This is a genomic window from Kineothrix sp. MB12-C1 (genome assembly GCF_030863805.1).
In the GTDB taxonomy this organism is placed as follows: domain Bacteria; phylum Bacillota; class Clostridia; order Lachnospirales; family Lachnospiraceae; genus Kineothrix.
In genome coordinates, this window is record NZ_CP132957.1 from 2,537,545 (window position 1) to 2,652,887 (window position 115,343).

The 115,343-nt window shown below is 42.3% G+C and carries 99 protein-coding genes and 1 tRNA gene (2 of these 100 only partly in view); 93 read left to right on the top strand and 7 right to left on the bottom strand.

The annotated features are described in order from the left end of the window. The 4 genes from prmA to thiI all read left to right on the top strand — a co-directional run. A protein-coding gene (gene prmA, locus RBB56_RS11835; RefSeq protein ID WP_306719162.1) for a 50S ribosomal protein L11 methyltransferase crosses the window boundary here: on the top strand, positions 1–555 show its 3' portion. Its footprint begins 432 nt before the window's first position; 555 of the gene's 987 nt are visible here — the last part of the coding sequence; its start codon lies beyond the left edge, outside the window; it ends in the stop codon at positions 553–555. Between the two features lie 7 nt (positions 556–562). Further along, positions 563–1,303: a 16S rRNA (uracil(1498)-N(3))-methyltransferase gene (locus RBB56_RS11840; protein WP_306719163.1), complete on the top strand. Its 741-nt coding sequence runs from the start codon at positions 563–565 to the stop codon at positions 1,301–1,303. A gap of 134 nt (positions 1,304–1,437) precedes the next feature. After that, complete coding sequence (locus RBB56_RS11845) at positions 1,438–2,592, top strand: cysteine desulfurase family protein (RefSeq protein ID WP_306719164.1); 1,155 nt, start codon at positions 1,438–1,440, stop codon at positions 2,590–2,592. 95 nt (positions 2,593–2,687) lie between these two features. After that, positions 2,688–3,869, top strand: a complete 1,182-nt coding sequence (thiI, locus tag RBB56_RS11850; RefSeq protein ID WP_306719165.1) for a tRNA uracil 4-sulfurtransferase ThiI — start codon at positions 2,688–2,690, stop codon at positions 3,867–3,869. Positions 3,870–4,088: 219 nt separating this feature from the next. On the opposite strand, the gene RBB56_RS11855 is transcribed toward thiI, so the two are convergent. Next, positions 4,089–4,319, bottom strand: coding sequence for an HPr family phosphocarrier protein (locus tag RBB56_RS11855; protein ID WP_306719166.1), 231 nt, complete (start codon positions 4,317–4,319; stop codon positions 4,089–4,091). Positions 4,320–4,421: 102 nt separating this feature from the next. Between RBB56_RS11855 and mtaB the strand changes: the two genes are divergently transcribed. The 22 genes from mtaB to RBB56_RS11970 all read left to right on the top strand — a co-directional run bounded on the left by mtaB (position 4,422) and on the right by RBB56_RS11970 (position 28,200). Continuing rightward, positions 4,422–5,798: a tRNA (N(6)-L-threonylcarbamoyladenosine(37)-C(2))-methylthiotransferase MtaB gene (gene mtaB, locus RBB56_RS11860; protein ID WP_306719167.1), complete on the top strand. Its 1,377-nt coding sequence runs from the start codon at positions 4,422–4,424 to the stop codon at positions 5,796–5,798. Between the two features lie 254 nt (positions 5,799–6,052). Next, entirely contained in the window at positions 6,053–6,322 is a 270-nt protein-coding gene (locus tag RBB56_RS11865; RefSeq protein ID WP_306719168.1) for an IreB family regulatory phosphoprotein, read from the top strand. A 66-nt stretch (positions 6,323–6,388) separates the two neighbouring features. Further along, positions 6,389–6,823 (top strand): Holliday junction resolvase RuvX, encoded by a 435-nt coding sequence (gene ruvX / locus RBB56_RS11870; RefSeq protein WP_306719169.1) that lies wholly within the window; start codon positions 6,389–6,391, stop codon positions 6,821–6,823. Further along, on the top strand, positions 6,823–7,077 hold the full coding sequence (locus RBB56_RS11875; RefSeq protein ID WP_306719170.1) for a DUF1292 domain-containing protein: 255 nt from the start codon (positions 6,823–6,825) through the stop codon (positions 7,075–7,077). The genes ruvX and RBB56_RS11875 overlap by 1 nt, the downstream gene beginning before the upstream one ends. A gap of 91 nt (positions 7,078–7,168) precedes the next feature. Further along, a complete protein-coding gene (locus RBB56_RS11880; RefSeq protein WP_306719171.1) occupies positions 7,169–7,624 on the top strand; it encodes a Fur family transcriptional regulator in 456 nt (151 codons plus the stop codon). Beyond that, a complete protein-coding gene (locus RBB56_RS11885; protein WP_442905406.1) occupies positions 7,603–9,294 on the top strand; it encodes a ribonuclease J in 1,692 nt (563 codons plus the stop codon). Before RBB56_RS11880 ends, RBB56_RS11885 begins: the two co-directional genes overlap by 22 nt. Position 9,295: 1 nt before the next feature. Further along, positions 9,296–9,625, top strand: coding sequence for a YlbF family regulator (locus tag RBB56_RS11890; RefSeq protein ID WP_306719173.1), 330 nt, complete (start codon positions 9,296–9,298; stop codon positions 9,623–9,625). Positions 9,626–9,650: 25 nt separating this feature from the next. After that, positions 9,651–10,127: an endolytic transglycosylase MltG gene (locus tag RBB56_RS11895; protein ID WP_306719174.1), complete on the top strand. Its 477-nt coding sequence runs from the start codon at positions 9,651–9,653 to the stop codon at positions 10,125–10,127. An 8-nt stretch (positions 10,128–10,135) separates the two neighbouring features. Continuing rightward, entirely contained in the window at positions 10,136–10,777 is a 642-nt protein-coding gene (locus RBB56_RS11900) for an O-methyltransferase (protein ID WP_306719175.1), read from the top strand. Between the two features lie 50 nt (positions 10,778–10,827). Then, positions 10,828–12,117, top strand: coding sequence for a peptidase U32 family protein (locus tag RBB56_RS11905; RefSeq protein ID WP_331525667.1), 1,290 nt, complete (start codon positions 10,828–10,830; stop codon positions 12,115–12,117). 196 nt (positions 12,118–12,313) lie between these two features. Further along, entirely contained in the window at positions 12,314–14,425 is a 2,112-nt protein-coding gene (locus RBB56_RS11910) for a glutamine synthetase III family protein (protein WP_306719176.1), read from the top strand. 581 nt (positions 14,426–15,006) lie between these two features. Next, positions 15,007–16,347: an ABC transporter substrate-binding protein gene (locus RBB56_RS11915; protein ID WP_306719177.1), complete on the top strand. Its 1,341-nt coding sequence runs from the start codon at positions 15,007–15,009 to the stop codon at positions 16,345–16,347. 22 nt (positions 16,348–16,369) lie between these two features. Continuing rightward, complete coding sequence (locus tag RBB56_RS11920) at positions 16,370–17,266, top strand: carbohydrate ABC transporter permease (RefSeq protein WP_306719178.1); 897 nt, start codon at positions 16,370–16,372, stop codon at positions 17,264–17,266. Positions 17,267–17,361: 95 nt separating this feature from the next. Next, complete coding sequence (locus RBB56_RS11925) at positions 17,362–18,204, top strand: carbohydrate ABC transporter permease (RefSeq protein WP_306719179.1); 843 nt, start codon at positions 17,362–17,364, stop codon at positions 18,202–18,204. Between the two features lie 33 nt (positions 18,205–18,237). Next, on the top strand, positions 18,238–19,749 hold the full coding sequence (gene arfA / locus RBB56_RS11930; protein WP_306719180.1) for an arabinosylfuranosidase ArfA: 1,512 nt from the start codon (positions 18,238–18,240) through the stop codon (positions 19,747–19,749). A 67-nt stretch (positions 19,750–19,816) separates the two neighbouring features. Next, positions 19,817–20,803, top strand: a complete 987-nt coding sequence (locus RBB56_RS11935) for a LacI family DNA-binding transcriptional regulator (protein WP_306719181.1) — start codon at positions 19,817–19,819, stop codon at positions 20,801–20,803. Between the two features lie 14 nt (positions 20,804–20,817). Next, positions 20,818–23,220 carry a family 43 glycosylhydrolase gene (locus RBB56_RS18345; RefSeq protein WP_331525672.1) on the top strand — a complete coding sequence of 801 codons (2,403 nt, stop codon included), beginning with the start codon at positions 20,818–20,820 and terminating at the stop codon, positions 23,218–23,220. A 220-nt stretch (positions 23,221–23,440) separates the two neighbouring features. Beyond that, a tRNA-Gln gene (locus RBB56_RS11950) sits at positions 23,441–23,512 on the top strand. A gap of 397 nt (positions 23,513–23,909) precedes the next feature. Next, on the top strand, positions 23,910–25,835 hold the full coding sequence (locus RBB56_RS11955) for a BglG family transcription antiterminator (protein WP_306719182.1): 1,926 nt from the start codon (positions 23,910–23,912) through the stop codon (positions 25,833–25,835). A 29-nt stretch (positions 25,836–25,864) separates the two neighbouring features. Then, positions 25,865–26,146, top strand: a complete 282-nt coding sequence (locus RBB56_RS11960; protein ID WP_306719183.1) for a PTS sugar transporter subunit IIB — start codon at positions 25,865–25,867, stop codon at positions 26,144–26,146. 58 nt (positions 26,147–26,204) lie between these two features. Then, complete coding sequence (locus RBB56_RS11965; protein WP_306722145.1) at positions 26,205–27,458, top strand: PTS ascorbate transporter subunit IIC; 1,254 nt, start codon at positions 26,205–26,207, stop codon at positions 27,456–27,458. A 1-nt stretch (position 27,459) separates the two neighbouring features. Further along, positions 27,460–28,200 (top strand): SIS domain-containing protein, encoded by a 741-nt coding sequence (locus tag RBB56_RS11970; protein WP_306719184.1) that lies wholly within the window; start codon positions 27,460–27,462, stop codon positions 28,198–28,200. 87 nt (positions 28,201–28,287) lie between these two features. Here RBB56_RS11970 and RBB56_RS11975 read toward each other — a convergent pair whose 3' ends face one another. Both RBB56_RS11975 and RBB56_RS11980 read right to left on the bottom strand, forming a co-directional pair. Beyond that, positions 28,288–29,961: a S8 family peptidase gene (locus RBB56_RS11975; RefSeq protein ID WP_306719185.1), complete on the bottom strand. Its 1,674-nt coding sequence runs from the start codon at positions 29,959–29,961 to the stop codon at positions 28,288–28,290. A gap of 21 nt (positions 29,962–29,982) precedes the next feature. Beyond that, positions 29,983–31,656: a S8 family peptidase gene (locus RBB56_RS11980; protein ID WP_306719186.1), complete on the bottom strand. Its 1,674-nt coding sequence runs from the start codon at positions 31,654–31,656 to the stop codon at positions 29,983–29,985. A 383-nt stretch (positions 31,657–32,039) separates the two neighbouring features. On the opposite strand from RBB56_RS11980, the gene RBB56_RS11985 reads away from it, so the two are divergent. The 5 genes from RBB56_RS11985 to RBB56_RS12005 all read left to right on the top strand — a co-directional run bounded on the left by RBB56_RS11985 (position 32,040) and on the right by RBB56_RS12005 (position 36,790). Then, positions 32,040–33,503 (top strand): ISLre2 family transposase, encoded by a 1,464-nt coding sequence (locus RBB56_RS11985; protein ID WP_306719187.1) that lies wholly within the window; start codon positions 32,040–32,042, stop codon positions 33,501–33,503. Between the two features lie 237 nt (positions 33,504–33,740). Further along, complete coding sequence (locus tag RBB56_RS11990) at positions 33,741–34,454, top strand: acyl-[acyl-carrier-protein] thioesterase (protein ID WP_306719188.1); 714 nt, start codon at positions 33,741–33,743, stop codon at positions 34,452–34,454. Positions 34,455–34,488: 34 nt separating this feature from the next. After that, entirely contained in the window at positions 34,489–35,331 is an 843-nt protein-coding gene (locus RBB56_RS11995; protein WP_306719189.1) for a CvfB family protein, read from the top strand. Between the two features lie 299 nt (positions 35,332–35,630). Beyond that, entirely contained in the window at positions 35,631–35,864 is a 234-nt protein-coding gene (locus RBB56_RS12000) for a polya polymerase (RefSeq protein ID WP_306719190.1), read from the top strand. 14 nt (positions 35,865–35,878) lie between these two features. Beyond that, the gene (locus RBB56_RS12005) at positions 35,879–36,790 is read left to right on the top strand and encodes a CPBP family intramembrane glutamic endopeptidase (protein ID WP_306719191.1); all 912 of its coding nucleotides are present in this window, start codon (positions 35,879–35,881) and stop codon (positions 36,788–36,790) included. A 129-nt stretch (positions 36,791–36,919) separates the two neighbouring features. Here the strand turns inward: RBB56_RS12005 and RBB56_RS12010 are convergent, their stop codons facing one another. Then, entirely contained in the window at positions 36,920–37,087 is a 168-nt protein-coding gene (locus RBB56_RS12010; protein WP_306719192.1) for a YjfB family protein, read from the bottom strand. A 173-nt stretch (positions 37,088–37,260) separates the two neighbouring features. Here RBB56_RS12010 and RBB56_RS12015 point away from each other — a divergent pair, with 173 nt between their 5' ends. From RBB56_RS12015 to leuA, 22 genes are all read left to right on the top strand, one after another. Then, a complete protein-coding gene (locus RBB56_RS12015) occupies positions 37,261–37,944 on the top strand; it encodes a WecB/TagA/CpsF family glycosyltransferase (RefSeq protein ID WP_306719193.1) in 684 nt (227 codons plus the stop codon). A 264-nt stretch (positions 37,945–38,208) separates the two neighbouring features. Next, positions 38,209–39,297, top strand: coding sequence for a PucR family transcriptional regulator (locus RBB56_RS12020; RefSeq protein WP_306719194.1), 1,089 nt, complete (start codon positions 38,209–38,211; stop codon positions 39,295–39,297). Positions 39,298–39,396: 99 nt separating this feature from the next. Beyond that, a complete protein-coding gene (gene ftsE / locus RBB56_RS12025) occupies positions 39,397–40,083 on the top strand; it encodes a cell division ATP-binding protein FtsE (RefSeq protein WP_306722146.1) in 687 nt (228 codons plus the stop codon). Beyond that, on the top strand, positions 40,073–40,969 hold the full coding sequence (gene ftsX, locus RBB56_RS12030; RefSeq protein ID WP_306719195.1) for a permease-like cell division protein FtsX: 897 nt from the start codon (positions 40,073–40,075) through the stop codon (positions 40,967–40,969). Before ftsE ends, ftsX begins: the two co-directional genes overlap by 11 nt. Positions 40,970–40,981: 12 nt before the next feature. Further along, the gene (locus RBB56_RS12035) at positions 40,982–42,211 is read left to right on the top strand and encodes a murein hydrolase activator EnvC family protein (protein ID WP_306719196.1); all 1,230 of its coding nucleotides are present in this window, start codon (positions 40,982–40,984) and stop codon (positions 42,209–42,211) included. 199 nt (positions 42,212–42,410) lie between these two features. Next, a complete protein-coding gene (locus tag RBB56_RS12040) occupies positions 42,411–43,721 on the top strand; it encodes a S41 family peptidase (protein ID WP_306719197.1) in 1,311 nt (436 codons plus the stop codon). 142 nt (positions 43,722–43,863) lie between these two features. Continuing rightward, entirely contained in the window at positions 43,864–45,867 is a 2,004-nt protein-coding gene (uvrB, locus tag RBB56_RS12045) for an excinuclease ABC subunit UvrB (protein WP_306719198.1), read from the top strand. A 77-nt stretch (positions 45,868–45,944) separates the two neighbouring features. Next, on the top strand, positions 45,945–48,854 hold the full coding sequence (gene uvrA, locus RBB56_RS12050) for an excinuclease ABC subunit UvrA (RefSeq protein WP_306719200.1): 2,910 nt from the start codon (positions 45,945–45,947) through the stop codon (positions 48,852–48,854). A gap of 215 nt (positions 48,855–49,069) precedes the next feature. After that, positions 49,070–50,062, top strand: a complete 993-nt coding sequence (locus tag RBB56_RS12055) for a rod shape-determining protein (protein ID WP_306722147.1) — start codon at positions 49,070–49,072, stop codon at positions 50,060–50,062. Positions 50,063–50,138: 76 nt separating this feature from the next. Next, positions 50,139–50,921 (top strand): flagellar hook-basal body protein, encoded by a 783-nt coding sequence (locus RBB56_RS12060; protein WP_306719201.1) that lies wholly within the window; start codon positions 50,139–50,141, stop codon positions 50,919–50,921. A gap of 11 nt (positions 50,922–50,932) precedes the next feature. After that, positions 50,933–51,751, top strand: coding sequence for a flagellar hook-basal body protein (locus tag RBB56_RS12065; RefSeq protein ID WP_306719203.1), 819 nt, complete (start codon positions 50,933–50,935; stop codon positions 51,749–51,751). Positions 51,752–51,816: 65 nt separating this feature from the next. Further along, positions 51,817–52,164 carry a rod-binding protein gene (locus tag RBB56_RS12070; protein ID WP_306719204.1) on the top strand — a complete coding sequence of 116 codons (348 nt, stop codon included), beginning with the start codon at positions 51,817–51,819 and terminating at the stop codon, positions 52,162–52,164. A 113-nt stretch (positions 52,165–52,277) separates the two neighbouring features. After that, positions 52,278–54,533, top strand: coding sequence for an SF1B family DNA helicase RecD2 (recD2, locus tag RBB56_RS12075; protein WP_306719205.1), 2,256 nt, complete (start codon positions 52,278–52,280; stop codon positions 54,531–54,533). A 61-nt stretch (positions 54,534–54,594) separates the two neighbouring features. Then, the gene (locus RBB56_RS12080) at positions 54,595–55,311 is read left to right on the top strand and encodes a ComF family protein (protein WP_306719206.1); all 717 of its coding nucleotides are present in this window, start codon (positions 54,595–54,597) and stop codon (positions 55,309–55,311) included. A 17-nt stretch (positions 55,312–55,328) separates the two neighbouring features. Continuing rightward, complete coding sequence (locus tag RBB56_RS12085; protein ID WP_306719207.1) at positions 55,329–55,742, top strand: flagellar protein; 414 nt, start codon at positions 55,329–55,331, stop codon at positions 55,740–55,742. 11 nt (positions 55,743–55,753) lie between these two features. Then, positions 55,754–56,143: a hypothetical protein gene (locus RBB56_RS12090; protein ID WP_306719208.1), complete on the top strand. Its 390-nt coding sequence runs from the start codon at positions 55,754–55,756 to the stop codon at positions 56,141–56,143. Between the two features lie 33 nt (positions 56,144–56,176). Continuing rightward, positions 56,177–57,163 (top strand): hypothetical protein, encoded by a 987-nt coding sequence (locus tag RBB56_RS12095; RefSeq protein WP_306719209.1) that lies wholly within the window; start codon positions 56,177–56,179, stop codon positions 57,161–57,163. A 152-nt stretch (positions 57,164–57,315) separates the two neighbouring features. Next, on the top strand, positions 57,316–58,137 hold the full coding sequence (gene cdaA, locus RBB56_RS12100) for a diadenylate cyclase CdaA (RefSeq protein WP_306719210.1): 822 nt from the start codon (positions 57,316–57,318) through the stop codon (positions 58,135–58,137). Continuing rightward, the gene (locus RBB56_RS12105; RefSeq protein WP_306719211.1) at positions 58,127–59,404 is read left to right on the top strand and encodes a CdaR family protein; all 1,278 of its coding nucleotides are present in this window, start codon (positions 58,127–58,129) and stop codon (positions 59,402–59,404) included. Before cdaA ends, RBB56_RS12105 begins: the two co-directional genes overlap by 11 nt. 59 nt (positions 59,405–59,463) lie before the next feature. Then, positions 59,464–60,813, top strand: coding sequence for a phosphoglucosamine mutase (glmM, locus tag RBB56_RS12110; RefSeq protein ID WP_306719212.1), 1,350 nt, complete (start codon positions 59,464–59,466; stop codon positions 60,811–60,813). A gap of 189 nt (positions 60,814–61,002) precedes the next feature. Beyond that, positions 61,003–61,266, top strand: a complete 264-nt coding sequence (locus tag RBB56_RS12115) for an HPr family phosphocarrier protein (RefSeq protein ID WP_306719213.1) — start codon at positions 61,003–61,005, stop codon at positions 61,264–61,266. A 105-nt stretch (positions 61,267–61,371) separates the two neighbouring features. Next, a complete protein-coding gene (leuA, locus tag RBB56_RS12120; RefSeq protein ID WP_306719214.1) occupies positions 61,372–63,063 on the top strand; it encodes a 2-isopropylmalate synthase in 1,692 nt (563 codons plus the stop codon). Positions 63,064–63,079: 16 nt separating this feature from the next. Here leuA and RBB56_RS12125 read toward each other — a convergent pair whose 3' ends face one another. After that, positions 63,080–63,502, bottom strand: coding sequence for a MerR family transcriptional regulator (locus RBB56_RS12125; protein ID WP_306719215.1), 423 nt, complete (start codon positions 63,500–63,502; stop codon positions 63,080–63,082). 160 nt (positions 63,503–63,662) lie between these two features. Between RBB56_RS12125 and RBB56_RS12130 the strand changes: the two genes are divergently transcribed. Continuing rightward, complete coding sequence (locus tag RBB56_RS12130) at positions 63,663–64,658, top strand: aldo/keto reductase (protein WP_306719216.1); 996 nt, start codon at positions 63,663–63,665, stop codon at positions 64,656–64,658. A gap of 138 nt (positions 64,659–64,796) precedes the next feature. Here RBB56_RS12130 and RBB56_RS12135 read toward each other — a convergent pair whose 3' ends face one another. Next, positions 64,797–65,975 (bottom strand): DUF3048 domain-containing protein, encoded by a 1,179-nt coding sequence (locus tag RBB56_RS12135; RefSeq protein ID WP_306719217.1) that lies wholly within the window; start codon positions 65,973–65,975, stop codon positions 64,797–64,799. A gap of 294 nt (positions 65,976–66,269) precedes the next feature. Between RBB56_RS12135 and rfbD the strand changes: the two genes are divergently transcribed. Further along, the gene (rfbD, locus tag RBB56_RS12140) at positions 66,270–67,133 is read left to right on the top strand and encodes a dTDP-4-dehydrorhamnose reductase (RefSeq protein ID WP_306719218.1); all 864 of its coding nucleotides are present in this window, start codon (positions 66,270–66,272) and stop codon (positions 67,131–67,133) included. Between the two features lie 45 nt (positions 67,134–67,178). Continuing rightward, the gene (locus RBB56_RS12145) at positions 67,179–67,631 is read left to right on the top strand and encodes a divergent PAP2 family protein (RefSeq protein WP_306722148.1); all 453 of its coding nucleotides are present in this window, start codon (positions 67,179–67,181) and stop codon (positions 67,629–67,631) included. A gap of 39 nt (positions 67,632–67,670) precedes the next feature. Here the strand turns inward: RBB56_RS12145 and RBB56_RS12150 are convergent, their stop codons facing one another. Continuing rightward, a complete protein-coding gene (locus RBB56_RS12150; protein WP_306719219.1) occupies positions 67,671–68,507 on the bottom strand; it encodes an AraC family transcriptional regulator in 837 nt (278 codons plus the stop codon). A 1,018-nt stretch (positions 68,508–69,525) separates the two neighbouring features. Between RBB56_RS12150 and RBB56_RS12155 the strand changes: the two genes are divergently transcribed. The 37 genes from RBB56_RS12155 to RBB56_RS12335 all read left to right on the top strand — a co-directional run. After that, positions 69,526–71,220 (top strand): LIC_10190 family membrane protein, encoded by a 1,695-nt coding sequence (locus RBB56_RS12155; RefSeq protein WP_306719220.1) that lies wholly within the window; start codon positions 69,526–69,528, stop codon positions 71,218–71,220. A gap of 38 nt (positions 71,221–71,258) precedes the next feature. Next, positions 71,259–72,209 (top strand): GDP-L-fucose synthase family protein, encoded by a 951-nt coding sequence (locus tag RBB56_RS12160; protein ID WP_306719221.1) that lies wholly within the window; start codon positions 71,259–71,261, stop codon positions 72,207–72,209. After that, positions 72,199–73,419: a mannose-1-phosphate guanylyltransferase gene (locus RBB56_RS12165; RefSeq protein ID WP_306719222.1), complete on the top strand. Its 1,221-nt coding sequence runs from the start codon at positions 72,199–72,201 to the stop codon at positions 73,417–73,419. The genes RBB56_RS12160 and RBB56_RS12165 overlap by 11 nt, the downstream gene beginning before the upstream one ends. Positions 73,420–73,518: 99 nt before the next feature. Then, a complete protein-coding gene (locus RBB56_RS12170; protein ID WP_306719223.1) occupies positions 73,519–73,902 on the top strand; it encodes a sporulation initiation factor Spo0A C-terminal domain-containing protein in 384 nt (127 codons plus the stop codon). A 139-nt stretch (positions 73,903–74,041) separates the two neighbouring features. Continuing rightward, complete coding sequence (locus RBB56_RS12175) at positions 74,042–74,971, top strand: glycosyltransferase family 2 protein (protein ID WP_306719224.1); 930 nt, start codon at positions 74,042–74,044, stop codon at positions 74,969–74,971. Between the two features lie 17 nt (positions 74,972–74,988). Continuing rightward, positions 74,989–75,744, top strand: coding sequence for a glycosyltransferase family 2 protein (locus RBB56_RS12180; protein WP_306719225.1), 756 nt, complete (start codon positions 74,989–74,991; stop codon positions 75,742–75,744). 20 nt (positions 75,745–75,764) lie between these two features. Beyond that, positions 75,765–77,144, top strand: coding sequence for an exopolysaccharide biosynthesis polyprenyl glycosylphosphotransferase (locus tag RBB56_RS12185; RefSeq protein WP_306719226.1), 1,380 nt, complete (start codon positions 75,765–75,767; stop codon positions 77,142–77,144). Between the two features lie 56 nt (positions 77,145–77,200). After that, positions 77,201–78,301 carry a hypothetical protein gene (locus RBB56_RS12190; protein ID WP_306719227.1) on the top strand — a complete coding sequence of 367 codons (1,101 nt, stop codon included), beginning with the start codon at positions 77,201–77,203 and terminating at the stop codon, positions 78,299–78,301. A gap of 34 nt (positions 78,302–78,335) precedes the next feature. After that, entirely contained in the window at positions 78,336–79,121 is a 786-nt protein-coding gene (locus RBB56_RS12195; protein WP_306719228.1) for a glycosyltransferase family A protein, read from the top strand. Then, a complete protein-coding gene (locus RBB56_RS12200) occupies positions 79,118–80,230 on the top strand; it encodes an EpsG family protein (RefSeq protein WP_306719229.1) in 1,113 nt (370 codons plus the stop codon). The genes RBB56_RS12195 and RBB56_RS12200 overlap by 4 nt, the downstream gene beginning before the upstream one ends. A gap of 10 nt (positions 80,231–80,240) precedes the next feature. Beyond that, complete coding sequence (locus RBB56_RS12205) at positions 80,241–81,047, top strand: glycosyltransferase (RefSeq protein WP_306719230.1); 807 nt, start codon at positions 80,241–80,243, stop codon at positions 81,045–81,047. A gap of 149 nt (positions 81,048–81,196) precedes the next feature. Beyond that, a complete protein-coding gene (locus RBB56_RS12210) occupies positions 81,197–82,465 on the top strand; it encodes a glycosyltransferase family 4 protein (RefSeq protein ID WP_306719231.1) in 1,269 nt (422 codons plus the stop codon). After that, entirely contained in the window at positions 82,462–83,646 is a 1,185-nt protein-coding gene (locus RBB56_RS12215) for a glycosyltransferase family 4 protein (protein WP_306719232.1), read from the top strand. The genes RBB56_RS12210 and RBB56_RS12215 overlap by 4 nt, the downstream gene beginning before the upstream one ends. Before the next feature lie 389 nt (positions 83,647–84,035). Further along, entirely contained in the window at positions 84,036–85,055 is a 1,020-nt protein-coding gene (locus RBB56_RS12220; protein ID WP_306719233.1) for a glycosyltransferase family 2 protein, read from the top strand. Further along, a complete protein-coding gene (locus RBB56_RS12225) occupies positions 85,019–86,689 on the top strand; it encodes a hypothetical protein (protein ID WP_306719234.1) in 1,671 nt (556 codons plus the stop codon). The genes RBB56_RS12220 and RBB56_RS12225 overlap by 37 nt, the downstream gene beginning before the upstream one ends. A 157-nt stretch (positions 86,690–86,846) precedes the next feature. After that, a complete protein-coding gene (pseB, locus tag RBB56_RS12230) occupies positions 86,847–87,842 on the top strand; it encodes a UDP-N-acetylglucosamine 4,6-dehydratase (inverting) (protein ID WP_306719236.1) in 996 nt (331 codons plus the stop codon). Positions 87,843–87,911: 69 nt separating this feature from the next. Continuing rightward, a complete protein-coding gene (gene pseC, locus RBB56_RS12235; RefSeq protein WP_306719237.1) occupies positions 87,912–89,111 on the top strand; it encodes a UDP-4-amino-4,6-dideoxy-N-acetyl-beta-L-altrosamine transaminase in 1,200 nt (399 codons plus the stop codon). A gap of 32 nt (positions 89,112–89,143) precedes the next feature. Next, a complete protein-coding gene (locus RBB56_RS12240) occupies positions 89,144–90,163 on the top strand; it encodes a glycosyltransferase family 2 protein (RefSeq protein ID WP_306719238.1) in 1,020 nt (339 codons plus the stop codon). A 61-nt stretch (positions 90,164–90,224) separates the two neighbouring features. After that, positions 90,225–91,337: a hypothetical protein gene (locus tag RBB56_RS12245; protein ID WP_306719239.1), complete on the top strand. Its 1,113-nt coding sequence runs from the start codon at positions 90,225–90,227 to the stop codon at positions 91,335–91,337. Between the two features lie 219 nt (positions 91,338–91,556). Further along, a complete protein-coding gene (gene pseG / locus RBB56_RS12250; protein WP_306719240.1) occupies positions 91,557–92,591 on the top strand; it encodes a UDP-2,4-diacetamido-2,4,6-trideoxy-beta-L-altropyranose hydrolase in 1,035 nt (344 codons plus the stop codon). Next, positions 92,591–93,400, top strand: coding sequence for a pseudaminic acid cytidylyltransferase (pseF, locus tag RBB56_RS12255; protein WP_331525699.1), 810 nt, complete (start codon positions 92,591–92,593; stop codon positions 93,398–93,400). The genes pseG and pseF overlap by 1 nt, the downstream gene beginning before the upstream one ends. Continuing rightward, entirely contained in the window at positions 93,384–94,436 is a 1,053-nt protein-coding gene (gene pseI, locus RBB56_RS12260) for a pseudaminic acid synthase (protein ID WP_306719241.1), read from the top strand. The genes pseF and pseI overlap by 17 nt, the downstream gene beginning before the upstream one ends. Beyond that, positions 94,429–95,700: an ATP-grasp domain-containing protein gene (locus RBB56_RS12265; RefSeq protein WP_306719242.1), complete on the top strand. Its 1,272-nt coding sequence runs from the start codon at positions 94,429–94,431 to the stop codon at positions 95,698–95,700. Before pseI ends, RBB56_RS12265 begins: the two co-directional genes overlap by 8 nt. Before the next feature lie 22 nt (positions 95,701–95,722). Further along, positions 95,723–96,796: a glycosyltransferase family 52 gene (locus RBB56_RS12270; RefSeq protein WP_306719243.1), complete on the top strand. Its 1,074-nt coding sequence runs from the start codon at positions 95,723–95,725 to the stop codon at positions 96,794–96,796. A 120-nt stretch (positions 96,797–96,916) separates the two neighbouring features. Continuing rightward, complete coding sequence (locus RBB56_RS12275; RefSeq protein WP_306719244.1) at positions 96,917–98,668, top strand: ABC transporter ATP-binding protein; 1,752 nt, start codon at positions 96,917–96,919, stop codon at positions 98,666–98,668. Positions 98,669–98,696: 28 nt separating this feature from the next. Then, a complete protein-coding gene (locus tag RBB56_RS12280) occupies positions 98,697–99,134 on the top strand; it encodes a GtrA family protein (RefSeq protein ID WP_306719245.1) in 438 nt (145 codons plus the stop codon). 52 nt (positions 99,135–99,186) lie between these two features. Beyond that, positions 99,187–100,320, top strand: coding sequence for an acyltransferase (locus RBB56_RS12285; RefSeq protein ID WP_306719246.1), 1,134 nt, complete (start codon positions 99,187–99,189; stop codon positions 100,318–100,320). Positions 100,321–100,324: 4 nt separating this feature from the next. Continuing rightward, positions 100,325–102,061, top strand: a complete 1,737-nt coding sequence (locus RBB56_RS12290) for a hypothetical protein (protein ID WP_306719247.1) — start codon at positions 100,325–100,327, stop codon at positions 102,059–102,061. Positions 102,062–102,090: 29 nt separating this feature from the next. Further along, the gene (gene rffA, locus RBB56_RS12295; protein ID WP_306722150.1) at positions 102,091–103,221 is read left to right on the top strand and encodes a dTDP-4-amino-4,6-dideoxygalactose transaminase; all 1,131 of its coding nucleotides are present in this window, start codon (positions 102,091–102,093) and stop codon (positions 103,219–103,221) included. Continuing rightward, on the top strand, positions 103,211–105,079 hold the full coding sequence (locus tag RBB56_RS12300; protein WP_306719248.1) for a hypothetical protein: 1,869 nt from the start codon (positions 103,211–103,213) through the stop codon (positions 105,077–105,079). The genes rffA and RBB56_RS12300 overlap by 11 nt, the downstream gene beginning before the upstream one ends. A 22-nt stretch (positions 105,080–105,101) precedes the next feature. Continuing rightward, positions 105,102–106,571 (top strand): UDP-4-amino-4,6-dideoxy-N-acetyl-beta-L-altrosamine N-acetyltransferase, encoded by a 1,470-nt coding sequence (gene pseH / locus RBB56_RS12305; RefSeq protein WP_306719249.1) that lies wholly within the window; start codon positions 105,102–105,104, stop codon positions 106,569–106,571. Beyond that, entirely contained in the window at positions 106,564–108,420 is a 1,857-nt protein-coding gene (locus tag RBB56_RS12310) for a DUF6020 family protein (protein ID WP_306719250.1), read from the top strand. Before pseH ends, RBB56_RS12310 begins: the two co-directional genes overlap by 8 nt. Before the next feature lie 198 nt (positions 108,421–108,618). Then, entirely contained in the window at positions 108,619–111,318 is a 2,700-nt protein-coding gene (locus RBB56_RS12315) for a hypothetical protein (RefSeq protein ID WP_306719252.1), read from the top strand. After that, complete coding sequence (locus tag RBB56_RS12320) at positions 111,305–113,215, top strand: polysaccharide biosynthesis protein (protein ID WP_306719253.1); 1,911 nt, start codon at positions 111,305–111,307, stop codon at positions 113,213–113,215. Before RBB56_RS12315 ends, RBB56_RS12320 begins: the two co-directional genes overlap by 14 nt. 72 nt (positions 113,216–113,287) lie before the next feature. After that, positions 113,288–114,436: an aminotransferase class I/II-fold pyridoxal phosphate-dependent enzyme gene (locus tag RBB56_RS12325; RefSeq protein ID WP_306719254.1), complete on the top strand. Its 1,149-nt coding sequence runs from the start codon at positions 113,288–113,290 to the stop codon at positions 114,434–114,436. Further along, entirely contained in the window at positions 114,433–115,095 is a 663-nt protein-coding gene (locus RBB56_RS12330) for a sugar transferase (RefSeq protein WP_306719255.1), read from the top strand. Before RBB56_RS12325 ends, RBB56_RS12330 begins: the two co-directional genes overlap by 4 nt. Then, positions 115,092–115,343, top strand: partial view of an ATP-grasp domain-containing protein gene (locus RBB56_RS12335; protein ID WP_306719256.1) — the 5' end (the start) only. 732 nt of this gene lie beyond the right edge of the window; the window shows 252 of its 984 coding nt (coding positions 1–252); it begins with the start codon at positions 115,092–115,094; its stop codon lies beyond the right edge, outside the window. Before RBB56_RS12330 ends, RBB56_RS12335 begins: the two co-directional genes overlap by 4 nt.

Sequence of the window (115,343 nt, forward strand, 5' to 3'; positions counted from 1 at the left end):
AAGGAGGAAGATGCGGATAAGATGATTCTCCATATCGATCCGGGAACTGCATTCGGCACAGGGATGCATGAGACGACCCAACTCTGCATCCGCCAGCTTAGGAAATATATTACTCCCCGGACAAAGTTGCTCGATGTAGGAACAGGAAGCGGGATTCTTGCCATCCTATCGTTAATGTTCGGTGCAGAGGAGGCAGTTGGTACAGATTTGGATCCTTGTGCAGTAGAAGCGGTAAGGGATAATATGGAAGCCAACAGCATTTCTCCTGAGAAGTTTTCCATGATGATAGGTAATCTTATTACGGAGAAAGAGATACAGGATAAGGTCGGCTATGGGTGCTATGATATTGTGGTGGCTAATATTCTTTCTGATGTACTCGTACCTCTGACCCCGGTAATCGTAAATCAAATGAAGCCGGGCGGCATTTATATTACCTCCGGCATTATCGATGATAAAGAAAAGGCAGTAGCTGAGGCGGTAGAAGCGGCAGGGCTTTCTATCGTGGAAACTACCTATCAGGGTGAATGGGTATCCATTACAGCGAGAAAGGTATGATTTTATTATGTATAACTTTTTTATAGAGCCTTCACAAATACAAGGGAATCAAATAACGATAACGGGAAGCGATGTAAATCATATTAAGAACGTGCTTCGTATGAGAATAGGGGAAGAAATTTCACTCAGTAACGGCGTGGATGGGAAGGAATACCGCTGTGGCATTGAGTGTATAGAAGAGGATAGGATTCTTTGCACCCTGCGCTTTATAAAAGAAGATGGAGTAGAGCTTCCTTCTAAGGTATATCTTTTTCAAGGGCTTCCAAAGTCGGACAAGATGGAATTAATTATTCAGAAGGCGGTAGAACTCGGGGTCTATGAAGTGATTCCTGTAGCGGCTAAGAGAGCTGTCGTGAAGCTGGATGCGAAAAAGGCCAAATCTAAGAGAGAACGTTGGCAGACCATTGCAGAATCTGCGGCCAAGCAGAGCAAACGCGGTATTATTCCTAATATAAAGGAAGTTATGACGATGAAAGAGGCTATTTCCTATGCAGCGGATATGGAAGTGAAGCTGATTCCTTATGAACTGGCGGAAGGGATGCAAGGAACGAAGGATATCATTTCTTCTTTGAAAAGAGGAGAGCCCATCGCTATCTTTATTGGCCCCGAAGGTGGATTCGAGGAAGGCGAGATACAGGAAGCGAAGGAAAATGGTATTGTTCCTATTACGCTTGGAAAAAGGATACTGCGCACTGAGACTGCGGGCTTTACAATTCTGGCATGGATAATGTACCAATTAGAAGAATAGGCATATAGTAACAATATAAACCTAAATTCATCAAATTATGTGACGATATCGGCGGTAAAGTCCGGTGGCGTAACTGTTCACTCCGTGAACAGTTACTCGGTGACCGCTATGAAAAATAGGAGATGGCAGACAGCATGGAAGTATATTTGGATAACTCGGCTACAACAAGATGTTTCGACGATGTGGCTTCCCTTATGACACAAATTATGTGTGAGGATTATGGGAACCCGTCCAGTCTGCACTTAAAGGGAGTACAGGCGGAGAGCTACATCAGGTATGCCAAAGAAACTATAGCAAAGATACTAAAGGTAAGCGAAAAGGAGATTTTTTTCACATCTGGCGGAACGGAAGCGGATAATATTGCTTTAATAGGTGCGGCATGGGCGAATCATAGAAGAGGAAAGCATCTCGTTACGACGGCAATTGAGCATCCGGGGATTATGCAGACAATGAAACACCTGGAGGAAGAGGGCTTTCGTGTCACTTATCTTCCGGTGGATAAAAACGGCTTGATTCGTGAAGCGGACTTGGCAAATGCGATAATGAGGGATACGATACTCGTTTCCATTATGCATACGAACAATGAAATCGGAGCGTTGCAGCCAATTGCAGAAGCGGGAGCGCTTATTAAACGGAGGAATCCAAATACTTTATTTCATGTGGATGCGGTACAGGGCTTTGGTAAGTTCCATATCTATCCGAAGAAGATGAATGTCGATATGCTTTCTGCAAGCGGACATAAAATCCACGGTCCCAAAGGGGTAGGATTTCTATATATTAATGAAAAGACGAAGGTAAGGCCAATCAGTTTCGGCGGCGGACAGCAAAACGGTATCCGTCCGGGAACAGAAAACGTGCCCGGATCGGCGGGATTGGCGAAAGCAGCAGAAATGCTCTATACCAATCTGGATGAAGAAGTGAATATGCTCTACACCTTGAAACAGAAGTTCGTCGATGGGGTGACGAGAATTGAAGGAGTCAATGTAAATGGATTGACGGGAAGAAACAGTGCGCCTCATGTAGTTAGTGTATCTGTCAGAGGGGTCAGAAGTGAAGTGCTCCTTCATGCTCTGGAAGATAAAGGAATCTATGTATCAGCAGGAAGTGCTTGCTCAGCACGTAAACCACAGCCGTCAGCCACCTTGAAGGCGATCGGTGTGGAGAGAGATTTGTTGGAATCTACGATACGTTTTAGCTTTTCAGTCTTTACAACTGTAGAGGAAATCGATTATACTTTACAGACGATGTACGATATGATACCGATGCTTCGAAGATATACGAGACATTAACGAGAAAGTCGGTAACTACTCAGCAGGTCTGTGTATTTATGAAGATCGATAGATGATGTCCCGCGGTGTTGCGCCGCGGGTAGGAGGATAATAAGATGTTTACAGCTTTTTTGATAAAATATGCCGAAATAGGTATTAAAGGAAGGAACAGATATATTTTTGAAGATGCTTTAGTACAGCAGATAAAATATGCGGTGAAAAGGTGTGATGGTGAATTCAAAGTTTATCGGACACAGGGAAGAATTTATGTAGAAGCGTTATCGGAATTCGATTTCGATGAAGTGGTGGACAACCTTAAGACAGTCTTTGGTATTTCCGGTATCTGTCCGGTAGTTTATGTAGAGGACGAGGGCTTTGAAAAGCTGGGAGAAGAAGTTGTTAAGTACCTCGGGGAAGTATACCCGGAGCAAAATAAAACGTTCAAAGTACATGCCAGAAGAGCGAGGAAAAATTACCCACTGAATTCCATGGAAATCAACAGTGAAATGGGCGGTGTTATTCTGGATAGCTATCCTGAGATGCGTGTGGATGTTCATAATCCGGATATTATGTTGAACATAGAGATTCGGGAAAAAATTTATATTTATTCGGAGATTATTCCCGGACCGGGTGGAATGCCTGTAGGCACAGGCGGAAAGGCAATGCTCCTTTTATCAGGAGGTATCGATTCACCGGTGGCGGGATATATGGTTGCCAAGCGCGGTGTGAAGATCGATGCGGTATATTTTCATGCACCTCCGTATACGAGTGAACGTGCGAAACAGAAGGTAGTGGATTTGGCCAAGTTAGTTTCCCGCTATACAGGCCCTATTTACCTGCACGTTATTAATTTCACGGATATTCAGTTATATATTTATGAGAAATGTCCTCACGATGAACTTACTATTATTATGCGCCGCTATATGATGCGTATTGCGGAGAGGATTGCAAGGCAGACGGAGTGCCTTGGACTGATTACAGGAGAGAGTATCGGTCAGGTAGCTTCACAGACGCTACAGAGCCTGGCTGCAACAAATGAAGTGTGTACGATGCCTGTTTATCGTCCCCTGATTGGTTTTGATAAGATGGAAATTGTGGAAGTTTCAGAGAAAATCAATACTTATGAGACGTCTATACTTCCTTATGAGGATTGCTGCACCATTTTTGTGGCGAAGCATCCGGTTACTAAGCCGAACCTTAATATTATAAGGAAGCATGAAGAGAATCTGGCGGAGAAGATTGAAGAATTGGTGGAAACCGCGCTTGCAAATGATGAATTGATCATAGTGCATCAATAATCTACATGAATACATTTTATTTGTAAAATACACGTAAGGACACCTTCGACACGGAGTGCTTTTATTCCGCGCGCGCAGCTGCGCATCCGTTTTATGTAATGGAAGCACTTCCCTATTACATAAAAAAAGCACTCGGAAAACTCCGAATGCCTTTCGCACTTATGTTGCAATCACATTTCATGTATGGCCTGTCTGGGTAGACACGGCCCTTAGTACATGTTAAATCATGTAAGGTTTCAATGCATCGAGAACTACTTCTGCATTGTCTTCTGCATGAATATTCAGATCGATTGGTTTTGATAAATCCAAGCTGAAGATACCCATAATGGACTTCGCATCAATCACATATCTGCCGGATACTAAATCAAAATCATAGTCGAATTTCGTAATATCGTTTACAAAAGATTTTACCTTATCAATGGAATTTAAAGAAATCTGAACTGTTTTCATTGGTTTCTACCTCCTTGATGTTTTCATGCCTTCTGTTATAATACTAACGGTTGGATTGGTAAAAGTCAATGCTAAAACAATACAAAAAAAGTGAGGAATAATATGAAAAGTGTAGCATTACATAACCTGGGGTGTAAGGTGAATGGATATGAACTGGACGTAATGCAACAAATGTTACAAGAAAAGGGATATAATATTGTATCTTTTGATGAATGGGCGGATATATATATCGTTAATACATGTACTGTGACAAATATTGCAGATAGAAAGAGCAGGCAAATGCTCCATAAAGCACGCAAATTGAACCCTAAGGCAGTGGTGGTAGCTGCAGGCTGTTATGTGCAGACCGGCAAGGAAGATATTATCAAAGATGTGGGCGTAGATTTGGCGATTGGGAATAATAAAAAGAAAGAGCTTGTCTCTATTCTGGAAAAATATCTGGAAGAGTGCGGCAAGGGAGAAAGTGGAAAAGCAAACGAAAAAACGAATGAAGAAACAGAAGTCGGACTCTGGAATGAAAAGACGCTGGATGATACGACGATTATCGATATAGGAAGCATTAGTGAATTCGAAAATATGGAGCTGAAAGAGACTTCCGGGAATACCCGCGCTTATATTAAGGTGCAAGATGGCTGTAATCAGTTCTGCTCTTACTGCATTATTCCTTATGCGAGGGGCAGAGTGAGAAGTCGAAGACAAGAAGATGTTCTTCAAGAAATCACAGGGCTTGCAAAGCATGGTTATAAAGAAGTAGTGTTAACAGGAATTCATATCAGCTCTTATGGCGTTGATTTCGGAGCGCCTGCGCTTCCGGAACTTATAAAAGCCATTCATGAAGTGGAAGGAATTGAAAGAATTCGTTTAGGTTCCCTGGAACCCGGAATTATTACGGAGGAGTTTGCAGAGAAACTGCGTATACTTCCTAAGTTCTGTCCGCATTTCCACTTGTCTCTTCAAAGTGGCTGTGATGAGACTTTGAAAAGAATGAATAGGAAATATACCTCAGGGGAATACTACGAAAAAGTGAAGCTTTTACGTCGGACCTTTGATAATCCGGCTATTACTACTGATATTATCGTAGGATTTCCGGGAGAAACAGAAGAAGAATTCCAGATCACAAGAGCATATTTAGAGAAGATAAAGCTCTATGAAATTCATGTTTTCAAGTACTCCAAGAGAAAAGGCACCCGTGCGGCGGAAATGGAACATCAGGTAACGGATGAAAAAAAGACGCAGAGAAGTAATATACTTTTGGCAATGGAGAGAGAGAATTCTACAAGTTATAGAGCGGAATACATAGGAAGAGAAATAGAAGTACTGTTCGAGGAAGAGAAAGAGATAGATGGAGTGCTCTACCAGACAGGCCATACTGCACAATATGTAAAGGCGGCGAAGAGGGCTGAAGGGACCTTATCCAATCAATTGATAAGCGGTAAAGCAGTAGGCTTTTTGCAGGGAGATATCTTGCTCATGGAATAAAGAAATCATTAAATTAGTGTAAATTGATTGAATTTTCCAGATGGATGGGGTAATATTAAAAGATAATAACTATTCAACAGGTTTGCGCATTTACTGCGCTGACCGTAAGAATACGTGGAACAGTAAGTGAAAATCCCACCACCGAAGGTGATTTTAATGGATTTTCATAAAGCAATCTTTGCTTTTGTAACGGAGAGGGGACCGAACTGTTACATGATAGGACGTAATGCAACAGTAGATAAGGGCGTGGTGATATGCAGGATTTTGGTAATACACAATTTTTTAACGTGGAGACGGAACCGGAGACAGGTGTGGAAGTAGTTTTGTCTACCGTATATGAAGCATTGACTGAGAAGGGGTACAACCCTGTGAATCAGATTGTAGGGTATATTATGTCCGGAGACCCAACATATATTACGAGCCATAAAAGTGCGAGAAGCCTTATTATGAAAGTGGAGCGAGATGAATTAGTAGAAGAGCTGCTTACCAAATATATTGAGGCGAAGCGCTGGAAGAATGGTTAAGCATTCGAAATGAATTATAATATTCAATGAATAAAGAACATTCGTGGAAGGATATAAGGTGAATCCATGCGTATTATGGGCTTGGATTTCGGGTCGAAGACGGTAGGAGTGGCAATTAGCGATGCGTTGTTACTCACTGCTCAGGGCATTGAAATCATAGAGAGAAAAGAAGAAAATAAATTACGTAAGACGATGGCTCGTATCGAAGAGTTGATTGAGGAATATGAAGTACAAGAAATTGTCCTTGGGCTGCCTAAGAATATGAATGATACTCTTGGAGCCCGCGCGGAGCTTTCCATGGAATTCAAAGAGAATCTGGAGCGCAGAACAGGCCTTCATGTAAAGATGTGGGATGAGAGGCTTACTACTGTTGCGGCAGATAAAGTGATGATGGAAGCAGGAATCCGCCGGGAGAATAGGAAGCAGCATGTAGATCGAATTGCAGCATGCTTTATTTTGCAAGGGTATTTGGATTACCTTAAGAACGAGGAGAATAAGTAGTGGATAAAATAATCTTTAAACCGGAGAATGAAGAGCCGGTTGAATTTTACGTGTTAGAACAAACGAAAATAGGAGGCTGCCAATATATTCTTGTAACAGAACAAGAAGAAGGCGATGCGGACGCATTGATATTGAAAGACGTTTCGGCACCGGAAGAGACGGAAGCGATATATGAAATCGTGGAAGATGATACAGAGCTTAGTGCGGTTGCGGCAGTTTTTGAAAATATACTGGAAGATATCGAACTCTCGTAACCATTCATCAGGTCTGCGCATTTACTGCGCTGACCGTAAGAATATGTAGAATAGTTACGTTTTAGTGCAGTTGTAAAAGGGATGGGGATACATGGTAGTGAATAGGGAGCAATTTATGCAATTGCTGAAAGATAAAGGCTTAAAGGTAACAACTCAAAGGCTTCTTGTTCTGGAAGCTCTTGCTTCATGCCCCGACGAACATCTAACTGCAGAAGAAATTTATGAAATGGTAAAAGCGGACTATCCAGAGATAGGACTTGCTACTGTTTATAGAACAATACAGATACTTTGGGATTTACACTTGATTGATCGCATTAGTTTGGACGACGGATTTGTCCGTTATGAAATCGGAAATGTGGGAATGGGTACGGCAAAACACCATCACCATCATTTGATTTGCACAAAATGTGGTAAAATAAATTCCTTCGAGGACGACTTACTGGAGGAATTAGAAGATAAAATTACAAGGACGACCGGATTCCATGTGATGGATCATGAAGTGAAACTCTACGGGTACTGTGAAGAATGTGGAGGAAAAACCGATTGAAAAAAAATGAAAAAGAGAGCAGTTCTAAGCTTAAGATTATTCCTTTAGGAGGCTTGGAACAGATTGGTATGAACATTACTGCCTTCGAATATGAAGACAGTATTGTTGTTGTGGACTGTGGATTATCTTTCCCGGATGATGATATGCTGGGAATTGATTTAGTAATTCCGGACACCACTTATCTGAAGGAAAATATAAATAAAGTAAAAGGATTTATGATTACTCATGGACATGAGGATCATATCGGCGCGCTTCCTTATGTATTGCGCGAAATTAACGTTCCTATTTATGCGACAAAGCTGACGATGGGAATTATTGAGAACAAATTAAAAGAGCATAACTTAATGGGAAATACCAAAAGAAAAGTCGTTAAATTTGGTCAATCCATTAATTTAGGCCAGTTCCGTATTGAATTTATCAAGACAAATCATAGTATTGTAGATGCCGCTGCACTTGCTATTTATTCTCCTGCAGGAATCATTGTTCATACGGGAGACTTTAAGGTGGACTATACGCCGGTATTCGGTGATGCCATCGATCTGCAGAGATTTGCAGAAATCGGGAAAAAAGGTGTCTTAGCTCTTATGTGCGATAGTACCAATGCAGAGCGTCCCGGATTCACCCAGTCTGAGAAGACAGTGGGGAAGGCTTTCGATACGATTTTTACCGAGCATAAAGATACGCGAATTATTGTTGCTACTTTCGCATCCAATGTGGACCGCGTGCAGCAGATTATCAATTCTGCCTATAAGTTCGGCAGAAAAGTAGTGGTGGAAGGCCGTAGTATGGTCAATATCATCGAGACGGCAACGACGCTTGGCTATCTGGATATTCCGGATAAGACATTGATCGATGTGGAGCAACTGAAGAATTATCCTTTGGAAAAGACGGTAATCATCACTACGGGAAGCCAGGGGGAAAGTATGGCCGCCCTCAGCCGTATGGCGGGCGATATCCACCGAAAGATATCCATTGTTCCCGGAGATACAGTTATCTTTTCTTCGAATCCGATTCCCGGGAATGAAAAGGCAGTTACCAATGTTATTAATGAGCTTCTTATGAAAGGCGCCGACGTTATTTTCCAGGATGTGCATGTGTCGGGTCATGCTTGCAGAGAAGAAATTAAATTGATTTATACCCTCGTGCATCCGAAATATTCCATACCGGTTCATGGAGAATATAAGCATCTGAAGGCTCACGCCAAAATCGCAAATGAACTCGGCATCCCGAAGGAGAATATTTTTATTTTGAATTCCGGCGATGTGCTGGAGCTTGGACAAGAGGAAGCTAAGGTTACCGGAAAAGTACCTGTGGGTGAAGTTCTTGTAGATGGTCTCGGTGTGGGTGATGTTGGAAATATTGTGCTTAGGGATAGACAACATCTTGCAGCAGATGGTATTCTTATTGTCGTTCTTGCGCTCGACCAACATACGGATCAACTCGTATCAGGACCGGATATTGTTTCCAGAGGATTCGTATATGTAAGAGAATCCGATCAGCTTATGGATGAAGCGAGACATGTTGTGGACAGTGCAGTTCACGGCTGTCTGGATAGAGGTGTCAGCGATTGGGGCAAGATTAAGACAAGTATTAAGGATTCCTTAAGTGATTATGTTTGGAAGAAGACAAAACGCAGACCAATGATACTTCCAATTATTATGGAGGTTTAGAATGACCGGCAGTATAAATGATGCGGCGAAGGAGTTTGTGGGTGCAGTCAGGAATTCATCCGAGTATCGTGAATATGTCATGCAGCTTAACAAGATAAAGAACCAGCCGGAATTATATGAAAAGGTCAATGAATTCAGACGAAAGAACTTCATTTTCCAGAACGAGGAGGAGTCCGATGACCTTCTGGACCGTTTGGAGGAACTTGACAGGGAATACGAAAGCTTATATGATATTCCGCTAGTGGCAGATTTTTTCGAGGCAGAGACTTCCTTTTGCAGGATGATGCAGGATACCACGACACTGATTGTAAACGAACTTGATTTTCAATAAGGTTGTGAAAGGAGCATTTTAGAGTATGAATACCAGACAATTGATAGGGACTGTGTTCGATACGGTTTTGAAAATAGTAATAATAATAGTGGTGGTCATGTTCACTTATAAATATGCGACAGAATCTTATGATTTCGGATATCGGATATTCGCTGAAGAGCCGGTATCTTCAACAGAAAATGCAAGAATTATCAGTATTGGCATTACCGAAGAAGCTACAGTGATGGATATTGGCGAAGTGCTTGAAGAAAAAGGGTTAATCAATGACGCACGTCTCTTCTATGTGCAGGAGCTGATTTCCAGATACCATGGAGAATTGAAGCCGGGAATTTATGAGCTTAGCAGCGATATGACGGCAAACGAGATGATGGAAGTTATGTCAGCGGAAGATGTGCAGCAAGAAGCCGATTCGGAAGAGGAGAGCACAGAGGAAACAGGTGGACCGGAAGAATCGGTTGAGGGCGAAAGCGTGGGCGAGGATTCGGTAACAGATGCGGAGTAAGAACGAAAATGATTACGGATGAAAGAATCAGTGTCTTTATTAATTCCTTCGATAAAGGAAATACAGAATTTCTAAATGAAATAGAAAATGAGTGCAGAAGAACAAATGTCCCCGTGATTCGTACGCAGATGCAAAGCTTACTTCGCCTGCTTTTAGCGATGAATCGCCCCACCTCTATCTTGGAGGTGGGAACGGCCATTGGTTTTTCTGCACTTCTTATGAGTGAATATGCGCCGGAAGATTGCCGGATTACGACAATAGAAAAGTATGACAAGAGAATACCCCTTGCCAAAGAGAATTTCCGCAGAGCGGGCAAAGAGGATGTAATCACTTTATTGGAAGGTGACGCTGCGGAAGTTTTGAAGGGGCTTATGGAAACCTATGATTTTATTTTTATGGATGCGGCGAAAGGCCAGTACATTAAGATATTGCCGGAAGTATTGCGTCTGTTAAAGAAAGGCGGCTTGCTCGTATCGGATAATGTATTACAGGACGGAGATGTTATCGAATCCCGGTTCGCAGTAACGAGAAGGAATCGAACGATCCATTCCAGGATGAGAGAGTATCTCTATGAATTGAAGCATAACGAGCAATTGGAGACAGCAATTTTACAAGTGGGTGACGGGGTTACTGTCAGTGTGAAGTTATAAAAGAAGAAAGGGTAATTATTCAGTAGGTGCTGAACAGTTACAAGAAAGGTATGGTTATTGTAATGAGAAAACCGGAACTTTTGATTCCTGCAGGGAGTCTGGAAGTGCTGAAAACAGCGGTTACGTTTGGAGCGGATGCCGTATATATCGGCGGAGAGGCCTATGGACTTCGTGCCAAAGCGAAGAACTTCAGTATGGAAGATATGGCAGAAGGAATTCGGTATGCTCATGAGCATGGAGTAAGAGTTCATGTAACGGCGAATATTTTGGCGCATAATGAAGATCTGGAAGGTGTAAGGGAGTATCTTCAGGAATTAAAGGGGATGAAACCCGATGCTCTCATTATTGCGGATCCCGGTGTCTTTATGATGGCAAGAGAAATCTGTCCGGAAATCGAAATTCATGTGTCCACCCAAGCCAATAATACGAACTACGCTACCTATAATTATTGGTATGGACAGGGAGCGAAAAGGGTGGTATCGGCGCGCGAGTTGTCTCTTGCAGAGATAAAGGAAATTAGAAAAAGAATACCGGATGATCTTGAAATAGAAAGCTTCATTCATGGAGCGATGTGTATTTCTTATTCCGGAAGATGCTTGCTTAGCAGCTATTTTACAGGCAGAGATGCCAACAGAGGTGCATGCACTCATCCATGCCGCTGGAAATATTCATTAGTGGAAGAGAAAAGACCCGGAGAATATATGCCGGTATATGAGAATGAAAGAGGAACATATATCTTTAATTCCAAGGACTTATGTATGATCGAATATATTCCGGAGCTGCTCGATGCCGGAATCGACAGCTTTAAGATAGAAGGAAGAATGAAAACCGCTCTCTACGTGGCGACAGTAGCACGAACCTATAGAAAGGCAATTGATGATTACCTGGAATCGGAGGAAAAATATCGCGCTAATATGGATTGGTATCGTGCGGAAATTGCAAAATGTACTTACAGGCAGTTTACCACAGGCTTTTACTTCGGCAAGACAGATGAGAACTCACAGATATATGATTCCAATACTTATGTAAATGAATATATCTATTTGGGAACGGTATCGGAAGTGGATGAGAAGGGGTATGCCCGCGTGGAGCAGCGCAATAAATTTTCAGTAGGTAATCGTATTGAGATTATGAAGCCGGATGGAAGTAATGTATTGACCACAGTTCTGTCTCTTATGACGGAAGCGGGTGAGCAAGTAGAAAGCGTTCCTCATTCGAAACAAATATTTTATGTACAGTTAGACGCAGAAACAAAGGTTGGAGATATCCTTAGAATTGAAGCACCGAAACAAGGCTCTGATTCCCTAAATGACATGGATTGCTCTCGTTGTATAAAATAAACAGTAAAACGACGAAATATCCCCTATTTTTTATGAAATTAAATAAACTTAAAAATAGGGGGTTGCAATTTTGCAAACGATAGAGTATCTTAAAGAAAACGAAGGGCGACCTTCAGATGATATCATGCATCTTGAACGAAGATGTTCCAAAAGTTTTTTTGGGACATTTTTTTATACCAAGAAATGGAGCGAAAAGATGGGCGAAATGTTAAATGTAGAAAAGATTTTTGCAGAAAATGTATTTACCCTCGGTAAAATGAAGGAACGTTTACCAAAAAATGTGTTCAAAGAAGTGAAAAAGGTGATGGATCAGGGAGGAGAACTTTCACTCGCAGCGGCCGATGTCGTTGCAAAGGCAATGAAGGATTGGGCAATAGAAAAAGGCGCAACTCACTATACGCATTGGTTTCAGCCGCTAACGGGCATTACCGCTGAGAAACATGATTCTTTCGTTGCTCATCCGGATGAAGAAGGCAAAATGTTGATGGAATTCTCCGGAAGAGAGTTAATTAAAGGTGAACCGGATGCATCGTCATTTCCTTCAGGCGGACTTCGTTCCACTTTCGAAGCGAGAGGCTATACCGCATGGGATATTACTTCGCCGGCATTTCTGAAAGAAGCAGGAACTGGCGTAATTCTTTGCATCCCTACCGCATTTTGTTCTTATAAGGGAGAGGCATTGGATAAAAAGACTCCCCTATTAAGGTCTATGGAAGCGATCAGTGAACAGGCGCTTAGAATTGTTAGACTGTTCGGCAATACGGAAGCTACGAAAGTAGCAGCAAGCGTAGGAGCGGAGCAGGAATACTTCCTTGTGGATAAAGATAAATATTTACAGCGCCCCGATCTTATTTTCTCAGGACGTACGTTATTCGGTGCACCGGCTCCTAAGGGACAAGAGATGGAGGATCATTATTTCGGTGTTATCAGAGAGCGCATAGGCGCATATATGAAGGATCTGAATGAAGAACTTTGGAAGCTTGGCGTAACGGCTAAGACTCAACATAATGAGGTTGCTCCGGCACAGCATGAGCTGGCTCCTGTATATGAAACTGCTAATATTGCGGTAGACCATAACCAAGTCGTTATGGAGACGATGAAAAGAGTGGCGATTCACCACGATTTGAGATGTCTGCTTCATGAGAAACCTTTTGCCGGTGTGAACGGCTCGGGCAAACATAATAACTGGTCATTGGGAACGGATAATGGTGTGAATATGCTCGATCCCGGCGATACACCGAATGAGAACATACAATTTCTTCTCGTGCTCGCTTGTATTATGAAGGCGGTGGATACTCATGGAGATTTGCTTCGCCAGAGCGCGTCGGATGTAGGAAATGATCATCGATTAGGGGCGAATGAAGCTCCTCCGGCAATTATTTCCATTTTCCTCGGCGAGCAGTTGGAAGATGTGGTAAAGCAGCTGGTAGAGACGGGAATGGCTCAGACCTGTAAAGAAGGCGGCGTATTAAAGACAGGAGTATCTTGCCTTCCGGATCTTGTGAAGGATGCTACCGATAGAAACAGAACCTCACCCTTTGCCTTTACGGGGAATAAGTTCGAATTCCGTATGGTAGGATCTGCCGATTCTGTTGCCAGCCCTACGACAACTATCAATGCAATTGTGGCTGAGGCTTTTTGTGAAGCGGCAGATATCTTGGAAAAAGCGGATGACTTCGACTTGGCGGTACACGATTTAATCAAAGAGTATATGGGTAAATATCAGAGAATTATCTTCAATGGCGATGGATATTCGGAAGCATGGGTGGAAGAAGCGCGGCGCAGAGGACTTCCTAATATTAAGAGTATGGTAGAGGCAGTGGATACTTTGACTACGGAGAAGTCAGTGAAGTTATTCGAGAAGTTCGGTATATTCACGAAGACCGAACTGGAGTCGAGGGAAGAAATTCTCTATGAAACATATGCGAAGACTATCAATATCGAAGCTCTTACTATGATAGATATGGCTTCCAGACAGCTTATCCCAGCCGTTATGAAGTATACGAAGACACTTGCGGATACGGTAATTGCAGTAAAGGAAGCCGGTGCGGACGCTTCCGTTCAGTCAGAATTACTAGCTCTCGTATCGAAGAAATTAGTGGAAATGCGAACAGCACTTGTTCGGCTGGAAGAAGTGGAGAAGCAGGCGAGCGCAATGCCTGAAGGAAGAGAACAGGCATTTTTCTATAAAGAGCAGGTCGTGGCAGCGATGGATAATTTAAGAGCACCGGCCGATGAGCTCGAAAGGCTTGTCGATAAGGATGTGTGGCCGATTCCTACTTATGCTGATTTGCTGTTTGAAGTATAGAAGCTTAGAACATAATATATAAAAGATATCGGGGTCAAGAGTTATTAAAATTAAAGAAGAAATTAGCCTATATTTGTTGAATATAAGCTAATTTCTTTTTTTATTGTGAAATTCATATGTTCATGTTGACAGAAATTTATACAAGTAATATAATTACAATCATGAGTACACGTGTACGCAATGTCAAGTTGCATAATAAAGTTGTTGCTCACAGTGGAGGTGTGAACAGTAACATAATAAGTGCGTGTATGAAAATGAATGGAAACGGATTCTAACTATTCAATAGGTCTGTGTATTTACTGCACAGATCGCAAGAATACGTGGGAAAGCAAGTGAAAAATAGAATTGCCGGTGAGAGGAAAGGAAAAGGCATAAAAAATACCCTGACAATTTGTTGTTTGCAGCGAACAAGACCAATAAATCATCAGGATATCTCAAGCACTACTATTCTAAATGAATTAGCAGGAAAAGTAAAGGTTTCTTTTCATTGTAAGTAGGTAGTAAGTAGATAGGATGTTATTTATGAGTAACTGTGAGGATACTGAACAGTTACCTATTTATGAGAAAGGTATGGTAAGAAGATGAAAAGAAAAGCATTAGCGACTTTATTGACTTTAGCGATGGTAGCTACGCTTGCTGGATGTAATACGGCTTCCCCGATGGCACAGGAGGAAGAGCCACAGGCTCAGGAGGTGCAGGAGGAAGCAGCAAAAGAAAGCTCTGAGGAGCAGAACACCGCAGTGCAGGCAGAGGCTGAACCGATAACAATTCAGTTCTGGAATGCATTCACAGGTACGGATGGAGATGTTCTTCGTGAAATCGTAGATCAGTATAATGAAGAAAATGATAAAGGAATTACGATAGAAATGGATATTATGCCAGCGGCCAGCCTGGAAGAAAAGTTGCCGGCAGCCATTGCGTCTAAGACGGCTCCAGCATTAATTATCAGAGGTAACTTCGATACGGCAACTTATACGAATAATGGAATTATTTCTCCGCTCGATGACTTCTTTGAAGTAACAGGAACGGATAAGGGCAATTTCAATGAAGCTCCCATTGAAGCATTACAATATAATGGAAGTCAGATGATGATTCCTATGCAGGTGCATTCCACATTTTTATATTGGAATAAAGAGCTTTTCGAAGCAGCAGGATTGGATCCTGAGACTCCTCCTGCCACATGGGATGAAGTAGCAGAATATGCGGGCAAAGTTGCTGACCCTTCAAGAAAAATATATGGGGTGGGCTTCCCTATAAGCGGTGCTCCCAGCTATTTCAACGCAATGTTTAAAGCAAATGGTGGTGATGTATTCTCAGAAGATGGAACGAAGTCGGTACTCGATAGTGCTGAGAACTTGAAAACACTCGAATACATACAGGGACTTGTGAAGGAAGGATATGCGCCGGTAGGTTCTACAGGTGCGGATACGGATAACTTGATGTTGGCAGGGCAAATGGGAATCTATTGCAGCGGACCGTGGTTAATCAATGGATTACGGGAAGCGGAAATTGATTTCGGAGTAACGGGAATGCCTGCAGGTGATGAACGTGCAGCAGGAGTGATCGAGGTACAGGGCTTCGCTGTTACTTCCACTTCCAGCGAAGCGGAAAAAGCAGCAGCTTATGATTTTATCGCTTATTGGAATACAGATAGAATCTGTAAAGAATGGTCCATGCGTAATGGTTTTCCTCCTTATTTGAAATCCTTGGCAGAAGATGCGGATCTTCAGGCGGACGAGATAGTAAATGCATTATCTTCTATTTCTGACTTCGGATTCTCTTTTGCACCGGGCGTGACAGTAGTAAAACAGGTGAATGGTAATGTTCTCTTCCCTATGATAGAAAATGTAGTAGCCGGCAACGATCCGCAGGATGAGTTGACAAAGGCTTCGGCAAGCATAGATGAAATCCTTGCGAAATAAAGTAATATTGAGGTGAAATAAATTGGAAACAATCAAAACATGGAAGCGGTATTGGAATAAACCGGATAAAGTAGCGTATATCTTTATGCTCCCATCCTTACTCGTGCTGCTCATCTTTGCGGTAATCCCGCTTGTAACATCGCTTATTATCAGTCTGTTCGATATGAATATATTCTTCACGGATACAGCATTTGCGGGAGTTACTAATTTTGCACGGATATTTCAGGATAAAAGGTTTTGGAATGCTTTGCTTAATACAGTAGTGTTTGTTGTTTTTGAGGTGCCACTGCAGATCGTAATCGGTCTGCTGGTGGCAAATGCCCTCGTAAAAGCAACATTTTTCAATAAGGTGGCCCGTTCTATATTTTTTCTTCCCGTAGTTTGTTCTATGGCTGCAGTAGGTATTGTCTGGTCCATTCTTTTGGATACGAATATCGGATTTGTTCCATACCTTTTGGAGCAGGTAGGTATTCATAATGCTACCTTTTTCAGAAATGCAAAGACAGCTATGCCTACGGTAGTGGCTATGACGATATGGAAGAACTTCGGCTATACAATGTCTATCTTAGTGGTGGGGATACAAGGTATCTCAAGAAGCTATTATGAAGCAGCGGAGATTGATGGTGCAGGAAGGATGGCACAATTTTTCAGAATTACGTTGCCGCTGCTGCGCCCCACATTGGGATTTTGCATGATTACTAATACGATAGGATCCTTGCAGGTGTTCGATCAGGTATATGTGACAACACAGGGCGGCCCTCAGTTCAAAACAGAAACACTGGTACAATATATTTATAAGACAGGATTCAATGATCCATACGATTTGGGATATGCCTGTGCACTTTCGGTTATTCTTCTTTGCGTAATACTGGTAATTTCCCTTCCTATGTATAAGAAGATGTTTATGGACCGCAATTAATATGATACCACAAAGTGCGTAACAATCCGTAGGTATCATGGGGCAAAATACTTTTTGCCCCCAGCATCATTAATATTATTATACGGAGAAATTAGATGAATAGAAAAAACAAATACGGCGTTACACCGGCCGGATTATTAAAAATGGTGATTATGCTGGCGATGATTGCCGTAGTACTATTCCCGTTAATATGGCTTGCGGCAGGTTCCCTCAAGGTGGAGAAGGAAATTATAGGATATCCCCCTTCATTGCTTGGGACCAAGTACACCTTAAAGTCATTTCAGCGGATATTTAAAACAATACCGATGGCAATCTATATTAAGAATACGGTAATCTTTGCCGGAGGGGCGACCTTCTTATCGGTAATCTTCGATTCCATGACAGGATATGCTTTTGCAAGACTTGAGTTTAAAGGGAAAAATCTATTGTTTATGTTAGTGCTTATGACGATGATGGTACCTTTTCAGGTAATGATGATCCCGTTGTTTTTAGAGTCCAACTTTTTGGGGCTGCTGGATACCTATACAGGGCTTATATTACCCAAAGCGACGTCAGCTTTCGGAATATTTATGATGCGTTCTTATTTTGCTGCATTGCCCAGAGACCTGGAAGAGGCGGCGAGAGTGGATGGCATGAGTGAGTTTGGGATATTTACGAAGATTATGTTTCCCCTTGTACTGCCGGGTGTTCTAACACTCACTATCTTTCATTTGATGCAGAACTGGAATAATCTTTTATACCCTCTTATGATGACCAGTAGTACGAGAATGAGAACGTTGTCTGCGGGACTTGCGCTTTTTGTAGGAGAGCATGCAACGACTTACTATGGTCCGCAGCTTGCGGGAGCGCTACTCTCTATTTTGCCGCTGCTTATTATTTATATTTTCTTCCAGAAGTATTTTATTGCCAGCGTGGCGACGAGTGGACTGAAAGATTAGAAGGGTAACAGAACTGTTACTTAGGAGGACGTTATGCATAAAGCAAGAATTGTAATAAATAAAGACTATAAATTAGGTACCATTGATGATAGAATTTATGGTAGCTTTGTAGAACATATGGGAAGAGTGGTATATTCCGGTATCTATGAACCGGGTCATCCCGAAGCGGATGAAGACGGATTCAGGAAGGATGTACTGGCTGCGGTAAAGGAAGCGGGCATCACGAATATTCGTTATCCCGGAGGTAATTTCGTGTCCTGCTATCATTGGGAGGACGGAATTGGGAAAAAGGAAGAACGTCCCAGGAGATTGGAACTGGCATGGAGAGCGATAGAAACGAATGAATTCGGCACTGATGAATTCATGAAATGGTGTGAAAAAGCAGGAACAGAACCGCTGCTTGCGGTGAATCTGGGTACGAAGGGATTGGAGGATGCCGTTCATTATTTGGAATACTGCAACTTCCCTGGAGGGACTTCCTATAGCGATAGAAGGATTGAAAATGGCAGAGTAGAACCATATAATGTGCGTATGTGGTGTCTTGGAAATGAAATGGATGGACATTGGCAGCTTGGACATAAAAGCGCGAGTGAATATGGACGTCTGGCGAGGGAAACGGCTAAGGCGATGAAGTTGATCGATCCGGACATCGAGCTCGTATCTTGCGGAAGCTCGCTAAATACAATGGCTACATTTCCACAGTGGGAAGAAGACTCGCTGGAAGAAACATATGAGTATGTAGATTATATCTCTTTGCATCAATATTTTGATGGGCATGAGAAAACGACGGAAGAATTCCTGGCGCAGGCGGATGCTATGGATGAATATATCAAGATAGTCATCGCGGCCTGTGACTTTATAAAAGCGAAGAAACGCTCCGATAAAACGTTAAATATTAGTTTTGATGAGTGGGGAGTATGGACAAGGCATTCCGATGAAACGGTTCGGGAATGTGATATCAGCCCATGGCAGCAGGCACAGCCGATTAGCGAGATGATATACAGCTTTAAGGATGCTCTGCTTTTTGGAGGGATGCTTTTAGCAATTCTTAAAAATGCGGATAGGGTCAAAGTCGCATGCCAATCTCTTCTTACGAATATCAGTGCGATGATTATGACTGAAAAAGGCGGTGAGATGTGGAAGCAGACGATTTACTATCCTTTTGCGGATGTTGCTCAGCTCGGTCATGGAGAGGTACTTGACAGCCGTGTTATCTGCCCGGAATATGCAACGAAGGATAAGAAGTCGCATGTTCCGCTGATCGATACAGTTACGGTGAAAAATGGCAATGAAATTGTTCTGTTTGCAATCAATAGAAGCAGTGAAATAAGCATGGAAATAGAGATGGAGTTACAAGGTTTTGAAGTGGAAGAAGTGATAGAACACAGAGTTCTCTGTGCGCAGGATATTGAGGCCGATAATAGTGTGATGCATAATCTCGTTAAAACAAGTACGAGAGAAGATGTTTCATTGGAAGAAGAGAAGGCGGCCTGTGTATTGGATAAACTCACATGGAATGCGATACGCTTCAGAATTAAAGAATAATTGTAACTGTGAGGATACTGAGCAGTTACGAATAATTACGAGCCGAAGATAACGAGGAGGGGAATTTATGGGTGTCACAACGAATGATATAGCAAGAATCTGCAATGTGTCGAGAACCACAGTAATTCGAGCCTTGAATGATCAGGGGAGAATCAGCAGTGAAACGAAGGAGCGAATTCTTAATACGGCAAAAGAGCTTGGGTATCGTCCTGACTTATTGGCAAGAGGGCTTGTAAAGGGCAAGACGATGTCCATAGGCGTCGTGGTGTATGATGTGAGAAATCAGTATTTTGCCCAGATGCTGAGTGCTATTGAAGAAGAGGCTCAGACGAGAGGTTATTGTGTGAATATCACCCTCCATGGAAAAGATAGGGAAAGGGAAATAGAGCTGATTAGGCGGTTGGTGGATTATCGTGTAGACGGTCTTATCCTTTCTCCTGTTAATAAAGGGCGGGAATTCGGAAGATTCCTGAAAAGTCTCAACACCCCCCTTGTTGTGGTAGGTAATCGAATATCTGACACAATTCCTTTTGTGGGAATTGATGAAAAGAAAGCGGCAAAGGAGGCAGCGCAAAAGATACTCGCCTCAAGTTATGAGCGCGTTGTATTTGTATGTCCTCCACTTGCCGAAAAGGAAATGGGAAATATATATACCCATGAGCAGCGTTTAGAAGGATTTGAAGAGGTAATGAAGAATTATCCGGGGATAGAGAAGGTTGTAATAGGAGCCTTCGGTTATGAACAGGAGGTACTCGGATTGCTTGAAAATAGTAAGAAAAGAACTGCTTTTTTCTGTTCCGGAGATATCTTCGCATTGGATATCATAAAGGTATTAAAACGGGCAGGTAAAAGGGCCCCTTCGGATTATGGAATTATGGGATTTGATAATTTGGAGCTTTTAGAATATATGGAACCCAGCCTTTCTACCATCCATAACTCGGTGCCGGAGGTGTCGAGAAAAGCAGTCGAGCTGTTGTTTGACAAGATGGAAGGAAGGGAGATTCCCTTGAAAACCTATGAGAATTATCGGCTGATTCATGGAAATACGATTTAGTAAAGAGGATGGCTATGAACAGAGAGAATTTTGTAAAGACAGAGTATAATATACCATTAATAGAAAAGCGAGCGGACCCGTATGTATACAGGCATATAGACGGGTCCTATTATTTTACAGCGTCGGTACCGGAGTATGACAGGATTATACTAAGAAAGAGCGATACCATCAGAGGGCTGGCACAGGCAGAGGAACGGACTATATGGAATTGCCATGAGAATGGGCCTATGAGCTGCCATATTTGGGCACCGGAGATACATTTTATAGATGGTGCATGGTACATATACTATGCGGCGGGTGAGAAAGAGGATGTTTGGAAGATACGTCCTTACGTTCTTAAGTGTGAAGGCGATCCGATGGAGGATGAATGGCAGGAATTAGGGCAGATGAAGCCGGCACAAGGGGATAAATTTTCCTTCCAAGACTTCTCTCTCGATATGACCGTTTTTGAACATAAAGAGAAGAGATATTGTGTTTGGGCAGAAAAGGTAAATGTGGGCAAGAAAATATCCAATCTGTATATTGCGGAGATGGAAGCGCCTGATAAATTGAAAACAGCCCAGATTCTTCTTGCTGCGCCCGATTACGGCTGGGAGAGAGAAGGATATTTTGTGAACGAAGGTGCGGCTGTTATTAAGCGCGGAGAAAGGACATTTCTTACCTATTCGGCCAGTGCCACGGGGGCATGCTACTGCATGGGGCTTTTAACGCTGAGAGAAGGGGGAGATCCCTTGGACCCGGCGGATTGGAAGAAGAGCAAGAACCCGGTACTTACAACCGATACGGTGAAAGGTATCTATGGACCCGGACATAACTCGTTTACGAAGTCAGAGGATGGGAAAAGGGATGTGATGGTATTCCATGCAAGGCAATATGATGAAATCATAGGGGATCCTTTATATGATGAGAATCGACATGCTTATTATATGGAAGTAGCGTGGGATGAGGATGGGATGCCGGTATTCGAATATAAGAAGAGCCGCAGACCAAATATCCTTATGCTGGTAGCAGATCATCAAGCCTTTTATGGACACCCTCGGGTGAATACTCCGTATTTTGACAGACTAAAGGAGGAAGGCGTTTTTTTTGAGAAAACATATTGTACCAGCCCCCTTTGTATGCCTTCGAGAAAAAGCATTCTCACCGGATTGTATCCGCACAATCACGGGCAGAGTGATAATTCCTTCGAAGTGCCTTTCGACAGCCATGAAACTTACATCGATGTATTGAAGGGTGAGGGATATCGGAGTTATTACTTCGGCAAATATCATGCAGGTACCGGTAAACCGGAAGACTTAGGATGTGAAGGTGTGTCCTACCCCGATTACTCCAATCCGTACCATCAGAAGGAGTATAAGGAATATATTGAACGGAACCATCTGCCGGCGGCAAGGATGCGGATTGAAAAGAATATGTGCGAAAAAGGATGGATCGATGATGTGGAAGAGGGAGATATCTATGATTTCCCCCGGGACTTAATCAACGAGGCTCTATCGGGGGTTCTTATAGGCCCGAAAGAGAGCCACGAGGCATACTATGTGGCGGATATGGCGAAACGTCAGTTAGAAAGGATAAAAGAAGAAGGAAGCGGAGAGCCGTTTATGGTACGGGTAGATTTCTGGGGGCCTCATCAGCCATATAGCCCGGCGGAAGAATTTGCGGCGATGTATCCTCCTGAGAGCATTGAGGAGTATCCAAGCTTTTCGGATGATCTGACGGGAAAACCGGAATCCTATCACTTTGATACGGGAAGGGAAACGAGTGAGGATAGAAAATTACGCTATCCCAATTCTATGCCGTGGAGCGAGTGGCAGAAAATGCTATCCAGATGTTACGGACAGATTACGATGGTGGATGAGGCTGCCGGACAGATTATAGATAAGATTAAGGAACTCGGTATGGAAGAAGATACGCTTGTTATATGGACGGCGGATCATGGGGATGCCCTGGCCTGTCATGGCGGGCATTTCGATAAAGCCTTCTATCTGCCGGAGGAAGTGATGCGAATTCCTCTTGCTATGTCATATCCCGGCGTACTGCCTGCAGGTACGGTATGCAACGAATTAATTACCAATGCGGATATCGCACCTACGATTGCTTCGGCAGCAGGAGGCCAATTCGAACAGAAAGTCGATGGAGAGGATATTCTTAGTATATATAGTGAACAATCCCCTTCCTGGCGCAAATCACTATTTGCGCAGACACATGGGCATTTGGCTCCATGGAAAGCTAGAGTAGCAGTGTGGGATCGATACAAATATATAGAAAATAAAGGGGATATTGAGGAATTATATGATTTGGAACAAGACCCTTACGAGTTGACTAATCTGGCTTTGGATGATGAATATGGAGAGATCCTTAAACTTATGAGAAAGAAGCTGTTGGAATTGAAGGATTTGTATCACGATACTATCTGATATTCGGATGATAGAAGGAAGATATTTTAAAGATGCAGGAGCTGCCGTACTGAGTATATAAAAGTATAGCGGCAGTTCCTCATAAATATCTTTTTCGCTCTTAAATGACAGTTCATAAATTAATGCAAAAAATTAAAAAATAGTACTTGCAATCCTATAATGATTCGTGTATAATACCAAAATGTAGCGTGTGAATAACGAAGCGCTACGAACATAATATAGGGCTATCGCCAAACGGTAAGGCAACGGACTCTGACTCCGTCATCTCAAGGTTCGAATCCTTGTAGCCCTGCTTGAAGAACTCAGTTGAGAAATCAACTGAGTTCTTTCTTCTATAGGAAAAGCTTAGGTGGCGAGGCAGGAGCCTTAGGATGTACCTACCATGTTTTTGACAATTACAAATCCATAATACTTACAGAACGATAAAAACAGACCTTCAAATTGATGTAAAATAAAATTACTCAATTTGTAGGTTTGTTTTTATGAAAAATGCTATACTTTCATTGTGGCAAAATAATTATTTTGTGCAAAACGTGTGCAATGGATTGGTATTGTACTTTACTATGAATAAATTATAATAAAAAGTGGGTACACAATTATGATTTATCATTACAGTTTGCATAGACTTAAGGTTAGGCCTTGTCAGGGGAGCGAACCGCCGGACTTTAGCAGGAGAATGGTTTAAATATATGAAAAAAAGAGAAAATAGTATCCTGAGTTTTATTTTTTATAATGATGGTGCGGGATTGCAAGAACTGTTGGATCGCTTTCAAGTTTCCAAGCGGACGCTGTACTATGATATCGAGAATATCAATGGACAGATTAAAAGCTGCGGCCAGATTCGGAGAGTCGGACAGAAGTTCACCTATGTTGGCAACTATAATATGCTGCGTAGATTTATAAACGGAACCGGTTTGTTAGACCCTTATGCAGTCTATAGCAGACAGAGCTATATCCTCGGTAAGATTCTGGAAAATAAGCCTTTCACACTTGAGAAACTAGCCGATGAGATGGGAATTAGTAAAAACACATGTATAAATGATATGAAAGAGGTAAAGTTCTTACTAAAGGAAAAAGGTCTTTATCTTCATACAAAACCACAGTTTTCTATAACCGGTGATGAAAGAAAGATTCGTGAACTTTATCTGTCGCTTATGCAGGAAAATGTAGATTTGCTTCACCAGATTTCAAAGCAGGTCATTGATTTTAACAAGAAGTGGAATCTCCAATTGACGGATTATTCTCTGGGCAATCTCTCTGCATTTCTCGTATTTTCAAAGAGCAGGATTGATAAAGGAGAGTTCGTACAACCGGGGGAGGATTTCTCGGAAGCGGAGCAGTTCCCCTATTGTGCGACCCTTTCTGAATTGCTTGGGACGGAGCGTTTGGAAGAGCGGCAGTATCTTTCCGCTTATATTTCATCCCTTCCCAGCCGGAATTATCAAGTGGATGACGGGCGGATTGAGCGCTATGTGGATTGGCTGATTGAAAAGTTCGAATCCAGGACCGCGATGACAATCGAGTCCAAAGAGGAGTTTAAAAGTAATATAAAAGGTCATTTGCTTTCATCCTATTACCGCATCCGTTTTCATTTTCCGATTAATAATCCTTGCTTGACGGAAATTACGATACAGCATGGTGCGCTTTATAAGATTATTCGCTCTATCGTGACGGAGGGCGGGGAGGAGTTTCCGGAGCTCGCCGACATGAGTGATGAAGAAATCGGATTCCTTGCGGCGTATTTCGGCGGATATCTTTCCGGAAGCAGAAGCGGTAAAGGAAGCAAAAATCGTGTATTGCTCGTTTGCCCCAACGGTCTGATGGTGTCTAAAACCTTGAAAATACAGCTTTATAAATATATTCCTACTGTGAAAGTGGTTGATACCATTGCATTGAGCAGCTTGGAGGATTATTTACAAGAGTACGATTACATTATATCTACCATTGAACTTCGCGGCTATGACAATGTGATCGTGGTAAATCCGATTTTCACCCAAAGGGATATTCAGCTCATTATGAACAAATTGTTGGATTTTTCGGGTACGGCACATATGTTTGATATGGAGATGCTCATTCATGTGATTCGTAAAAGTGCGGATATCTATGATGAAGAACAGCTCCGTCAAGACTTGAATGTATTGATGTACCAGAAGACAGAAGAAAATAAGGAGGAAAAAAATCCTGTGCTAAAAGACTTAATTTATGGAGATAGAATAAATATTGTGCCTCATGTGGAAAGTTGGCAAGATGCGATCACATTAGCAGCGAAACCATTGCTCGATGATAATTCCATTGAACCATCCTATATCGATGCGATGATTGAAAGCGTGAATCGATTTGGGCCTTACATTGTACTCGATGAATATTTTGCTCTTCCTCATGCCAGGTTGGAAGGCGGCGTAAATCGCCTTTCTATGTCGTTGCTTATAGTAAGGAATGAAGTGGACGTGCTTGGGGAGGCTGTAAATGTATTTCTCGTGCTTGCTACAGTGGATGCTTCTTCGCATTTGGATGCGTTGGCTAATTTGTCAGACATTCTTGGAGACCGGGAAAATATTCATATACTTCGTTCAGGAGATAAAGAGGAGATTCTTAATCTTCTTAGGAGATATTAAAAAATATTGAGAAAAGGAGGTGAATTACTATGAAGATTTTAGCAGTTTGCGGATTTGGCTGTGGCTCGTCCATGATATTGAAAATGAGTCTGGATAAAGTATGTAAGCAGTTGGATATTGACTGTGAGGTGGAAGCGACAGATATTAACTCGGCCCGAGGAGCCGCATGCGATGCCATTTTTACCAGTGCTGAACTAGCACAAGAGCTTAAGAGTTCATGCAATGTACCTATTTACAGTGTGAAAAAGTATATGGATCTAACGGAAATAAGAGAAGCATTTGAAAAATTTTTAGACGGTACCAATGCTTAATCCCTATGAATTAGGATAAGCATACAGATAAAATTATGAGAAGGGAAAGGTGACTTATATGATGGATTTTATTACAACAAACATTTTACGCAATCCTCCGATTCTACTCGGTTTGATTGCTATGCTGGGCCTTATACTCCAGAAAAAGGGATTTACGGAGATAATAAAGGGAACTCTGCTGGCAGCATTTGGTATGATAATTCTGAATGCAGGTGTTTCTATGCTTGTCGGCTCTATTTTACCGATTAACTCAGCGTTTCAATCCCTTTCAGGGGCCGTTGCTTCAGAAGGACTCAATGATGTAACCTTCACTGGTTCTTATGGAGGTGATGTAGGTCTTGCGATGTTCATTGGCCTTGTTCTGCACATCCTGATTGCCAGATTTACACCGATTAAAACTATTTTCCTTACCGGACATATGCTTTGGTGGTTCCCCTTCATCTTTGTTGCAGCAGGAGTGGAAGCGGGCTTAAGCGGTGCACTTTTGATTGGTATCAGTGCAGTTTTCTCCGCTCTTTACTGGTCCTTGATGCCTTGGCTGCTGCGTAAATATGTATTTGCGGTTACAGAAGATGATTCCTTTACGCTCGGACATCCGACTGGTATCTTGAGTTTGATTGCTGGCTTTGTAGCGAGCAAGACAGGAAATAAAGAAAAATCAACGGAGAGCCTTAATCTTCCCCAAAATCTTTCTTTCTTCCGTGAGATATCCATAACCGGTGCTATCGTTATCTTTATTATGTTTATTGTTGTTGGGATTACGGTTCCTTCTTCTGTCGCAGAAGGACAGAATATGTTTATGACTGCTGTTAACCAGGGCCTTAACTTTGGTGCAGGCTTAATTATTATGCTGCAAGGTGTTCGTATGCTGATCAATCAGATTGTTCCTGCTTTCAAGGGTATTTCTGAGAAGCTCGTTCCCAATGCGCTTCCGGCTCTTGACTGCCCGGTTATCTTCAATTATAAACCGAATGCTGTGCTTATTGGCTTCGTAACAGCAATGATCACATCCACTATTTTAATTATGATTTGTAATACAGCTAATGTATTCCATCTTATGCTCATTCCGTTAGTAATTACATCTTTCTTCGAATGTGGCGCGGCAGCGGTTATCGGTGAAGGACAGGGAGGGCTTCGCGGATGTATTATCGGTACTGTTGTAGCAGCGGTCGTTATGGTTGCCTTAACCGGTATCTCTGCTGTTATGTATTCCGGAACGATTCAGAACTGGATGCTCATTTTCGGGGGTAATGACCTTTCGCTTTTTGGCATTATTGCTAACCTTATCGATAAGCTTTTGGGGGTATTCTAATATGGAATTTCTTTATTTCAAAGAGATACGCCGTCTTCTGGATCAAGTGGAACAGGAGGAATCGGGCGCAATGGAAGCGGCTGTTACAGCTTTGACGGATGCCATACTTAAGAAAAATACAATTTATGTGTTCGGCGCAAGTCATGCGGGGATTCTGGCGGAAGAGCTCTTTTACCGTGCAGGCGGGCTGGTAGTTATTAACCCGATTTTCGGAAGAGAATTGATGCTTGATACTTCCCCGATCACACATACGAGCAGGATGGAACGCCTGGAAGGGTATGGTACTCTTTTGGTAGGGAAGACCTCCATGAAAAAAGGAGATGTTCTTATCGTTCATTCTGTCTCGGGAAGGAACGCTGTGGCGATTGAGGCAGCCCTCGAAGCGAAGAAAAGAGGGGCTCTCGTAATCTGCCTTACGAATCTCAGCTATTCGAAATCTGTTAGTTCCCGTCATACTTGTGGAAAGAATCTGTACGAGATTAGCGATATCGTGATCGATAATCACGGAGAAAAAGGAGATGCCTGTGTGGCGATAGAAGGAATAGAACAGAAAGTAAGTCCAACGTCAACCGTTATTGGTGCGTCTATCCTTAATTCTATCGTTGCCGCTACCGCGCAAGCCTTGGTGGAAGCCGGGGTGGAAACACCACCGATTTTCTACAGTGCCAATGTGGATGGAGGCGATGAGTTAAACCGCAGGATTTATGAGGAATATAAAGAAAATATTCATTATAATTTTTAAGAATTGTTATTTTAGTATAATATTACTAAAATATTATATGATGAGTGCTCCTTCCGATAGATTTTTCTGTCAGAAGGAGCACTTTTTTTAGAAAAGAGCAAGCCGCTCGAATACTCCGTTCACATCAATCTGTCCATATCCCCATATATTATTAGGGTATGTATTGTTAGGACTGCGTGAGGCTCCGCGGATAAGAAGCTGATTGATATCAACTCCTGTGATGGAGGTATAATTACCTCTGGTAACGGCCCATTCGAAGATGAGAGCGATGATACCACAAGTATGAGCTGTGGCAGCGCCTGTACCGGTAAGGGTACCGTATCGGTTATTAGGAAGAGCGCATGTCAATTCATAGCCGGGAGCTGCCAGGCTGGGTTTCGGGAAGCCGGTACGGGTATACCCTCTGCTGGAATCAATTAATATGCTGCCGCTATCTTGGTTGTAGGCGGTAACTGTCAGCGTATGTATGGAGTTACCCGGGGAGGTAATCGTAGTATCCGGATTAGGCTGAAGGAAATAGGTGTTTCTGGAAAGGGCGTCTCCCGATGGAAGCCAGGCATGGAAAGAAAACGGTTCATCTTCCAGATTATGGACAATAAAGCGCCATATGCCTTCCGCAGGGTTGTCAAAACGAAGCAATATGAGCTGTTCGCCGGTCTCCTCTTCAAAGCTGATATTATTGACCCATATCACCCCCGTACTGAATACGAAGCTAAATCGTTCGCAAGTATTGATGCGGGGATAAATTGGCGAAGTGGATTCTCCGCTGGGTGAGATGATATCGATGGAGAGTCGGCTCGGTGCATAGGGCCAAATTTCTATAGAGAATAAGCGGTCTTCTATACCTACCCGCAATTCAAATTCGCTGTTATAAGGTGATGCGGTAATATTGCCGTAATAATGTCTGCCGCTATTCCCTTCATTTCCGGCGGAAATGGCAATACATACGCGGGAGAGCCGGGCGATGTAATCGTAGTAGCTGCTTAGCGCGCTCTGTCCGTCATGGCTGCCATCATTGCTTCCTAGGGCTGTGCATATTGTGATAGGTCTGCCTAATCTATCGGCAACGGACAGAAGATAACGTGCGGCCAGCATAATATCCGATTCCTGATAGCAGATTACATCGTCAGGAACGAAAACAACGCGCCGCAGATTATTTTTTGCCTGTTTTAATTTGACAACGACTAATTCTGCATCCGGAGCCACACCGGAAAAGTCTTGGCCGGTATTGGGGTTTCCGGCTGCAATGCTTGCTAACGCTGTGCCGTGTCCCACCTCATCTTGGCTGGGAACGACGGATAAGGGTTCGCTGGATTGCAAAGCGAGATTGATAAGTTCTTTTGTGTATTCCGAACCAAAAGTCATTCCTTGCGGAGGCTCTCCGGTCTGAATAGTTTGATCCCATATGGAGACAATTTGTGTACTTCCATCGTTACGCTTAAAAGCGGGATGCATATAGTCCACACCCGTATCGATAATCCCTATAAGCGCTCCTGTGCCAAATAAGTTCAAAGCGGGATTGCGCTGAACTGCAGTAACGCCGGATGCCTCGAGGCTAATTGTTGAGGTTAAGGTGTAGATAGAGGGAAAGCGATGATAAGGAGAGGTTCCCAGGTCACAAGCATCTACCTGCCCGCTCAAAACGTGCAGCAAGGAATGGCGATCGTTGAGATAGGTGATATTGTTACCGATATCGTAGGAGGGAACGAGAATGTTATCTATAATCAAGTCATAATAATTTTCATCGAGTATTTTTTCCATAAATAATCTATACCTTTCGCATTAAAAAATAATGAGCCGGTCGAAGACTCCGTCAACATCTAGCTGTCCATATCCCCATATATTGTTCGGATAAGTGAGCTCCGGACTACGATATGCTCCTCTGGTAAGAAGGCGGCGTATGTCGGTACCTGTTATTGAAGTATAGTTTCCACGGACGACAGCCCACTCCAAAAGCATGGCGACAATACCGGTGGCATAAGCTACAGCGGCCCCGGTTCCGGTAGCGGAGCAATAACGGTTGCCCGGAAGCGGACAGTTAAGTTTATATCCGGGAGCGGCGATATCCGGTTTCACCTGATTTGTGCGGGTGTAACCTCTGCCGGAGTTAATCCATATGTTACCGTCCAGAGGGTTATATGCAGTAACTGTCAAAGGGCGTGTGGCGTTGCCGGGAGAGGTAATTGTCGTATCCGGATTAGAATCCGGGAAGTAAGTTTCGAGAGAGATTAAATCGCCCGAGGGAAGCCATGAGTGGAAGGAGAAAGGACCTTCCTCGATGTTGTGAAGATTAAAACTCCATGTGCCGGGAGCGGGATTTTGAAAACGAAGTAGTATGAGTTGTTCGCCGGTCTGTTCCTCAAAGTTAATATTGTTGGTAAAGAGAGTCCCCTGATCGAAACGGAAGTTGAATTGTTCACATATATTAAGCCTTGGATACATAATGGGTGTGGTTTCGCCGCTGGGAGAGGTTACCTCTATCGAGAGGTGGCTGGGGGCATAGGGCCATATTTCCATGGCGAACATCCGATCAGGACTTCCTACCTGCAGTTCGAAAGTGGCATCTTGAAAAGGAGAGACGATATCGCCAAAATAATGTCTTTTGTTGTTTCCTTCATTTCCGGCAGCAATAGAAACACACATCTGCGGCCTGGAAGTAAGAGTATCCAGGTATCCGGTGGTAATTCCGTGTTCGTCACGGCCGCCCTGACTTGTTCCGAGAGTCACACAGATGGCCAGGGGGCGGCTCAACTTATAGGCAATGGATGATAAATAGCGCGCTGCAAAAATAACATCCGATTCTTGATAACAGATGGCATCTTGGGGTACAAAAGCAATTCTTCTCAGACTTGATTTGGTTTCTTTTAGTTTTACGATGACGAAGTCTGCTTCCGGGACGATTCCGCTGAAATTCTCGGCAGAGTTGGGCTTTCCGCCTATGATTCCGGCAACTGCGGTGCCGTGCCCCAGGTTATCCTCTGAAGGAACGATGGTCTGAGTCTCTCCGGACATGAGCGCGAGGTTAATAAGCTCCCGGCTGTATTCGGAACCAAAAGTGAAGCCTTCCGGCGGTATACCTGTCTGTATGGTTTGATCCCATAGAGAAAGGATTCGTGTGCTTCCGTCATTATGCCGAAAGGCAGGATGGGTATAATCGATGCCGGTATCTATGATTCCGATAATAACCCCTCTTCCGTATAGTGAGAGCGATGAGGTATGATTTATTTGCATAGTTTTGGATTCTTCACCGTTAATTAAAGCAGATAAGGTAAGAAGAGAGGGAAAGCGGTGGTACGGATGTATGCCGAGATCACAGGCATTGTCCGGGCCACTTGGAATGTGCAGCAAGGAAAATCTTTCATTTAAAGGGGTAGTATTATTATCGGTATCATAATGTGGCAAAAGGATATTATCAATAATCAAATCATAGAAATCTTCATCGAGTATTTTATTCATAAAATAAGCGAACCTTTCTAGCCTTATGCTATATTTTATATTCTATGAGTAAAAATCTTTAATAGAACAAAAGTGTGCTTCGCCCACTTTCGTGGTTAAAAGCTTTGGCAGCACAGCTTTTGTTTCGCGCGCGTAGCTGCGCATTGCTTGCCCGCAGGGCTTTATTCTATAGGATTAACACTTTTATATTTTATTGTAACAAGGTCTTTCCTATAGAAAAACAAAAGTGTGCTTCGCCCACGCTCGTGGCCGAATCCCAATACAGAAAAAAAGTGGCTAGGGTAAAGTTTTTGTAGGATATTAATTGAATAAAAAGAGAACGCCTCTTTGTGTTATGATTTTAACGACTAAGAAAAAATCGGACACAAAGGAAGGTGCTCTCTATGATTAAAAGTATACAACAGTTTGAAGAAAATGGGGCAAAAAATTTAACAGGAGTTCTGGAAAAGTTTTTGAAAGATCCTCAACAACAAGCAGAGTTTATCTATGGAATTACAGATAGTGTAGTACAGTTAGGACTGGACATGATTGCGGAGACTTTTGAAAGTATGGATGAAGAACTGAGAAACAGCGGATACAGAAGGAGAAACTGGGTCATAAGCAGACGAGATGAAACATCCCTGATTACCAGCCTTGGAACTGTGAGATATTGCAAGACACTGTTTAAGAACAAGAAGACTGGAGCCTGTGAATATCTGCTAGATCGGATCATGGGATTAGAAAGCCATGTAAGGATGACAGAAGATGCACAGGCGCAGATGCTTGAGGAAGCGGTCGACAGTAGCTATCGCAAAGGAGGAATCAGAGCCAGTCTTTCCGAAAAAGTCAGCAAACAGACAGTAAAAAATAAGATACATGATCTGAAATTTCATACAAAACCAGAAAAAATAGAGAATAAAAAACAGGTTTCCTATCTTTATATTGATGCAGATGAAGATCATGTGTCATTGCAGTATCTCGAGAAAAAGGGAGATATCACGAAACCTCGAAGCAACACCAGTATGCCTAAAATAGCCTATGTATATGAAGGTGCGGAATCAGAAGCGCCTAAAAGCGAAAGGTTTAAGCTGATCAATCCGAAGTACTTTGGGGGCATATATGAGGGAAGCAAAGGAGTAGAACAGTTCTGGCGAGAGATTTATGAGTATATCAGCGCCACCTATGACATGGATGCCATAAAACAGATTTATATTAATGGAGATGGTGCAGCCTGGATAAAAAGCGGACGTAAATTTATAGCCGGATCAACCTTCGTACTGGATAAATTCCATATGCAGAAATATATCACAGCAGCAACTTCGCATTTAATGGATTCGTCAGAGGATGCAAGAAGTGAACTGTATGGTGCCATACACAAGAGAGCGAAATGGATGGCATCCGAGACCTTTGAAAAAATCCTGAATATAACAGAAAACGAAGCACAAAGGAAAAAGGTAGAAAGTAGTATGGCTTATATCCTAGGGCATTGGGATGGGATCATGCAGGGTTTGAGAAATAAAGAAACACAAGTGGGATGCAGTGCAGAAGGACATGTGAGCCATATCTACGCAGACAGGATGAGTTCCAGACCATTAGGGTGGAGTAAGCATGGAGTTCACCAAATGGCAAAGCTAAGGATTTATAAAGCAAACAAAGGAAATATGTTGGAGTTGGTGAGAATGCAAAAGCAGGAGTTGCCCATAGCAGTGGGTACAGAAGAAAGAATCTATTTAAGCAGCGAGATGTTTCGATCGGAAAGCAAGCGACTGACAGAGGAACAACGCTATGTAGAAAGGATAACTCATAGCATTCCCTTTCCAGAAGTGAAAAAGATAGCTTATTTTAAAAACCACATTTGGGGATTGTAAAAAGAATAGAAAGTAGGTATATTGTGAAAAGAGGTTAAATCTAAAACACATCAAGGGGATTCTCTACCCAATTAAATCCTACAGTAAATTTACGCTATCAAAAAAGTGGGAACGTTTGCAAAGGCGAGTTGTCCTGTGATATAATTAAACTATTAATACGAAATAACTATTCAGTAGGTCTGCCCATTTGCTGCGCTGACCGTAATAATGTATGGTAAGATAAGGTGGTAATGGTGGATGTATAAATTTGACGGGCGCATACGCTACAGTGAGGTGGACAGCGAAGGAAAGTTATCTCTGGAAGCGCTTTTGAATTATTTTCAGGATTGTTCGACATTTCATTCCGAAGAAATTGGAGTAGGACTGAAATATTTGGTGGATAGACAGATGGCATGGCTTTTGTCGGCATGGCAGATTGTTGTCAAGAGGTATCCGGTACTTTGTGAGAAGGTGATTATCGGAACGGCACCTTATGAATTCAAAGGTTTTATGGGATGCCGTAACTTTTTGATGGAAACGGAGAGCGGAGAGCGGCTTGCTTATGCTAATACGGTATGGACACTAATGGATATGGAGCATATGCGTCCCGCCAGAATTCCTAAGGAGTTGCAAGATGCCTATGTTCTGGAAGAGAGGCTTACGATGGATTATGCACCCCGCAAGATAGCCCTTCCCCGGATGGAGGGGGAGCTTAGAGAGAATCTGGAAGTAAGGCAGCACCACCTCGATACGAATCTCCATGTGAACAATGGTCAATACATACGGATGGCTATGGAATATTTACCGGAGGGGTTTAGTATATGGCAAATGCGGGCAGAATATAAGCAACAGGCCCATCTCGGCGATATTATTATGCCGAAGGTATACATGCCGGAGGAGGAAGTCTGTCTGATTGCGTTGAATAATGAAGAGGGGCAGCCTTACTGCATTACGGAATTTTTGTGTCGGTAGAACCGGCAGGTCTGAAAGGAATACGGATAGAGATATGATAAAATTGGGAGAGATACAGAACCTGGAAGTTGTAAAAAAAGTAGATTTTGGTGTATACCTTGCGACAGAAGGTGAAAATGCGGAAGAAAGGGTACTTCTTCCGGAAAAGCAGGTTCCTGAAGGAACTGAAATCGGAGATACCGTACGGGTGTTTATATACAGGGATTCTAACGACCGGCTCATTGCTACGACTAGAGAGGCGGCACTTACTTTGGGAGAGGTAGCTCTTTTGAAAGTAGCCCAGGTAGCTAGGATCGGTGCCTTTTTGGATTGGGGACTCGAGAAGCAATTGCTGCTTCCCTTCAAGGAACAGACTTGGCAGGTGCGAGAGGGCGAAGAATGTCTGGCGGCGCTTTATATCGACAAGAGCAACAGACTGTGTGCGACGATGAAGGTATATCATTATCTGGATACGAATAGTCCTTATAAAAAGGATGATCGTGTTACCGGGCGTGTTTATGAGATTAGTAGGGAGTTCGGTGCCTTTGTAGCGGTAGATGATAAATACTCGGGCTTGATTTCTGTAAAAGAGATGTACGGACCGGTTCGCGAAGGGGATATTGTGACTGCGAGGGTCGCAAGTGTGAAGGAAGACGGGAAACTCGATCTTAGCATTCGTGAGAAGGCATATATTCAGATCGGTACCGATGCGGATCAGATCATGGAAGTAATTGAGAGCAGAGGAGGCGAGCTTCCTTTTAATGATAAAGCGGATCCGGAGACTATTAAACGAGAAATGGATATGAGTAAGAATGAGTTCAAGCGTGCGGTGGGACGACTGCTGAAGGAAGGCAAGATAACGATCGGTGATAGTTATATAAAAAAATGTGACGTATAGGTTATCTGGTAACAGTTCAGCCATCAACACCGCGAGGTGTTTTGGTGAGCGAAGATCATAGAAAACCCGAGTTTGGCAAGCGCGAAATACTGCTATGGAGTATTTCTGCGCATAAATTGTTGCTAGGAAGCCGTAGGCTGAATAGTAACGTTATCTGATAATTAGCTTGCATATTCACTGTAAAATAAGTATAATCATGATGTAATAACTATTCAATAGATCTGCGCATTCACTGCGCTGACCGTGAGAATACGTGGAACAGTTACAATAAAAGACTTAATATTAGAAGGGAGAATAAAATGAAAGTACAAAATATTAGAGATATTGATAAGTTCTTTAAAGTAGTAGATAGCTGTGTAGGTAAGGTGGAATTGGTAACGGGAGAGGGAGACAGATTGAATCTGAAGTCTAAGCTTTCTCAGTATGTATCTATGGCGAATATTTTCTCTGATGGAACGATTGCAGAGCTTGAGTTAATTGCTTATGAGCCGGAAGATATTACGAAATTAGTTAACTTTATGATGGAGAATTAGGATAAGGATAGTAAATGAACAGTAAAAAGGTAAATAGGATTTTCCTGGCAATAATTTTAATCCATATTGTGGTCGTTGTACTGCTTGGAATGGTAAGTCCTTTTTTTACATTGTCAATCGTGCCTAACTTTATATTTAGTCAGATAATCGTGCTGGCTCCGGCTCTTATTGGTGTAGCGCTTTCCGGAGAAAATCTCATTAAGCTTTCCGGTTTTCGAAAGATAAAGATATCTTCGGTGCTGATGATTATTCTTTTTACGTTTCTGGCTATGCCTTTGACTACTGTAATCAATGCAATTTCCATGTTATTTGTGGATAACACGGTAGCAGCAATTAGTGGGGATATCTTAGGAGTCCCCTTTTTTGTTATGCTTTTCATTATTGGTATTTTAGGTCCATTCAGTGAAGAACTGATTTTTAGGGGTATTATCTATCAGGGCTATAAGAAATCGGGAACAACGTTTATGTCACTTTTGTTGTCGGCGTGCCTGTTTTCCCTTATGCATATGAATTTTAACCAGGCGGCTTACGCGCTCGTAATCGGTATGATTCTCGCGCTTCTTGTAGAAGCTACGGGCAGCCTGTGGAGTTCCATTCTGTTCCATATCATATTCAATTCTCAGCAAGTGTGTCTTATGTATTTATACGATATTATGGGTGGGGGAAGTTTAGAAGAGATGCAGACGGGATTTACTACGGATATGATGGTTATGGCAATTAGTGCTTATCTCATCATTGCAGCCGTGACGACAACCTTAGCGGGCTGTGTGCTCGCGTGGATTGCTAAAAATGAAAAGCGCGAAGAAAATCTCCGCGCTGTGTGGGCCGATAGGAAGAATAAAACAGGTAATCCTATGGTTACTGTGCCGCTTTTAGTAGCAATTGTTCTGGCACTTTTCTATATGAGTCTTGATTTTGTCATATAGTGATAGAATCTATGTAACAGTTCAGTAGCCTCACTGTTACGAATTATACCTTGTCCGCAAGCGGACAAGATATGTTTCTTGCACACTCGCTTTGCTCGGCGCAGTATAATATTGTTAAAATATTATACACTATACAAATAAATCAATATTTCCGCCAATGGCGGGATTTACCGATAATTCCATGGAGGACTTCATCATGTCCACCATTTCACCACCGACAGATTCCATGCTGTCTAATGACTTGGAAAGCATGGCAACACTTACATCAGACATTGTCTGCACTTGTGCAAGTGACATTGATAATGCAGGAATATCCATAATTACCACCTCCGTATATTGTAGTTGTTATTCTTATGTATATTAATATTGCAAGTATATCATATTTTTGCTATACTTGACAAGTCGGGAAAAGACGGAAGATATTGCCGGGGAATTATATTTGGAGCATATGGAGAAATGATGGTGAAGATATGCAGAAAATGGATATTTTAGGAATTACACTTACCGATTATTCTCTCAAGGAATCGCTTTTTCTGGTGGATAGTTTTATGAAAAAAGGTGCGCTCAGTACAATTCTTTATGTGACGACACCAATGCTCATATTGGCAGGAAAAGATGAATGCGAAAAGGAACGGATAGAATCCATGGATATGACGCTGTGTGGAGAAGCCGATATCTTGCGAGTAGCAAAGATTGATTCCAAAAGTCGTTTGTACGAAGTGGAACATCTCGTTTTTTTGAAAGAATTCTTAAGACGAATTGCGCGAAATGCCCAGACTGTATATTTACTTTCCGATTCGCCGGAGGATATAGAGAATCTGAAGCGTGAATTGAAGGATTTCCAGAGGGGAATTGTAATCAGTGGCCTTCAGATTATTGATGGGTCGACTCGGAAGGTAGAGGATGTTGTGAACAATATTAACGATATTGCTCCTTCGGTCATTATCTCAAGGATGCCTTGGGGAATGCAGGAAAAGTGGATGCAAGATGCAAAGCCGTATATTAACGCCGAAGTATGGCTCGGGATTTCACGCGATATGAAGTTGGGAGAACATCGTGAATCTTTACAGAAGAAAGCAGTGAGCCGAATTTACAAGAAGATGTTCCATAAACGTGTGAACAGATACAATGGAGAAAATGAAAAGAATCGGTGAGCAGATTTGAAATGGAAAAGTTTCAAGTCTGCCTTTTTTATGTAATAGGAAGCACACTTTTATTTTGCTTGTGGAAGTTGACGAGGGAATAAAAAGTGTTTATATTATAAAAGACATAAAAAATACACAAAAAAGTCAAGAATTAGTATGGATTTTTTTGTAGTTTTAAATTAAGATAGAAAGTGGGTGTAGAAAAAACAGATTTCTATCTAAATTATGCTTTGTATAAATTGTATATAAAGCTAAAAAAGAAGGAGTGGGGAAATGATTTCAAATCAAATACTACAAAACACAATTGAGGGTCTTAAAGCAATTACCAGAGTGGAATTATGTGTAATGGACGTGGATGGCAAGGAGATTGCATCTACAACTGCAGGAATGGAAAGCTGCAGTGCACCGTCTGTTGAATTTGCCTCTTCACCGGCGGATTCACAGGAGATACAAGGGTATCAATATTTTAAAATTTTTGATGAGCAGCAGCTCGAATATATCTTAATTGCCGGAGGCGCGGGTGAAGATGTATATATGGTTGGCAAGATGGTGGCTTTCCAGATACAGGGGCTTTTAATCGCTTATAAGGAGCGCTTCGATAAGGATAACTTCATTAAGAACCTTTTACTGGACAACTTGCTTTTGGTGGATATTTATAGCCGTGCGAAAAAGCTTCATATCCAGGCAGATGGTAAGAGAGTTGTTATGATTATCGAGACGGAGAACGGAAAAGACAGCAATGTTCTGGAACTGATGAGAACATATTTTGGAAATAATAGCAAAGATTTCATTACCGCAGTCGATGAAAATAATGTTATAGTAGTAAAGGACTTATCGGAAGGGGATAGTAGCAAGGAAATCGATAAGACGGCCAGACATGCGGAAAGTTATTTGGTGAAAGAAGGAATGAATAACATTAGGATCTCATATGGTACTACAGTCAATGAGATTAAAGAGGTGAGCCGCTCTTACAAGGAAGCGAAGATGGCGCTGGATGTAGGTAAGATATTCTTTAATGAAAGGGATATTATTGCTTATAGTGAACTTGGAATCGGCCGCTTGATTTATCAGCTTCCTATTCCTCTTTGCAAGATGTTTATTAAAGAGATTTTTGGAGGGAAGAGTCCGGATGATTTCGATGAAGAAACTCTTACTACCATTAATAAGTTCTTTGAGAACAGCTTGAATGTGTCGGAGACATCGAGACAGCTGTTCATTCATAGGAATACACTTGTTTACCGATTGGACAAGCTGCAAAAGAGTACAGGGCTGGATCTGCGTGTCTTTGAGGATGCGATTACCTTCAAGATTGCGCTTATGGTCGTGAAGTATATGAAATATATGGAAACTTTTGAATATTGATATTACTACGGGATAAAATAATTAGGTGGGTGAATAACTTTGGTGGATAAAGAAAGAAAAAGACGAAGAGGGAAGAAACAGGCTGACCTTGGGAATGAAATTATTACTCTTGAAAATATCAGCAAGGCATATGCGACAGGCGCGCCGGCATTAAATGGCGTCACCTTACATATTAATAGAGGAGAGTTCGTTTTTATTGTAGGTGATAGTGGTTCTGGGAAATCTACTCTGATTAAGCTTCTTCTTAGGGAACTGACACCGACTTCGGGGAATATTAATGTGATGGGATATGATCTTGTGAAGGTCAGACATAGGAAAATCCCCAAGTTCAGAAGAAATCTTGGTATTGTTTTTCAGGATTTCAGACTGTTAAAAGATAGGAATGTATACGAAAATGTAGCGTTTGCACAGCGTATTATTCAGGTATCCAATAAAGATATAAAAAGAAATGTACCGAGTATTCTTGCAATGGTAGGGCTTGCAGGAAAATATAAGGCGAAGCCAAGACAGCTTTCAGGAGGAGAGCAACAGAGAGTTGCTCTGGCGAGAGCGCTTGTGAATAAGCCGACGATACTGCTTGCCGATGAACCCACCGGTAATCTGGATCCTAAGAATTCATGGGAGATTATGAAGCTTCTGGAACAGATTAATGAGAATGGAACAACAGTTATTGTTGTAACACACAATAGAGAAATCGTGAATTCCATGCAGAAAAGAGTTATTACAATGAAGAGAGGAATCATTGTAAGCGACGAAGAAAAAGGTGGTTATATCGATGAGAATTAATACGTTTTTTTATACGATTGGACAGGGATTTCGCAATATCATAAGAAACAAATGGTTTTCTTTGGCATCCATTGCGACTATTGGTGCATGTCTGTTTCTTTTTGGCCTGTTTTATGCAATCATTACTAATTTCCAGCATATTGTGAAGACGGCGGAGGAAGGCGTATCTGTAACCGTATTTTTTGAAGAGGGAATTGATGATGCGAAAGTATCCGCAATTGGTGATATGATTTCGAAAAGAGTAGAAGTTGCCAATCTCGAGTTCGTTTCGGCAGAAGATGCCTGGGAAAGCTTCAAAGAAGATTATTTGGGAGAATATGCAGATGGATTTACGGAGAATCCGCTGGAGAACTCTTCTCATTATGAGATTTATTTAAATGATGTTTCTCTCCAGCCGGCTCTTGTCACTTACCTCGAATCGGTAGAGGGAATACGGAGAATTAATAAATCTGAGATAACGGCTACGACTTTAAGCGGGATCAATGCGTTAATTGCTTATGTTTCCATTGGAATTATCGGTATTCTTTTTGCGGTATCTATATTCCTTATCAGCAATACAGTAACGATAGGAATTTCCGTTAGAAAAGAAGAGATTAACATCATGAAATATATAGGAGCGACTGACTTTTTTGTTCGATCTCCTTTTGTCATTGAGGGAATGCTAATTGGCATAATCGGTTCTCTCATCCCACTCGGGTTAATATATTTCATATACAACAATATCATTGTTTATGTGGCAGAGCGATTTGCTATGTTGTCACAACTTTTGAACTTTTTACCGGTAGAGGTGATTTTCAATACACTGGCTCCTGTATCTGTTCTGATGGGTGTCGGTATCGGCTTTCTAGGAAGTATCGCAACTGTCAGAAAACACTTAAGAGTATAGGGAATATTGACTATGAAACAGTGGAAGAGGATGCTGTGCGCTTTGCTTTGCATTTTATTAGCTGCTCTGGTGGTTCCGGCCGTATGGCCCGGACCGATGGGAGTGAAGGCTTCCGAGCTTACAAATGAGGCGATTAAGCAGAAGGAAGATGAAATCGAAAGTGCGCGGCAACTGAAAAAAGAACTGCAATCGAACCTTACGAATGTTAAGAAGATAAAGGAAGAGTTGGAAGCATCGAAAAATAATCTTACTGCTTATGTGACAAAACTGGATGGAGAACTTACTACTGTTCAGAGTAAAATAGCTGATTTAATGGAGAAAATAGCAGAAAAAGAAGAAGAAATTGCACTGACCGAGGAAGAGCTTACAGCAGCGATTGCAGATCAGGAGAATCAATACGAAGCCATGAAAAAGAGGATTAAATTCATGTATGAGAAAGGTGATAACCTATACATGGAGCTGCTTTTTTCTTCCTCTACTTTTGGCGAAATGTTAAATAAAGCGGAGTACATCGAATTGCTTTCCTCTTATGACCGCAAGATGCTGGATGATTATGTGGCTACGAGGAAGCTGATTGAATTGTATAAAGAGCAATTAGAGGAAGATAGAGAGTATCTGGAGGAAGCCAAAGCCGGTGTAGAGAAGGAAGAGGCGTCACTTAATGCTTTAATTAATGAGAAACAGCAGACGATAACAGCAGTATCCACGGATATTACGAATAAAGAAGCGGCTATTGCCGAATATGAAGCAGATATTGCAGATCAAAATGCAACGATTGCCGCTTTGGAAAAGGTAGTGGCGGAGGAGAAGGCAAGGCTTGCGGAAGAGAATGGAATAAAGTACGATGGCGGTATGTTTTCATGGCCGGCACCTTCCTATTCAAGGATAAGCGATGATTACGGCAATCGAATTCATCCTATTCTGGGAGTTCCTCAATTTCATAACGGGGTAGATATGGCTGCACCCGGAGGTTCCGCGATTGTGGCAGCCTATGATGGGAATGTAGTAGCATCCGATTATAGCGGTTCTATGGGAAATTATATTATGATAGATCACGGTGATGGGCTATATACGATTTACATGCATGCTTCTGCACTCTATGCTTCAAAGGGGGATTTCGTAACGAAGGGACAAAAGATTGCTGCGGTCGGTTCCACCGGCCGTTCGACCGGCAACCATCTCCATTTCAGCGTGCGTTTGAATGGAAGCTATGTTTCGCCTTGGAATTACTTAAGTAAGTAAAATGGTAACTGTTCAGTACCTGCCCAGTTACGAGCAAAAATCCATTTCAAATCACCTTCGGTGATGGGATTTTTACTTGTTATTCGATGTTATCGTACGGTCAGTGCAGTAAATGCGCAGACCTACTGAATAGTTACGTAAAATGTTACTATTCACGGCTTCGTCATGAACGGTAACAAAATAATTGGAGATGATGGAAATGGAATATAACCTAAATAACGATTCAAACTCAAATTCAAAAGAGAAAAGAAAAAGGAACCCGGAAGGAAGGAAGCGGAGTGGTTTTCTTAGTGGTATTTTTACGGGTGTACTTCTCAGCCTTCTGATTGCGAGTTGTATCTTTACGGTAAGACAGATTTATACGATTTATCAGCTAAGAGAAGCGAATGAAGTTTCCAATGCGGACCTGTCATCGCCGAAAGAAATCGTGAGTGACTTAACAATGTCGAAGCTTCGTGCTATTGAAGAGGCCATTTCCACCTACTATTATGAGGAAGATGTGGATACGCAGACTATGATAGATGGAATGTATGAAGGGGTTGTAGCTTCTCTCGGAGATCCTTATTCCACTTATTATACGGAAGCGGACGTGAAACAGCTTATGGAGCAGACGGAAGGAATTTACTACGGTATCGGTGCCTATGTAGGTATAGATGAAGAGACCGGGCTCGCATATATAAGCGGAGTTTTCGAAGGAACCCCGGCGCAGGAAGCAGGGCTTCGTGACGGAGATGTTATCTATAAGGTGGACGGAGAGGATATGGGGGAGCTGGAGCTTTCAGAAGTTGTGGCTAAAATCAAAGGTCTGGAAGGGACTACAGTGCATCTCACCATTTATAGAGAAGGGGAAAATGATTATCTGGAATTCGATATTGAGCGCAGGAAGATAGAAAGTCCTACGGTAAAATATGAGATGCATAACGGCAATATCGGTTATCTGCAGATTACAGAATTCGATGACGTTACGCTGGATCAATTTACAGAAGCTTTGGCGGTATTGCGGGGACAGGGAATGCAAGGATTGGTTCTCGATCTGCGTTCGAACCCCGGCGGTAATCTGAATACAGTGACGGAGATCGCCAGACAGATGCTTCCGAAAGGTTTAATTGTATATACAGAGGACAGAGAAGGAAATCGAACAGAATATTCCAGCGATGGAACGAAAGTATTCGACTTACCTCTTGTCGTGTTGATTAATGGGTATTCGGCCAGCGCATCGGAGATATTGGCAGGAGCCATCAAGGATTATGATTTGGGCGAATTGGTGGGAACTACCACCTTTGGAAAAGGAATTGTCCAAAGAGTTTTATCCTTATCCGATGGAACAGCGCTTAAACTTACAGTGAGTACCTATTTTACCCCTAATGGCAATAACATTCACGGTATTGGTATTGAGCCTGATGAGGTGTATGAATTCGACGGCGACAGATATTATAATGATGGATATGATAATCAGTTGGAGCGGGCGAAGGAAATTATTACCGAGAAAATTTCTGCATCTGCATCATAAGCTATAAAACTGTATAAAATAAAAATATAAACGTAAAAGAGTACAGAACAAATGTTCTAATTTGTTCTGTACTTTCATTATTTTTTGTGGTAGAATAGAAAGCGGACAGATAACAGATAACTTTTCCGTGGAGGAGAATTCGATGGATCATTTTCAATTAGTGTCGGAATATGCTCCTACCGGCGACCAGCCTCAGGCAATCGCTGAATTGGTAGAGGGATTTAAACAGGGCAATCAATTCCAGACCTTGCTCGGTGTCACCGGTTCGGGCAAGACGTTTACGATGGCGAATATTATAGCGGCGCTGAATAAGCCCACTCTTATTATAGCCCACAACAAAACATTAGCAGGGCAATTATATGGAGAATTCAAAGAATTTTTTCCGAATAATGCGGTGGAATATTTCGTATCCTACTATGACTATTATCAGCCGGAGGCTTATGTCCCTTCCTCCGACACTTATATTGCCAAAGATTCTTCTATTAATGAAGAAATAGACAAGCTGCGCTTATCCGCGACAGCATCTTTAACAGAGAGAAGAGACGTGGTTGTAGTGGCCAGCGTTTCCTGTATTTATGGTTTAGGTAGCCCCGATGATTATCAGGAGATGATCGTATCTCTACGTCCGGGAATGACGAAGGATCGAGACCAAGTAATTCGGGAGCTGATCGAGATACAATATGACAGGAACGATATGGATCTTGCGAGAGGATGTTTTCGTGTACGGGGAGATTGCGTGGAGATTTACCCGGCACAAGGGGGCGATTATCTGATAAGGGTAGAGTTTTTCGGCGATGAGGTAGAGCGGATTGCTGAAACGGATCCCCTAACCGGGCAGGTTCATACAACTTTAGATCATATTGCTATTTTCCCGGCCTCTCATTACGTAGTATCTCCGGAGAAGATTGGTGATGCATGTAAGAATATAGAAGCGGAGCTGGAGGAGCGGGTGCGTTATTTTAAGGGAGAGGATAAGCTGCTTGAAGCCCAGCGCATCTCAGAACGTACCAACTTCGATATTGAAATGTTGAGGGAGACCGGATTCTGTTCCGGTATTGAGAACTATTCCAGACATTTGAATGGCATGGATGCAGGCGCCACCCCTCTTACGCTTATGGATTATTTTAAGGATGATTATTTAATTATTATTGATGAGTCCCACATGACAGTTCCCCAGATAAGGGGGATGTTCGCAGGAGACCGTTCCCGTAAGACTACCTTGGTGGAGTACGGCTTCCGTCTTCCATCGGCGCTGGACAACCGTCCTCTTAATTTCGAGGAATTTGAGGGACATATTGATCAGCTTCTGTTCGTTTCTGCAACGCCCTCTGTTTATGAGGGGGAACATGAACTTTTACGTTCAGAGCAGATTATTCGCCCTACAGGACTTTTAGATCCTGAGGTGGATGTACGTCCGGTGGAAGGGCAGATCGATGACCTCATTTCAGAAGTGAAAAAGGAAGTGGAGAGAAAGAATAAGATTCTTGTCACTACGCTGACGAAGCGTATGGCAGAGGATTTAACTGATTATATGAAGGAAGTTGGTATTCGGGTGAAATACCTCCATTCCGATATCGATACGTTGGAACGGGCAGAAATCATTCGTGATATGCGTCTGGATGTTTTTGATGTATTGGTAGGAATTAACTTGCTGAGGGAAGGACTGGATATTCCTGAGATATCATTGGTAGCTATTTTGGATGCGGATAAGGAAGGTTTCCTTCGTTCTGCGACTTCCCTGATACAGACGATAGGGCGTGCGGCGAGAAATGCACAGGGGCATGTTATTATGTATGCGGATGTCATAACAGATTCTATGCGGGCTGCTCTTACGGAGACAGAGCGCCGTCGCGAGATTCAGCAGAAGTACAATGAAGAACATGGAATTACACCGCAGACTATTAAGAAAGCGGTAAGGGATTTAATCAGCATATCCAGGACGATTGCCAAAGAAGAGCTTAAATTCGAAAAAGATCCTGAATCCATGAACAGGAAGGAATTAGAGAAGTTAATCGGAGATATTCAGAAGAAAATGAAGCAGGCGGCTGCAGATTTGAATTTCGAAGCGGCAGCGGAGCTTCGCGATAAAATGGTAGAGCTGAAAAAACAATTGGCATCTTTAGATGATGAAGATAAAGGAAATTAATTATTTAATAGGTCTGCGCATTTACTGCGCTGACCATAAGAATACATGGAAAGAAGCGATAGGGAGGCCTAACGGAGATGGAAAGCGAGAATAAGAAAATGCTCCCCAGAAGGGAATATATTAAAATACGGGGAGCAAGTGAACATAACTTGAAAAATATAGATGTGGATATTCCCAGAAATGAGCTGGTAGTTTTAACGGGCTTATCCGGGTCGGGAAAGTCCTCTCTGGCATTCGATACAATTTATGCCGAAGGGCAGAGGAGATACATGGAATCCCTATCTTCCTATGCAAGGCAGTTTCTCGGGCAGATGGAGAAGCCCAATGTGGAGAAGATAGAAGGACTTTCGCCTGCGATTTCTATCGATCAGAAATCGACGAACCGCAACCCTCGTTCCACGGTGGGAACGGTTACGGAGATTTACGATTATTTTCGTTTGCTCTATGCGAGAATCGGTATTCCGCATTGTCCTTGCTGTGGAAAGGAAATAAGAAAACAGACTGTGGATCAAATGACAGATCAGATTATGGGACTCCCGGAAGGAACGAGAATTCAACTTTTGGCGCCGGTGGTAAGAGGGCGTAAGGGCGAACATGCGAAAGTGTTCGACAGGGCTAAAAGAAGCGGATACGTGAGAGTGCGCGTGGACGGTAATTTATATGAACTGTCGGAAGAGATTAAACTGGATAAGAATATAAAGCATAGTATTGAAGTAATTGTGGACAGGCTTGTTGTAAAGCCTGGAATTGAAAGGCGTTTGACTGATTCTATAGAAAATGTTTTGGAGTTGGCAGAGGGGCTTTTAGTTGTGGATGTTCTGGAGGGTGAGCCGATGAATTTCAGTCAGAGCTTTTCCTGCCCTGACTGTGGAGTGAGTATTAGTGAGATAGAGCCAAGAAGTTTTTCCTTTAATAATCCTTTCGGTGCCTGCCCGGAATGTTTTGGACTCGGCTACAAGATGGAATTCGATGTGGATTTGATGATTCCGGATAAAAGCCTGAGTATCAAGCAGGGAGCGATTAAAGCGATGGGCTGGCAGTCCTGCAGCGATCCGGGAAGCTTTACAAATGCGGTATTGCAGGCGTTGTGCAGAGAGTATGGATTTGATCTGGATACGCCATATGAGAAGTATTCAGATAAAGTGAAGTATGTATTAATTCAAGGCACAGACGGTAAAGAGGTGAATGTGCATTATAAAGGTCATAGAGGAGAGGGTGTATATCCGGTGGCCTTCGAGGGTCTTGTTAAGAACATGGAACGTCGTTACCGTGAAACGGGATCTGAGACGATGAAGCAGGAGTATGAGACCTTTATGAACATTACTCCCTGTAAGAAATGTAAGGGAATGAGACTTAAGGAAGAAGCCTTAGCAGTTACAGTCAGCGACAAGAATATTTATGAAATCACTTCTTTCTCCATCGGCAGTCTGCATCAGTTTCTAAGCGGAATGGAATTGACAAAACAGCAGGAGCTTATCGGTAAACAGGTACTTAAGGAGATAAAAGCAAGAGTAGGATTTCTCATCGATGTAGGATTGGATTATCTCTCTCTTTCAAGAGCCACAGGAACACTTTCCGGAGGAGAGGCTCAAAGAATTCGCTTGGCAACGCAAATCGGCTCGGGACTTGTAGGTGTTTGCTATATTCTGGATGAGCCGAGCATCGGACTTCATCAACGTGACAACGATAAGCTGCTCAATACATTGCGCAATCTGAAGGATATGGGGAATACTCTTCTGGTAGTAGAGCATGATGAAGATACGATGATGGCAGCCGATTATATTGTGGATATCGGGCCGGGTGCCGGTTCTCACGGTGGAAAAGTGGTGGCTTGCGGAAATGCGCAAGAGGTAATGGATACACCGGAATCGGTGACCGGACAGTATTTGAGCGGAAGAATACAAATACCCATTCCGGAGAAAAGAAGAGAACAAACGGGCGAACTATTTATTAAAAAGGCGCAGGAAAATAACTTAAAGGGTATTAACGTTAAGATTCCTTTGGGAGTGTTAACTTGTGTGACCGGCGTATCCGGATCGGGGAAAAGTTCTTTGGTCAATGAAATACTGTATAAACATTTGGCCAGGGATTTGAATCGCGCGCGGACTATTCCGGGGAAACACGCCGGTATTGATGGCATCGATCAATTGGATAAGGTAATCGATATCGATCAGTCTCCGATTGGAAGGACACCACGCTCTAATCCGGCTACCTATACCGGTGTTTTTGATCAGATTCGGGATTTGTTTGCAACCACCTCGGATGCCAAGGCGAAAGGATATAAAAAGGGTCGTTTCAGCTTCAACGTAAAGGGAGGAAGGTGTGAGGCCTGCAGCGGAGATGGAATCATTAAAATAGAGATGCACTTCCTCCCCGATGTCTATGTTCCTTGCGAGGTCTGTGGCGGTAAGCGATATAATCGAGAGACCCTGGAGGTAAAATATAAGGGAAAAAGCATCTATGATGTACTGGATATGACGGTAGAGGAAGCGGTAGGATTCTTCGAAAATGTACCTTCTATTCGTCGAAAAATAGAAACACTGAATGATGTAGGTCTATCTTATGTGAAACTTGGACAGCCCTCCACCACATTGTCGGGAGGCGAGGCGCAGAGAATTAAGCTGGCTACTGAGTTGAGCAAAAGGAGTACCGGCAAGACCATTTACATTCTGGATGAGCCGACGACAGGGCTTCACTTTGCGGATGTTCATAAATTGACAGAAATATTGCATAAACTGGCAGACGGCGGCAATACAGTGGTGGTCATCGAGCATAATCTGGATGTGATTAAGACGGCAGACTATATTATAGACATAGGACCGGAGGGTGGAGATAAGGGAGGAACTGTTATTGCACAGGGAACTCCGGAAGAAATCTCGAAAAATGAGAAGTCCTACACAGGTTTTTATGTGAAAAAGATGTTGGAACGATATGAAAAGAATAAAAAACATCTTAAGGAATCGACAAAATCATCCGATATCATATAAAATATAACAAGCATGGATGCGGCAAATGAAGCGGAAGGAACCGCTTTCATTTGCTGTGTCTGATTTTTTTATAAAATTTTCGGAAACCCCTTTGAAAATCATAATCTTTAAGGTATAATAGCAATGTGTGTTTAGCTTTAGGATGTTTATAAAATTTATAAAAAATGAAGATAGATATTGAGCATAAGCGGATAAGAAGAAAGGGGTTCAAATATATGCAGTACACAGACATAGGAATTGATTTGGGAACAGCCAGCATTTTGGTATATATCAGGGGAAAGGGTGTTGTGTTAAAGGAACCTTCTGTAGTGGCTTTCGACAGAGATACGGACAAGATAAGAGCGATTGGTGAAGATGCGAGATTGATGCTTGGAAGGACTCCCGGCAATATCGTAGCGGTAAGACCGCTCAGACAGGGTGTTATTTCCGATTATCGTGTAACTGAGAAGATGATGAAATATTTCATTCAGAAGGCTCTGGGCAAGAAGACCTTCCGTAAGCCGCGCATCGCTGTATGCGTGCCGAGTGGAGTAACGGAAGTGGAGAAGAAGGCGGTAGAAGACGCAACCTACCAGGCTGGAGCAAGAGAAGTATCCATTATTGAAGAACCCATCGCAGCAGCAATCGGAGCAGGTATTGACATTTCCAAACCCTGCGGCAACATGATCGTGGATATCGGCGGCGGAACTTCGGATATTGCTGTTATTTCGTTGGGGGGTACGGTAGTGAGTGCATCCATCAAGATAGCAGGAGATGACTTTGATGAAGCCATCGTGCGTTATATGAGGAAGAAACATAATCTGCTGATCGGTGAAAGAACAGCGGAAGATTTGAAAATAAAGATAGGCTCTGCATACAAACGTTCTGAAGTGGATTATATGGATGTAAGGGGACGTAACTTGGTGACAGGCCTTCCGAGAACGGTGCAAGTATCCTCAGAAGAGACAGAAGAGGCACTTCGCGAAACGACGGCGCAGATTGTGGAAACCATTCATAGTGTGCTTGAGAAGACGCCGCCGGAGCTTGCAGCGGATATCGCTGATAGAGGAATTGTTCTTACAGGCGGAGGCAGTTTGCTTCGCGGTCTGGAGGATTTAATTGCATCTAAGACAGGTATTAATACGATGACGGCTGAGGATCCGCTGACAGCAGTTGCTATCGGGACAGGAAAATATGTAGAATTTCTAGCGGGATATAAGGAAGATTAAGGTAACAGTGAGGGTACTGAACGATTACAGATTAAGGGAAGCGTAAAATACTGAGGGTTGATAAAGGAGTAGTTGAATGCTTAAGGGTCTATACACTGCCTATACAGGTATGGTAAATGAACAAAGAAGAATGGACGTCCTTACGAACAATCTGGCCAATGCCAATACGAATGGCTATAAGAAAGAGGGAGCGACAAGTCAGGCTTTTGATGATGTGCTCGCTTTCAAGATTAAGGATATGTCAGAAGGGCGCGGGAGTGCGAGAGCACTCGGCATAAACAACTTGGGGGTAAAGATTGGGGAAGGTTACACGGATTATTCTCAAGGACCGGTGAAGGGAACAGAAAATCCTTTTGATTTGGCATTATCGGGTGAAGGCTTTTTTGAAGTACAGTATATGAATAGAGAGGGCGAGACCTCTACGAAATATACGAGAGATGGAAGCTTTACCATGAATGCACAGGGCTATCTCGTAACCCATGACGGAGATTTTGTCATCAATACTACGGGAGCGCGGATTCGGTTGGATCCTGAACTCGATTTCAGAGTGGATACATCGGGCAATATTATGCAAGGAGATGAGAATTCTCCTGTGACTACAATACGAATTCGAGATTTTGTAGATTATGATTATTTGGAGAAATTCGGTGAGAACTATTATCAGACAGTGGATGGCTATCGGTTTCAAGATGCCACAGCCAAGGTAAATCAGGGATATCTGGAGACCTCCAATATTTCGGTAGTTACAGAGATGACGAATATGATAAATGTATCGAGAGCTTATGAAACGAATCAGAAGGTGATTCAGACTTACGATAGCAGCCTGGAAATTGCTGTTAACCAGCTTGGAAAGCTGTAGGAGGATAAGAGATGATTAGAAGTTTATGGTCAGCAGCAACCGGAATGAATGCACAGCAGACGAATGTGGACACTATTGCCAATAATCTGGCGAATGTGAATACAGTAGGTTATAAATCACAGGTTGCACAGTTTAAAACATTGCTATACCAGACATTACAGACTAAGACGACTACGGCTAATGGAGATCCGAAGCCGGTAACTTCTCAAGTAGGGCTAGGTGTGCGTAACGCTTCTATTAATCAGATATTTACACAAGGAAGTCTGATTGCTTCGGAGAGTAATACCTCATTTGCGATTGAAGGCGAAGGATATTTCGCAGTTAGAAATGAAAATGATGAAATTAATTATACACGTAACGGTGATTTTACATGGGCGTTAGGGGCAGGAAATACAATTATGCTCACGACAACAGATGGCAATCCTGTTTTGGATGCTCAGGGAAGAAGTATTCTTCTGTCCAGTGGATTCATGACGAATCGAATTGCCATTAGTTCAGACGGAACGCTCAGTTATCCCGATGAGAATAATAATTTACAGTCTCTCAATATTACAATTGGTACCTATCAGTTCCGTAATCCGGCAGGATTAGAAAGACAGGGAGATTCTCTTTGGGCGGTGACCGGTGCGAGCGGAGCTGCAATCAATGAATCTACGGCGGTAGGCGTTACGAGGAGTAAAGTAGTACAAGGGTATCTGGAAGGATCTAATGTAAAGGTTGCGGATGAGATGGTGAATCTTATCGTTGCACAGAGAGCTTATGAAATGAATTCCAAAGCGATTACGACATCCGATGAGATGCTGCAGCAAGCGAATAACCTGAAGCGTTAGTGAAGCTACGAGGATAAGGAACAGTTAAGGTAACTAATCAGTTACGAACGAAGGGGGTACATAATATGGATATTGGAAGTGGTGTTTCTTCTGCATATACGAGTTATTTGTCATCTCAAGCATCCTCTAAGCTGAATAGCCGCATCAAGACGAAAGATTATTCTCAGTCTTCAGAAGATGAACTGTTAGCAGCATGTAAAGAGTTCGAGTCATATTTTATGGAACAGATTTACAAAGAAATGCAGAAAACAGTGGATGTATTCAAGGAGGATAAGACAAGCCCGAACGATACATTGGTAGACTTTTTCAAGGATGGTGCGATACAAGATTTGGCGAGCACATCGACTGAAAATGAAGGGCTTGGTCTGGCACAGATGCTCTATGAGCAGATGAAAAGAAATTATAATTTGTAAGATGATTATTGAATGACGAGGCTGCTTAAAAAAGCAGCCTTTTTGTATATTAAAAATATGTTTTTAAGATAATAATCGCATGTTTTTACGCAAAATTGAAAGGGAATAGATGGATGGAAAGCGTAAAGGGATATGTAGAGCATATTATATATCGGAATGGCGAAAATGGCTATACGGTTATGAATATGATGAGCGGGCGGGAAGAAATTATCTGTGTCGGTGTGTTTCGAACCATTGATGAAGGTGAGACGCTTGAAGTGAAAGGCAATTATGTGGATCATCCTGTATATGGCAAACAACTTAAAGTGGATGATTATCATATCACTGCCCCCGATGATGTAGTGAGTATGGAAAGATATCTTAGTTCCGGTGCTATCAAAGGGATAGGAGAAGCACTTGCGGCTAGAATTATAAAGATGTTTGGGGAAGATAGCTTCCGTATTATTGAAGAGGAACCGGAACGCCTATCGGAAGTAAAAGGAATTAGCGAGAGGAAAGCGCGGGAAATAGCCCTCCAAATGGAAGAGAAAAAGGATATGAGAGAGATTATGGTATTTCTCCAGAAATATGGAATCTCCGGTACCCTTGCCATGAAAATATATAATACCTACGGAATGGGGATCTATGGAATATTAAAAGAAAATCCTTATAAGTTGGCGGAGGATATTGCCGGAGTAGGATTTAAAATTGCGGATGATATAGCCAATAAGGTAGGAATTCATATAGATTCCGACTATCGTATTCGAAGTGCTGTGTTGTATGTACTCCTACAGGCAACGATGGAGGGGCATGTGTATCTGCCGGAAGAAATACTTCTAAGAAGAGCAGCGGAGCTTCTTGGAGTAGAAAGCGCATTGATAGAGCCGCAGCTTCTTAATTTGGCGATAGATAGGAAGATTGTAATAAAGCTTCCTTCATCGGGTGAGGAGACGAACCTGAAAAAGGTATATGCCGCCACTTATTATTATGAGGAGCTGAATTGTGCCAAGATGCTTCATGAATTGAATATATCTATTCACAAAGAGGAAGGGCTCCTTCCGGCGGAAGAAGAAAGAATTCGAAGCCGTATTAAAAGCATCGAAAAAGAGCAAGGGATTGAACTCGATGAATTACAACGTAAGGCTGTAACAGAAAGCATTAAAAATGGTTTATTCATTCTTACCGGAGGCCCCGGAACCGGTAAAACTACGACCATTAATACAATTATTCGTTATTATGCGCAAGAGAATATGGATATTTTTCTTGCGGCACCTACGGGACGGGCGGCGAAGAGAATGACAGAGACAACAGGATATGAAGCGCGGACGATTCATCGTCTGTTGGAATTGAGCGGAGCGGTAGCAGAAGAAAATAAAAAGGCGAAGTTTGAAAAAAATGAAGAAAATCCGTTAGAAGCAGACGTTATTATTGTGGATGAAATGTCGATGGTCGATATTCATCTGTTTCAGTCGTTGTTAAAAGCAATAATGCCCGGGACAAGGCTCGTTATGGCAGGGGATATCAACCAGCTTCCCTCAGTAGGCCCGGGACAAATATTGAAGGATCTGATTGATAGTCAATGTTTCCCGGTCGTTATGCTACAGAAGATATTCAGGCAGGCGGAGGAAAGCGATATTGTTATCAATGCCCATGCCATCAATAAGGGTGAACAGATAGAATTGAATAATAAAAGTAAGGATTTTTTCTTTTTGGAGCGCAGCGATGTGAACGTAATCTATAAGCATATGGTACAGCTTATCTGTGAGAAGCTCCCTCCATATGTGAATGCCAATCCCTATGATATTCAGGTACTCACTCCTATGCGGAAAGGGAGTCTTGGGGTTGACGTTCTGAATGGAATTCTACAAGAATACTTGAATCCGCCCGATAGCTCCAAGGTGGAGCATCCCTCTGCAGAAGGTGTGTACCGGGTAGGGGATAAGGTAATGCAGATTAAAAATAATTACCAGATAGAATGGGAGGTAGTGAGCAAATACGGGATTCCTATTGACCGGGGAATGGGGGTATTCAATGGGGATATCGGAGTGATCAAGGAAATTAATGATTACGCACAGGAAATAATTGTAGAATTCGATGAGCATAGAAGAGTGCGCTATCCTTTCCACCAGATAGATGAGATTGAATTGGCTTATGCGGTGACTATCCATAAATCACAAGGAAGCGAATATCCCGCAGTTATCATGCCGCTGTTATCAGGACCGCGTATGCTGTTTAATCGTAATTTGCTGTATACAGGCGTGACCAGAGCGAAAAATTGTGTAACGATTCTGGGGAGTAGGCATACGGTGAATGAGATGATTGCAAATGAGAACCAGAATAGGAGATACACCAGCTTGTGTGAGAGAATCCGGGAATTGGATGCTATATAGCAGAACGTTTTCACACATCTTAATTTGTGTGCGTGCTAAAGCACGCAGATGGGAGCCATATATGATTGTTTACTTATGGAGGAAGCTTCTTGATTTGATTTTTCCAAGAAGGTGTCCGATTTGCGATGAAGTTGTCGGTGGGACGAGACAATTAATTTGTGAAGGATGCAAAGGTGTGGTTACGTATGTTACAGGGGCAGTTTGTATGAAGTGCGGCAAGAAGCTTGCAGCAGAGGAAGATGAGTATTGTTATGATTGTGCGAAGAGGCCGCATTATTATAAGAGTGGTACAGCTCCTTTTGAATATAAAAGTGTGTCATCGGCTATTTATCGGTTCAAGTATAAGGGAAGACAGGAGTATGCCGACTTTTTCGGCGAGGAGCTGGCGAAGCATTTGAAAGGATATCTTAGGGAGTGGAAGCCTGATGCTCTCGTTCCGGTCCCCATCCATGCATCGAGAAGGAACAAGAGAGGATATAATCAGGCGGAGGTATTAGCGAGAAGGCTAAGCGAGCATACCGGTATTCCCATGCGGACAGATATTATAAAAAGGGAGAAAAAAACGGCTCCGCAAAAGAATCTGAACGTTAAGGAACGGCAAAATAATTTGAAAAAAGCTTTTAAAATCCATAGAAATGATGTAGAATTAAATACGATTGTAATTATTGATGATATATATACAACGGGGAGTACCATTGATGCGGTTGCACTCAAGCTTCGCAAAGCGGGAGTTGCAAATATTTATTATGCTGCTTTATCTATTGGTAAAGGACTATGAAATTGGAGGAAGGATAAATGGATGTACGCAATTGCAGAAAATGTAACAGACTCTTTAATTATGTAATGGGCCCGGTTATTTGTCCGCAATGTAAGGAATTGCTAGAGGCTAAGTTTCAAGAGGTGAAAAAATATATATGGGAACATAAAGGCTGTGGTATTGCCGAGGTCGCAGAAGAGTGTGATGTAACGCCACAGCAAATAAGGCAATGGCTGAAGGAAGAACGGCTTGAGTTTTCTGCAGATTCTGCAACGGGGCTGGAGTGTGAAAATTGTGGTGTATTAATTCGCAGCGGACGCTTCTGTGATAAATGTAAGTCAGGTATGGTGAGTCATCTGCAGTCTGCCTATAAGAAAGAGCCGGTGCCGGAAGTTCCCAAAACAAAGGAAGTAAAAGATGCCAACGCTAAAATGAGGTATCTTGATCGTTAGGAGAGAGAACAATGCTGAATAGAGACAGAATTATTCTGATGACGAAGATGGCATCTTATGAGGAAACGGAAGGGAAGAAGAATTCTTCCGTTATGAACTATTTTCGTGGAGATTATGTCTGGTTTCAGGTGCTAAAGTCAGTAATATATGGAACAATAGCATTTGGAATTGTATTTGGAATGTATATTTTTTATGATTTTGAAGTATTTATGGTTGATATTTATAAAATGGATTTGTTTGAATTCGGTAAATCTATTTTAATAAGGTATTTGTTTGTAATAGGAATATATGCAATTATTTCCTATGCAATATATGCTTACCGCTACGCGAAGGCGAAGAAAAGAGTGAAGCTTTATATGAGTAATTTAAACAGGCTCAGCGGTATGTATGATAAAACATGAGGCAGGAGTTATAAGGCCTGAGAGGAAATTATTATGACATCATTACTTGTTGCAAAACAATATTTAAGAAAGATTTATGGAAAATATGAAGTATATTTAACACCATTATTTAAGTTTTTGATTTCATTTATTTGTTTTTTAGCGATTAACGCCCAATTGGGCTATATGGGCAGAATTGATAACATTGCGGTCGTATTGGTGTTGGCGCTTATGTGTTCTTTTATGCCCTCTAATTTTGTAATCGTGATTTCAGCGGCACTCGTGCTCGCACATTTATATTCACTTTCTTTTGAATGTGCGGCTGTAGCCTTAGTACTTTTTTTACTTATGTTTTTACTTTACTTTAGGTTTTCTCCCAAGGATATGCTGGTAGTAGTTTTTACCCCTATTTGTTTCTGGCTTCGAATACCTTATGTGATACCTATTACGATGGGACTTGTAGGAACGCCTGCATCGGTAATATCCGTCTCATGCGGAGTGGTAGTTTATTATCTGATCGCCTACATAAGAGAAAGCAGTGCGACTTTGGTTTCTATGGAAGTAGAAGACGTAATTGTAAAGTTCAGGTATTTAATTGATGGTATTTTAAATAATGAAGGAATGATTGTAACGTTGGCGGCTTTTTCGGTTACTATTATTATTGTATATCTGATTCGAAGACTTTCCATCGATCATTCATGGACAATTGCTATTGCAGCGGGTGCATTGGTGAATGTCATGGTTCTTTTAGTGGGTGATTTGATGTTCGATACGAATGTATCCATCGGTGGCGTAATTGTCGGGACTGTCTTTTCGGCGGCAATAGCGGTGGTAATCCAATTCTTCGAATTCAATGTAGATTACAGCAGGACGGAGAAGGTACAGTTTGAGGATGATGAATATTATTATTATGTGAAAGCGGTGCCTAAGGTAACAGTGGCAACACCGGAACGTAAAGTAAAACAAATCAATCCGCAGAAAAGGACGCGGCCGTCACAAGGCACACGGACGGTGGAGACAAGAAGCACACCGAGGAAGTAAAAAGGTGTTACTATTCACGGCTTCACCATGAACAGCAACAGAATGCGCGCAAAATGCAAATAAAATGCATTTGGTGCTTGTAGATATTATGAAAGACTGGAATGGTTAAGATGCGGCAAATTACAGAGATTTTAGACACATATTTCAGGCGGATGCCCAGTATTAGATGGACAGATGTTGTGGAGATAATCATTATCTCCTTCTTGTTGTACCATATTTTGGTGTGGATAAAGAATACAAAGGCATGGTCCTTGTTGAAGGGCGTTGTAGTAATCGCCATATTTTTGCTAATAGCAGCCGTATTCAGAATGAATACCATTCTGTGGATTGCACAAAATGTAGTAGGGATAGCAGCGACTGCAATTATCGTTATTCTACAGCCGGAGCTGAGGAGAGCTTTGGAAGAACTCGGACGTAAAAATATTATTTCTTCTCTTTTCCCTTTCGAATCCGGGAAGCCGGAGCTCGGACTTTTTTCAGACCGCACAATTCAAGAGATTGTAAAAGCATCTGTAGAGATGGGAAAGGTGAAGACCGGAGCACTTATTGTAGTGGAACAGACACAGTCTCTTGCCGAATATGAAAGAACGGGAATAGAGGTAGATGCCGTTGTTTCCAGCCAATTATTGATTAATATTTTTGAACATAATACACCGCTCCATGACGGTGCTGTTGTTGTACGTGGTAACCGTATTGTTTCGGCCACCTGTTACTTACCTCTATCCGATAATATGGAACTGAGTAAAGAATTAGGAACCAGACATAGGGCAGCGGTAGGTATCTCCGAGGCGACAGATTCCATGACCATTATTGTTTCAGAGGAAAGCGGGAATATTAGTGTAGCCTATGACGGAGCATTGTACCGCCATCTGGATGGAGACAGTCTGAAAGAAAAGTTATCGATGATTCAGAATAAGCCTTTGGAAGAAAAGAAGCGTAAGCTTTGGAAGGGAAGGGCAAAAAATGAAAAATAACCTAATGAGTAATTGGGGTCTTAAAATGGGCTCTATCCTTTTCGCAGCCATATTATGGCTTCTTGTTACGAATATCAACGATCCAGCAACGGAACGTAAGTTTTCTAATATTCCTGTAGTCATTAAGAATGCGGAAGTGATTACCAGTCAGGGGAAGGTATATGAGGTGCTTGATAATACCGATGTGATCGATTCGGTTGTCGTAGTGGCGCCCAGATCTATTATCGATACGATTAGTGTGGATAATATTGTTGCAGTAGCCGATATGAATGAACTGACCAATGTGAATACAATTAGTATTAAGCTAGCCACGAATCGATACAATGATAATCTGGACAGTATAAGAGGCAGTATTGAAAATGTAAAATTAAATATCGAGAATAAAGAAAGCGTATCTCTTGCCCTGAAGGCATCGGTATCCGGGGAGGTTGAGGCGGGTTATATGATAGGGGATGTGACAACGGAGCAGAACTTGGTAAGAGTATCCGGCCCTGAGTCTGTCGTATCTTCTATAAATAAGGCAGAAGTCAACGTATCAGTAACCGGATTTACCAGCGATATTGGAACTGTTGAGGAAATCAAGCTTTATGATGCGGAAGGAACAGAAATATCTAAGAGTAAATTAAATCTTAATATTAATATGGTTCGTACCAACGTGGAAATACTTGCTACGAAACAGATTCCATTACACTTTATCTCATCAGGGGTGCCGGCGGAAGGTTATCGTGTGACCGGAGTGATAAGCAGCGACCCGGAGTCAGTATTACTTGCCGGTAAAGCGAGTCTTCTTAAGAATCTCTCAACTCTGGAGATTCCGGATACGATTCTCGATGTTACAGGGCGGAGTGAGAATCTTATAACGACAGTAGATTTGAAGGAATATTTACCCGGAAATGTAGAGTGGGGAGATAAGACATTCAATGGAAGCGCCACAGTAACAGTATTCATTGAGCGTGAGATCGGAAGAAACTTTATTGTTCCCAAGGGAAGTATTGCTATTGAGAATTTACCGGAAGGATATGAGGCTACAGTGTCTACCTTTGAGGAAGACTTCCCCATTCAGGTAGTAGGGCTTGCTGCAGATATCAATGCAATTAATGCGGCAGATATTAGAGGAAGTGTGGATATTTCTACGCTATTAGAACGTGGGATTCTTGAAGAGGTGGCAGAAGGCCATTATGATGTGCCCTTGTCCTTTAATCTTCCGGAAAATGTAAGTTTACGTGAAAATATTACGGTAAGATTGACGATAGAGAAAGAAGAATAGCCGTAACAGTGAAGGTGCTGAACGGTTACGAATAGCCAAGACTTAACAGGAGGTTTTACATGGGCAGATTATTTGGTACAGATGGAGTAAGAGGAGTTGCAAATGAAGAATTGACGCCGTTCCTGGCAATGCAATTAGGGCAGGCAGGAGCGTATGTACTTACGAAAGAGAACGAACATAAACCGACGATTATGGTAGGTTGTGATACTCGTATGTCGGGAGATATGTTGTCTAACGCTCTGATGGCAGGAGCGTGTTCCGTGGGAGCGAACTGCGTCTATGTAGGAGTTCTTCCGACGCCTGCAATCGCATATCTTACGAGAAAATATAAGGTAGATGCAGGAGTTGTGATTTCTGCCTCCCATAATCCTGTGGAATTCAACGGTATTAAATTTTTTGACGGCAATGGATATAAGCTATCCGATTCCCTAGAGGATGAAATCGAGCAGTTGATTAAGAATGGGATGAAGGATGTGAAATTTCCCACCGGCAGCAGCGTAGGTAAGATTAAGTATCGTACAGATGCCAGGGAGGAATATATCAACCATTCCATCAAGGCTGTCAATGTAGACTTCCGTGGTATAAAGATTGTGGCTGACTGCGCAGAAGGAGCGGCTTATTATACTTCGGTGGAAGCCTTGAAGGAGCTTGGCGGGGAAGTTGTGGCAATTCATAACAATCCTGACGGAACAAATATTAATGCGAATTGCGGCTCTACCCATATTGAGGAGCTGCAAGCAAGAGTAGTATATGAGAAAGCGAATGTAGGTCTTGCTTTTGATGGAGATGCTGATCGATTAATGGCTGTAGATGAGTTGGGAAATATGTTGAATGGCGATCAGATTCTGGCTATTATCGGAAATCATATGAAGGAAAAAGGCAAGCTGGCAAAAAAAATGATTGTGGCTACAGTTATGAGCAATCTTGGATTTTTCCTGATGGGAGAGAAAAATAATATCAAGATAGAGCAGACGAAAGTGGGAGATCGTTATGTGCTGGAACGTATGAAGGAAGTGGGAGCTAATCTGGGAGGAGAGCAGTCGGGACATATTATCTTTTTGGATGAAAACACGACAGGAGACGGGCTTCTTAGTGCAATTCATTTGTTGGAGGTTATGGTGGAGACTGGGAAACCATTATCCGAGTTATCTAAGATAATGGAAATGATGCCGCAGGCGCTGGTTAATGCCAAGGTACCCAATCACAAAAAAGAAAATTATATGGATTATCCGGAGGTTGCTGACGCGATTACGAAGTTGGAGAAGACATTTGCCGGAGAAGGACGTGTACTTATCAGGCCGTCGGGAACGGAGCCTATGGTACGCGTTATGATAGAAGGAAAGGATAAAGCACAGATTGATAAGGAAGCAAAAGCACTTGCTGAACTCATTCAAAACAGTATGCTTTAACCGTGTGCCCTTACGTTACAATTCAGCCATCAACGTCCTTGGAAAAGCCAAGAAGGCACTTGAGAAGTAAGGGAAAAGATGGTATAGTAAATATGTGGAACGTATGCCATTCATTAAAAGCAATGCTATTTGATTATCATGCAATATCATAGCAATGCTATAATAGCATATGAAATTGGAGGAGAAAATATGGTAAGCCAAAAGGTAGTTATTAAGAATCCGACAGGGCTACATCTAAGACCGGCAGGTATCCTATGTAAAGAGGCGATGCAGTTTAAATCGTTAATTACATTTTCATTTCGTGAGAATACAGCAAATGCGAAGAGTGTACTCAGCGTATTGGGCGCATGTGTAAAGTGTGGTGACGAAATAGAGTTTGTCTGTGAGGGCGAAGATGAAGAGATTGCATTAAAAGCTTTAGTTCAGGCGATTGAAAGCGGTCTCGGAGAATAATCTACATAATCAGGTAATCAGCCGACTCTCGGAGTCGGCTTTTATGTTATTCATAGATGAATATATGTAAAACAATACAGATGGAAAGAAGCGGGAGGAATCATTATGTTAAATTATACAAGATATGAACGTAATCCGGTAATGGATTATCCGGGAAGAAAATGGCCGAATAAAGAAGTGGAAAAGGCTCCCATCTGGTGCAGTGTGGATTTGAGGGATGGGAATCAGGCATTAATTGACCCTATGGTGGTAGAAGAGAAGATTGAGATGTTCCAGTATTTGATTAAGCTGGGATTTCGGGATATAGAGATTGGATTTCCGGCAGCGAGCCAGATAGAATATGATTTTCTTCGTCAACTGGTAGATCGTAAGATGATTCCTGACGATGTAAGAGTGCAGGTATTAACACAGTGTAGAGAAGAATTAATTGATAGAACCTTCCAAGCGATTGAGGGCTGTAAGCAAGTGATCGTACATATTTATAATTCCACTTCTAGCTTGCAAAGAGATGTGGTATTTGGTATGGACCGTGAGGAAATTATAAACATTGCGGTACAGGGAACGAAGTGGGTAAAGGAGCGGGCTGCACATTTTCCGGGAAAGATTATTTTAGAATACTCTCCGGAAAGCTTCACCGGTACTGAGCTTGATTTTGCCCTGGATATTTGTACGGCAGTACAGGAGACATGGGGAGCAACGAAGGAAGAGCCTATTATTATCAATTTGCCCTCAACCGTAGAAATGACAACGCCTAACGTCTATGCGGATCAGATAGAATGGATGAATGAGAACTTTAAAAATAGAGAGAGTATTATTCTAAGCGTACATCCTCATAATGACAGAGGAACAGGAGTGGCCAGCACTGAACTCGCTCTTTTGGCAGGAGCAGAGCGCGTAGAGGGAACTCTTTTCGGAAATGGAGAGAGAACGGGAAACGTAGATGTGCTTAATGTGGCTTACAATATGTTTTCTCAAGGAATCGATCCGAAGCTGCATATAGAGAGAATTAATGAAAGTATAGAAATCTATGAGAGATGCTGTAAAATCCCTGTGCATCCCAGGCATCCTTATGCAGGAAAGTTAGTATTTACAGCCTTTTCCGGTTCGCATCAAGATGCGATTAACAAAGGTGTGAAGGCTATGAAGGAAAGGGAAAGCAAGATTTGGAAGGTACCCTATCTGCCTATCGACCCGGCGGATATCGGAAGAGAATACGAACCGATCGTAAGAATTAATTCCCAGTCCGGTAAGGGCGGTGTAGCTTTTATTATGGATACTTATTTTGGATTCAAGCTTCCTAAGGGAATGCATAAGGAATTCGCTAACGCTATTCAACATATATCGGAGAAGCAAGGAGAAGTATCTCCTGATCAGATCATGGAGAAGTTCAGAGAAGAGTACTTGGAGCAAAAGGAACCGATTCACTTCAGAAAGCTGAAGGTGGACGATTTAAGCGAAGAGACCACATCACGATTCGATACGAAGGTTACGGTTACTTACACTGATTACGGTGTGGAGAAAGTCTTCGAAGCAGTGGGCAACGGACCTATCGATGCGGTGAAACGCGGACTTCAAGAGGTGCTCGGAGAAGAAATGAAGATACTCGATTACGAAGAGCACGCATTGCAGAGCGGTTCCAGCTCTCAGGCAGCAGCTTATATTCACCTGCTGGATGTGGATTGGGGAAAAGTTACTTATGGCGTCGGCGTAAGTTCCAATATTACAAGAGCCTCCGTAAGAGCTATTTTCTCAGCAATAAACCGCCTTGGAATCGGCAGAAAAAATAGAGAGAATTAAAAAGAAGCTACTTAGTTTAAAAAAAGGATTTATACTTGTAGTCTTTCCAGTCTGGAAGCGGTTGATTTGCTTCCAGACTTTTTTTAATATCCCCATAATAATGTAATTTTCTAAGTATATGAGCATAATCGCTCTGCAACTGGTTGATTTGCTCGACGGTATATTCTTTCTGAGCATTTAAAAGGGATATAATATCATCAATATGTTCTTGTTCCGCAGATTCATAAATGAAAAAACTCTTTAACTGTGCGATTGTCATTCCCGTATTCTTAAAACAGCATATCGTTTTAAGGCGGTTAACATGAGCATCGGTGAAAATTCTCTGTCCGGAAGAAGTTCTCGCAATGTTTGTGAGAATACCGATTTCTTCATAATACCTCAAAGTTGATGACGGCAAGTGAAATATCTCAGATATTTCCCGAATACCATACTCTGCCATTTTATTTTCCTCCCTGCCGAATCTTTATTGGATAACTTCAAATAACTTCAAATTATTCACTCAATTTATTCGTTTTACAAAAACATTTCAAAAAATATTGACTTCAAGTATACTTGAAGGGATAGACTATGTAAAGTAAAAAGAATTAGGAGGGAATATAATGTATAATGCATCATCGACACGTTACCAATCCATGAGCTATTTCCGTTGTGGTAACAGCGGATTGCTGCTCCCGGCCATTTCTCTGGGATTTTGGCATAATTTCGGAGATACAGCTTCCTATGATAATATGAAGCAGCTCTGCTTTACAGCGTTTGATCATGGGATCACTCACTTTGATTTGGCAAATAATTATGGACCGGCTCCGGGTAGTGCGGAAAAAAACTTAGGTCGTATTCTTAAAGAGAATTTTGCGGTTTACCGCGATGAATTAATTGTCAGTACAAAAGCCGGTTATGAAATGTGGGATGGACCTTATGGTAATTGGGGAAGCCGGAAATATATTGTCGCAAGTCTTGATCAGAGTTTACAGCGCATGGGATTAGAATATGTAGATATTTTCTATCATCATAGAATGGATCCTAATACGCCGTTGGAAGAAACTATGGGAGCGTTAGCGCAGGTTGTAGCAAGTGGTAAGGCATTGTATGTGGGACTTTCCAATTATGATGGTGCAACTTTGAAAAGTGCTGCATCAATCTTAAAGGATTTACATTGCCCCTTTATCATTAACCAAAATCGTTATTCTATTTTTGACAGAACTATTGAACAAAATGGATTGAAAAAGTCTTCAGAAAAACTAAATAAGGGAATTATTGCATTTAGCCCCTTAGAGCAGGGGATGTTAACGAATCGATACTTACATGGGATTCCGGAAGATAGTAGGATAAAGACAGACGGACGGTTTTTGAGCGAATCGTCCTTGACAGAAGAGCGCCTGACCAAAATAAGCAAGCTCAATGAAATTGCGTCCAAGCGTGGGCAAACTTTGGCAGAGATGGCTTTAAGTTGGATACTCCGCGATGGTATCGTAACAAGTATCTTAATTGGTGCATCTAAACCGTCACAAATTATTGATAATATTGGAGCATTGGGAAATACGGTATTTACAAAAGAAGAGTTGGATGAGATTGACAGCCTTTCTGTAGAAAATTAATAGGATTCATCAGTGTCTTCTGACTATTTATTGCAACACCGTGTTCCTATAATATGAAAGAGGGTGTCGCAAAATCACCAAAATAGAGTGATGATGCGATGCCCTCTTTCTTTTTAATCACTTATTAATTTCATATCTTTATTTTGCGGATGACTTTAAAGAAGTTCCGTCCACATCGAAAGAATCTCCTTCTTCCACGATGCAGATCATGGTTTTACCTGTATTGATTTCGATTTCGTTTCCGTTATCGTCGTAATACTTGGTAGGTTCATAATCTGCAGTTTTCTTCCATGTTACATGGATGCCTTTTCCGTTGGTGAAGTAATAACCGTCTCTGGTAGTATCATGTACCTGGAAAGCGAGATAACCTTTCTGGTCTCTCACCTCGTGATAGGTGAACTGTACTAATACATTCTTGAACGACAACTGCTGTTCATCATTAGCAGCATCTACATCCGGCTTATCGTACATATAACGATAATATAAACCGTCTTCTTCGTTATAGGTAAAAGATGTTTTAGTAACAGGGTAAGCCGGCCTCATATCGATTTTCTTTGCAACGATGGAATCGCTGTATGCTTCCAAAGTATTCGGTGACTTAGAAGAAGCAAAAGTAAAGTGGTCTGCTTTATAGTAACCGTTGCGGTATGTTTTGGAATATCCGAACTTGTCGATACCTTTAGCAATTCCCTCTGCGCTTGCATATGCATTTTGAGGCGCTTTTTTATCGGTAGAGCGGTAGAATGCTCCCTCGAATAAAGCATCCGTTCTTTTATCCCCATAGGAAGAACCTGTAATATGATCGGTATCCGCTTTTTCTACGATATCGTTAATGTAATAGGGACCGCCGAAATGAAGATAAATGGAATCCCACTCGAAAGACCAATATACGAAATAGTCGCGGCAGCTTCTTACGTTACCGATACGATCCAGTTTCTGCCAATCCTTGATTACAGCCATACTTCTTGTAATGCTTCCCTCTACCGGACATTCATAAAGAATATCTGCTTTGGAAAGATTATAATGAGGTAATGCTGCGGAGTCGTTAGGAACCATAATGGAAATAGGACGTATGTCCTCTAAATCGCCGTCAATCCATTCATTTGTGAGGGTGCTTCTCACCATACCCTCTTCGGGCGGCACATCGTCATCGACAGATGTTTCTTCAGTGGTAGTCGCCCCGCCCTGTCCAAGATCAGGCTGAGGTTCAATCACCTGTGCAACGACAGGCTCTTCAACTTCTTCTTTCTTTCCACAACCGGTTAATAGCAATGTGGAGGATAAAGCGATAAGAAGAAGGACTTGTAATCGTTTCATAATATAATCCTCGCTTTCAATAAATAAAATGGGCTTCATATGGGTAAAAAATGTGTAAAAACCCTTATTAAAAGCACCACAAGGCAAATTATAGCACATAATATTGGTGTAGTCACTAGAAAGAGCTGAAAAATATGCATAAAAATCTTAAGAATTTATTACAGAAATAGTTACAGAATTATTACAGGAAAGTTTGCTTGCATATTTAGATAGTGGGTTGTATTATGGTAATAATCTGGTTTATCATATAGATATGATATGAAACGCAACAGGAAAGGAGAATTACTATAAATTATGAAAAAAGTAATCGTAACAGGAAGTAACGGACAATTAGGAATTGCCATTAATAAACAATATAGAGGAACTGCAGATATCGAACTTATCAATACGGATGTGGCGGAGTTGGATATTACAAATATCGATAAAGTAATGGAGATGGTACGGGAAGTAAAGCCTTATGCTATTATTAATTGTGCGGCTTATACGAATGTGAATGCTTGTGAAACGGATGTTGACAATGCATATAAAATTAATGCGATCGGCCCCCGTAACTTAAGCATTGCAGCAACCCAAGTAGGGGCAAAGCTCGTTCAGGTTTCCACAGATTATGTATTATCGGGAGATGGGAACAGACCTTATACGGAGTTTGATCCGACCGGTCCTAAAGGAGTTTATGGTACTTCGAAGTTGGCTGGGGAGAACTTTGTAAAGGAATTTGCGAAAGATTATTTTATTATTCGTACTGCGTGGCTGTATGGAGAAGGTAAGAATTTTGTTAAGACTATGTTACATTTATCGGAAAAGATGGACAGGATAACGGTAGTCAACGACCAGTTTGGAACTCCTACGAGTGCGGAAGAACTGGCAAAAGCTATTCATTACTTGCTTCCCACTGAGAATTACGGTCTGTTTCACGGTACCTGCGAAGGTTCTTGTCATTGGGCGGAATTTGCAAAAGAGATATTTAGGCTGGGCGGTAAGAACACAGTGGTGGAAGAAGTGACAACGGCACAATACGAGGCATCCAATCCTGCCTCAGCACCCAGACCGGCATATTCTATTCTGGATAATTACATGCTTAAGCTGACGACTGATTTTCAGTTTGCTGAATGGCACGATGCTATCGAAAAATATATGGGAAGCCTTTCCTCACTTTAAAGAATGGATATAAATAGAGAGGGATGGGGAAGTAAGGAAGAAAAGATGGAATTTTTGACTGATTTAGTAAATAACCGTATTTTTATGGCTTCGGTGACCGGATGGCTTGTAGCTCAAGTGCTTAAGACGTTAATATACATGTGGTTCAACCGTAAGTTTGTAGCAGAGCGTCTCGTAGGGAGCGGCGGAATGCCAAGCTCCCACTCTTCCACAGTCTGTGCACTTGTGACCGCAACGGGATTTGAATATGGAGGCGGCAGCTTTCCGTTCGCTATTGCCGCCATATTTGCAATTATCGTTATGTATGATGCAATGGGGGTACGCCGGGAGACTGGTATACAGGCCAAGGTGCTCAATGAAATGATGGAGTTATTCATGCACATGGGAAAAGAGATGAGTGTGGAAGAGAAACTCAAGGAATTCGTGGGGCATACACCTCTTCAAGTGCTGATGGGAGCGTTGCTCGGTATTATAATCGCTGTGTTAATGTACATATAATAGGAACAAGTAATTGGTAATCGCCGGATATTTGGCAGATTACCATTTTTTTCGGTATTCTAATGGAGTCATATTTTCCAGACTGCGGAAGACCTTGATAAAATAACCGGAATCTTGAAAGCCTACTGCGATGGCAATGGATTCAATCGAAGCGTCGCTGAAACGCAGCATAGATTTTGCGTGGGAGATACGCATTGCAGTCAAGTCGTGGAAAAGGGTGATTCCATATATCTTCTTATACTCCCTTGAGAGATGAAACTTACTGATGAAAAAGCGTTCTGACAATGTCTCCAAAGTGATTTTCTCATGATAATGCTGCTCCAGATAAGCGTGAACCTGCACCAGTTTTTCAGGAATAGAATATTCCCCTTCGTACTCGGTTTTGTTCTCTGTAAAACAGAGAGTAATAATATCGGTAAGATATTTGTGGGATAAAAGCTCCATATAAACAGATTTTGTCTGTTGAGTCCGATATAACTGAGAGAGTGTGTCAGTGAAATTGACAAGGTTTCGCGGGCGGAATAGAAAGGAATTATACTGGCGGATGAAGCTTGTGTAGAAGGATTTTGCCATAGCTCCATAAAAATGTACCCACATAAGACTCCATGGATTGTCCGCACTGCTTTCGTGAGAGTAGGGGCGGGTACAATCCAGCCAGACACAGTCTCCCGCAGAAATGCGGTATTTTTTATTTTCATAGGAAACCTCTCCTGCTCCATCTAGCACAATAAAGAACAAATAAGAATTAAGGTTCTGTCTTTTACTGATATGAGGTTCCAGACTTTGCAGCGTACCGACCTCCTGGACGAAGATATAATGCTCTTTGGCATAGGAGGAAGGAGTGGAGATAATGCGGTTAGAAGTTGATTTTGCCATGAAGAGGTTCCTTTCGTATTTTATGGTAATGGACAATTTCGGAATTGCAGCTTGGGCAGATGGTACATATAGTTTCTGGAGGGGTTACGAAGGGATTTCACTTAGCAGTCTTCGTTTTCCTTCCGGGTGCGCGGTCTGGATTTTCTAAATGAAACGGGAAGGCTTCGAAAGAGGACCGGGGCGGAAGCCAGGTACTTCCGTGTACCGTGCTTCCTAAACACCGCCTCCATGCGGTGTTTGCCCTAGGTCACGAGCGTTTCATTCTATAGGAAAGACCTGGTTACATTAAAGTATGAAAGTATCGATCCTATAGAATAAAAGCACTCCGTGCAGGATGCGCAGCTACGCGCGCGGAACAAAAGCTGTGCTGCTAAAAGTTTAAATCGCGAGAGTGGGCGAAGCACACTTTTGTTCTTAAGAAAATCAAGACCGCTTGCCGACGGAAGTAAAACGAAACAGCCAAGTGAAATCCTGCGAAAAGTTACGAAATGGTGCATGGAATCGATAATTTATCGTAAGTTCTCCAATTTCCTTTAACGGGCATCCCTTTCGTTGCTTATATTTTTTAGCTGGCACATAGTGAATACGTTTATAGGAGACTTGGCTTCCTGTCTATTGGAGATGACTCCTTTAAGCAATGGTTTGCATTTTCTTAATGGAATCTTGATGCTCTAGGGGAACTACTGCATGGATGCAGTAGTTAGGCAGAACGGTACAGGGATGTACCTTACTGCCGCCCCGGTAGCAATTCGATACCTAATGATTCCATTTAGAAAATACAACCATTTGCGCCCGGAGGCAAATCCAATGGACAGGAAGCCAAGTTTCCCCTGAAGAAACCTCCAATGGACAGGAAGTCAAGTCTCTCCTGCATCCGCTTTCTGTACCGAATAAAACATCGCATTGCTGTATAGCAATATATTACTATTTTAACGCAATATTATATGTTGATACTTGCATTATACAATAGTATACTCCCTAAAGGAATAGCAAAATAACACAATGAGAGGTATTATATATGCTTTCGGTCTGTCTGATTTTTTTGTATGTACTGCTGGTAGCGTATAGCGTCGGCTTCTTGGTATTGACGGGCATCCGGCGTTTTTGCGTGGGCAGGAACAGGGAGGATGGAGAGGAAAGCTTCTGGAAAGAAATGAAGGCAGACAGCTATTGTATGGCGGGTCTTCTGGTACTTACGGTATATGCACAGTTTTTCAGCTTGTTCTATAAGGTGGGTCTTGCGGCGAATCTTCTGCTTCTGGCAATATGCGCAGTGACAGTAGTTGTGCTGCGGAAGGAACTATACGAGAGACTGCTCGCTGTAAAAGGTAAGTGGACGTTAGGAACAATAGCTTTTTCCCTATTTTTATTTCTCTTATTCGCTTATGGTACTTCCAGAGGTATTATTCATTACGATACAGGACTTTACCATGGGCAGAGTATTCGCTGGATTGAGGAATACGGCGTTGTAAAAGGCTTGGGGAATCTTCATTGCAGACTTGCTTATAACAGCTCTGCTTTTAGTTTGTCAGCACTTTTTAGTTTTTCTTTTTTGGGAATACAGTCCTATCATTGTATGGCAGGTTTGTTTGCCCTTCTCCTGGCAAAAGTATGTGCGGAGATAGCATATGCTTGGAAGCGAGGAAGGCTAATTCTTTCCGACTTCGCAAGAATTGCATGCATTTATTATCTTTTGATTATTTACGATGAAATGGTATCTCCGGCTTCGGATTATTTTATGGTGCTTACCATATTTTATATTGTTATCCGCTATCTGGACTTGCTGGAGCGAGAAGAGGAATTATGGGTACCTTATGGATTACTGTGTCTGCTGGGTGTCTATGCCATGAGCTTGAAGTTGTCTGCGGCTCTCATTCTATTGCTTGTGATAAAGCCGGCGGTTATACTTATTCGAAGAAAGAATCTAGGAGCAATTCTTTCCTTTATCGGGTTGGGTGCTCTTATTATAACCCCTTATTTGATTCGTAACGTAATTATATCGGGATGGCTGGTATATCCTTTTACGGCGGTGGATTTTTTCGATGTGGATTGGAAGATACCGAAGGGGATTGCAGATTATGATTCCAAAGAGATACAAGTCTGGGGACGAGGAATTTATGATGTGACGAGATTTGAAGAACCGCTCGGCCGTTGGCTGCCCGAATGGCTAAAAGGGCTTGGAATGATAGATAAGTTATCGGTGCTTATAGCTGCCGTTTCAGTCATTGCTTTAGTATTTGCAGCAATCTTTATCATAGGGAAGAGGCAGAAGGATAAGTATGATTGGCTGCTTGTGGCGGTAACAGTGGATTTATCCTTTTTATTCTGGCTTCTTTCTGCGCCGCTTATTCGTTATGGCTGTGTCTATGTATGGCTTGCGTCTGTGGTGACGTTAGGAGGAATCGCTTTATATACGATAAGAAGCAGGACATTATGGAAGGCGATTTATACCTTATTATGTCTAGCTGCATGTTATAAGTTATTTGCTTTTGGCAGTGAGATAGCAATGGCTTATGATGGGAACAACTTTGTGATGCAGAAGGATTATGAGGATTTTGAGACAGTAGCCTATGAGGTAGATGGAGTTATCATTTATTATCCTGTACAAGGAGACCGTGTAGGATATGCGGCATTTCCCTCTTCGCCGGCCGTGGCCGATGTTATGCTTCGGAAAGAAGAGATACAGGAAGGCTTTCGTTATAGAGAGAAATAGTATAGAATAGAAAATAGAAAGTAAAGGATGGAAACAAAATGAATAAGACGGATAAGATTTATGTAGCAGGACACAGAGGGCTGGTAGGAAGCGCCATCGTAAGAAATCTGGAATCGAAAGGTTACACGAACATTATAGGAAGAACGCATGCGGAACTGGATCTGACGATTCAGGCAGATGTGATTCGTTTCTTTGAGGAAGAGAGGCCGGATGTAGTGGTACTCGCCGCAGCTAAGGTGGGCGGTATTAACGCGAATAATACTAAGCCGGCAGAATTTGCTTATGATAATATGCAGGTGCAGTGCAATGTAATTAAGTGCAGTCATGATTATGGTGTGAAGAAGCTGCTGTTTCTGGGAAGTACTTGTATTTATCCTCGTATGGCTCCTCAGCCGATACCTGAAGAAGCACTTTTAACAGGGCCTCTGGAAGAGACGAATGAAGCTTATGCTATCGCTAAAATTGCAGGACTTGAAATGTGTAAGTATTTCAAGCGTCAATATGGGGATGATTTTATTAGCTGTATGCCGACGAACCTTTATGGACCGAGAGATAATTACGATTTGAAGGATTCTCACGTTATGCCGGCTATGATACGTAAGTTCCATGAAGCGAAGTTAAGCGGAGCGCCTTCGGTGGAGCTTTGGGGAACAGGAAAGCCATTAAGAGAGTTCCTATATGTGGATGATATGGCTGATGCATGTGTATTCTTGTTAGAGAACTATAGCGGTGAGCAGCATGTGAATATCGGAACCGGAAAAGAAGTGACAATCAAAGAACTGGCAGAGACTGTATGTGAAACAGTAGGTTATGAAGGTAAAATGGTATGGAATACGGATATGCCCGATGGTACGCCGAGAAAGCTTACCAATGTGGATAAGCTGCATGCTATGGGATGGAGACATAAGGTGGAATTAAAAGAAGGTGTTGGACTCGCTTATGATTGGTTCAAGGCTAACATAGATAGTGCGAGAATGGATGGAAGATAATTTTAATGGATTTTCACAAAGCAATCTTTGCTTTTGTAACGGTGAGGCTGCTGAACTGTTACGGAAGATAGTCGATTGTGAGATAACGGAGGGAAAAGACAGGATGGAAAGATACAGCGTTATTATGGCAGGCGGCGGCGGAACGAGATTCTGGCCCTTAAGCCGCAGAGAAGTGCCGAAGCAGTTATTAAACCTTACGGGTAAGGATACGATGGTGAACGAGACCATTAACAGAATTGAAAAAAGTGTACCTAAGGAAAATATCTATATCGTAACGAATGTAACGCAGGCGAAGCTGATGGAGGAAGTGACGGCGGGAAAACTTTCACCAGGGCATATTTTATCCGAACCGGCAGCAAGGAATACGGCAGCATGTATCGGTTATGCGGCGATTGAGATACGTAAAAAGTACGGTGACGGTATTATGTGTGTACTCGCTTCCGATCATTATATCAAAGATAACACGGCTTATACCGAAGTGATGGATTTTGCTATGGAACTTGCAGAAACAACGGATCGCCTTGTTACGATAGGAATTAAGCCTACGAATCCCTCTACCGGTTATGGTTATATCAAATACAATAAAAAGGTGGGAGAAGTAGGTCATACGATAGGTAAGGAAAGCGGCATGCGCATTACGGCATATCCGGTTGCTGATTTCGTGGAGAAACCGGGCCTTTCCACAGCCAAGTCCTATGTAGAACAGGGATGCTATCTGTGGAACAGTGGAATGTTCGTATGGAAGACCTCTGTTATACTGAAATACTTCGAGAAGCTTTTGCCTGATGTATATGAATGCCTGCTGGAGATAGAAGAGGCAATTGGAACGGAGAGAGAGAAAGAGGTTATCGATAGAGTATATCCGAAGATTCCGAAGATTTCTGTAGATTATGGAATTATGGAACGAGCAGAGGATGTCATTATGTTAGAAGGCGATTTCGGTTGGAGTGATGTGGGAAGCTGGGATGCGCTGGATACGTTATACGACATGGATAGCAATAATAATGTGATTCATGGGGAACAGATTCACATTGGAACGAAGAATTCTATTATTTATGGCAAGGACAAGCTGATCGCAACGATTGGGCTTGATAATGTAGTTATCGTAGAGACTGACGATGCGATACTCGTTTGTGATAAAGATCATGCTCAGGATGTGAAGAAAATAGTAGAAATTCTGGAGGAACAGGGAAAGACGCAATATTTATAGGTTACGGCGCGATGCTTTAAGGTTTACGGTACAATTCTCGCATGATATGATGAATTTTGCGGGAAAATGCCAGAAAATGTGGGGAATTTTATTGTGAGTATGGAAGAAGTAAGAGAGGCAGAATTAAAAAAGTATGTGACAGATATTATGCTCAATCTGGGAGTGCCCGCACACCTGAAAGGATATCATTATCTTCGGACGGCAATTATTATGGCCAAGAAGGATATGGAGATTGTGGGAAGTGTAACAAAGCTTTTATATCCGGATGTTGCAAGGTTATTCAAGACTACGGAACAGAAGGTAGAACGGGCAATCCGAAATGCGATAGAGGTATCGTGGACGAGAGGAAATCCTCAAACCTTTGAGGAATTATTTGGTTATTCACCGCTTACAGGTCGGGTAAGACCTACGAACAGCGAATACATTGCTCAGATAGCGGATAAAATTAATCTCGAGATGAGGGCAGTAGAAGCAGAAAAATAGGAAGCCATGAGAAGTGGCATTGTAAAAAGGATGGCATAAGGCCATCCTTTTTACACTTTCTTGTGATTTCCAAAAAGATATGATAAAATGATACCAATATATGAGCAGAACGAAAAATATTAACCAAAAGAGGTAAAACATGGAGTTGCTTAGTGTAATTGTTCCCTGTTATAACGAAGAGGAGAATGTTTTTGATTTTTATGACGAGCTAATGAAAAATGCGACGTTTTTCGAAGAACGGAAGCTTCAGGTAGAGATTTTATATATTGATGATGGTTCTAAGGATAAAACAGTAGAAAAGGTAAAAGAATTGATAGAAAAGGACAAGCGTGTTCATCTTATATCTTTTTCCAGAAACTTCGGGAAGGAAGCGGCGATTTATGCCGGACTTTTGAAGTCGAAGGGAGACTATGCAGTTATGATGGATGCAGACCTGCAGGATCCCCCCTCTCTTTTGCCCGATATGTTCCTTCATATCGATAACGGATACGATTCGGTAGCGACAAGAAGAGTGACAAGAAAGGGAGAACCGCTTATTCGCTCCTGGTTCGCAGGGATGTTCTACAAAATTATGAATCGGATTTCACGTACAGAAATTGTGGATGGAGCCAGGGATTATCGCCTGATGACGAGGCAAGTGGTGGATGCCATTTTAGCTATGACGGAGTATAACCGTTTTACCAAGGGGATTTTTGGCTGGGTAGGTTTCGAGACGAAGTGGTTGGAATATGAAAATGTGGAGCGCCGAAAGGGTGAAACGAAGTGGTCGTTTTGGAAACTCTTTTTATATTCCATCGATGGGATTACGGCATTCTCTACGGTACCTCTCGCCATAGCATCGATTATGGGCGTTTTATTCTGCCTTTTTGCCTTTTTATTTATTATTGTAATCATTGTCCGTAAGATGATGTTCGGTGACCCGACCTCGGGCTGGCCTTCACTTGTATGCATTATATCACTCGTAAGTGGTGTACAGCTATTTTGTCTTGGTATTGTTGGACAATATTTATCCAAGACTTATATGGAAGTGAAAAGAAGGCCTATTTATCTCGTAAAAGAAGAAATATAAAGTATAAGGTAGAGAAAATGATGAACCACCTTGTAAGTATTATTGTTCCGGTATATAATGCCGGAACATATATTGAAGATACCATCGAAATGGTACGCTGTCAGACTTATGCGCATTGGGAACTTTTGCTTGTGGATGATGCTTCTTCCGATGACAGTAGGATGAAAATAGAAGAATATTGTAAAAAGGATAAGAGAATTTCCCTGATTGCCAAAGAAAAAAATGAGGGAGCGGCTCTTGCCCGTAATACGGGAATTGCAGGAGCCGGCGGAAGATTTATCGCATTCTTGGATGCGGATGACATGTGGCTGCCGCAGAAGTTGGAAAAAGAGCTGCAATTTATGGAGCAGAAGAATGCGGCTTTCGTTTTCAGCAGTTATGAATTCGGAGATGAAGAGGCAAAGGGAACCGGGAAGGTAGTGAAAGTTCCGGAGACGCTCACTTATCGGGAGGCTCTTTCCAGAACGGTGATTTTTACTTCTACGGTTCTTTTTGATACGGAGAAGTTGAATAAAACATTGATACAAATGCCGAACGTAAAAAGCGAAGATACTGCTGCTTGGTGGAGAATTCTAAGAAATGGCTATACTGCTTATGGGTTGAATGAGGTGCTCGTTATCTATCGTAGGCCAAGAAAATCATTGTCCTCAAATAAGTTGGCGGCAATCAAAAGAATCTGGAATTTGTACCGGAGGGAAGAAAAATTGTCCTTACCATACAGCATATATAATTTTGTTTTATGGGCCTTTCGGGCGGCATTAAGACGGATATAATTAAAGGATGAGGTGTACTTGTGAAACGTTTGGAATCCATGAAAAGAATGATCGTATTACAGCTTTCGCTGTTGGGGCTTTGTCTGCAGGCCGCTGTTTACGCTTATGTTTGGTTTGAAAGATACTATCCGCTTGTATTGTTGAAATTAAAGTTTTATGTGAATGGACATATTTTAATGCTTGGAATTTATTTTGTTCTTCTGCTTTTCTTCACTAATACTTATGGCGGACTGAAAATTGGATACTTGAAACCCTCCGATATCTTTTTCTCACAGGTCTTTTCCCTGCTGGCAGTAAATGTAATTTCTTATTTTCAGATTTCCCTTATGAGGAACTGGCTGGCTCCGATAGGGCCTATTTTGCAGGCGACTGCGGTGCAATTTCTGGTGGCCGGCATTTGGACCTATCTATGTAATGTTTTTTACCGTAGTGTATTTCCACCGAGGGAAATGATGCTCGTATATGGTGAGCGGTCTATCGATGATATTTTGAACAAATTTGCCACAAGAAAAGATAAGTTTAAAATTGTAAAGTGCATGAATATATCAGAAGGATTAAACGAGATTGAACAAGAGGCTCTCAGGCGATATGATGCTGTTGTGCTCTGGGATATCCCGACGCAGGAGAGAAATAAGCTGCTTAAGTTCTTCTATGGGAAATCGATTCGTGTATATATGATGCCCAAAATCACAGATGTGTTAATCCAAGGCTCGGATAAGCTACACCTGTTCGACACTCCGATGTTCCTGACGAGAGAATATTCGCTGACAGTGGAACAAAGAGCGGTGAAACGGCTTATCGATATCGTATGCGCCCTTCTTTTGATTATAATTACATCCCCTATTATGCTCGTGACTGCGATTATTATTAAGCTTTATGATAATGGCCCGGTGTTGTACAAGCAGGTGCGCTGTACAAGAGATGAAGCGGAATTCAATATTATGAAGTTCCGCAGTATGCGGGTGGATGCGGAGAAGGATGGCGTGGCGAGACTCGCGGCTAAGAATGATTCGAGAATTACACCGATTGGAAAGTTCATAAGAGCGGTACGCATCGATGAGCTGCCCCAATTATTCAATATTTTAAACGGTGAGATGTCGTTTATCGGTCCGCGTCCGGAGCGTCCGGAGATCATTGCTCAATATGTGGAAGAGATGCCGGAATTCGTCTTCCGCATGAAGGTAAAAGCTGGGTTGGCGGGCTATGCCCAAGTCTATGGAAAGTATAATACAACACCTTATGATAAATTAAAGCTGGATTTGGCTTATATTGAAAACTATACGGTATGGCTGGATATTAAATTAATGCTCCTCACACTTAAAATATTGTTCCGCCCGGAGAGTACAGAGGGTGTGGAAAGCAAGCAGGTTACAGCGCTCAAGCAAGAAGGGGATAAATAGACTGGATGTCATTACGGTGAGGAAACTGAACTGTTACAGAAAGGAAGGACGGCAGAATGGAGAACGAGAGATATTTGCGGGCAGGGATTGATCTGAAACGGTTGGTTTTGCGGTTTACGGGTAAATTCTGGATGGTAGCGGCGGCTGCCGCTATAGGGGCGGCACTGGGAATCTGCTTTTATCTGCTAGCGCATTTGGTATTTGCACCACAGAAGGAATATCAATCGGTATCCAAGATATATCTGAATTTCAACTGTGAGCCGGAAGATTTTAATGAGCTTTCTTACAACGGATATACCTGGAATGATTTATTGGATACGGATCCTATTTTAGATTATGCGATGGCGGAACTTCCGGCGGAGGTGAGCAGAGAAGAAGTAATTGCAGCCACTAAGGCGGAGATTTTATCGGATATTCGTTTGCTCACTGTGACAGTGACAGCAGAACAGTCAGAGTTGGCGGCGCAGATTATGGAGGCGATACAAGTTTCTCTTATTCATTTAGGAGAGACGGATGAATTGTTCCATAGCATAGAGATATACAGTACGACAGAACCGGAACGGCCGGTGTGGGATAATCGCACGATGAATGCAGGGATAACTGGAGCAGTTCTGGCACTTGCTATTTCCTTGCTCGTTATGGTCTTCTACTATGTACTTGAGGATTCTGTGTATGTGGAGGCTGATGGTGAGAAGAGGTTTGATCTGCCTGTACTGGGTATTTTCACTGCGGGAGAGGCGGGAACATTTCAAAGTTACGGCAAGGCATTTTTCGCCAATTACAGTTATCTATGCCGGGACAAGAAAGAGATAGCGCTGATCAGTGTAGACTGTGAAGAGGATGCGAAGCTTGCTCAGCAAATGATGGAGAAAATTCTCAGTACGGCAAGACTGGATAGGGAGTATGCAAATGTTCCTATGAGAATGCCGGAAGACGCAATAGAAGTATATGAAGAAGTGAGAAATATGGATGGCGTTATTCTCATTGTGCGCTATGGCAGGGGAAATGGCAGACGTATTGAACGTGCTATCAGTAACTTAAAGAAACAGAACTGCAAGATAATCGGTATGCTCATAGTGGAAGCAGATGTGCGATTTTTGAAGCGTTATTATATGATACCAGGGTCAAAAAGGTGTAAACCGAAGAGGGCCGACTAAAAATAAGAAGGTACGGAACAGTTACAAGAAGGGTATGGTTGTTAAAATGAAATTGCAGATGTTAGTTTCAGCAGTGAATCAGGAAGTGCTAACGTTAGCTGATAAAATGAATATAGAAACAGATGCCATTATTGTTAACCAATGCGGACACTTTTCTTATGATGAATACGAGCGGGGAGGACATCGAATACAGTGCTACAGCTTGCAGGAGAAAGGCGTGGGCTTAAGCCGCAATACGGCGCTTATGCGAAGCATTGGGGATATTAGTGTTTTCGCAGATGAAGATATCGTATACAAAGTAGGATATGCAGAGAAAATAAGGAAAGAATTTGAACGCAATAAAGAAGCGGATATTATTCTATTCAACGTAAAAGTGGCTGAGGCGAGGAAAACTTATTGGAACCAAGAGGATAAAAAAGTCCGTTGGTATAATTACGGACGATATCCGGCTTACAGTATTGCTGGCAGAACAGAGGCGCTCCATCGTGCGAATGTGAGTTTTTCCCTTCTCTTCGGCGGTGGTGCCAAATATAGCAATGGAGAGGACAGTCTTTTTTTGAAGGACTGTTTGAAGGCGGGGCTTCGTCTGTATGCTTCTCCTATAGTGATAGGAGAGGAAATCGAGAGAGAATCCACGTGGTTCCATGGATATAATGAGAAGTTTTTTAGGGACAGAGGCGTTTTGTATCGCTATTTGTACGGAAGGATGGCGATTCCTTTTTCGTTGCGGTTTCTGTTGGTGCATAGGAAAGAAATGTGTACTCAGATAGGACTGAAGCAGGCGTACCGATGGATGCGGGAAGGGGTTTTAGAATTATGATTTTTTATACAGCAATTGCGGTAGTAACCGTGCTTTTGGCAGCATCGGTCAGGGTAATGCCGGTATATAAGGCGCATAGATGGAGCAGGCAGCAGGCTTTGAACGGGCTGTGCCTGTTTTCTATTTTTGCTATCCTGTTCGCAGTATCCGCATGTAGGCTGAATGTAGGTAATGATTATGCCAAATACGTGGAATTTATGCATTTGATTGCCAGCGGTGCTTATAGCTATGTTCCTACTGAAATAGGATTCAATGCACTTGTGGCGGTATTGTATAAGATATCCGGATATGAAAACTTTTTGCTGGTATTTGCTGTATTTGCGTTTGTTACCATTTTTTTCTTTTTAAAAGCAATGTATGAGCAGAGTGATAACTTTGGGTTCAGTTTCTTTTTGTTTATGGCCTTCGGGTTTTATTTCCATACCTTTAATACCGTGCGTTATTATCTTGCGTTGGCACTTGCTCTATATTCCATCAAATATGTGTTGAAGGGCGAATGGGGAAAGTTCCTCATTTTGATTCTGATAGGATCTACCTTCCATAAGTCTTTATTAGTAGTAATTCCCCTGTATTTTCTTGCAACCTTGTCGTGGAAAAAGTGGCAGCTTGCCATTATGGCAGTTTTCAGCAGTAGCTTCTTCTTTCTGCAAGATTTTTATTTAAAAGTTGTGGTATTCCTATATCCTTCGTATGCAGACACAGAATATTTAGAGGGTGGTATTAGCTGGTTTAATATCATGAGATGTGCGGGAGTTCTTGTGTTATCCCTTTTATATTACAAAGATGCGGTGAAGGATAGCAGAAGGAATCGATTCTATTTTTATTGCAATCTTGGCGCTCTTGTGCTCTATGTATGCTGTTCCTTTTTACCGATCATTACGAGAATCGGTTATTATTTGAATATTACTCAGATTCTTTTTCTTCCGGCTATCGTAGCCAGAATACCGGATAAACGGCAGAAAAAGTTCTTCAGCATTATGATAGTATTGGCAGCTTTGGGCTATTTCGCTCTCTATTTGATGCGTGCAGGAAATGACGGTATCCGTGTACTGCCCTATCAAACGTTTATGTTTTATGATATGGTGCCGATTCTATCGGACATGAATTAAAGGAGTAGGTATGGGACAAGTGATGTTCAGCATTGTTGTGGTCTGTCTGAATGAAGGAGAACGTCTTAGGGATACGGTGGAAAGTATCAGGCAGCAGACCTACGATAATTATGAAATTATAGTTAAGGATGGATTGTCTACGGATGATTCTCTCAGGCTTCTTCCGGAAGATGAAAGAATCAAACTATATCGTATGGCGGATAAAGGTATTTACGACGCCATGAATCAGGCGGCGGAGAAGGTGCGTGGTGACTTTATCTTTTTTTTGAATTGTGGGGACAGCTTTTATGGGGAAGAAGTGCTCGCAAAGACAGCGGAACAAATAGCGGTTCGTTCTGTAAACGGTGAGGCGGTATTTTATGGCGATATTTTTGAAAAGGTAACGAAGGAACGGGTGAAATCCAATCCCCGCATGGATGCATTCGGATGTTACCGAAATGTACCCTGCCATCAGGCTTGCTTTTATTCGGCAGATCTCATACGTCAGAAAGACTTCGATGTGAACTATAAGGTGAGAGCTGACTATGAACATTTTCTCTGGTGTTTTTTCCGAGGGAAGGCACAGATGGTATCCATGCCGTTTATCGTGGCGAACTACGAAGGCGATGGGTTCTCCGAGACAAAGGAAAATCGGAAAAGGTCTGCCAGAGAACATCGGGAAATTGTGAAGAAATATATGTCTGTGAGACAGGTATTTTATTATCGCATGCTTATGGTTCTCTCCCTTGCCCCTTTGCGGACGAGGATTGCGAGAAATAAGACAACGGCGCATTTTTATAATAAACTGAAAGAATTATTTTACAGGATGCGAGGATAGTATGAAAAATGAATTTTTCACACGCAACTTTGTGCCTGCGACCCAAGATTTGCAGGCTGTGAGAAAGTCATGGTTATTAAAATGAAAGACAGACTCTCTTACAGCTCGTTATTTATATGGGCGCAGGAGTATGCAGATAGGAGCAGGTAATGAAGGTGCTATGGTTATGTAATATCATGATTCCGGCCATTGCGAAAAGCCTTGGGTTGCCCTATAGCAATAGGGAAGGCTGGCTGACAGGAATTTATGAACGCATGAGGCAGGAAGAGCATGAGAAAATAGAGTTAGGTATTTGTTTTCCGGTGGATAAGGGGTGTAAAAGCGGACGTGTGCATATGCAGACGGCGGTTTGCTATGCATTTGAAGAGGATTTATCTGCCCCGGAAAGGTATGCGGAGGATCTGGAGGAGGAATTCAGAAGGATTCTGGCGGATTTTCAGCCGGATATGGTACATATTTTTGGGACAGAATTCCCCCATACACTTGCTATGGTGAAGGCTTTTGGCCGTCCCGAGAGAACTCTTGTGGGAATTCAAGGGCTTTGTTTCGCTTGTGCCGGGGAGTATATGGCTGATATCCCGGAATATGTACAAAACAGGGTGACATTTCGGGATTGGCTGAAGAAGGATAGTATAAAAGAGCAGCAGGAAAAGTTCATGCTTCGTGGGGAACATGAAATAGAAGCGTTGAAAATGGCTGGTCATATTACAGGAAGAACGGAATTCGACAGGCAGGAAGTGAAAAGACTTAATGATGGCGCGTTGTATCATTTTATGAATGAGACGATGAGAGAGCCTTTTTACCGTGGGAAGTGGAATATTGAAGAATGTGTGCCATACAGCATTTTCTTAAGCCAAGGGGATTATCCGCTGAAAGGTTTTCATTATGTACTTAGGGCGATGTCCATAGTTCTGGAAAGCTGCCCTGCTACCCGAATTTATGTGGCAGGGAACAGTATTACTGACAAGAAGACAATAAAGGATCGTATTAAACTTTCCTCTTATGGAAAGTATTTGCTGGAGTTAATAAAAGAGAACCATTTAGAGGATAAAGTAGAGATACTCGGTAGACTTACGGCAGAGGAAATGAAAGAACAATTTCTGAAAAGCAGTGTGTTTGTATGTCCATCCTCTATTGAGAACTCCCCCAATTCTATAGGGGAAGCGATGCTGTTAGGCGTTCCTGTAGTGGCTGCGAAGACGGGGGGAATCCCCAGCTTGATCGAAGATGAGTCAGAAGGACTCCTTTATCCTGCAGGAAATGTGGATAAGTTAGCAGAAGCGATTCTTCGTGTGTGGACAGAGCAGGAAAAGACGCTGGTAAGAGCAGAGGCAGCAAGAAACAGGGCAATAATAACTCATGATGCCGACATTAATTATAAGAGACTTTTGGAAATATATAGGGAGATTTGCGTATGACGGTTACGTTCGTATCCAATTATATCAATCATCATCAGATTCCCTTCTCCGATGCATGTTATCGGGAGCTTGGAGATGAGTATCATTTTATACAGACGGAGCCGATGGAAACGGAACGAATCTCTATGGGCTGGAGTGTGGATATAGAGAAACTTCCTTATGTTCTTTGCTTATATGAGAAGGAAGAAGAATGCCGAAAGCTCATTATGGAGAGCGATATCGTTATTTTCGGCTGGACGGGAAGAGAGGATATCGTACTAGAGCGTTTGAATACCGGAAAACCAGCAATCAGAGTGAGTGAGCGATTGTATCGGGAAGGGCAGTGGAAGGCTATATCACCCAGAGGGTTGATACAGAAATACAAGGAACATACCAAATATAGAAAAGCTCCTGTATGCCTCCTGTGCGCAGGTGCTTATGTTGCCTCAGATTTCCACCTGGTAAGAGCATATCCGAATAAAATGCTTCGCTTCGGTTACTTTCCAGAGACTGTTTTACACACGCAGGAGGAATTGGAGAGACTAAAAGAAAATAAGGGTCGAATTGATATCGTATGGGCCGGTCGTTTCCTACCCTTAAAACATCCGGAGTTCGCCATACAAATAGCCAAAGAGCTGAAGAGGGATGAAAAGAACTTTCATCTTCATATGGTAGGAAACGGAGAACTGGAAGCAGAATTGAAGCGAGCGGTTGCGGAAGCAGGTATGGAAAACTATGTGACTTTCTATGGATATACTCCTCCGGAGGAAGTGCGCAAGGTTATGGAGAAATCCCATATCCATCTTTTTACAAGTAATTACTTGGAAGGATGGGGAGCTGTGGTAAATGAGGCTATGAACAGCGGATGCGCTCTGGTGGCAAGCGTGGAAGCCGGTGCTGTGCCATTTTTAATACGGCACGAAGAGAATGGACTTGTGTATGGAAACAGCTCTTATGAAGAATTTGCAACTCAAGTGAAGCGGTTGGTGGAAGATACGGCACTAACTGCCAAGTTAGGAAAAGAGGCTTATCGAACCATTGAGGAGATGTGGAATGCGGAACATGCGGCAAAAGAATTGCTTCGGTTTTGCGATGACTTACGACAAGGGAAAGTGGTTCCGGCTAAAGAGGGACCGCTCAGTATAGCACCTGTGGTATCACCCGGGAAGATGTATCAGAAGGTGAAGAGGCACCTCTTGTAAGTGGAGGGATTTCGCTTTGGACGAGACTTGGCTTCATCCATATAGGATTTGCCTCCGGGCGCAAGTGGCTGTATTTTCTAAATGGAACCGGTAGGTATGGGATATGGCTCGGGTCGGCAGTAAGGTACATCCTTGTACCGTCCTGCCTAAATGCTGCATCCATGCAGCATTTCCCCTAGTGCGTCAATGTTCCATTAAGAAAATGCAAGCCATTGCTTCGAGGAGTCACCTCCAATATGGAAGAATCCAAGTCTCTGGCAAATGCGTTGGCTATATAGAGACTACAGAATGCAGGGAATCAAAGCGAAGGCTGCCAAGCAAAATCCCTTCACAACCTATAATTTCATAAATTTCTATTTTATCCAAATTCGGAAAGGAGCATCAACACAATGGTGAACGGAAAAAAAGGACGGGATTTAATCAGTGTGATTGTGCCTGTTTATAATATTATAGATTATCTTCCAAGATGCGTAGATTCTATCTGTGCTCAGACCTATTCCAACCTGGAAATTATATTAGTAGACGATGGTTCCGATGACGGAACAGAGAAGCTTGTGGATGAGTTTGGGAAGAAGGATGCGAGAATCCGCGTATTTCATAAAGAAAACGGAGGTTCTTCCTCGGCGAGGAACCTTGGGATTGCGAATGCCAGAGGAAAGTGGATCGGTTTCGTCGATAGCGATGATTTTATCGATAGCCGGATGTATGAAGAGTTGATGGACTGTGTGGAACAATATGGGGTTTCCATTGCGCAGGCTTCCAGAGATGAAATCGATGCGGATGGAAAGAAGCTGCCTGATGTATGTCTGCCGCCGGATGAGACTTATGTGTGCGGGGCGGAGATGTTTTTGCGGGAACTATTATTACATAGAGGGGATAGCTCTTTTTGTACAAAGCTGACGGAGAAAAGATTGTTCGATGAACGCCGCTTTCCGGAAGGCGTACTGAACGAGGATTTTCACCTTCTTGTGGATATGTTACAGGAGGTTTCTGAGATTGCGGTTATCCCCGATCAATATTATCATGTTTTTTATCGTATTGGCAGCAATACGAGGAAAAAGACGAAAGAGGAGTTTTCCCGTGTTTACGTGGATATTGTCAACAATGCGGATATGGTGGAGCGGTTGGTGAAGGAGAAGTATTCCTCCCTTCTGAAGGAAGTAGTGCGGTTTGGCTTATATCAAAGGCTGGATTATATGCTTCATATTCCGGTTTCCGGAATGACCGGCAAGGATGAGTTCTATCTGGCAGTGAAAAGGTATTTGCGCCTTCATATAGTGGACACAGTGAAGAATCCTTATCTTACGATAAAAAATAAAGCATATTTGTTGCTCCTTACTATAGCACCCAAGTCAGTAAGGCAGGTGCATGAGTGGAAGATGGAACGTACACGGCGGAAAACAGTATGATGGAAAAAGAATGGGAAATGAATCATAAAAATAATAGGGAAAACTATATGTGGCGGGCAGCAATGATCGTTCTTTTATGCCTGCAAGTACTTCTTGTGCTCTATTATGGCAGTAAAAAAGAGGGTTTTCATGAGGATGAATATTATTCATATTATTCGACTAACCGCACGTCTGGTTTATCTACACCTGATAGAGAATGGGTGAATAAAGATACTTATCGGAATGAATTCCTTGTGCTTCCGGGAGAAGGGTTTCGTTATGGTCTTGTAGCCACTGTGCAGTCATGGGATGTTCATCCGCCCTTTTTCTATTTTCTTCTGCACACAGCAAGTTCCTTGTTTCCGGGAGTATTCAGCAAATGGATTGGCATAGGAGTGAATCTGAGTGCGTATATTATTAACTTTTTTCTGTTGGCATGGCTGACGTACATGATAACGGATAAAAATAAAAGGATCACATTCTTAGTCAGTGTGGTATATGGATTCAATGCGATGACTATTTCAGGTGTCCTCTTTATAAGGATGTATGAATGGCTGACAGTCTTTGTATTACTTTTGGCCTGCCTTCATATACGGGCGATGAAAAGGCAGGATATGCGTTTCGATAAATTTCTGCTTCCCCTTATGTTTGTGAATTATGTGGGGTTTCTGACACAATACTACTATATTATCTTTCTTTTTTTTATGGCTGTAGGATTTTGCCTTTGGCTATTATGGAGAGATAGAAATATATTCAATTGCATCCGTTACGGAACGAGTTGTGTATTTTCGCTCGGGCTAGCTGTGATCAGTTATCCCTCCGCTTTAGCGCATATTTTCGGAGGATATCGGGGAACAGGGGCTGCAGCCGAATTTCTGGACAGTACTAATACGGCAGATAGATTACTATTCTTTGCCGGTTTGATGAATGAGTATGTATTTAATGGATATTTTTTCGTTCTCTTATTTGTCATCCTGGCGATGGGGATGGTATTGCTTTCTCGGAAAAGGAAGAACTCTTTTGGGAGGAAAATGGAGATCAGGGGAGATTATAAGCCATATTTTCTTCTCTTGTTTGCGGTCTGCGGATACTTTTTCACGGTATCTAAGACGGCCCTTCTTCTCTATGAGACTTCGAATCGTTATCAACTGCCTATTTACGGCATCGTAGTAATGCTTGTAGTGACGGCGTTGTATCTTTTGTCGGGCAGGCTGTTTCATGCACTGTTCATAAATGAGAAACTAAAGAGAGTGGGTATCTTCTTTCTTTTTATTATTTTTCTTGCAGTAGATGCTCATGCTCTTATCTCGGGCAAAGTATTATTCTTGTTTGAAGAAGATGCGGGCCGAGTAGCCTATGCAAAAGAAAATGCCCATGTTCCGGTAGTGATTTTATATAATGCGGTAACTCCTTATCACGTTTGGTGGTGCTCTGAGGAGTTGATGGAATATGATGGTGCTTACTTTATGAACGGAGATAATCTGGATCAGATCACTGACCGGACAATTACGAACAGCAATCGGCTTATCGTATATGCTGCAGATAGTGATACGAAGGAAGAAGGACTTTCGTTACTGCTTAAGGGCAATCCGAAGCTCAAAGAATATCGTATGGTTTCGCAGAAGTCTCTTTGGAGCGTATATGAGTTTGAGTGAAGTTGCCGCCAATTGACAAGGCCTTACACGGTTCGGGGTGTGTGTAACCTTGTTAATTGATAGTATAGCCATTGCGCTTCGTTTATGATATAATGAATACCGCACTAAATGAAGTAGTGGACGCCATAGATAACAGGGATATCGGAGGAAAATAGATATGTTAAATAATAAAACAATTTTGATTACCGGCGGGACGGGGTCTTTTGGCAAAAGTTTTACAAGATATGTCCTGACACATTTTGAGCCGAAGAAAATCATTATTTATTCCAGAGATGAGTTTAAGCAGTTTTTGATGGAAAATGAATTTTCAGAGTATAAAGATAAGCTCCGGTTTTTTATCGGTGATGTAAGGGATAAAGAGCGGATGCGCAGAGCTTTTGAGGGAGTAGACTATGTGATCCATGCGGCTGCTTTGAAGCAAGTGCCGGCTTGCGAATATAATCCGAATGAAGCCATTAAGACGAATATTCACGGGGCGCAGAATGTAATCGATGCGGCTCTCGATTCCAATGTGAAGAAAGTGGTTGCCCTCTCTACTGATAAGGCGGTGAATCCGGTAAATCTGTATGGCGGAACGAAGCTTGTATCGGACAAGTTATTTGTGGCAGCTAATGCATATACAGGGACGAAGGATATTAATTTTTCTATTGTAAGATATGGTAATGTGGCAGGAAGCCGCGGCTCTATCATTCCTTTTTTCCATAATATTATAAAAAATGGCGGTACGGAGTTCCCGATTACCGATTATCGTATGACAAGATTCTGGATTAGCTTGACAGAAGGTGTGGAGCTTGTGATGAAGGCTTTGGAAGAAGCGACTGGCGGAGAGACTTTTATCAGTAAGATTCCTTCTTTTAAGATTACAGATTTGGCGCAGGCGATGATGCCGGAGGGCAAGATGCACGAGATAGGAATTCGTCCGGGAGAAAAGCTGCATGAAATTATGGTGACGGTGGAAGATTCCTTTACCACCTATGAATACGATAAGCATTTTATCGTTTATCCTCAGATGGTTTGGAATAACAAGCAACAGCCTAATTTAAGCGGTAAAAAGGTACCGGAAGGATTTTCCTATAGTTCGGATAATAATAGCCAGTGGTTGTCGGTGGAAGAGATAAGAGAGCTTATTAAGACGGTGGAGCTCGAAAAATAGATAATACAACAGTGAGGGTACCGAACTGTTACAATTCGAGCTTGGCTCGGAAAGGGCATGGTTGAGGCGATGAACAAGCCAGCAATTTGCGGCGGAACACCCGTACGCGAGACGAAGATTTATTATGGACATCAGTATATCGATGATGCAGATATTCAGGCAGTGGTGGATGTGTTAAAAAGCGATCATTTGACCTGTGGACCGAAAATCGGTGAATTGGAAGAAAAACTATGTGAGATAACAGGAGCGAAGTATGCAGTTGTATGCAGCAACGGCACCGCGGCCCTTCATATTGCCTGTATGGCAGCGGGTGTAGAGGCTGGTGATGAGGTGATTACAACGCCGATTACATTTGCGGCTTCAGCCAACTGTGCACTTTATATGGGAGCGACTCCGGTATTTGCAGATATAAATGACAGAACCTATAATATTGATCCTGCATCAGTGGTATCTCATGTGACCGAGAAGACAAAAGCAGTAGTAGCCGTAGATTTCACGGGGCAATCGATAGAAGAAGATGAGCTGCTCAGCATATGCCGGGAGAGAAACCTGGTGTTAATTGAGGATGGTGCTCATGTGCTTGGAACGAAATATAAAGGGAAACCTAATGGTTCCATTGCGGATATGACTACCTTGAGTTTCCATCCGGTGAAGACTGTGACCAGCGGGGAAGGCGGGGCAGTTCTTACTAATAGTGAAGAATATTACAAGAAATTACTTTTGTACAGAGCTCATGGAATTACGAGAGATACAGAGCAAATGGAGCATAAACCGGAAGGTCCTTGGTATTATGAACAGATAGAATTGGGATATAACTATCGAATGACGGATATTCAGGCGGCATTGCTGATCAGTCAGTTAAACAAACTCCCGGCATTTTCCAAGCGAAGAAAAGAAATTGTAGCTAAATACGATGAAGCATTTTCTCATTTGCCTCAAATTGTGATTCAGGAAGAAATCCCTGAGTCCGATACAACAAGACATTTATACATCCTTCGCCTTAATCCGAAGGAGCTTTCGATCGATAGAAAAGAGTTCTTTGAAGCGTTACAGGCGGAGAATATCTATTGTAACGTACACTATATCCCTACTTATTTTTTCCCTTATTATGAGAGATTGGGATATCGAAAAGGGATTTGCCCGAAGGCTGAGAAGTTATATGAAGAGATGATCAGTATCCCATTATACTATGGTATGACGGATCGGGATGTGGAAGATGTGATTCATGCAGTGGAAAAAATTGCAACATATTTCGCAACATCCAAATAGAAAATGAAGTAAGAGGAAGCGGCGGTGAGGCTATGAAACTTAGCATTATTGTGCCCGTTTATAATATGACGGCAGATGGAAAATTGAACTATTGTCTCGATTCTCTGGTGAATCAGACAATTGACGATTATGAAATCATAGCGGTAGACGATTGCTCTACTGATGATTCCCTTGCTGTACTAAAAGATTATGAAGCACGGTTTCCCGGGAAATTCTATGCCATACACTCCGAAGTGAATAAGCGCCAAGGTGGTGCGAAGAACATCGGCCTTAAGCTTGCTAAGGGGGAATGGATCGGGTTCATCGATAGTGATGATTGGATTACGCCGGATATGTACGAACGTCTCATAAAAAGGGCGGAGGAAACAGGTGCGGATATGGCTGGCTGTGATTACAGCTTAGTGGAAAAGCATTCCATGGAAGTCGGACAGATTGTACACAACAATAAGGTGCAGCAAAGCGGCGTACTTGACAGAGAGAAGCGCCGCAGTCTTATTTTGGACGGTGGCAGTTTAGTAGTGAAGATTTTCAAACGTTCTATGATTCTGGAGAAGGATCTTTGGTTCCCGGAGCATATTTTTTATGAAGATAATGCACTCGGCAATTCTTATCTTATTTTAGCGAATCATTTTGAATATATACAAGAACCGTTGTATTTTTATTATCAACATGATACCTCCACGGTACATACGATTTCGCCAAAACGCTGTGAGGATCGGATGGAAGCGGGAAGGCTTATGCTGGAAGAGGCTAAGCGTCACGGATATATGGAGGAATTTCACCCGGAACTGGAATACAGCTTTACTTTACTTTTTTACATTAATACCCTGTTTACCTATATGGCGGGAGTCAAGAGAACCAAATATAGATTTGTAAAGGCGATGGGAAAGGAAATGCGGCAAACTTTCCCGGATTTTATGGACAATCCTTATTATAAAGAGCGTACCCATGCGGAAGAGAAGAAATTAATTGAAATGCAGCAGAAATCCACACTCTTTTTCATGTGCTATTATAAACTGCTCTGGGCATACCGAAGGTGGAGAAAATCGTAACTATTCACAGCTTCGCTGTGAACAGTAACAGAAAAGTTCATCAGTAAGGAAAGGTTCTTTTATGGAAATAGGAAGTATTTATGAAATTAACCCGAAGGTTATAGCGGATGACTGTGTTGATAAGGGCGTTGTACGCTTGACAGAAGTGGAAAAATACAATAAGAAGTATATCAGATATACTCAGTCCGGCAGAGAGGCAATTGCATGGGCATTGCGTAGTCTGGAGATAAGTGAGCCGGGAATCAGGAAGGAGTGTCTGATGCCGGCCTACATGTGTGACTCGGTATTTTTCCCCTTTGTACATGCCGGTTGGAAGCTGCATTTTTATCATATCGGAAAGAATTTTCAAGCGTCGGAGGAGGAACTCCGAAGTCTTGTAGAACATATAAGACCGGGTCTGCTTTTTATCCATCCCTATTATGGTGTGGATACATGGAAGCCGATGCGGTCTTTGCTTAAGGAATGGAGAGGATGGGGAATCCATGTTATGGAGGATGTGACCCAGTCTTATTATTTAGAGGGTGCCGGATTGGAGGCTGACTATGTGATAGGAAGTCTTAGAAAGTGGTACCCGATTCCTGATGGGGGATTTGTGGCGTCCGATCTTCCTATTTCTATGGAAGAACTGCCAGCAGGAGGGGAATTCTCCATGGAGAAGTGGAAGATTTTAACGAGCAAATGGGAATATCTCCACGGTAATGGAAGTGAAGCGGAAAGAAAAGCCCGTAAAGAAGAATATTTGAAACATAATAGAGTTATGGAGGAATGGCTGGATGAATGGGAGTCTGTGCACGAAATTTCTGAAATCTCCAAGAAGCTGCTTAGGAGTGAAGATGAAGAACATAGTAAGAAGTGCCGGAATACAAATTATCGCTATTTGTCAGAAGCATTACAGGAGTTCGAATATCTGATAACAATATTTCCCACACCGGAAGAAGGTATCGCCCCTTTATATTTTCCGATCTATGTAAAAGAACGGGAAAAATTACAGGAGTTTTTGCGGAAAAAAGATATTTATGCACCGGTGCTTTGGCCGGTTGGGAAAGAAAATAAAGAGCATCTCTCTGAGGCAGAACGCTATATTTATGAAAATCTGCTCGTATTGCCTATGGATCAGCGATATGGTGAGAATGAGATGAAGCGGATGATAGAGGCAATAAGAGAGTATACGTAGAGAAATCTTTCGATGTTCTAATTAGAGTAAGAATAGTAACTATTCAGTAGGTCTGCGCATTTACTGCGCTGACCGTACGATAACGTCGAATAACAAGTAAAAATCCCATCACCGAAGGTGATTTGAAATGGATTTTTGCAAAGCAATATTTGCAAAGATTGCTTTTGTAACTGGGCAGGTACTGAACAGTTACTAAGAATATATGGAGAGTGGAAGCGGATGATAGGAATTCGGGTAGATGCCAATGAGGTAATTGCTACCGGTCATGTGATGCGTAGTATTACAATTGCAAGACAGTTGATAAAGCGGGGAGAAGAGGTTCGTTTTTTTATAGCGGATGAATTCGCCGCCTCGTTGCTCGACCTGGCAGGAATGGATAAGATATGTTTGCATACGAAGTGGGATAGGCTGGAAGAAGAAATAGAAGTATTATCGGGAGAGTTAGAACGAGCAGGCTGCACGAAACTCCTTGTGGATTCCTATCAAGTAACGGAGCATTATCTTGGTGAACTTAGAAAGATATGCAAAGTTATTTATATCGATGATATGTTTGAAGCCGTTTATCCGGTGGATATGATTATTAATTATAACGCTTACCATGAGCGTTTTCCATATAAAGAGGCTTATGGAATGGATACGAAGCTTCTGCTCGGTACTGCGTATGTACCCCTTAGGGAAGAATTTTTCTTAAGTACCGATAAGGAAAGAGAAGAAACAGAGATGGAAAAACAGCATGTTCTCATTAGCAGCGGCGGCGGAGATGTGTACAATGCCATAAGCGGCATCCTTGCTGAAGCGGTGAATAGGAAAGGGCTTACCGGCCTTGTATTCGATGTAGTGGTAGGAAGTTTCCATAAGAATGTGGATGAATTGGAAGCACTTGCTGAAGAATATCATCAGATTGTATTGCATAAGAACGTAAATCATATGGCAGAACTTATGAGCAGATGCAGTGCGGCAGTGTCGGCAGCAGGAACGGTACTGTTTGAGCTATGTGCTATGCAAGTGCCGACGGTATTCTTTGTTTGTGCGGATAACCAGAAATATGACAGCGAATTCTTTGAAAAAGAAGAAAGAATGCTGTTTGCGGGAGATATTCGCTTCCAGCGCATGCAATGTATCGAAAGGATATGTGCGGGGATAGAGCGTCTGACACATGAGAAAGTTTTAAGAGAAGAAATGAAGATAAAGCTGCACCGGGTGACGGACGGAAACGGCGCATCACTCATTGCAGAGGAACTGATAAGTCTGTAATGGATTTTCACAAAGCAATTTTTGCTTTTGGAACAGTGAAGGCATTGAACTTCTATGATTATACAATAGGTGGATTGGGAGGAAGCGGTATGCAGTTAGAGGCAATAGCAATTATTACGGCAAGAGGCGGAAGTAAGAGGATTCCGGGAAAGAATATAAAAGAGTTCCTTGGAAAACCGATTATTTGTTATTCTATAGAAGCTGCTCTTTCTTCCGGATTGTTCGATGAGGTAATGGTATCCACTGATGATGAGGCGATTGCGGAAATGGCGAAGAAGGCGGGGGCAAGTGTACCCTTTATGCGAAGTGTGGAGAATTCCGACGATTTTGCTACGACGGACGATGTTTTAATGGAGGTATTGGAAGAATATGAGAAAAGAGGAACTACCTTTCATTATATGGCCTGCATTTATCCGACGGCTCCTTTCGTTACGCCGCAGAAATTAAAAAGTGCCCTCCGATTGTTAAAAGAGAATAAGGCTTCCGGTGTTATGCCGGTAGTAAGTTTTTCCTTTCCGCCCCAGAGAGGTATGGCGGTAAGGAAGGGCAGGCTGGAATATTGCTATCCGGAAAATGCGAAGATGCGCTCTCAGGATTTGGAGACTATCTATCATGACTGCGGACAATTTTATTTTTATGACACGGACAAATACCGTGCGTGCCGGGGAGATTTGGAAGAAGGATATGTACCTATCGTAGTTCCGGAAACGGAGGTACAGGATATAGACAATCCATCGGATTTCAGATTGGCAGAAATCAAATATCTTATGATGGAGGAAGGAGAAAAAGGCGATGGAAAAGAAGATTAAAATAGGAAAACGCTGTGTAGGAGAAGGTGAAAGAACTTTTATCGTAGCAGAGGTTTCAGCTAATCATTTACAAGATTATAATAGGGCGGCAGATATTATAAGGGCGGCCAAAGAAGCGGGAGCGGATGCGGTAAAGTTGCAGACTTATACGCCGGATACGATTACCCTTAATTGTGATAATGATTATTTTCAGATTACCCAGGGAACGATTTGGGATGGAACGACTTTGCATAAGTTATATGAGACAGCTTATACGCCGTGGGAATGGCAGCCGGAACTGATGAAGCTCGCTAATGAGCTAGGGATGGAGTGCTTCTCATCTCCTTTCGATGAGACAGCGGTGGACTTTATGGAAGAGATGAATATGCCTGCTTATAAGGTGGCTTCTTTCGAAATTAATGATATACCTCTGATTCGTAAGATCGCTCGTCTGGGTAAGCCGGTGATTTTTGCTACCGGAATTGCTTACTTAGAGGATATCGAGCGGGCAGTAAGGGTGTGTAAAGAGGAGGGGAATGAGCAGGTAATTTTATTAAAATGTACTTCTACCTACCCATCTCCTTATGAGGATATGAATTTAAAAGTAATACCGAATATGGCAGAAGTATTTTCCTGCATTACGGGGTTGTCGGATCACAGCATGGGAACGGCAGTAGCGGTAGGGAGCGTGGCTCTTGGAGCGAAGATGGTAGAGAAGCATCTGACGTTGTCACGGGCCGATGGAGGACCCGATGCGGCATTTTCCATGGAACCTGCGGAATTCAAGCAGATGGTGGATGAAATACGAATTGTGGAAAAAGCCTTGGGCACAGTAACTTATGAGCTGACGGAAAAGCAGAAAAAGAGCAGAGAGGACGGAAGATCCCTATTCGTCGTGAAGGATATGAAGGCAGGGGAGGCATTCTCGAAGGAGAATATTCGTTCCGTGCGTCCCGCTTTCGGAATGCATACGATGTATTTTGAGGAGGTCCTTGGAAAAAAAGCAAAAACGGATATTGCAGGGGGAACCCCCCTCGATTGGAAATATATTGAGTAACAGCAGTAAAGGTGGAGATGGATTCATGGGGAAGAAAATGATGATTCTTGGGGCCAGTGCGCTTCAAGTTCCGGCAATTAAAAAGGCAAAAGAGCTAGGATATGAGGTGATTCTTGTAGACTACGATGAGAATGCCGTTGGCTTCCCACTGGGGGATGTAAAGCTTGTGGTCAGCACGCTGGATCAGGAAGAGGTTTATAGGCAGGCTCTTATTTACCAGCCTGACGTGGTGATTACGTCCACCAGCGACGGGCCGGTGCGTACCGCGGCTTATGTGAATGAGAAACTCGGGAAAAAGCCTGATCTCGCCTATGAAGATGCGCTTTGTGCTACCATAAAAAGTCATATGCGGGACAGGCTGAGAGAGAAAGAAGTGCCGATACCTGAGTACTATACCGTGAATGAATTCCAAGAGTTAAAAGAAGCGGTAGATAAGCTGAATGGATATTGTATCGTAAAACCTGCCGATAATGCAGGGAGTCGTGGGGTAGTGCTGGTCGATATGGGCCGGAAGGGTGAAGGGAAGTCGGAATCCCAAATAAAAAATGATGATGATAAATTGAGAGAGATTTACGAATATAGTAAGAGCAATTCCAGAAACGGTATTCTTATGGTGGAAGAATTCATGACGGGAGCCGAAGTAAGCGTGGAATCCATGACGGTGAATGGTGAGACTACGATTATCACGATTACGGATAAGAAGATAACGCCTCCGCCTTACTTCGTGGAGATTGGACATTCTCAGCCAAGCAGTTTATCTGAGGAGATACAGGCCGCGATTCATAAAGTCGCTCTTCATGCCATCCAAGCAATTCGTTTGGAAAATGGCCCATCTCACACGGAAATCAAGGTGACGGATAACGGCCCTAAAGTTGTAGAAATTGCCGCCAGGCTAGGCGGAGACTTTATTACTTCGAAGCTGGTTCCCCTGTCCACCGGGGTGGATATGGTGGGCAGTTCCGTACTATTAGCATCAGGAGAAGAGATAGATTTATCGGTAAAATACAAGAAAGGCTCTGCAATCCGTTTTCTGCAGGGAACGCCTGGACGAATTAAGAAAATAAGGATAGACCGGGAACTCCACTCCTTGGAAGGTCTTGAAGAATTCGTTCTATATAAAAAGGAAAATGATATGGTAGGCGGTATGGAATCCAGCAACGATAGATTGGGACATGTAATTGCAAGCGGAGCAGATGCAGAAGAAGCGATTCGGATTGCGGAAAAAGCGCTTTCGATGATTCATGTGGAGATAGAAGAGCAATAGAGAAAGGAACATAGCTGCTATAATGAAAGAAAGAATCTATGTCTGTCATACTTATTATCATGTATATGTTGCCTGTTTAAAGGAACTTAACCTCCCGAAGGAGAGGCGTGGAGAGGCGGATATTGTCTTGAGTACGATGTCCAATGATTTCGGAGATTTAAAGAGGAGGGCGGAGAGGTCCGGTCTCTTTCGCTTCGTTTTTATGTTTGAGGAAAAAGAAGATGTTTACTTCCCGGAGTTAATGAAGTACCACATAAATAAGGGGAATCTGCTTCTTAATATGATTTCCAGAATAAAATATACAAAACTTTTGGGAAAGTTGCAGCAACCTTATGTTCCGGTGGATTTTAAATTATATAAGGATATCTATGTATTTTGTGATTCGGACCCAATCGGATATTATCTCAGTTATCGCAAGATAAAGTATCATGCCTTAGAGGATGGATTGGATTGTATCAGTACTTACGACACGGCCCGCTATGATAATAGGGGACATTTCAAACTAAAAGCTTTTCTGGCATCGCTTAATCTTATCTTTATACAAAATGGATGGGCAAAATATTGTATCGATATGGAAGTGAATGACATTTCCATTCTGCCCTATCCCTGCCCTAAATATATCGAGAAATCGCGGGCGGAGCTCGTTGCGGCTCTGGATGAAGAGGGGAAAGATATTTTAATACATCTCTTTATTGCGGATATGGATGAGATACAGCGGAAACTGAGAGAGGGCGGTCAAAATAAGGTACTCATTTTGACGGAGCCTCTATGTGACCTTGAGGTACGAAAGAAATTATTCTGCGATGTAATAGAACAGTATGGCAAGACTTGCGGGGATAATCCGGTTATTCTGATTAAACCCCATCCGAGAGATGTGCTCGATTATGAAAAGCTATTTTCGCAGTATATTGTATTGGATGGAAAATTTCCGATGGAAGTGCTTAATTTTATTCCTGACCTTAAGTTCAAGCGTGTGGTATCCGTATTTACGGTACCTTCTTCCATTCAGTTCGCAGAAGAAATCGTATATCTGGGCGAAGATTTTATGGATCACTATGAGCCGCCAGAGATGCATAGGCAGAATGAGATGATATAGTAGTATGGATCATTTGCAATCTGATTAGTAAATATGTTAAAATGTAAAGATATTTCTAACTGCCCAACGGGTAAAAAGATGAAATATTAATGTAAGAAATAGATAGAGGTAAGTAGCCGAATGGGAAAAATACTTGTAAAATTAAATGTATTGCTGGATAAAAAGCAGAAGCAGAAAATGGTCGGTATCGTATGTATCATGTTAATCGGAGCGGTACTGGAGACTTTGGGCATTGGTATGATTTATCCTGTGGCTATGGTCATTACAGATCCTGATGCTATCGAGAAGAATGAGATTTTATCCAGGGTATACGATATGTTTCATATGCAAAGTACAACTCAGTTTACGATCGTGGTAATGGGAGCACTGATTGTGATATTTGCAGTGAAGAATTTTTATCTTTTCTTTCAGAATAAAGTACAGCTTCAGTTCGTATACAGCAATCAATTTGCGACATCCAGAAGAATGATGATTAACTTTATGAAGCGTCCTTATGAATATTATCTGAATGCGGATACTTCGGTGATTCAAAGAAGTATCACTTCCGATGTCAATAATATGTATGGATTGATTCTGAGTCTGCTACAGTTGTTCAGCGAGCTTATCGTATTCGCCTGTCTGACAGTTGTTTGCCTGACCTCGGATGTGATGATGACTGTAACCGTTTCCGCTCTCTTAGTTTCGGTGCTTCTTATAATCAAGGGAGTTTTGAAGCCGATTATGCGTAAAGCCGGCGAAGAGAATCAAGATTATTACAGTGGTCTGTATAAGTGGATCGAGCAGTCGGTAATGGGTATTAAGGAAATTAAAGTGGCCAACAAGGAGCACTATTTTATCAATGAATATTCTGCCTGCGGAGCCGGATATGTGAATGCGGTACAGCGTTATAATATTTTCAATGCAACGCCCAGACTTTTAATAGAGACAGTGGCAATTGCAGGAATGGTTCTTTACATGATGATTAAAATTGCCGGAGGAACGTCAGTAACTTCTATTATGCCTCAGCTTATGACTCTTGCGATGGCAGCTGCGAGACTGATTCCCAGTGCGAACCGTATCAATAATTATCTCACCTCTATTTCGTATTTTGAACCATTTTTTATGGGGGTGACAGATAACCTTCAGGAGGATATACGGGATGACAGCATTAATTATAGCGAGGAAGTCTATAAGAAGAAAAATGATGTAGAGAAGCTTCCTGTAAAGGAAGAAATTCTTCTGAAGGACATTACTTATAAATATCCGAATACGGAAGTCTATATTTTCGATAATGCTACGATGCAGATTCCGGTGGGAACCTCGGTAGGGGTTGTAGGCACCTCGGGAGCCGGGAAAACAACAGTGGTAGATATTTTGCTGGGACTCCTGCGCTTGCAGTCGGGAGAGATTCTGGCAGATGGGGTAGAAGTAAGGGAGAACTATGAATCCTGGCTGAAGAATATCGGTTATATTCCTCAAACTATTTTTATGATCGATTCCACTATCCGCAAAAATGTAGCTTTTGGTTATGCGGATGAGGAAATTGATGATGAAAAGGTATGGCAGGCATTGAAGGAAGCGCAGCTCGATGAATTCGTAAGGGGACTTCCGGGAGGACTCGATACAGGTATTGGAGAGCGGGGAATTCGTCTTTCCGGGGGGCAGAGGCAGCGTATCGGCATTGCACGTGCTTTGTTCGAGGATCCGGAGGTATTAGTTCTGGATGAGGCGACTTCGGCTTTGGATAATGATACCGAGGCGGCTATTATGGATTCCATTAACCGTCTGCACGGAAAGAAGACATTGATTATTATTGCCCATAGACTACAGACGATTGAAAAGTGTGATATCGTTTACCGCGTGGAAAATGGACAGGCGAATAGAGAACGATAGTTGTAGGAAAGGCAAAAGGGAAAAACCAATGATAGAATTTATAAAAGAAATGTACAAGAAATACGAAGAGGTCATTAATTACTTGTTTTTCGGTTTCCTTGCATTTCTTGTGAATATGATTGCTTATGCAGCAGCGGCGAAGGTTCTGGGAGCTGATAATGATAATGTCATTCTCGTATTAGTCTCTACAGCGTTTGCTTGGGTAGTAGCAGTCTTATTTGCTTATTGGACGAACCGTACTTTCGTATTTAAGAGTGAGATTACCAATAAGTCAGGGGTGAAAAAGGAGTTTTTCTCCTTTATCAGTGCCAGAATCGTAACAGGATTGATGGAACTTGTTATTATGTATATTATGGTTGATTTTGCAAATGTGGATGATTTTATTTCTAAATTTATATGTAATGTCATTGTAATTGTTTCTAATTATATTTTCAGTAAGCTTTGGGTATTTAAGAAACAAAAGTAATATAACTGTGAGAGTACTGAACAGTTAAAAAAGGAGCTTAGGGGAGGCTGATATGGCGAAGGCAAAGCGTCAGGCGAACTATGAATTATTAAGAATACTTGCAATGTTTATGGTAGTGACCTTGCATTATCTGAATCATACCGGAGCACTTTTAGTGCTGGGAGAAGATGCGGATACAAGAAGGCTGCTCGGTACTCTTTTGGAATCGTTTTGTATTGTAGCGGTGAATGTGTATGTGCTGATCAGCGGTTATTTTCTTGTAGAGGCCGACTGGAAGATAAAACGTATCATTAACCTTATTTGCCAAGTATTATTTTATGCGATATTGATTCCTCTTGTCTTCGTATTAACGGGGCTTCCGGGTAAGGAAGTTATCTTAGAAGGTGGTATTTATCGATGGATTCAATATTTGTTCCCGATAGGCACGGAACATTATTGGTTCGTTACTTCGTATGTTCTGCTGTACTTATTCGCACCGCTTTTAAATGCGGCGGTGAAAGGACTAAGCCGGAAGCAGTTGCAGGTCGTGATCTGTGGCCTTCTTCTTTTCTTTTGTATCGGAAAAAGCTTTTCTCCGGTGCAGCTTGTAACGGATCGGTTCGGCTATGATTTCGGTTGGTTCCTATGCATGTATCTGGTGGCAGCTTACCTTAGACTGCATGGGGAGAGATTGCTTTCCGGCAAAAGATGGGCATGGCTTATTTATATTGGAAGTACATTCGTTGTTTTCGCTTTTGTAGCAGGAATTTATTATATAAATAAGGTGACCGGGGGACTGGTTTATTATTTCACCGTACCTTTTCACTATAATTTTATTTTGGTCTTAACGGCATCCATTGCATTATTTGTGGCCTTCTCTTCCGTGAAGGTGCCCGAGAAAGCAGCGAGGATCGTCTATACAATTTCCCCGTACACTTTCGGTGTATATCTCTTTCATGAGCATATCGATATACGGATGGAATGGACCGGATGGATGGAAAAGCTGTTTGGCCCTGCCAAAGGATACGGAATTGCAGGATTTTTGCTTCATCTGTTAGGATCCGTTCTGATTATATATGGTATTGGCATTTTGATAGATTGGATACGCAGCCGTATTTTCTCTTGTGTTAAGAGGCGGATTACGAGAATGAAACTTATGCAGTGGCTCAGCGGGCTCGATAAGGTATTTACCGGGCAGAGAGGGTAATATCATGAGGAAAGCGCTTACTGTTTGGCAAAGGCAAGGAAATAAATATAAAAGGGTAACGGAGAGGATAGTGTTTCCTCTTGTGCTGTTTTTATACCCTTTGCTGCTTATCAATCAAGGAATCGATATTACGGACACGACCTATTCCCTCGGTTACTATCGTTTTATGGACCGAATGGACGTTACTTGGGTATTGGCTACTTACTTAGCGAATATGAAAGGTTCCTTCTTGATGAAGCTGCCGCTTGGAGATACTCTTCTTGGCATGAACTTCTATACGGGAATTATTTTAAGTCTGCTGGCTCTTATTTGTTATTATGCTGCCAAGCGGTGGATGAATGGCTGGATTGCTTTTATCGGAGAGATGATTGCCCTCAGCCTTTGTTGGTGTCCCACTACTATTTTATATAATTATTTGACGTATTTTTTCTTTGCGGCAGGAAGTATCTTGTTGTATGAGGCACTTATAAAAGAAAAAGCAGGGTATTATCTGTTAGCCGGCCTTTTTCTTGGACTCAATGTAATGGTACGATTCCCGAATCTTGTAGAAGCCAGTCTCATTGTTGCCCTGTGGTATGCGGGATGGCTGAAAAAGGAAAAACCGGTGGATACTTTAAAGAAGACAGGGCTTTGCTTTGCCGGATATTTTACCGGTATTGCCGGTGTTCTTCTAATTATTGCAAGAAATTATGGGATTAGTTCCTTTATAGAAATGATAAACGGGCTCTTCGGTATGACCGAGGAAGCTTCGGATTATACACTGACAGGAATGCTTTCCGATATTGCAGGAGCTTATCTCGTTTCTTTTCGGTGGATTGCTTATATGATCCCTTGTATCTTCGCAGGGATGATTATGTTCTATATTAGAAAGGGACAATATGAACGGCTGAAGAAGATATTATATTGTATTGGCATTGTAATATTGTTTCGGTTTTATTTGGGGCAAGGAATGTTCTCTCTTCGTTATTATAATGAGGGAAGTGTCTTTCAGTGGATGATGCTCTTCCTTATTTTGTCTATTATCTGCTGTATGGTAGAAATCAGCGGTTATCTGTCCGGTGATGGGGATATTCAGGGGCGGATACTTGCGATGATAGTATTGATCATTATCCTTGTAACGCCAATTGGAAGCAATAACTATACTTATCAGAATATGAATAACTTATTTCTAATTGCCCCTTACACGTTGTGGATGTGTTATCGTATATGGCGTAGGACGAGATGGCAAAGCATTCATTTTCCGTGGCAATCATTTGTAGCGGCCATTATTCTTATGCTGGCCATACAGGGCATTGGCTTCGGCAATCGCTACGTGTTCCGGGATGGGATATATGGTGAGAAGAGGAATGCACAGGTGACGAACAGCTCCATCTTAAGAGGAATGTATACGACAGAAGAAAATGCGGAAAGTTTGACAGAGCTAATTGCTTTTTGGGAAGAGGAAAGATTAGGAGAGGAACCGGTTATATTCTGGGGAGATGCGCCGGGCTTAAGCTATATACTGGATGTACCCTCTGCGATCTTCACCACTTGGCCGGAAATACCGAGCAACACCTACTCCGCCCTTTCACAGGCACTAGAGGAGCTTAATACCTTACCTCCGGTGATTCTTCATAATGAAAGAGGAAAAGAAATTGTGGCCGGAGAAAAGACGGATTTGATTCTTGATTTTCTATCGGTACATCACTATTTACGTGTATTCGAAAACGAGAACTATCAAATATATAAAGCCGTAGAGTAGTAGGCGGTAAGAAAGGCATGGTTGTTAATATGATTAATTTCAATGTACCTCCATTTACAGGAAAAGAAATGGAATATATGCGTCAAGCGGTAGAAAATCAGAAGATATGCGGTGACGGTGAATTCACACATAAGTGTAACGAGTGGATTGAGGAAAAGACGAAGACAAAGAAGTGCCTTTTGACGACTTCATGTACGCATGCGTTGGAGTTATCGGCGCTTCTTGCGGAAATTAAGGAAGGCGATGAAGTGATTATGCCTTCGTTTACCTTCGTATCAACTGCAGATGCTTTCGTGCTTCGTGGGGCGAAGGTAGTATTTGTGGATATTCGGCCTGATACGATGAATATCGATGAGAATCTGATAGAGGAAGCGATTACAGGTAAGACAAGAGCTATTGCAGTGGTACATTATGCTGGCGTCTCCTGTGAGATGGACAAGATTATGGAGATTGCGGGAAAGTATAACTTAATCGTGGTTGAAGATGCGGCGCAAGGAATTATGTCTTCTTATAAAGGGCAGGCACTCGGTACCATCGGAGATTTCGGCTGCTTCAGCTTCCATGAAACGAAGAATTATAGTATGGGAGAAGGCGGTGCTATTCTAATCAAAGATGAGAAATATATTGAAGATGCTGAGATTCTCAGGGAGAAGGGGACTGACAGAAGCAAGTATTTCAGGGGACAGGTGGATAAGTACCGCTGGATGAATTATGGTTCCTCTTATCTTCCAAGCGATATGAATGCGGCATACCTATATGCTCAGCTTGAATTGGCAGAAGAGATCAACGATATCCGTCTTGCCAGATGGCAGCAGTATTATAATAACCTTCAGGAGCTTGAAGAAGCTGGGAAAATTGAACTTCCGGTCATACCGGAGAATTGTATTCAAAATGGACATATGTTCTATCTGAAAACGAAGGATATGGTAGAGAGGACAGCTCTCATCAGCTTTTTAAAAGAGAACGGGATTCTCGCAGTATTTCATTATGTGCCGCTCCATTCGGCACCTGCAGGGTTGAAATTTGGCCGTTTTCATGGTGAGGATAACTATACGACAAAAGAAAGTGAACGCCTGTTACGGCTTCCGATGTTCTACAAGTTGACGGAGCAGGAAGTCGAATATATTACCGGTAAGGTAAAGGAATTCTATGGTGCTTAGAAACTTCTATCAAAAGTATGAAAATAGAATAATTGCAGTAGGCCTTCTAATTATTCTCGGTGCATTCATCGCATGGAGGTATGATTACTACTTTGATTTGAATGACGATGTAGTGATGAAGGATATTCTTTCGGGCGTTTACACAGGGGAGCCGGAGAGCCGTAACATTCAGATGATGTATCCGATGAGCTTTGTAATCAGTTTGGCTTATCGGATATTTCCTCAAGCTCCGGTATACGGTATTTTCTTATGTATTTGTCAGTTTGGCTGTTTATTTCTTCTTGTAAACCGGAGTCTTTGTTATCTGGATAGAGGTGTGGATCATCATACAGTATCCAATAGAAACTTAAACGGAAAAGAAAAGGGTACGGTCTTCAAAATAGTTCTGGCCGGGATAGAGGGACTTACCTTAATGGTGTTGTATCTTCCTCACTTTGTCATAATACAATATACGATTACTTCCGCTTTTCTCGCAGGAACGGCTGCTTTTTTATTTATTACATCCGGGAAAGAGGCATTACCGGGCACTTTCTTAAAGAATAATTTGTGGAGTATTGTGTTGGTCATTCTGTCCTTTGCTATGCGTTCGGAAATGCTGCTTCTCGCTCTTCCGCTCATCTGCGTAGCAGGAGTATATCGATGGGCGGAGGAAACCGATATTTTTTCTTCGGAGAATATGAGGAAGTATTTGTCTGTTATAGGAAGTATTCTTTTAAGTATTGTGGTTGTAGTTCTTATCAATAAGGTAGGATACGGAAGTAAAGAATGGAAAAGCTTTATGGAGTATTTCGATAACCGGACGGAGCTTTATGACTATCAGGGACTTCCCCCTTTTGAAGGGAATGAGGAATTATATGAGCGGCTTGGAGTTACTGAAAGTGAGCAAAATATGCTATTCGAGCAGTATAACTTCGGTATGGATGATGCTCTGGATGCCGGAATACTGAAAGAGATGGCAGAGCATCAGGCTGATAGAAAGAAACAGCAGACAACCTCGCTTCAGAAGCTGGCGGGAAAATTCGGCGAATACCGTTACCGAACATTTCATAAGGAGCCGGCAGGCTCACACACGCCGGATGACTATCCGTGGAATGCAATGGTAATTCTCGGTTATTTTTCAGTGCTGGCAGCAGGATTGTGGGGAGGAAGAAAAAGTATCGGATGGAAGCTACTTTTTCTCGGAGCGGTAAGAAGTGTTCTCTGGATGTATATTCTCATGGGAGGACGAGCACCGGAACGGATTACCCATTCCCTTTACTTATTAGAATTATGTATCCTATGGGGGATGCTTCATGTAGAGAGCAGGGGATTGGAAGGAAGAAGAATCGGGAAGGTGAAAGCAGCATTTCTCTTCCCCGCCGTTATTTTGGCAGCATCGATTCTCTCTGCCAAGGAATCGGTCCGAGCTGTGGACACAGAATATATGGCGAGAGAAGAAGCCAACCGAACAGACAGTCAGATGAGGGCATACAGCCGTAATCATGAAGAAAATTTTTATTTTATCGATGTATATTCCTTCGTATCAGATCCGAACACCTCCACATTCTATTCGGAAAAGTTGTTTTCTAATACGGATAACAGCATTGGAAATTATGATATTATGGGCGGCTGGGTAACGAAAAGTCCGCTTTATGAAAAGAAATTAAAAGCATTCGGTATGAATTCTATGCAGGAAGCGCTTGTTTATGATGAGGGTGTATATTGGATGGTAGAGCTCGCGAAGGGAACAGAATTTCTGGAAGCCTATTATAAGGATCAAGGCATAGAGATAGAAGCGACCCTCATCGATATGATCAATGGAATCGTAGGGGTATATAAAATCGAAGGATATATGACTGAGACGATGGCGGATTTATAGAATAAAAGGAGCATAGAGAATTATGCAAGTGAGGACAATAATCGGACAACATACATTATTAAGACCGATGACTTATGAAGATACAGAACTAATCATAAAGTGGAGGAATAACGAACAGGTCAGGAAGAACTTTATTTATAGGGAAACCTTCACGCCTGAAGGGCATGAGCGTTGGATTAAGTCCATGATAGAGACGGGAAAAGCGGTACAATTCATTCTTTGCATAAAAAACAGCATGCGTCCTATTGGAAGTGTATATTTCCGAGATATCGATAAGGATAAGAAAGAAGCTGAATATGGTATCTTTATTGGCGAGGATGATGCTTCCGGTAAAGGCTATGGAACAGAGGCGGCCCATTTGGCGGTGGAATATGCTTTTGGTGAGCTCGGGCTTAAGCGGCTGGTGCTTCGTGTATTTGCCGATAATAAAGCTGCAGTTGCAAGCTACAGTAAAGCAGGTTTTGTACAAGAGAGTGTACTAAAAGATGTGGAGTGCTCGGACGGGGAGAAGAAGGATATGTATTTCATGTCGATGGAAGGTGCAAGTATCCAATTAGTTAGTTTTGTAATACCTTGTTACCGCTCGGAACAGACAATTTCCAAGGTGGTTGATGAAATTACAATGACAATAGACGAATTAAATGAGGAAATAAGGCGGTACGATTATGAAATTATTCTCGTAGATGATTATTCGCCGGATGAAACCTATGAAGTGATTAAAGGTCTATGTGAAAAAAATAAAAAAATAAAGGGCATGAACTTAGCCAGAAACTTCGGACAGCATGCAGCGCTTATGGCAGGATTCCATCATGTAAAGGGAGACATTGTTATCTGCCTGGATGATGACGGACAGACGCCCGCCAATGAAATGGGCAAGCTGCTCGAGGAGATAAATAAAGGCTCTGATGTGGTATATGCCAGATATAATCACAAGAGACATTCTTTGTTTCGTAATTTCGGAAGCCGGGTCAATGAAGAAATGGCGAGGATAATGCTCGGCAAACCGAGAGATATATATGTTTCCAGCTATTTTGCGGCCAAAAGATTTATCGTAGAAGAAATGAAGCGTTATACCCATTCTTACCCTTATGTGATAGGGCTGGTGTTGCGAACCACGAAGCGCATCAGTAATGTAACGGTACATCATAGGGAGCGGGAGATCGGTACTTCCGGTTATACCCTTAGAAAGTTATTCGGATTGTGGTTTAATGGGTTCACAGCTTTTAGTGTAAAACCCCTTAGAATTGCTACGGGAATAGGATGTGTGTTGGCTTCCATGGGATTTCTGTATGGCATTTATACAGTGGTTAAGAAATTTGTGAATCCGGATGTTCCGATGGGATTCAGTTCGATGATGTCAGCGGTAGTATTTCTCGGAGGAATGATTATGCTTATGCTCGGACTCATAGGCGAATATATAGGAAGAATGTATATCTCCATGAATAATTCACCTCAGTTCGTAGTGCGGGAAATGGTAAATGAAGATGAATAATCAAGAAGGAGTGCAAGCTACGAAGGCTAAAATAATATGTGCCGCATTGGCGCTGCTTGGAGTGTGGTGCCTGCCTTCTATGCTGAATCTTAAGGGAAATGGGCTCGCTGTTAGCAATAGTTATTTTAGCGTTTTGCTGTGGATGGGATGTTCCTATTTACTTTTTCGAACGTTTCCCTATAAAGAAGTGGGAGAAATAAAGGAGAATAGAGTTAAAGTATGGGTAACAGCATCCTTTTTAGCATTTTTACTTTCTATTTGCCTTGCCTTCGGCGCACAGCTCGATGCGGTGGAAAACGTAAACTTTAAGAGCGCCTTTATGTGGATATCTATAATTGTCTGGACGGTTATCGGATCAATTTGGATATCGGCCGCTTGGGCATGGCTAGGCAGCCGTGCCGAAAGAAGAAAGGATGCTTATAAAAAGGGTGAAGAATCTTTAGGGCAAAAGAAACTATGGCATAGATGGTATGCCAAATGGAAGGGGTTATCCTCCCGGCAACGGGCTGTGCTTATGATGCTTTTCTTTTTTCTTTGTTGGATACCGGTATTTTTGGCGGTATATCCGGGGTTTTTCGTATATGATGCCCAGGATGAGCTCATACAGGTACAGACAAGGAATTTCTCGACACACCACCCGCTTTTCCACGTATTGTTACTGGGAGGAACGGTTCTGGCAGGGCATAAAATGACAGGTTCCTATAATGTAGGGATTGCAGCCTATACTTTGTTCCAGATGTTCTTAATGTCGGGCGTATTTACTTATACTATTTTTTATATGGAAAAACGCGGTGTTCAGCTCCTGCTCCGAGTGGCATCTATTCTTTATTTTGCTTTCTTTCCTGTAATTGTTATGTTCACACTTTGTTCGGCTAAGGATGGAATTTTTACGGCGGCGATGCTCTTATTGCTTCTTTTTATGGCAGATATGGTAAGAGAAAAGGAGCAGTTTTTTTCTTCCCGGAAAAGCATGCTGGCTTTTGGAGTAAGTGCTTTTGTGATGATGTCCTTTCGTCATAACGGCATGTATGCTTTTCTCGTAATGGTGCCGATCCTTTTGTTTTACATGAAAGGATACCGGAAGAAGCTCATTTATCTGTTGGGAAGTATCTTTGTCGTTTACTTTCTTTCCGCTGCGGCACTTACCGGTCTTTTATCGGCGAAGTCTTCCGGTAACCAAGAAATGCTTACCGTACCGATTCAACAGTTGGCTAGAGTATATACCTATGATAAAGAAAGTTTTGAGGAAGAAGAACTTGCAGTATTATACGAAGTTTTGCCTGAGGAAGCGTTAAGATTTTATACGGCCAAGGTATCGGATGGGGTGAAGAGATGGTTTGATAACGAAGCATATGATGCGAATCCGGGAAGATACAGGATGCTTTGGGCAAAGATAGGAATAAGACATCCTTTTACCTACTTGAATGCGTGGCTGATGACCTCTTATGGTTTCTGGTATCCGGATACGGTAATCGATGTCTACCGGGGCAATGAAGTATTTACCTTTATTTATGAAGACAGTTCTTTTTTCGGTTATGAGGTGGAACAGCCCGGAGTAAGGGAAAGTAAGCTGCCGGTATTGAGTGAATGGTATCGCAAGCTATCTTTAGAGGTGACGCAGCAGAAGGTGCCGGTGGTATCCATGTTATTTTCACCAGGTTTTCTTTTCTGGGTATTTCTCTTTGCTTTTGGTTATGTGTATGTTAGAAAAAGGTATGATTTACTCCTTCCTTTTCTTATGGTTCTGCTCTTGTGGCTGACGGTAATTCTGGGACCCACGTATCTGCCGCGTTATGTGTTGATTCTTTGGTTCGCGCTTCCGGCAACCGTCGCAGTTCTTGTAAACTAAGGGCAACTATGCTATACTTACCCATGATAAAAATCGGGGGAAGGGGATTGTTTACCCTTTTGCAAGTTCTTCAGGTGCCAAAATGCTGTGCCAAAAGGCTTTATCTTGGTATTTTCTCGCATTTTGTGTGCATAATCTGTTACAGTTTAGCCAAAGGCTGAACCGTAACATTAGTCTGAGAAAGGTAATATAACTTGTATGTATAAAATTGTGAAAAAAAGCCGTGCGATACAGACCGTTTTAGTGCTGTTTATTCTGGCGATTATGATAACTATTTTTCCTGTTCGTACGTGGAAGGAGACGATTCCTTCCGTTAGCAATCAGATTCTGGCCGGTTCTTCGGATAGCATAGGGGAAGATTATATGTTGCAACGTTTTATCGCTCAATATAATCACCTTGGAACGATTAATCTTTATATCGCAGATTTCGATAATGGATGGAATAAGGACCAACGCGTGGATTCCTTTATTTTTCGCATGTTGGATTCGGACATGCAAGTTATGTTTGAGCAGAAAGTAGATGTAAGATTTATCGATATTCCCGGCTTTTGTCCCATTTATATTAATGAAGATTTGGAAGTGGGAAGAGATTATTACTTTTTCCTGCAAGGAGAACATGGCAGCCGCGTCTGGTTCGGTCTGGAGGAGACGGAGAAGGCAGGAACTCAGTATGTAAGTCGTTTGGTTTATAACTACGATCAGTTGGAAGGATATAATATTGTTGGGGAATATTATTATTCGGTTCCTCTTCGTAAGGATAAGATATTCATCTATGATGCCATATTGCTTCTTGTCGGCGCTTTGCTCGTAGGGGCAGTGGAGCTGTATTTCCGAATATCTAAGAAGGATAAGCTGATTACTGTGGAAAAAGCATTCCGCTATACTGCCAATATCCTCGTGACAACAGTGATGGGAATCGGTATTTACATGATAAGTCTGCGTCGGTTTTTCAGCGGACAATTTATAGATAATCTTTTTTATACGATAGGGCTTTTATTTACAGGTACTTTATTGTTCTACGCCATTAATCGCAAGCGTGACAGAAGTGCGCACGTTCCCCTTGTGGAGAAATGGAAAACCAACGGGGCCAATTATATGCAGGCAGCCTTTATTGCGGGAGCTTTGTGGGCGTGCTGTAACTATATGAATGGTCTGTATGATATTCACCATAGGATTGCGGAAAGACAATTTATTGTATTTTTTGCACTTATGGTTCTTACGATGTGTAAAAAGAAGGAGATATTTAGCAAGGTTTCCATTGTATATGTTCTGGCAGCGGCGATAGCAGTGTACCGATATCATAGCATTTATGCGGATTATATCGCCATGGACAAGCTGGATATACAGGTAATGCGTTATGGTATTCTCGCCGCAGTATTAGCAGGTTTTGTTGGAGTGACCGTAATTACGCGCCTTATCATGATGATTGTGAAGAAGGAGAAGATGGGAAGACTGTCCCTTTGGTACGGTGCTTTGCTTACATTGTTCTTCGTGCTTCTCATTGTATTTCGGAATACCAGAGGATGGATCATTACCCTCGTGGTTTCTTTTGTGTTGTTTTACATCCGTTATGCATTTTGGGATAAAAAGGAACATTTGCTGCAAAATATAAGTAATGGATTGATTCTCCATTTTATTCTTACGATGGTATTTGTTTTGTTGCACCGTCCATTTTTAGCATGGGTATACCCCAGATTTCCATTTGTCTTCCATACAGTAACGGTAACAGCGGTATATATGACTTTTGTTATGTGTGCAGCTTTGATGAAGCTGATGGATAAGTACGGAGAGTCTCATAAGCTTAAGGATATATGGAAAGAGCTTCTCGTATTAGGGATGTCCGGTACGTATATGTTATTTACCGCTTCAAGAACAGGATTTCTGGCGGTTGCGGCTATGATGGCAGTGGGAATCATAATGGCTACGAAGGGAAAAGGTAAAGAAAAAGTAATCAATATCCTTCGCTTATGTGGTTTGATGATCCTTTCTATTATCTGGTGCTTCCCGATGATTTTCACCGGACAGAGAATTCTTCCGGCGATTGTAAATGATGTCCATAAGTATGAAGTGGAAGTATTTCCTGATGCCATTGCCAGAGGAAATGAATGGGATTCCATGTATTATATTACCATAGAGAGATTTGCGGAAGTATTTAACAACAAGATATTCGGTATAGCAGAGAGCGGTACTATCTCTTACGAGAGAAGTGAGGAATATCAGAAATATCGTGCGAAGAGATTTAATAATAAGGGCGAAGTTGTTTGGGAGGGCGGTATCAACGAGTTGTATTCGGAAGAAGAGTCAGGAAGTGCTGTCCAGAATGGAACAGATGCACCGGGACTTACCATTATAGGCACTAAGACTGAGGAAGAACGGGTGCAGGACGAAGAGCGTGCGAAGGAATTGCAACAAGCTTCGAAAGGTAATTTCGAAGAAACGCCGCAAGAGGAAGAAGTAATTGTAGAAGAGACGAGCGTATACGAAAAGACGGAAGAATATGCCAATGGGCGTATGGATATTTTCCGTGCTTATATCAGGCAGCTCAATCTTGAGGGACATGATGAGATGGGCGCTATTCTAGAGGATGGAAGCCTGGCAGTCCATGCCCATAATATTTATTTGCAGGTAGCGTACGATCACGGTATTTTTGTAGGAATCGTATTTATCATAGTAGGAGGAGCAACCTTTGTACAGGGATGTATCTTCTTCACAAGAAGAAAAAAGGATGTACCGTGTGCGGCGATGCCGGCAGTCGTTATTGTAGCTTTTGCCATGGCGGGCCTCGTGGAATGGATCTTTCATCTTTGCCATCCTGCGGGATTCACCCTGTTGCTCGTGTTAGCCCCTTTATTATTCGATATGGGCGGGAAAAAGGATAAAGCAAATGAAAAGAGATAGAAAGCCTTTTAATATAAAATTATTTTATAGAAGAACGAGCCTGATTATCTACGATATTATCAGTATCATTTTTGCCAGCTATATGGCACTACTGATGCGTTATGAATTTCGCATGAATGAGCTCCCTTCCCACTTTCTCGATCCGATTACGAGATTTCTTCCGATCAATATACTGCTTACGTTGCTCATATTCTATTTTTTCCGTCTTTACCATAGTTTATGGGCATTTGCGGGAGAGGCAGAGCTGCAAAATGTGGTGATATCCTGCGTGATATCCGCATTATTAAATAGTGTAGGTCTTCAATTTGTTAAGACGGTCACCCAACCGGTACCTAAAAGTTATTATTTTCTCTATATGTTCGTGCTGATCAGCATGATTTTCGTTAGCCGTTTCTCGTATCGCTTCTTGCGAAGCCAGAAGCATAAGCAACAGAATAAGAAAAATGGTATCTCGGTTATGGTAATCGGCGCCGGTGAGGCAGCAAATGTAATTATCAAAGAAATTGTTAACAGTAATTTCAGTACGATGGTCATTCGTTGTATTATCGATGATGATAAGGGAAAATGGGGAAGATATATTCAAGGAATCAAAGTGGTGGGAGGCAGGGATAAGATTGTCGAATCTGCTGATATTTATGATATCGATGAAATTATTGTAGCGATGCCCTCTATTTCCCGTTCGGAACTTCGTAAGATTCTAGAGATATGCAAGGAAACGAATTGTAAACTGCGTTCCCTTCCCGGTATGTATCAGCTGGTGAACGGAGAAGTGAATGTCAGTAAGCTCAGGGACATCGAGGTAGAAGATCTGCTTGGAAGAGAGCCGATCAGTGTGGATATAGACTCTATCCTCGGCTACGTGCAGGATCAAACGGTGCTCGTGACAGGCGGCGGCGGCTCTATTGGCAGCGAGCTATGCAGGCAGATTGCCCATCATAAGCCGAAGCAGTTAATTATTCTGGATATTTATGAAAACAGCGTATATGATGTACAGCAGGAGCTAAAAACAAAATACCCTTCTTTAGATTTGGTAGTTCTTATCGCTTCTGTTCGCAACACGAATAGAATCCATTGGATCTTTGAACATTATAAGCCGGATATCGTCTACCACGCGGCGGCTCATAAGCATGTTCCCTTAATGGAAGACAGCCCGAATGAGGCAGTGAAAAACAATGTATTCGGCACATGGAAGACAGCGCAGGCAGCGGCTTTTCATGGTGCGAAGAAGTTTGTTCTGATTTCCACAGATAAGGCAGTTAACCCGACGAATATCATGGGGGCGAGTAAGCGCATCTGTGAGATGATCATTCAGACATTTAACAACCATTACGAAACAGAGTTCGTTGCGGTACGATTCGGCAACGTACTTGGCAGCAATGGCAGCGTAATTCCTCTGTTTCGCAATCAGATTATGAAAGGGGGACCGGTGACGGTGACCCATCCTGATATTATCCGTTATTTTATGACGATACCCGAGGCGGTATCCCTCGTACTTCAGGCAGGCGCTTATGCGAAAGGCGGGGAAATCTTCGTACTCGATATGGGGGAACCTGTAAGGATTCTCGATCTTGCGGAAAATTTGATTCGGCTGTCCGGTTACCGGGTGGGCGAGGATATTAAGATAGAATTTACCGGACTTCGTCCCGGCGAGAAGCTGTATGAAGAGCTTCTAATGGAGGAAGAGGGGCTGAAAGAAACGGCAAATAAGTTGATCCATATCGGAAATCCGATAGAACTGGATGAGATGAAGTTCTTTGGACAGCTCAAGAGGCTGAAAGAAGAGTCAAGAGCAGAAGTAGCGGACATCAGACCACTAGTGAAGGAAATTGTGTCTACCTATCATTATGATACCAGGGTCAAAAGGTCATGTGATTCATGCGTGCATGAAGAAACATGACTTTGGGACCCGTAGGTATCAACATCATCATTGTAAATAAATGATTAAATATGGAAAAGAGGCGTTTGGGAAATGGAAAAGAAAAGATTGTACTTATCCTCTCCGACCATGCATGGAAAGGAGCAGGAGTTTGTCAAGGAGGCATTCGATACGAATTGGGTGGCCCCTCTTGGACCGAATGTAAATAACTTCGAGAAAGAGCTGGCAGAATATGTAGGAAGTCCTCATGCGGCGGCGTTAAGTTCAGGAACCGCGGCGATTCATCTGGCCCTGCGTCTGCTCGGCGTACAAAGCGGTGACATTGTATTCGCTCCTACCCTTACTTTTTCAGCTTCCTGTAACCCGATCGTTTATGAGAATGCAACGCCGGTATTCATTGATTCGGAGACAGAGACATGGAATATGTCGCCGGAAGCGCTGAGAAGAGCTTATGAGAAATATCCGGCTCCAAAAGCGGTCATAGTTGTACATTTGTATGGAACCCCTGCCAAACTGGATGAGATTATGGCAATCTGTAAAGAGCATGGAACGCCGGTTATCGAAGATGCCGCGGAATCTTTAAGCAGTACCTATAAGGGAAGACATACCGGAACGATAGGACAATTCGGTATTTATTCCTTCAATGGCAATAAGATTATTACTACCTCGGGAGGTGGGATGCTTGTATCGGAGGATGCGTCTCTTATAGAAAAGGCGCGGTTCTTGTCCACTCAGGCCAGAGATGCGGCAAGGCATTATCAACATTCCCAAATTGGCTTCAATTACCGTATGAGTAATGTGATCGCAGGGATTGGCAGAGGGCAGTTGCTGGCTCTGGAAGAACACAAGGCACTGAAAAAGGAAATTTATCAAACGTATAAAGACGCATTTGCAGATATTCCTGAGATTACGATGAATCCTCTTAATGTGGATGGAGATGCCAATTGCTGGCTCTCTTGTATGACGATTGCAGAAAGCAGCACAGTAACTCCGAATCAGGTGATGGATGCATTAGAGGCGGAAAACATCGAGTGCCGGCCAATATGGAAGCCTATGCATCTACAGCCGGTATTCCATGAGTGTGACTTTATGACAGATAAGGGGAGCGGCGAGTTTTCCAGTGTGTCGGAAGATATTTTCAACAGAGGTCTTTGCCTTCCTAGCGATATTAAGAATACACAGGAGGATATGGATAGAATTATCCGTATTGTGAGAAATCAAATATTAGGGGCAGACGTATGACGATATATGGGAAGTTCGTGAAGAGAATATTGGATTTTATACTGTCCCTTTTGGGTATTATAGTATTGAGTCCGTTGCTGCTTGTGCTTGCCCTTCTCATACGGGTCAAGCTTGGAAGTCCGGTGTTATTCAAGCAGGAAAGACCAGGGCGGGGTGAGAAGATATTCACCCTGTGTAAGTTCAGGACGATGACCGGTAAAAAGGATGAAAGTGGGAAACTTCTGCCGGACCATATGAGGTTGACGAAATTTGGGAAACTGCTTCGTGCCACGAGTTTGGACGAACTTCCCGAGTTATTCAATATACTGAAGGGGGATATGAGCATTATCGGCCCAAGGCCGCTTTTAATTTCTTATCTACCCTATTATACAAAAGAAGAAAGACTGCGTCATACGGTGCGCCCGGGATTGACGGGTCTCGCGCAGGTGAGCGGCAGGAACTTTATCGATTGGGACAGCCGATTCCAAAAGGACGTGGAGTATGTGAGAAACCTGTCGTTTCGTATGGATATGAAGGTATTGTGGCTAACGGCGCGTGCAGTATTTGACCGCAGCGATGTAGCGGAAGATACGAATCAGGCGGAGGGCAATCTGGCCGAAATAAGGAAACAGCGGCTTGCAGATACTGGGAGTCTTGAAAGGAACGTGGAAAACGGATGAATTTATTGATTTTGAGTGCAGGAACACGAAATAAGGTCGTGCAATATTTTAAGAAGGAATTGGGAGGCAATGGAAAAGTCATAGCTACCGATTGTTCTAATCTGGCGCCGGCTATCTATGAGGCGGATAAATTCTATATTGTTCCGCGCATTACGGAGCCCGGTTATCTGGATACATTGCTCGACATTTGTAAGAAGGAGAATATAACAGGTGCATTTTCCCTGATTGACCCGGAATTGAGTTTACTG

Bases quoted from the DNA above. Each gene is read 5' to 3' on its own strand.
- RBB56_RS11840 (WP_306719163.1), top strand. From the start codon at position 563: ATGTATAACTTTTTTATAGAGCCTTCACAAATACAAGGGAATCAAATA.
- RBB56_RS11845 (WP_306719164.1), top strand. From the start codon at position 1,438: ATGGAAGTATATTTGGATAACTCGGCTACAACAAGATGTTTCGACGAT.
- thiI (WP_306719165.1), top strand. From the start codon at position 2,688: ATGTTTACAGCTTTTTTGATAAAATATGCCGAAATAGGTATTAAAGGA.
- RBB56_RS11855 (WP_306719166.1), bottom strand. From the start codon at position 4,319: ATGAAAACAGTTCAGATTTCTTTAAATTCCATTGATAAGGTAAAATCT.
- mtaB (WP_306719167.1), top strand. From the start codon at position 4,422: ATGAAAAGTGTAGCATTACATAACCTGGGGTGTAAGGTGAATGGATAT.
- RBB56_RS11865 (WP_306719168.1), top strand. From the start codon at position 6,053: ATGCAGGATTTTGGTAATACACAATTTTTTAACGTGGAGACGGAACCG.
- ruvX (WP_306719169.1), top strand. From the start codon at position 6,389: ATGCGTATTATGGGCTTGGATTTCGGGTCGAAGACGGTAGGAGTGGCA.
- RBB56_RS11880 (WP_306719171.1), top strand. From the start codon at position 7,169: ATGGTAGTGAATAGGGAGCAATTTATGCAATTGCTGAAAGATAAAGGC.
- RBB56_RS11885 (WP_442905406.1), top strand. From the start codon at position 7,603: ATGTGGAGGAAAAACCGATTGAAAAAAAATGAAAAAGAGAGCAGTTCT.
- RBB56_RS11890 (WP_306719173.1), top strand. From the start codon at position 9,296: ATGACCGGCAGTATAAATGATGCGGCGAAGGAGTTTGTGGGTGCAGTC.
- RBB56_RS11895 (WP_306719174.1), top strand. From the start codon at position 9,651: ATGAATACCAGACAATTGATAGGGACTGTGTTCGATACGGTTTTGAAA.
- RBB56_RS11900 (WP_306719175.1), top strand. From the start codon at position 10,136: ATGATTACGGATGAAAGAATCAGTGTCTTTATTAATTCCTTCGATAAA.
- RBB56_RS11905 (WP_331525667.1), top strand. From the start codon at position 10,828: ATGGTTATTGTAATGAGAAAACCGGAACTTTTGATTCCTGCAGGGAGT.
- RBB56_RS11910 (WP_306719176.1), top strand. From the start codon at position 12,314: ATGGGCGAAATGTTAAATGTAGAAAAGATTTTTGCAGAAAATGTATTT.
- RBB56_RS11915 (WP_306719177.1), top strand. From the start codon at position 15,007: ATGAAAAGAAAAGCATTAGCGACTTTATTGACTTTAGCGATGGTAGCT.
- RBB56_RS11925 (WP_306719179.1), top strand. From the start codon at position 17,362: ATGAATAGAAAAAACAAATACGGCGTTACACCGGCCGGATTATTAAAA.
- arfA (WP_306719180.1), top strand. From the start codon at position 18,238: ATGCATAAAGCAAGAATTGTAATAAATAAAGACTATAAATTAGGTACC.
- RBB56_RS11935 (WP_306719181.1), top strand. From the start codon at position 19,817: ATGGGTGTCACAACGAATGATATAGCAAGAATCTGCAATGTGTCGAGA.
- RBB56_RS18345 (WP_331525672.1), top strand. From the start codon at position 20,818: ATGAACAGAGAGAATTTTGTAAAGACAGAGTATAATATACCATTAATA.
- RBB56_RS11955 (WP_306719182.1), top strand. From the start codon at position 23,910: ATGAAAAAAAGAGAAAATAGTATCCTGAGTTTTATTTTTTATAATGAT.
- RBB56_RS11960 (WP_306719183.1), top strand. From the start codon at position 25,865: ATGAAGATTTTAGCAGTTTGCGGATTTGGCTGTGGCTCGTCCATGATA.
- RBB56_RS11965 (WP_306722145.1), top strand. From the start codon at position 26,205: ATGATGGATTTTATTACAACAAACATTTTACGCAATCCTCCGATTCTA.
- RBB56_RS11970 (WP_306719184.1), top strand. From the start codon at position 27,460: ATGGAATTTCTTTATTTCAAAGAGATACGCCGTCTTCTGGATCAAGTG.
- RBB56_RS11975 (WP_306719185.1), bottom strand. From the start codon at position 29,961: ATGGAAAAAATACTCGATGAAAATTATTATGACTTGATTATAGATAAC.
- RBB56_RS11980 (WP_306719186.1), bottom strand. From the start codon at position 31,656: ATGAATAAAATACTCGATGAAGATTTCTATGATTTGATTATTGATAAT.
- RBB56_RS11985 (WP_306719187.1), top strand. From the start codon at position 32,040: ATGATTAAAAGTATACAACAGTTTGAAGAAAATGGGGCAAAAAATTTA.
- RBB56_RS11990 (WP_306719188.1), top strand. From the start codon at position 33,741: ATGTATAAATTTGACGGGCGCATACGCTACAGTGAGGTGGACAGCGAA.
- RBB56_RS11995 (WP_306719189.1), top strand. From the start codon at position 34,489: ATGATAAAATTGGGAGAGATACAGAACCTGGAAGTTGTAAAAAAAGTA.
- RBB56_RS12000 (WP_306719190.1), top strand. From the start codon at position 35,631: ATGAAAGTACAAAATATTAGAGATATTGATAAGTTCTTTAAAGTAGTA.
- RBB56_RS12005 (WP_306719191.1), top strand. From the start codon at position 35,879: ATGAACAGTAAAAAGGTAAATAGGATTTTCCTGGCAATAATTTTAATC.
- RBB56_RS12010 (WP_306719192.1), bottom strand. From the start codon at position 37,087: ATGTCACTTGCACAAGTGCAGACAATGTCTGATGTAAGTGTTGCCATG.
- RBB56_RS12015 (WP_306719193.1), top strand. From the start codon at position 37,261: ATGCAGAAAATGGATATTTTAGGAATTACACTTACCGATTATTCTCTC.
- RBB56_RS12020 (WP_306719194.1), top strand. From the start codon at position 38,209: ATGATTTCAAATCAAATACTACAAAACACAATTGAGGGTCTTAAAGCA.
- ftsX (WP_306719195.1), top strand. From the start codon at position 40,073: ATGAGAATTAATACGTTTTTTTATACGATTGGACAGGGATTTCGCAAT.
- RBB56_RS12035 (WP_306719196.1), top strand. From the start codon at position 40,982: ATGAAACAGTGGAAGAGGATGCTGTGCGCTTTGCTTTGCATTTTATTA.
- RBB56_RS12040 (WP_306719197.1), top strand. From the start codon at position 42,411: ATGGAATATAACCTAAATAACGATTCAAACTCAAATTCAAAAGAGAAA.
- uvrB (WP_306719198.1), top strand. From the start codon at position 43,864: ATGGATCATTTTCAATTAGTGTCGGAATATGCTCCTACCGGCGACCAG.
- uvrA (WP_306719200.1), top strand. From the start codon at position 45,945: ATGGAAAGCGAGAATAAGAAAATGCTCCCCAGAAGGGAATATATTAAA.
- RBB56_RS12055 (WP_306722147.1), top strand. From the start codon at position 49,070: ATGCAGTACACAGACATAGGAATTGATTTGGGAACAGCCAGCATTTTG.
- RBB56_RS12060 (WP_306719201.1), top strand. From the start codon at position 50,139: ATGCTTAAGGGTCTATACACTGCCTATACAGGTATGGTAAATGAACAA.
- RBB56_RS12065 (WP_306719203.1), top strand. From the start codon at position 50,933: ATGATTAGAAGTTTATGGTCAGCAGCAACCGGAATGAATGCACAGCAG.
- RBB56_RS12070 (WP_306719204.1), top strand. From the start codon at position 51,817: ATGGATATTGGAAGTGGTGTTTCTTCTGCATATACGAGTTATTTGTCA.
- recD2 (WP_306719205.1), top strand. From the start codon at position 52,278: ATGGAAAGCGTAAAGGGATATGTAGAGCATATTATATATCGGAATGGC.
- RBB56_RS12080 (WP_306719206.1), top strand. From the start codon at position 54,595: ATGATTGTTTACTTATGGAGGAAGCTTCTTGATTTGATTTTTCCAAGA.
- RBB56_RS12085 (WP_306719207.1), top strand. From the start codon at position 55,329: ATGGATGTACGCAATTGCAGAAAATGTAACAGACTCTTTAATTATGTA.
- RBB56_RS12090 (WP_306719208.1), top strand. From the start codon at position 55,754: ATGCTGAATAGAGACAGAATTATTCTGATGACGAAGATGGCATCTTAT.
- RBB56_RS12095 (WP_306719209.1), top strand. From the start codon at position 56,177: ATGACATCATTACTTGTTGCAAAACAATATTTAAGAAAGATTTATGGA.
- cdaA (WP_306719210.1), top strand. From the start codon at position 57,316: ATGCCCAGTATTAGATGGACAGATGTTGTGGAGATAATCATTATCTCC.
- RBB56_RS12105 (WP_306719211.1), top strand. From the start codon at position 58,127: ATGAAAAATAACCTAATGAGTAATTGGGGTCTTAAAATGGGCTCTATC.
- glmM (WP_306719212.1), top strand. From the start codon at position 59,464: ATGGGCAGATTATTTGGTACAGATGGAGTAAGAGGAGTTGCAAATGAA.
- RBB56_RS12115 (WP_306719213.1), top strand. From the start codon at position 61,003: ATGGTAAGCCAAAAGGTAGTTATTAAGAATCCGACAGGGCTACATCTA.
- leuA (WP_306719214.1), top strand. From the start codon at position 61,372: ATGTTAAATTATACAAGATATGAACGTAATCCGGTAATGGATTATCCG.
- RBB56_RS12125 (WP_306719215.1), bottom strand. From the start codon at position 63,502: ATGGCAGAGTATGGTATTCGGGAAATATCTGAGATATTTCACTTGCCG.
- RBB56_RS12130 (WP_306719216.1), top strand. From the start codon at position 63,663: ATGTATAATGCATCATCGACACGTTACCAATCCATGAGCTATTTCCGT.
- RBB56_RS12135 (WP_306719217.1), bottom strand. From the start codon at position 65,975: ATGAAACGATTACAAGTCCTTCTTCTTATCGCTTTATCCTCCACATTG.
- rfbD (WP_306719218.1), top strand. From the start codon at position 66,270: ATGAAAAAAGTAATCGTAACAGGAAGTAACGGACAATTAGGAATTGCC.
- RBB56_RS12145 (WP_306722148.1), top strand. From the start codon at position 67,179: ATGGAATTTTTGACTGATTTAGTAAATAACCGTATTTTTATGGCTTCG.
- RBB56_RS12150 (WP_306719219.1), bottom strand. From the start codon at position 68,507: ATGGCAAAATCAACTTCTAACCGCATTATCTCCACTCCTTCCTCCTAT.
- RBB56_RS12155 (WP_306719220.1), top strand. From the start codon at position 69,526: ATGCTTTCGGTCTGTCTGATTTTTTTGTATGTACTGCTGGTAGCGTAT.
- RBB56_RS12160 (WP_306719221.1), top strand. From the start codon at position 71,259: ATGAATAAGACGGATAAGATTTATGTAGCAGGACACAGAGGGCTGGTA.
- RBB56_RS12165 (WP_306719222.1), top strand. From the start codon at position 72,199: ATGGAAGATAATTTTAATGGATTTTCACAAAGCAATCTTTGCTTTTGT.
- RBB56_RS12170 (WP_306719223.1), top strand. From the start codon at position 73,519: ATGGAAGAAGTAAGAGAGGCAGAATTAAAAAAGTATGTGACAGATATT.
- RBB56_RS12175 (WP_306719224.1), top strand. From the start codon at position 74,042: ATGGAGTTGCTTAGTGTAATTGTTCCCTGTTATAACGAAGAGGAGAAT.
- RBB56_RS12180 (WP_306719225.1), top strand. From the start codon at position 74,989: ATGATGAACCACCTTGTAAGTATTATTGTTCCGGTATATAATGCCGGA.
- RBB56_RS12190 (WP_306719227.1), top strand. From the start codon at position 77,201: ATGGAGAACGAGAGATATTTGCGGGCAGGGATTGATCTGAAACGGTTG.
- RBB56_RS12195 (WP_306719228.1), top strand. From the start codon at position 78,336: ATGGTTGTTAAAATGAAATTGCAGATGTTAGTTTCAGCAGTGAATCAG.
- RBB56_RS12200 (WP_306719229.1), top strand. From the start codon at position 79,118: ATGATTTTTTATACAGCAATTGCGGTAGTAACCGTGCTTTTGGCAGCA.
- RBB56_RS12205 (WP_306719230.1), top strand. From the start codon at position 80,241: ATGGGACAAGTGATGTTCAGCATTGTTGTGGTCTGTCTGAATGAAGGA.
- RBB56_RS12210 (WP_306719231.1), top strand. From the start codon at position 81,197: ATGAAGGTGCTATGGTTATGTAATATCATGATTCCGGCCATTGCGAAA.
- RBB56_RS12215 (WP_306719232.1), top strand. From the start codon at position 82,462: ATGACGGTTACGTTCGTATCCAATTATATCAATCATCATCAGATTCCC.
- RBB56_RS12220 (WP_306719233.1), top strand. From the start codon at position 84,036: ATGGTGAACGGAAAAAAAGGACGGGATTTAATCAGTGTGATTGTGCCT.
- pseB (WP_306719236.1), top strand. From the start codon at position 86,847: ATGTTAAATAATAAAACAATTTTGATTACCGGCGGGACGGGGTCTTTT.
- pseC (WP_306719237.1), top strand. From the start codon at position 87,912: ATGAACAAGCCAGCAATTTGCGGCGGAACACCCGTACGCGAGACGAAG.
- RBB56_RS12240 (WP_306719238.1), top strand. From the start codon at position 89,144: ATGAAACTTAGCATTATTGTGCCCGTTTATAATATGACGGCAGATGGA.
- RBB56_RS12245 (WP_306719239.1), top strand. From the start codon at position 90,225: ATGGAAATAGGAAGTATTTATGAAATTAACCCGAAGGTTATAGCGGAT.
- pseG (WP_306719240.1), top strand. From the start codon at position 91,557: ATGATAGGAATTCGGGTAGATGCCAATGAGGTAATTGCTACCGGTCAT.
- pseF (WP_331525699.1), top strand. From the start codon at position 92,591: ATGGATTTTCACAAAGCAATTTTTGCTTTTGGAACAGTGAAGGCATTG.
- pseI (WP_306719241.1), top strand. From the start codon at position 93,384: ATGGAAAAGAAGATTAAAATAGGAAAACGCTGTGTAGGAGAAGGTGAA.
- RBB56_RS12270 (WP_306719243.1), top strand. From the start codon at position 95,723: ATGAAAGAAAGAATCTATGTCTGTCATACTTATTATCATGTATATGTT.
- RBB56_RS12275 (WP_306719244.1), top strand. From the start codon at position 96,917: ATGGGAAAAATACTTGTAAAATTAAATGTATTGCTGGATAAAAAGCAG.
- RBB56_RS12280 (WP_306719245.1), top strand. From the start codon at position 98,697: ATGATAGAATTTATAAAAGAAATGTACAAGAAATACGAAGAGGTCATT.
- RBB56_RS12285 (WP_306719246.1), top strand. From the start codon at position 99,187: ATGGCGAAGGCAAAGCGTCAGGCGAACTATGAATTATTAAGAATACTT.
- RBB56_RS12290 (WP_306719247.1), top strand. From the start codon at position 100,325: ATGAGGAAAGCGCTTACTGTTTGGCAAAGGCAAGGAAATAAATATAAA.
- rffA (WP_306722150.1), top strand. From the start codon at position 102,091: ATGATTAATTTCAATGTACCTCCATTTACAGGAAAAGAAATGGAATAT.
- RBB56_RS12300 (WP_306719248.1), top strand. From the start codon at position 103,211: ATGGTGCTTAGAAACTTCTATCAAAAGTATGAAAATAGAATAATTGCA.
- pseH (WP_306719249.1), top strand. From the start codon at position 105,102: ATGCAAGTGAGGACAATAATCGGACAACATACATTATTAAGACCGATG.
- RBB56_RS12310 (WP_306719250.1), top strand. From the start codon at position 106,564: ATGAATAATCAAGAAGGAGTGCAAGCTACGAAGGCTAAAATAATATGT.
- RBB56_RS12315 (WP_306719252.1), top strand. From the start codon at position 108,619: ATGTATAAAATTGTGAAAAAAAGCCGTGCGATACAGACCGTTTTAGTG.
- RBB56_RS12320 (WP_306719253.1), top strand. From the start codon at position 111,305: ATGAAAAGAGATAGAAAGCCTTTTAATATAAAATTATTTTATAGAAGA.
- RBB56_RS12325 (WP_306719254.1), top strand. From the start codon at position 113,288: ATGGAAAAGAAAAGATTGTACTTATCCTCTCCGACCATGCATGGAAAG.
- RBB56_RS12330 (WP_306719255.1), top strand. From the start codon at position 114,433: ATGACGATATATGGGAAGTTCGTGAAGAGAATATTGGATTTTATACTG.